Raw genomic sequence first — 115,343 nt, forward strand, 5'->3', positions numbered from 1 at the left:
TGACCTGTGAAGAGCTTTTCATGCTATCAGGTGCTTTGGAATGGATCGATGTGTGTAAAATAACAGATGCATCCTGATTTATCACACCGATCATGCTTTCTTCTTTCTCTGATATTCTGACAGAATTACAGAAGAGAACAATAAGATACATCCTGCCATGAGTTTAGGGGTTACCTCTTCTCCCAGGAATATGACTGAAAATACCAGGCCAAATACTGCTTCAAAGGACAGTATAATAGAAGTAGTATTTGGGCTTAGGTGCTTCTGTCCCACATTCTGAAGGAGAAAGCAGATCATGGTACTGAATATACCAAGATACAACAAACCAATGAGCATGGATCCATTAATAACGGTAAAATCCTGCGTTCCTTCCATGATCGGTGCCAGAACCCAGCTAAGAATTGCCGCTGCCACCATCTGAATCACGGTCAGCCTAACTGGGTCATGATGATCCGTATACCGGTCAACAAATACGATATGGAACGCAAAAAACAGACCACAGAAAAGTGTCAGTAAATCACCTATATTTATAGAAAGATCGCCTTCCAGTGAAATAAGGGCCAGTCCGAATACAGCGATGACGGCTGCGCCAATATTGTTCACAGAAGGCCTTTTTTTATTAAAGAACCAGTGCAGAAAAGGTACTATAATCACGTATAACGTGGTGATAAATGCATTTTTGCTGGCAGTGGTATACTTCACCCCATACGTCTGAAGCAGATAACTGACAAACAAAAACACGCCCAGAAGGCTGCCACATAGTATTTCTGTTTTATTTACCAGCTTAAGGCGCTTAAAAAATACTGCAACCAGTGCGATAGAAGCAATGGTAAAACGCAGAGCCAGTAAATAGGTGGGAGAAATAATATCGACTGAATTTTTCATCACCACAAACGCACTTCCCCATATTATGGTGGTCACTATAAGACCAAGGGCTGACAGTGCCTTAATTCCTTTTCCGTCCTGTATATTCATATGTATAGCAAAGTCCTTTCACATAAGTACAGGGGCGCAGCACCCTGCGTCCCTGGTTATTTTCTATGTATGATATTATTCTGCGATAGAAAATTTATAAATCGTTACGGTCTGATATTCCTCACCTGCTTTTAATAAAGGAGATGGAAACTCAGGCTTATTGATGGCATCGGGATAATACTGGGTCTCAAAACAGTAACAGCAGCGTTTTTCATAAACAGCCCCCCCTTTTCCTGTCATCCCGTCCTTTAAAAAATTAGCGGTGTAAAACTGCATTCCTGGTAAATCGGTGTATACCTCCATACGGATGCCTGTTTTATCAGATTCTGCTGCTGCACATAAGGAAACTTCCCCCTCTGGATGATTAAGCACCCAGTTGTGGTCAAAGCCGCCGCCAAAGATCAACGCTTCGTAATCCTCATTAATATCCTGCTCAATTGGCTTCATCTGGGTGAAATCCATTGGAGTTCCCTTTACAGGTGTAATCTCGCCGGTTGGAATGGAGCCTTCATCTGCTCTGGTATAAGAATCTGCATCGATCCAGACACGCTGTTTCATTGCATTTTTGCCATCATGACCATCAAGGTTAAAATAGCTGTGGTTGGTAAAGTTAGCTACTGTATCCTGGTCACATACCATATGATAGGAAAGAATCAGGCTGTTATCCTGAGTCAGAGTATATGCTGCTGTAATGGTCGCATTTCCAGGAAATCCCTGATCTCCGTCAGGTGAGAAAAGAGAAAAGCTGATTTTAGTCCCCTCCTCTGCTTCCTCAACTTCAGCCTCCCACAGCCGGGAGTGATAAAGATCAGAACCGCTATGTAGATTGTTGACACCATTATTGGCTTCCAATTGATACTCTTTGCCATTGATTTCAAATGCTGCATTTGCGATCCGGTTGGCATTTCTACCAATGGGTGCTCCAAAATGAGGGGGATTTTCCAGGTACTGGGCTACGGTATCATACCCTAACACCACATCCTTCTTATTCCCTTCCCGGTCCGGCACCAACATACTGACCCACACGGCTCCTAAATCTGTAAATGAAGCTGAAACTCCATTTCCATTTTCCAGTGTATACAAATACACTTCTTTGCCATCCGGCATGTTTCCCCAAAGTTCTTTTTTGTATGCCATTTTGCTTCCTCCATATACCTTTTCCTAAAGCCCCTTATAAAAGGGGCTTCATGGTTTTATTATTTCCCAGCCGATATATATCCCTTGGCTGTTAAAAGCTCTGCACAAAGAACGGCTCCGCCTGCTGCTCCACGGACGGTGTTGTGGGACATTCCCACAAATTTATAATCGTAAACCGTATCTTCACGTAAACGGCCCACGGAAATTCCCATGCCGTTTTCATAATCCACATCAAGTGTAATCTGTGGACGGTTATCTTCTTCCATATATTGAATGAACTGCTTTGGCGCGCTTGGAAGCTTAAGCTCCTGTGGAAGGCCACTGAACTGGCGGATGCGGTCAATCAGTTCTTCTTTGGTTGGCTTTTTACGGAATTTAACAAACACAGCAGCTGTATGTCCATTTAAAACGGGAATACGGATACACTGACATGTAATAGCCGGTTCACTGGCTTTTACGATCTGTCCGTCTACGATCTCACCCCAGAGGCGCAGAGGCTCCTGCTCGCTTTTTTCTTCCTCGCCGCCGATAAATGGAATCACATTACCTACCATCTCCGGCCAATCCTTAAAGTTCTTACCTGCACCGGAAATCGCCTGATAAGTGGTAGCCACTACTTCATAAGGCTCAAACTCTCTCCATGCGGTAAGTACGGGAGCATAGCTTTGAATGGAACAGTTTGGTTTCACTGCAATAAAGCCTTTTTTAGTGCCCAGACGGTTTCTCTGATCCTTGATCACTTCAAAATGCTCTGGATTGATCTCAGGAATTACCATCGGTACATCCGGAGTCCATCTATGGGCACTGTTGTTGGATACAACAGGTACTTCTGCTTTTGCATAAGCTTCTTCAATGGCTTTAATCTCGTCTTTTGACATATCTACTGCGCTGAATACAAAATCAACGCCTGCAGCCACTGCTTCCACTTCGTTCACATTCATGACCGTTAACCTTTTCACAGATTCTGGCATCGGTGATGTCATTTTCCAACGGTCACCTACCGCTTCCTCATATGTTTTTCCGGCAGAGCGTGGACTTGCTGCTACTGTCACTACCTCAAACCAGGGATGATTTTCAAGCAGAGAAATGAATCTCTGTCCTACCATACCGGTTGCTCCCAAGATGCCAACTTGCAATTTCTTTTCCATCGCTTTCTCCTCACTTCTTTCCAAATTGTAATATCCTAATACGCTAAATTCTTAACTATCCTATAACAAAGTGAAAGAAAAATCAATATTTATTCGCGATAAAAATACATTTGTTCGTGTCACAAAGACATTTCTTTAAAATGTATTTCGTGGTAACGTACTAAAGGCGAACTTTGCTGCCTTTTCCATCTCGCTTACCTGCTTTCAGCCGGTTTAAGTGAACCTCTTTTTCTTTGTAACGAATCACTGGATCTTCTCCCAGAAGATAAACAGCTTCCAGTTCCTCTCCCTGAGACAGCTTAATCCCCCGGACACCCCTGGCATTCTTTTTCATCTCAGATATTTCTTCCACACGGAAGCGCAGGAAAATTCCTGCTGATGTCTGGAGCACCACATCCTGCTGTTCATTTAACAGCTGAATGCTGATAACGGAATCGTCGTCCTGAAGCTTTGTTGCAGCCACCATTCGATTATTGGTCTCAAACTCTTCTCCCGGAACCAGCTTAATAAGAGCCTGTTTCGTTGCAAACAGGAATTTGTGCCCTTTTAATCCTTCCGCATGACATAAGTATATGATTTGTTCCCTTGTCCCGTCAAACTTGCTTAGATTCTCAATGGGAGTTCCTTTATCCCTCAGCTTTCCAGCCGGTATATCAAGAACTTTCACCTGATGTAAGTTTCCTGTGTTGGTGAAAATACAGATCTTATCCGTATTGAAACAGTTTACCACATACTGACTCTCGGTTTCAATGGTTTCTTTATTCCTGTCATAGGTATTCTTTTCTAATATTTTGCAATAGCCAAACCGGTCCATAACAAAGGTCACTTCTGAAACAGCGATGGCAGATTCGTCGTAAACCGCTTCCTTGCCGTCCTCAATCACAGTTCTTCTTGGAGTCGCATACTCTTCCTTAATGGCTTTTAAATCATCTTTGATTACTTCATCCATATTTTTTCTGCTGGAAAGAATTTTTTCATATAAAGCAATTTTTTCAAGAGTTTCCTTAAATTCCTTCTCCAACTGAAGAATCTCCAGTCCGATCAGCTTATAAAGACGCATTTCCAAAATAGCACTGGCCTGCTTTTCCGTAAAGCAAAGCTTTTTCGCATCTTCTTCAAATCCACTGACCCGGAATTTAATATTGGACACATCTCCGGTCATAAGGCAGTTTTTTGCATCCTTTAGGTTCTTGGAACCTCTTAAAACTGCAATGATAAGGTCAATGATATCACAGGCCTTAATAAGACCTTCCTTGATTTCTTTTTTCTCCAGCTCCTTGTCTAACAGTGCCTGGTATTTCTTCGTGGCATTTTCATACTGGAAGTCCAGGAAATTCTTTAATATCCCTTTTAAATTCAGAGTTTCCGGTCTGCCGCCAGCTATGGCCAGCATATTAACTCCAAAGGTGTCTTCCAGCTTTGTTTTCTTATATAATATGTTGCGGATTTTCTCTACATCAGCATCCTTACGAAGTTCGAGAACGATACGGATCCCGTCTTTATTGGACTGATTGGAGATATCCACTACATCTGTAAGCTTTTTGCTTTCCACAAGGTCTACGATATCAACCAGGAATTTATTAATTCCCGCACCTATCATGGTATATGGAATTTCAGTAATCAGCAGCTTGTCCTTATCTGCCTTTCTTTTTCCAAGCTCCACTTCAATGCGGCCGCGAAGCTTGATTTTACCTACACCGGTTTCATAAATGGCAGGCAGATCGCTTTTATTTGCAATAATACCCCCAGTCGGAAAATCTGGCCCTGGCATATATTCCATCAGCTCCTGAATGGAAATGTCTGAATTATCAATGTAAGCCATGACAGCATCAATGACTTCTCCCAGGTTGTGCGAAGGGATGCTGGTGCTCATTCCAACGGCAATACCTTCGGCACCGTTAATTAAAAGATTAGGCACTCTTACCGGAAGTACTTCCGGCTCCTTTTCCGTCTCATCATAGTTAGGAACAAAATTAACCGTTTTATCTAAATCCTTTAAATAAACTTCCTCAGCAAATTTCTCAAGTCTGGCTTCCGTATAACGCATCGCCGCTGCGCCATCCCCTTCAATGGAACCAAAGTTTCCATGTCCATTGACCAAAGGCATCCCTTTTTTAAATATCTGGGACATCACTACCAGAGTCTCATAAATGGAGCTGTCACCATGGGGATGGTATTTACCCATGGTATCACCTACGATACGCGCCGATTTTCTGTGTGGCTTATCGTGGTTTAGACGCAACTCGCTCATATCATATAAAACACGCCGTTGTACCGGCTTTAATCCATCTCTTGCATCCGGGATTGCTCTGGCTGTGATTACACTCATGGAGTAATTCATGTAGCTTTTCTGCATTTCCTCGGAATACTCTGTTCTAATTATCTTTTCTGCCATGTTTCCTCTCTTTTCGTCCATCATTTCAGGACATCTAGGTATCCCTGATAGGGACCTCCAACTATTTATGCATCAATCTCCGCTTCATCCGCATGCTCATAAATAAACTGCCGTCTTGGAGCTACTTCGCTTCCCATAAGCATTTCTGTGATTTCAGAAGCCATACGGGCATCCTCAATTTCCACCAGTTTAAGCACACGCCGCTCCGGGTCAAGTGTTGTTTCCCAAAGCTGTTCTGCATCCATTTCTCCAAGACCTTTATAACGCTGGAGTGTAAAATCACCGGAATGGTTCCTGCGGTAACGCTCCAGCTCTTTCTCATCATAGAGATACTGTTCCGCACCACGCTTTGGAATAACTTTAAACAAAGGAGGCATAGCGATATATACATGTCCATCATAAATAAGTTCCGGCATAAACCGGTATAAAAAGGTCAAAAGGAGGGTATCAATATGACTTCCATCCACATCGGCATCGGTCATCAGAATGATTTTATCATAACGCAGCTTTGTAATATCAAAATCATTGCCATAGCCTTCAGAAAAGCCACACCCAAAGGTATTGATCATTGTCTTAATTTCTGCATTGGCTAAAACCTTGTCAATAGAAGCCTTTTCCACATTTAAAATTTTACCTCGGATAGGTAAAATGGCTTGATACTGACGATTACGGGCTGTTTTCGCAGAACCACCCGCAGAATCTCCCTCTACGATGAAGATTTCGCACTTTTCGGCATCTCTGCTCTCACAGTTTGCAAGCTTTCCATTGCTGTCAAAGGAAAACTTGGATTTGGACAGCATGTTGGTCTTTGCCTTTTCCTCGGCTTTTCGTATCTTAGCAGACTTTTCCGCACAGCTTATGACTGCCTTTAAAACTTCCAGGTTACGGTCAAAATAACGTTCCAGCTCATCTCCCGCCACAGTAAATACAGCTTTTGTGGCATCCGCGCTGGCAAGTTTAGTCTTTGTCTGTCCTTCAAAAATGGGGTCTGGATGCTTTACTGCAACCACGGCCGTCAGACCATTTCTCGTATCTGCTCCCGTAAAGTTGGTATCCTTTTCTTTTAAGATTCCAAGCTCTCTCGCATAGCTGTTAATCATCTGGGTAAAACGAGTCTTAAAGCCAGCTAAATGGGTGCCGCCTTCCTGAGTGAAAATATTATTACAAAATCCAAGAATATTCTCCTCAAAGGTATCCACGAACTGAATGGCTGCTTCCACTTCAACTTTATCAACGACCCCTTTAAAATAGATAGGGTCGTGCATCTTTTCTTTCCCTGCATTTAATTCTTTTACATAGGCAACGATTCCTTCCGGTTCATGGTAAATCACCGTTTCCTCTTCGCCCTGTCTTTTATTCATATAAGTAATTCTCAGGTTTGGATTTAAATAGGCTGTTTCATGGAGACGGCTTCTCAGCCAATCTGCCTTAAAACGTATCTTTTCAAAAATCTCCACATCCGGAAGAAAGTTAATCTCAGTACCTGTCTCTTTTGTCTTTCCCAACGTAGGAAGCAGGCCATCCATCAGTTCTACCGTTGGTATGCCCCGCTCATATGCGTCGTAATGAATCAGACCGTTCTTATATATTTTAATTTTCATGTGGGCAGACAGCGCATTGACGACTGAGGAACCTACTCCATGAAGACCGCCGCTGGTTTTATAGGCATCATTATCAAATTTACCGCCTGCATGAAGGGTAGATAGAACCACTCGTTCTGCTGAAACACCTTTTTTGTGCATCTCTACCGGGATTCCTCGGCCTGAATCCTTTACGGTACAGGAACCATCCGATTCCAGCGTCACCCATATCTGATCACAATAACCAGCCAGATGCTCGTCCACCGCGTTATCTACAATCTCGTAAATTAAATGATTTAATCCCTTTGTCCCTACACTTCCAATGTACATTCCAGGACGTTTTCGTACCGCCTCAAGGCCTTCCAATACGGTAATACTATCCGCATTATACTGCGTTTTTGCCATGATACTCCTCCACATTTCGTATAATCAGCTTTCATTATACAATGCTTTTTCCATTTTTGGCAAGTTACTAAGATTCTTTTTCCATTTTTTGTAAAAATGGATTGAATTCCACTAACCGGGTGTGATATAATATTTATTAGTTAAAATCAGTAAGCAGATATAGTTCATCGGTAGAATATCAGCTTCCCAAGCTGAGGAGGCGGGTTCGATTCCCGTTATCTGCTGTTTAAAAACCCTAGTATATGCAAGAGTTCCTTGTAAACACTAGGGTTTTTCATTGTTTGCTTTCATAACACCTACTGATAAATTGTCAATTTTTATATTAATTTATAAAGAAATACAACACGCTATACAACACGTTTTTAGGGTTCATTCGAGGCCGATAAATCGTACTATTTCCATAGCAATTTTGAACTCTCCTGTAACAAAAAACTACCAGTTCAGTATACTGATAGCTGGTAGTTTTATTTTCGTATTTACATTTATCGGGCTAATACTATGATTATTACCGGTTAGATTAATACCCCAATTCCTGATCCACAAAGATAATTTCGCACTTCATACCCAATGGTACACGTTCAATGATCGAAATAATACGACAAATCCGGCTCGGACTGTTACAATCATAACATTTATCTCCCCTAACCGCACATGGCGTCTTTGCTCCTAAACGTTTTGCATTCAAGGGGGCGGCTACATTTTTACACCGGGAATAAGCTTCGCTAATATTAGCTGTAATTTTATTTCTGCCTATAATGTAATAATAGGATTGAGGTCCAAAAGCAGTCATTGCAACACGATTTCCTGTTGCGTCAATGTTTACAATCTCTCCCGTCTCAGTTATTGCGTTTGCACTGGATATATAAACATTTGCACAATTAGCAAGTTTACGCACTTCCATGCCCGGAATCTTATTGTGCCATACAACAGCATTTTTTTGTTGTAGAGCTTCAAACAATCCCATTTCCTTTAAAGTTTCACTTCCACCAAATCCGATCGTTTGATTTTGTAACATATCGGTAAGGTAACAACAGGCATCTTCCTTTGTGGAAAAAACTTGTGTTGTAAATCCATGTCCCTCAAAATTCTTTTTTATCTGCGAATAATCCATAAACTCATCTCCAAATCCTATTTCATTTTTAAATATAATATAACTTTTTATTCAGCTAAATCTATTCATATTTATGAAAAGGATATCATCAAACCTACTAACAATCAATATTAAATTTAAATATACACTAATACGTTAAATTCTATTTTTATATGTAACGTATTTTCTTGTTATTGTATATTCATTATGTGAGAATGATTCGCTTTTGCTGAAAGGAGCTTCCTATGTTTAAAAAAAGGTTCTATATTGATTTGGAAGATTCATTAACATATCCATGCGTAAACGTAATTTGTTCGTACATAGAAGATTATGCACAATCCTCTGGTGAAAAGTTGGAGTTAATTAGTACTCAAATGCCTATTACTTTTCGCTTAGATAGTATGCTTTATATTGCTGAAATTTCTATGCTGCGCGGAGGTTACTCTATTCACTGTAAAGAAAGTTAGTAGTACTTTTAATCAATGGAATATTATAAGCCATTTTGATTGCTTTCAACACGATATGACACACGGCGCCCAATAAATCATATATGAAGACTGCTGCCTTTTACATGCGATGGCCTTTTACCTGGAATGGAATCAATAGATAATAATAATTTTTTATGCAGTATCTTGATATCAGCGCCCTGCAAAACACATATATTATTATAAAATGCGAGAAATGGTGACGAAACAAATGTCAGATTTGTACGACTTAAATGTAACCCCAGTTACAGATGCACTCCCGACTTTCCCCTATGATTTTGGACCCAACCCTTTTGTGATTGATTTAAACAAAGCTGCGCAGCAAAATGGAAATTACCGTTCAACTCTATGGACAGGGTCCCAGTTACAGGCTGTACTTATGGATATTCCAGTCCATGAGCTTATCGGTATGGAGGTACATCCGGATAACGACCAGATGATTCGGATCGAGGATGGAGTAGGACTCATTCAGTTTGGAGCAGATAAATTTTCGTTTTATGATCAATATCTGGCTTTCCCAAACTATGTAATCTTCGTACCTGCGGGAACATGGCATAATATTATTAACATAGGTGATAAGCCACTTAAAATATCATCGATCTATACTCCGCCAAATTATCCATGGAATACCGTTCAGGAGACAAAAATGTCAGAGCCAGTATCAGCTAACAATTAATTATGTTTTACTTATATCAGAAAAGCCGGAAGGATATTAACCTTTCCGGCTTTTCTGGCGCTTGATGGTAAGACTACTTTATTATGCATTGTCTCCTTACCTGATATGAAATCCATTCTCCTCTATTACTGAAATAAGCTCCCATTGCATGTCCTTAATTACAATAAATCGGTCATTGTTTATTTCCTGCAATAATCTCTCTATTCCGCTATCCGTCCCCTGAAGCTCCATTTCCACTCGGCCATCACCCAGGTTCTTTACCAGGCCCGTAATACCAAATCCAGGAGCAAGATACTTCACCTTGTATCGAAAACCTACGCCCTGCACTCTTCCGTCCACGTAAATTCGTTTTCGGATGATATCATCCATGATCTGCACCGCCTATTCTCCTGCATCTGCAGGTACCAGATATACATTTTCCTTTTCATGCAGCATTAATTCAAATGCCTCAACACTCATGGCTTTGGCAAACACGTAGCCCTGAATCACATCGCATCCGGCAGCCTTTAAGAATTCAACTGTTTCTACATATTCTACACCTTCTGCAATGGTCTTAATCTTTAGCTCTTTTGCCATATTTATAATATTTGAAATAACAATACGCTCCCGGCTGATATCGTTGCTCTTTCTAAAGAACATGATATCCAGTTTCAAAACATCAATTTTTAGATTCTTTAACAGATTAAGTGAAGAGTAGCCGGAGCCAAAATCATCAAGAGAGCAGATAAATCCTTTTTCATTCAGTCTTGTCACCAAACGGTTAAACATAGCGTCATCATTAAGAAGAACTGTTTCTGTAAATTCAAGTTCCAAAAGCCCGTCTGGTATTTGATATTTATTCTTGACTTCTCCATAGAAATCTACAAAATCTTCCCTCAGCATTCCTATTTTAGATACATTAACAGCAATACTGACTGGAGGTCTTCCTGATTTTATATAATTGCTAAGCCATTCACATGATTTTTCAAACATATAACGGTCAAGAAGCACGATCTTGCCATCACGCTCCATGAGAGGAATGAACTGTCCCGGTGGTATGGTTCCTTTTCTGGGATTCTCCCACCTTACAAGGACCTCTCCCCCCACAATCTGATTTCCAGTCTGAATTGATATCTTTGGCTGAACAAATATCTTAAATTCCTGGCTTCGAAGGGCAAGGTCTATTTCTGATTCCAGTTCAGATTCAAATAAGACGCGGTTTCTGATTTCCTTGTTATAGAATCCAAATGGATTTCCTGGCAGACCCTTTATGTTTTTTTGTGCAATATTCGCCCGGTCCACAATTTGGTCAATGGAAAGCTGTTCTACATCCGTTTCTTCAATACAATAGACTCCCATACTTATTTCCATGGGAATTTTCTTGTTAAATGGCAGATAGCGGCTTTGAAACACGTCAACCAGCTTCTGGAACCACTCCTCCATGTCTTCTCTTGTTTTATATTTGTAGAGCCCCGCAAAATTATCGGCTGATATCCTGCAATAGAGTGTATCCGGACCACCATAATCACGAAACAGATTGGCCAGGGAAATCAAAACTCTGTCCCCTTCCTCATAGCCCAATATATCATTCATGAATTTGAACTTTTTTATATCACAATACCAGACTGCATACGTTTCTTTTTTCTCTTTACGCAGCCGTTTTTCCATCTCCTGCTTAAAGGAAGCATAATTTCTGGTTCCTGTAATGCTGTCTCGATATGCCAGTTTAGCCAGAGTCTCCTGATTTTTATTAATGGTCAAAAATTGCCGGTACAAATAGCAAAGGAACAGGCCGCAGGATATTAATATCATGATTCCTGCCCCAATGGCCATCTCCAGATATCTGGTGTGTAAATTAGGCTCCGGCAAAACATTAAGAAGATACCAGCCATTGATCCCAAGAGGCGTCATTACCACCATCTGATTCTTATTCTGTGTCTTAATTTGAAAGCAAGTTTCCTCTCTGGTACTTATAGCTTGTGACACCTGAGCTCTTAACTTTGTCTCACCTTCAACCAATTCATAGATGTGCTGTGAACCACCAATCTTTTTTCCGGTATGATCAAATATTACATAAAGGCCCTCAGCCAGTGCCATGGTGCTGGTAATGTTACTAAGTATCTCATTGTAATTATTCGCATATAAGGTTCCAATGGGTTCGTTGTTATGATCTCGCACCGTTACTTTAAAATAATCTTCCAGGCTCTTAGTGGCACTCTTACCAGCCACACCTATGAAACCTATGTCCATGGAGGGATCTTCCCTGTTGATAGTATGGATGATTTGATTGATACGCTCCTCACTGTATATTCCACCAGAGCCAAAACTCACAGCGAGTCCGTTTAGAATCGTAAGCTCCTCTTCCAGCCTGCCCTTCATGATCAACTGATTCTGCTTTGCCGCACTAAAAAAATAGGCAACTTTCTCCTGTTCATTTTTTCCCATCATGTATATCAGGATTGAAAAACAACCAATGATAAATGACAGGCAGAGAAGTACCGGAATAAGCATATTTTTCTGTTTTCTATCCCATTCTTCCATCTTTTGCATGTATGCTGACTCCTCAAATTAAACAACCGTCTCGCAAATCTCTAGTTTCATTATAGCTTTTTATGGCAGTTTTGGCAATCGCTATGTAATTTTACTTTTTTTAGGAGAAAGGGTTGATTTTTCAATGATTTATTGTTATAATATCAAAGGTTTTGATGCAGTATTTAATAGCCGTATTGCTTCCGTAGCGCAGTTGGTAGCGCAACGCATTCGTAATGCGTGGGTCGGGGGTTCGAGTCCCCCCGGAAGCTTTTATCATTTATAATCTATACGTAGGAAAAGGTCCCTTTCGAATGAAATCGAATGGGGCCTTTTCCTATGTTTCAGTAAACTTATAATCTCAATAAAATCAGGTATTGACAATGGGAAAAAATAATTGTATCATTGTATTAAACCACTAATACAATAATATAAAAAGGAGGCTGCATTATGAACTGGAAACTGACAGAAGACCGACCAATTTGGATACAGCTTGTTGAACAGCTCACCACGCTCATTGTATCCGGCATATATGCATCCGGCTCAGCGGTGCCTGCAGTTCGTACCCTTGCAACCGAAGCAGGCGTGAACCCAAATACCATGCAGCGTGCACTTGCTGAACTGGAAAACCGCGGGCTTGTTGAGACACGCCGCACCTCGGGCCGGGTCGTTACAGAGGATTTAACACTCATACAAGGGGTCCGAAGACAGTTAGCCTATCAGCGTATGGACGAATTTTTTGAATCCATGCATTCACTGGGCTATACAGAAGAACAAACACGAGAGTTGCTTGCGGCTTGGAATAAAAAGGAGGAATCAGTATGAATCAGGAACTTATTACCGCAAATAGCCTGACAAAGAGCTACGGTACAAAAATTGCACTGGACCACATTGACTTATCTGTCGGACACGGCCGCATTGTTGGCCTTTTAGGACCCAATGGTTCCGGAAAGACTACTTTTATCAAGCTTCTTTGTGGACTTTTACACCCTACTTCTGGTACGCTTAAGATTGAGGGCCTCGCTCCAGGTATAGAAACAAAAGCAGTCATATCTTACCTGCCTGACCGCATGTATTTTGCTGACTGGATGAGAACCTCAGATCTGGCGGATTTCTTCACAGACTTTTATACCGATTTTGATCGAGCAAAAGCCCTGGAGATGTTTAAAGCTCTTGGAATCAGTCAAAACGAGCGTATTAAGACCATGTCAAAGGGAACAAAGGAAAAGGCTCAGCTGGCACTGATCATGAGCCGGAAGGCACAGCTCTATCTTCTTGATGAGCCTATTGGAGGCGTAGATCCTGCTGCCAGGGATTTTATCTTAAACACCATTTTAACCAACTATAATGAGAATGGAACAGTCATGCTCTCTACCCACCTGATTTCTGATATTGAGCGGGTGTTAGATGAGGCCATTTTCCTGCAAAATGGTAAGGTTGTCCGTCATGATACTGTAGATAACATACGTGAAAAGGAAGGCAAGTCCGTAGACCAGCTCTTCCGCGAAATATTCACATATAGCCGCTAAGGAAAGGGGGCGAAATAATATGTTTCTTAAACTTTGTAAATACGAATTCAAGTCGATTGCTCGTACACTGCTGCCCATATATCTGGCCGTAATTGCTGTTTCTTTTATCAACATGTTTATGGGAATAGGCTCACTGACAAACGGCTACTATGAAAATATTATGCGAAACATAAGCTTTGGTCAGGATATCCTTAAACTATTTCAGACTGTCTCTATGCTTGCTTATTTTGGAGTAATGGTTGCTATGAGCGTTCTGACATTCATTATCATTATCCAAAGATTTTATAAGGGATTGCTTTGTGATGAAGGATATCTTATGTTTACCCTTCCGGTTAAGCCCTGGCTGCTGATCGCTGCCAAAGGAACAACTGCTCTTGTAATGTCACTTGCCAGCAGTCTGGCTGCAGGAATCTCCATATTAATCTTAATTGTGGGTGCATTTGGCCCTGTTAAATTTATGGCTGCAGTGACCTCTCCAGAGATATGGGCGAAAATATTCCAAATTTTTAATGAAGTCCCATCCTGGCCTCTTTTATTAGTGGAGTTTATTGTTTTAATCATACTCAGCGGTTTTTCAAAGCTTTTCCACTTGTACTTCTCCATGGCACTTGGTCATTTGGCTAACAAACATCGTATCCTGATGTCAGTGGTTGCATATATCGCAATTTCCATGATCCTCAGCTTTGCCAGCGGATTTGTTATGATTGTGGCAGGAAATGTACCTTTCTTTCAAACATTGGTCGATTCCATCGATTTTATGCCAGGGCTTAGAGGTATTAGTACTTTTATGAACTATATGTTTCTCTTTTCAATTATGATCAGTATCGTTCAAATAGGCGTATTCTTCTTTGGTACAGAACGCATTCTATCCGAACATCTTAATCTGGAGTAAACTAAAACCTGGTTGCTTAGTTAATTAAGATTTTTGAATCAACCATAAAAGGGCATCTTTAAACATTTGTATCTGTTTAAAGATGCCCTTTTTATTATGCCCCCGCTCGTCTCCCGCCAACACTGACAGGAATGGTTATCATTCTTTGAACTGGTTTCCATACCATACAGGCAATGGAGAAATCAATCATGCTGTGAATTATGGTTCCCATTCCTACCAGCAAAATAACAGAAGTCAGATACCCCTTATCATAATATACGCTTGACATATGATTTCCCCAATAGAACAGGGTAACTACCGTCACTTCACTGATGGAATGAATTACAGCCATCAAAAGACCGAACAGTACAGATCCTTTCATGGTACTTAGCAATTTAGGATTCCTTTTAAGCATAAAGGAACCTATAACAACAAATACGATGTGAGACAGAGCTCTAAGTACAACAGCAATCGGATAGATACCGGCCAGTAAAAAACCCAAAGCAGATATGAGTGCAACAGATATTGCCACATAAGGAGATATAAACATAGCAATAAATACAGGTACATGGCTTGCAAGCGTATAGGAAGCAGGCTCTAGGATTAATTTAGGGGCAAACATGGGTATCACGATTCCTATTGCTGACAGCGCCGCCGCTATCGTCATTTTTTGAATTGAATTCTTACTGTTCATCTGATTTCCTCCCTGCTATCTCTTTGAGCATCGTACATTGACACACCACATGTATTATCAACTGTCTTGTCAGTCATTTAAGATGTATTATATAGAACTTCAGATGCAATGTCAAGTGAGTGGGACAAAAAAAGCATCACCAAACCATGAGCAGTTTGATGATGCTTTTATCTTGATTGATTACTTTGTTTATGATTCTTCCTCATACTCCTTAATGGGTGCATTAATGCCAATGGCTTTGTTGACCGGCATTACAAAGCAGACTCCATGAAGCGGGGATTTCCAGCCAGCTTTTTCCTTGATCTGGCACATAATTTTCTTAGCTGTTGCTGCGTCTACGAGAGTCAGTATGATCTCTTTTTCTGAATCAATGGTTATCCCCATAAAGGATTCATGATTCACGCCTTCTCCTCGTGCATTTATAACCGTAGCACCGCCTGCCCCTTCTGCCCTTACAATATCCATAATTGTATCGGTATAACCGGCATTCACCACAATAAAAAGGGCTTTGATTTGGTCGGAACATTCCATTTGATTTATTTTCCTCCTAAAAATTTAAAATGACATTCCCGAAATAGGCATCGTAAAGGCGATTCCAGTATTGGGGTTTCCAAAATCAAATTCATTTAACAACATATCAAAAATAACTTCAGTTTTTTCTTTCGGTAATACCGAAGTTAATATAACTTTATTCTCTTCCGGAACCAGCCCAAGCATGTCTAACAGATAATTGGATTTAATCGTTCCTTTTCCATAAATGGTATTGACAATCCGATTATCAATGCTGCACATTCGGCTTAATAAGGCATCTTTTTGCTTTCTTCCGGTAATTATAAATAAATATTCAATATTATCCACTGGCACCCTCCTCTAAGTCAACAATCGGTTCCATCTCATATTCAGTTTCCTTAAGTGTATCCTGGGAAGAGAGCTCCATAGAACTGGATTCCTCTTCCTCCAGCTGTGCCGCATAAAAGGACAATTCCTCGTATTTTTCCTGCTCGAATTTTTCGTTCAGTTCCTGAGCCTGCTTTAACTTCCGATTATACAAAAGCCCCAGAGACTGTACGGCAATCAAAGGCGTTACAGAAATAAATGCGATAATACCGAACCCATTGGTAAGAACGGATTGGGCTTCACTACCCGCTGACAAAGCGACTGCCTGTGCTGTTCCAAGAGTCAGCGGTGTTAAGAAAGCAGAAGTCAATGCTCCCCCAGTTACGCCGCCGGAATCAAAAGCCAGGCCTACAAACAAAGAAGACGTCTTTGTCATCATAATAAGTGATATGGCATAAAGCGGTACAAGAAACCAAAGTATATTAATCTGGGTCAAAATCTTAAGCATGGAAAAAAGAGAGGCAAAGCCAATCCCAATAGCCAGGGTCATTCGTATAGTCATCTTCTGAATATGACCGTTTGTTATCTCTTCCAGCTGCTCTCCTAACACCGTAACAGCTGGTTCAGACAGCGTAATTGCTGCACCCAGAACAAACCCCAAAGGCAGAAGAATCCATTTAAACCACTGTGGCCGGCCGGCGCTTAAAAACACTTCCCCTATATACTTTCCAGCAAATGCAAAACCATAATCAATACCCGAAAGGAATATAAGCAATCCCAGATACACCGGTACAACACCAAGTATTGTCCTGATAAACTGTTTTCTGGGAAGCTTTACCAAACGGAACTGAAATGGTAAAAACACGATAATAATAGGAAATAACGCAAGGGCAACCCCTGTTATATTCGAAACAATAATCCCAAGAAAGCTTTCGGCTCCGCCTGGATCATAAATACCGGCAGGCGGCAGATTTCCACCGTAACTGATTTTTAAAATGATACCGTAAAGGAACACTGCGATAATTGGACCAACCGATGCGATTCCTATAATACCAAAGGTATCATCATTTGTTTTACGCTTTGACATGGTGGCAGAAATACCCATGCCCAGTGCGAGTATAAAGGGAACCGAGATATCACCCGTAGTCGCACCACTTCCATCAAAGGCTAGTGCCACAAATTCATCCGGTACAAAAATCACAATGAAAAAAGTCATGATATAAAGAATCAAAAATACAATCTTTATGTTCATATCCTTAATGACCCGGTACAAGGCTAAACCTACGAATATACCTACACCAGAACTTAATATCCATACAAAAACAGTTTCATTGACCTCATTCATCGTCATGTGGGTCTGCCTTGCAAGTACTGCAAGAGCTGGCTCCGCCACGGTTGCCAGAATCCCAAACAAAATTCCGAACAAGATAATAAAGATACTTTTATTGAACTTTATCAAAGAACTTCCAACCATTTTTCCAATGGGCAGAATGCTGGAATCTAATCCCACCAAAAAGAATGCCTGCCCAAAAACAACGCTTAGGTAACCAATGACCAGTTTAACATAATCAGATGATTTTTCCATAGGCGCCATAAAGACACAAACAGTGATTATTATAAAAACAAGCGGAAGTGAAGATAAAAAAACCTCTTTTAAAGTACGTAATGTTTTCATATTTTAATTATATAAGAAATAAATAAAAATGCAACTTTAATTTCCCGTCCTGGTAATTTATTTATGACTTATATACCTTTCCCTTTGTTATGATCCATAGTGGTATTTGCGTTTCTTTGCCAGATACATTTCTTTGTCTGCTTCCCTAATGAGTTCTGTTGCCGTTATGGGAGTATCCTCCATAGTCCGGATACCGAATGTAAGGGAAAGCCTGATGTTTTCTTTGTCTGTACTGATTCCGATCTTTCCAACATCATTTTGTATTTTCAGCATGATCTGTTCCGCTTTATCTGCCCTCATTCCGCCAAGGCAGATTAGAAATTCGTCTCCTCCATACCTGGCTGCCCAGGTCTTTCTTCCATCTATATAGTTAAGAATTACTTCCCCTACTGATCTGATGGCTTGATCTCCAGCTTCATGTCCATAGGAATCATTAATAGCTTTAAAATTATCAAGATCTACGAAAGAGACGGATAAGGGGTTGCCGGTAAGGGTAGCTTCCACAATATCAGCAGGAAGCCGTTCATTAATATACCTGCGGTTAAAAAGCAGTGTCAGGGGATCTTTAATGATTGCATTATTGATTTCTCTGGCATACTTTGTAAGCATCTCATTTTTGGTATAATCTCCATCGCCTACGAACATCGTATCCGTCACATTTTTAAATAACTCCAGTACAGCCGGTAATTCAACATTGGTAATAGGAATTGCAGTCACCAAAATAATTGATTCTTTAAACTTTTCCATTTTTACCAGACTTCTGTCTTCCTGATACGACCGAATGGAGATGCAATTGTCACAGATTCTATTATCCCCCCAGTAGTCATAACATATTACTTTCGTTGAAATCATACCAGAATCCCGATATTCCAATACTTTCTTATGCAGAGGATCAATGAGACGTACAGCATCAAACATTTTATGGAAAAAATCTAATTTTTCTTTTATCTCATTAAGAGTAATTCGGTCCATGTATCCTCCTAAAACTTTTACTAATGAATCAAAAAATACCAATTATAAAAACAGAATGCAAAACTTTTTTCTATATTACCATATATTATCTTAATTTAACAACAAGAAATTCCATTTTGTTTAAATAAACAATTTATTAGATGTGTAGTAAGTTTGGTATCAATGCTTTTATTTTTCACACTAAATTAACATAAGAGAATTTTCATAACACAAAAAAGCCTCCAGGTTTTATCCTGAAGGCTGATTATTATGACCTATCCGAGAATCGAACTCGGGTTTCCGCCGTGAGAGGGCGGCGTCTTGACCGCTTGACCAATAGGCCATTACTAAGGAAGTACTGAATCGAGGCGACAAGATTCGAACTTGCGACCTCTGCGTCCCGAACGCAGCGCTCTACCAAACTGAGCCACGCCTCGATTACGTTAGGTAGTATAATATAAATCCCAACGTATGTCAACCTTATTTTCAAAATATTTTAATTTTTTAAAAATACTGGAAAAATAGATTCAAAATTCTTACACTCTCCCATTGAGGCAGAAACGAACTGTACCAATGAGAGAATGTTTTAAGCTTATCTGTTATGCCAAATCGAATAAAGAAAGCTGGTTTGATTCCGGAAGTTCCCCTAAAAGGCCTAAGTCTCCCATGAGGTCACATACGGTCTTGCTGACCTTTGTACGGTTTCTGAAATCTTCCCGTGACAGGAATTTACCATCCTTGACGGCATCCACCACTGCATCGGCAGCCTTCTCTCCCAATCCGTCAATACTGCTTAAGGATGGCATCAGCTTTCCGTCAATAATCTGGAAGTGTCTGGCTTTCGCCCGGTAAATATCAATGGGCATAAACTCATAGCCCCTGGCATACATCTCCTGAACGATTCTCATATCCCTCAGGGTATCCAGCTCTTTCTTTGACAGGGTATCCATTCTCTTTCTATAATCTGCCAGGAAATGCTCCAGTTTATCTCTTCCCTGACACATCAGCTCATAGCTGAAGCCATTGGCACGAATGCTGAAAAAGGAAGCATAGTAAGCAAGAGGATAAAACACTTTACAGTAGGCAATACGCCACGCCATCATTACATAGGCCGCCGCATGTGCCTTTGGGAACATATATTTGATCTTTTTACAGGACCATATGTACCAGTCGGGTACTCCGTGGGCTATCATCTCTGTTTCCCAGTCAGGCTTTAAGCCTTTCCCCTTACGAACGCTCTCCATAATGGAGAAAGAGAGTCCTTCTTCTATCCCCATAGAAATAAGATAGATCATAATATCATCTCGGGTACAGATAGCAGTCTGAATGGTCGCCTTCCCTTCCTGAATGAGAGCCTGAGCATTCCCAAGCCAAACATCAGTACCATGGGCAAGTCCTGCGATACGGACCAGATCGGAGAAATATTTTGGCTTTGTATCAATTAACATCTGCATGGCGAAATCCGTACCGAACTCAGGTACACCCAAAGCTCCAAGCTTACAGCCACCGATATCTTCCGGCAAAATTCCAAGGGCTGAAGTATCCTGAAACAGGGACATGACCTCTGGACTGTCAAGGGGAATATCCTTAACCGGATCAAAACCGATTAAATCCTGGAGCATTCGTATCATGGTAGGATCGTCGTGTCCCAGTATATCGAGTTTTAACAGATTGTGGTCAATGGAATGGTAGTCAAAATGAGTGGTCACCGTCATAGTCGTCATATCATTGGCAGGACGCTGCACCGGCGTAAAGGAATAAATCTCCTCTCCATGAGGCAATACAATAATACCGCCTGGATGCTGCCCTGTCGTCCTTCTGACCCCTACGCACCCCTGAACGATCCGGTTAATCTCACAGTTACGTTTTCTTACGCCATGCTCTTCATAATAATTTTTCACATATCCAAAGGCGGTTTTATCCGCCAGCGTACCAATGGTACCCGCACGGTAGGTCTGCCCTTTTCCGAAAATCACTTCGGTATAGTCATGGGCCTTACTTTGATATTCTCCGGAGAAATTAAGATCGATATCCGGTTCCTTATCTCCTTTAAATCCAAGGAATGTCTCAAAAGGAATATCAAATCCGTCCTTTTCCAAAGGGTGCCCACAAACAGGACACACCTTATCAGGCATATCACATCCTGCCATACCGGAGAATTTTTTTACTTCTTCTGAATCGAAATCATAATAATGGCATTCTGTACAATAGTAATGCGGACTTAGAGAATTTACCTCTGTAATACCTGACATATAGGCCACAAAGGAGGAACCTACAGACCCACGGGATCCAACCAGATACCCGTCCTCATTGGATTTCCAAACCAGCTTCTGGGCGATAATGTACATTACTGCAAATCCATTGGATATAATGGAGTTCAGTTCTCGCTCCAGACGCTCTGTAACGATTGTAGGGAGATTTTCCCCATAAATGGCATGTGCCTTATCATAACAGATCGTTCTTAAATCTTCATCAGAGTTTTCGATTACAGGAGCGCATTTATCCGGGCGGACCGGAGAGATCTTTTCGCACATGTCAGCGATTTTTCTGGTGTTTTTAATGACTACCTCTTCTGCTTTATTGGGACCAAGATACTCAAATTCCTTAAGCATCTCTTCTGTTGTCCGTAAATACAGGGGCGCCTGTTCATCAGAATCCTTAAAGCCCTGGCCTGCCATGATGATTCTTCGGTAAACCTCATCCTCGGGGTCAAGAAAATGTACATCGCAGGTAGCACAGACCGGCTTTCCAAACTGTTCCCCCAGAGATACGATTTTTTTATTAATATCAATTAAGTCCTGCTCTGTTTTTACCACGCTTTTTTCATCCCTAAGCATAAAACCATTGTTGCCTAGGGGCTGTATTTCCAGGTAATCGTAATAATTCACAAGCTTTGTAATATCAGCGTCAGATGCGCCTCGTAAAAGTGCCTGATACAGCTCACCGGCTTCGCAGGCGGAACCTATGATCAGTCCTTCCCTGTTTTCATTCAGAACACTTTTGGGAATTCTAGGCCTTCTGGCATAAAAATCAATATGTGACCTGGAAATGAGCCGGTATAAGTTCACCCGGCCCACATCATTGGCAGCCAGGATAATTACGTGGTGAGTAGGAAGCTTCTTAATCATATCTGCCGTCATGGTGCTTAACTGGTTAAGGCTATCCAAATCTTCCACGCCCCGGTCTCTAAGCATCTTTACAAATGCCACAAATATAAGTGCCGTACAGCCTGCATCATCCACCGCACGGTGATGATTCTGTAAAGAGATATTGAGAGCCTTTGCAACGGTATCCAGCTTGTAGCGGTTAAGACTTGGCAACAGAAGCCTTGCCAGGGCCACGGTATCAATCACCGTGGGACTGAACTCAATTCCAAGACGATTGGCATTGTAAGCAATAAAACTGATATCAAAAGAAGCATTGTGAGCCACCAGCACTGAATCCGAACAAAATTCCAGAAACTGTGGGAGAATTTCATCAATCTTTGGATATGGAAGAACCATATTGTCATTGATTCCCGTCAGCTTCTCTATTTCAAATGGAATGGGTACTTCTGGATTAACAAAAGAACTATAACGGTCAATCACCACACCATCCTGTACTTTGACTGCACCGATTTCTATAATCCGGTTTTTTGAAGAACTGAATCCGGTGGTCTCAATATCAAATACAACATAAGTATCAGATAACCTTTGGTTTCTGGAATTTCCCACAAGCTCCTTTAGGTCATCCACCAGGTATCCTTCCACTCCATAGATTATTTTAAAGTCATCTCCCTTATCCAGGGCATGGTTGGCGTCCGGGAAGGATTGGACACATCCGTGGTCCGTGATTGCGATGGCAGGCATTCCCCACTTTTTCGCACGTTTCACAATATCTTTTACTTCGGATACTCCATCCATATCGCTCATCTTTGTATGACAATGAAGTTCCACTCTCTTTTGCAGGCTGTTGTCGCTTCTTTTTCCGGTAAAATCTTCTGATTTCTTAATTCCCACAACAGAACCAAGGGTGAGCTCACCATCAAATTTATCAATGGTTGTGACACCTTTAATCCGGATAAAGCTTCCTTTCACCACTGCAGCATTCAGGTCTTCCAGCTGCTCTTCCTTCGCAAACATCTTTACCGTAAGGGTATCTGTAAAATCAGTCACATCAAAGATCATAATGGTTTTACCACTACGTAACTCTCTGCTGTCTACGTTTAAAATCTTTCCACGTATGGTTATTTCACCGATTTCACCATCAATCTTCTCGATTTCAATGATTTCGCCTTCAAAATCACGGCCATAGAGTACATCCGGGTTGTCGGACCTTTTTACATAAGAGTTTCCGCTCTTCTTATAGTCCTTCCATTCCTTCTTAGCTGTATCTTTTTTATTTGATTCAGCTCCGCCGGTTTTTCCGCCTTCCTTGTTACCACCCATACGAAGCGCTGGAGTCTGTCCATCCTGTTGGAAAGGTACTTCCTGCATATATGCATTGGCCATAGCCTCAAGATTCCCCCCATCCGCCATGGAAGGAGGGGCTTCATCCATGCCCTCTGACATACGCACAGATGCGAGAGACGTACGGCTTACAATCTCTTCCACCTCACGCTGCATCTGTAATTCTTTTTGCTTTGCCAGTTCATTGACTTTAGGAGCTACATATTCATACTGCACCTCTACCGGCAGGCCGCATCGCTCGAAAAATATTTTTTCCAGAACTCGTTTCAGTTCCCCTGCCTTTTCCCTGGAAACAATGGTATCTTCCACAGTCAACGTTAAAAGATCTTGTTTGGGAAAATCAAATTTTGCTTTTCGGAACATGTTATATTCAATAATACTGTAATTTTTCAGTTCCATTAAAAGGCTGTCCCGATAAGCCTTTAAAAGCTTTTGTGGCGTATATTGCTCCGAAAGCTTAAACCGTTCAATAATTTTCACACTAAGCTGCTTTGACGGAAAAAGCTGTTCTTTTATTCCCTTTTCCAAGCCATAAATATTCTGCTTGTGTATCAATCTCTGACTCATCAGATAAACACGAATAGAGCTTCTATCCCTGGTGGAAGTGACCTTTTCCACTTCCACCAGGTTTAAAAGCTCTCGCAGTTCTTCTGTGATATGTAAATTTGGAAATACATCCAAAAATTTTTTCGCCATTCTATCACCTATTACATGTTCATAAGTTCTTCCTGAAGTGCCATAAGCAGCTGATCCTCGGGAACCTTACGGATCACTTCTCCTTTTTTAATAAGAAGTCCTTCCCCAATGCCTCCTGCAATTCCTATATCAGCCTCTCTCGCCTCTCCCGGCCCATTGACAACACAGCCCATGACAGCCACTTTCACATCAAGGTGGTCAAATTTAGATACCATCTCCTCCACCTGATTCGCCAGGGAAATAAGATCGATCCGGGTCCTACCACAGGTAGGGCAGGATACCACTTCAACTCCGCCTCTTCTCAAACCAAGTGATTTTAAAATTAGTCTGGCAGCCTTTATTTCCTCTAACGGATCTCCTGTCAGGGAAACACGAATGGTATCGCCGATTCCTTCATAGAGAATCACACCTAATCCTACGGATGACTTAATGGTACCAGATACCAGCGTTCCTGATTCTGTAATTCCCACATGAAGAGGGTAATCGGTTTGCTCTGATATTAACTCATGCGCTTTGATACACATCATCACATTAGAGGACTTAATGCTGATCACAAGATTGTCATAACCTAATTCTTCAATCATGCGAACTTTGTCAAGGGCACTGTCTACTATTCCCTGGGCTGTTACGCCACCATATGTTTCAATCAGGTTTTTCTCCAGAGAACCGCTGTTCACTCCCACACGAATGGGAATATTATATTCCTTCGCTTTTTCCACAACTGCCCGGACCCTGTCTTCGGATCCGATATTGCCTGGATTGATTCGTATTTTATCCGCTCCCGCTTCAATGGAAGCTATGGCAAGACGATAATCAAAATGAATGTCTGCCACAAGTGGAATGGTAATTTGCTTTTTTATTTCCTTTAATGCTTTCGCTGCCTCCATATCAGGAACAGCGACCCGTATAATATCGCAGCCAGCAATTGTGAGAGCTTTAATCTGAGCAACGGTTGCTTCTATATCCTGGGTCTTGGTATTGCACATGGACTGGATCAGGACCGGGTTACCACCTCCGATTACCCGGTCACCGATTCTGATTACTCTTGTATGCTCACGATTCATGTCTTCCTCCAATCTGAGTCCATACCCGCTTACGTAAATCGGTTAATATCGTTAAACACCACAAAGATCATAAGAGCAAATAAGGCAGCCATACTGATCATATTTACCAGACCTTCTTTGTTGGGGTCCATACGTTTGCCTCTGATTGCTTCAATAATCAGAAACAGAAGACGGCCTCCATCAAGGGCTGGAATGGGAAGAAGGTTCATAACTCCCAAGTTTGCACTGAGTAGAATACACATGCTGAGTACATTCATAAACGCAGCTGCCAGACTAACTGTCAGGCCTGCCTTTACAGAATCATCAATCATAACAACAATTCCCACGGGACCACTTAAGTCATTGACGCTTGCTTTGCCGGAAAAAAGCATACCAAGGCTTTTCACTGTCAGTTTCACATCATATTCCATTTCCTTATAACCGTATTTCACCAGCTCCCCAACAGAAGCTACTTTTATATTTTGTGGTGCTATGGTAATTCCAATTAAATATTTACCAGTTTCCTTGGATAGCTCAGGAGTGACAGAAGCTGTTTTAATGCTGCTTTCTCCTGTGCTTGAATCCACTCTTAAAAATTCCACCTGATTCATCTTCTCATCCGGCTTTAAGAGTTTGTAAAGAATGTATTCCCGGTACATGGATACACTTTCTCCATTGATCTTAAGAAGCTTATCACCGGGCTGCATCCCCGCTGCATATGCAGGGGAATCTTTTGTTACTTCTTTTACATATGTCGTATCGTATCCACTCATCCCCACTAAAATAAGGGAAAGAAGAAATGCAAGAATAAAGTTAAAAATAGGACCTGCCGCAATGACAGACATACGGGCTGGAATGGATTTATTCTGGAATGCACCTTCATCTGCATTCTCTTCATCCTCACCCAGCATCATACAGGAACCACCTAGAGGCAATGCCTTAATGGAATAAATCGTTTCTCCCTTTTTGAAATGCACCAGTCTTGGTCCCATACCAATGGAAAATTCTACTACTGTGATCCCATTCTTTTTTGCGAACAAAAAGTGACCCAGTTCATGAATTAATACAATCAGTCCGAATACCAGAATTGCTACGATAACACTGGACAATCTACCACCTGCTTTCTATATATTCATAAGCCGCATTTTCTGCTTCAAGAATCTCTTCCACTGTTGGATTCTCTTTTACAGTATGCCCGTTCATAGCTCCCTCTATCATATCTGTAATGGAAAGATATGAAATTTCTCTGTTTAAAAATTTTTCAACGGCGCGCTCATTGGCTGCGTTGAATACAGTAGGAAGGGTTCCGCCTCTTCTTCCGGCCTGGTATGCCAGGGAAAGCCCCGGGAAATTTACCATATCCGGTTTTTCAAAAACAATCTCTTTAAGGCTCCAAAAATCAAGACGTTCACCGGGAAGGAATCTTCTCTCCGGATAATAAAGGGCATACTGAATGGGGAGTTTCATATCTGGCGTACCAAGCTGTGCCATAACTGCCCCATCTTCAAATTCTACCATAGAATGAATAATACTTTTAGGCTGTACCACTACTTCAACCTGATCCATGGAAACATCAAACAGCCATTTTGCCTCCATGACCTCTAGTCCTTTGTTTACCATCGTTGAGGAATCAATGGTAATTTTTCTGCCCATAGACCAATTGGGATGCTTTAAGGCATCCTCTACCTGAACCGCCTTTAATTCTTCTCTGGTTTTTCCACGGAAAGGGCCACCAGAGGCTGTCAGCAAGACCTTATGTATGGTTTTCTTATTTTCACCGTTTAGACATTGAAAAATTGCACTGTGTTCGCTGTCAACCGGAAGAATGTTAACTCCACATTTTTTTGCCAGCGGCATGATGATGTGACCAGCAGTCACTAAAGTTTCCTTATTTGCAAGAGCAATATCTTTTCCAGCCTCCATGGCTGCTATGGTTGGACGTATTCCTATCATTCCTACCACTGCGGTCACTACAATGTCAGCGGAAGGTTCTGTAGCGACTTCAATCAGCCCTTCCATACCGGAAACAACACGAACCGGCAGGTCTCCCACCAAAACAGCCAGTTCTTTTGCTTTTTCCTCATTCCAAACGCACACAAGTTTAGGCATGAACTTTCTGATCTGTTCTTCTAATAGTCTGATATTGTTCCCCGCGGCCAATGCGGTAACTTCCATATCCCCTTGGTTTTCAACCACCTCCAGGGTTTGAGTTCCGATGGAACCTGTAGAACCCAGAATTGCTATTTTCTTCATCTTATGCTGCTAACTCCTTTTCTTTTACAAAATTCCAGTCATCAATCATGCTAACGTAAAAAAGTAATTGCCAAATAAATAGCAGGTGCTGTAAAAAGCATGCTGTCGAAACGATCTAAAATTCCCCCATGACCTGGAATCAGCTTTCCATAATCCTTCACTTGATGGTTTCTCTTGATTGCAGATGCAGCCAGGTCACCGATCTGTGAAATAAGGGCTGCCACAGCACAAGCCAGCATACAGGTGAATATCGGAGTACTAAGCCCTATCATGGATTCGCCAAAGACACCGGCATACAAGGAGCCTAATAGTGCAGCTCCCACCACGCCTCCGATAGCGCCCTCAATGGATTTATGAGGACTGAGGACCGGGGCTAAACGGTGTTTTCCAATCAAACTTCCTACACAGTAAGCACAGGTATCACTCCCCCAAGAGCTTAAAAATACCAGCCACACCAGGTACTTTCCATCTTCCATAGATCTGACCTGATATAAATAAGAAAGCATCACAGCGACATAGAATAAACCTAAAAAAGCTACCGACACCTCTTCCAGCTGAAATTTAGGGAAAGCAAACACATAGATGCTCATAAGAATCATCAAAAATCCTACTGATAATAAAAGCATCTTGTCTTCCATATGAAACCACAGCAATCCATAATAAGCGATTACTGCCAAATATCCCATATACCCCAATAAGTTTCGTTGTATCTTCATCACGCGATACAATTCAAACAAACCGATGAGAGAAATGGAAACGGTCGTTACAAACAGCAAAATCCCTCCGCTGCCCACTGTTAAAAGAGCAATCAGCACAAGTATTATACCGCTTATGAGTCTGATCGTAAACATCGCGTTACCTCCCCCTGAATCACTTTACTCCCCCGAATCTTCGTTCCCTGTTATTGTACGCCGCAATTGCCTTTTTCATTTCTTCCATATTAAAATCAGGCCAATAGCAATCAGTAACATAGAGCTCCGTATAGGCAAGCTGCCATAACAGATAATTAGACAGCCTTAATTCCCCGCTGGTACGAATTAACAAATCAGGATCTGGTACCTCAGCGGTATCCAGATAAGACTGAAACAGCTTCTCATCCATATCTTCCGGCAATATCTTTCCATCTCTCACATCTTTCATAGCTTTTTTAGCTGCGCGGACGATCTCATCACGGCCGCCGTAATTTACTGCTATCACAAAAGTCAGGCCAGTATTGTCTTTTGTCTCCCTCTCCAGCTTGTTAAGACCTTCCACAATATCCTGATCAAATCGTTCCCGATCACCAATCATCTTAACACGAACATTATTGGATTTTGCAACCTTTAACAGTCTCACCATGTAGTATCGAAAAAGCTGCATCAGCGCTCCCACCTCGTCAGAAGAACGCTTCCAGTTCTCAGTGGAAAAACCATATACCGTTAAATATTTAATTCCAAGTCTGGCTGCATCCTCAACTGTTTTCTCTACAGTCACACAGCCTTCTTTATGTCCCAAACTTCTGGGAAGTCCTCTTTTCTTGGCCCACCTGCCATTCCCATCTAATATGATAGCAACATGCTCTGGTATCACCATTCCCTGTATCTTATCTTCCATTTTAAATCGCTCCTTATAAAACACAAAACAGGACAGGCAAAAAGCCTGCCCCCCTGTTCAAAATTTTATACCGTAAGAAGATCTTTAGACTTCTCATCAATCGCTTTATCGATCTGCGCGATCATCTTATCTGTTAACTTCTGGATCTTATCTTCTGCATCAGCCTGCTCGTCCTCAGATATCTCCTCTGCCTTTAACTGCTTCTTAAACGCATCATTGGCATCGCGGCGGATATTGCGGATAGCGATCTTTGCATTCTCGCCCTTCTTTTTCACATCCTTCACCAGCTCTTTTCTGCGTTCCTCTGTAAGCTCTGGGAATACAAGACGAATTACGTTTCCGTCATTTGTTGGATTAATGCCTAAATCAGAAGTAAGAATCGCTTTCTCAATGGCCTTTAACAAGCTCTTTTCCCATGGCTGGATTATAATCATACGTGCTTCTGGAATGGTAACATTACCAACCTGCTGAAGGGGAGTTGGCGTACCGTAGTAATCAACTCTTATTCTGTCCAACACATGAGGATTGGCACGTCCAGCACGAATGGCCATAAAATCATTCTCCAGTGCTTTTAATGTCTTATTCATCTTCTCGTCGTAAACCTGTAAAATTTCCTGCATATCGTCCTCCTGGTTATGCGGTAACAATCGTACCGTTTATTTTTCCCTGCATGGCATTGGCAATGCCATCTTTTTCATTCAAGCTGAATACCGCAAGCGGCATCTTATTTTCCATACACATAATGGAAGCAGTCAGATCAATCACTCCAAGCTGCTTATCTATTACTTCCTGAATTGTAATCTTATCATACTTTACAGCATTGGGATTGATCTTAGGATCGCTGTCATATACACCATCTATGGCCTTAGCCAGAAGAATACAGTCTGCTTCCATCTCAATCGCACGCAGTGCAATTCCAGTATCCGTAGAGAAATAAGGATGACCGGTTCCGCCGGCAAAGAATACTACCTTACCCTCTGCAAAATACTTATTGGCTCTGTCTTTGGAAAAAAGCTCTGTCATGGAACCACATGAAAAAGGTGTCAAGATCTCAGCGCCCATCCCCTCATTCCGGAAAATCTCCGAAACATAAATACAGTTCATGATAGTAGCCAGCATTCCGATCTGGTCCGCCTTCGTTCTGTCAATGGCATTACTGGTTCTTCCTCTCCAGAAGTTCCCTCCGCCGATAACAATGCCCACCTGGACGCCTGCATCAACGGATATCTTAACCTGCCGTGCAACTTCTTTCACCGTAGACTCATCATAGCCGGTCTTCTCTGCTCCGGCAAGAGCCTCACCGCTGAGTTTTAATAATACACGTCTTGGATTCATAACCTTAACTCTCCTGTACTTTTGTATTGTCTTAAAAGATTATAGCATACTTTTAGAAGGTTGGAAAGAGGTATTTCCCCGCAAAAAACCCGGGAAATAAATTCCCGGGCATCTCATATCAATTTTTTCTCTTATTCCATGGTAGCATACTGGAAGAACCAGTAACCAAATGGGGAATACCATGTTCCTTTTAACTTTGTATTCTGTAACCAGAATTCATTTCTATAGTTAAGCGGAGCAATCGCTGCATCTTCAAGAATCATATTTTCTGCTTCATGAAGTTTTGCATAATGCTCTTTTACATCGAGAGTAGCATTGGCTTCATCAAGCAGTTTATCAAGTTCTGGGTTCTTATACTGAGCACTATTATTACCACTTGTTGATTTCAATAAGTTCAGCAGATTGGAAGGATCATCATAATCAAGACTCCATGCATCCCGTGCTGTGAGATAATCTCCTGCACGGCGGGTTGGTGCAAAGGTTCCCCATTCCACGATTTTAATGTCCATGTTAACGCCAAGTTCCTTCCAGCAGTTCTGTAAATACTCTGCCACTGCCTTATTATGACCTGCATCATTGGTCATATATTCAACTACCGGAAATCCCTTTCCATCAGGATATCCAGCTTTTGCAAGAAGCTCCTTAGCCTTTTTTAAATCTTCTTCATGATTTTTAATATTAAAGAAATCTCCGCCGTTATTTTTCCTGGTCACATCCTCAAAATAAGTTCCGCTTTCCGCATCACTGACACCTTGAGGTACAAAGTTTCCTGCAGGAGCGCCGATTCCCTGCATGACTGTATTTGATACATAATCCCGGTCAATGGCCAGACTCAGAGCTTTACGGACATCCGGATTAGTAAAAGGCTCTTTCTGATTATTAAAATCTAAATAAGAAACTCCAACGTTAGGTGCTACATGAAATTCCTCATTGCCCTGAAGAGAAGGAATTTCCTCTGTAGGAACATCCTTAATCATAGCCACTTCTCCAGTCCGGTATGCACTGTAAGCTGCGTTAGCATCTTCCATTAAAACAAATTTCAAAGTATTAATAGTAACTTTATCTGCGTTCCAGTAATTATCGTTCTTAGCAAAAGTGACATGAGAACCTGGAACCCACTCAATCATCTTTAAGGGACCATTAGAAATATAAGTTTCAGGCTTTAAACTCCACTGCTCCCCGTTAGCCTCTACAGACGTCTTCTGTACAGGAACCATGGTTGCATGAGTTACAATCTTTATAAAATACACGCAGGGAACAGATAACTCTACTACAAAGGTTTTATCATCCGGCGCGGAAACGCCAAGAGCGTCGATATTTCCAGCTGCGGCCTCCTGATACCCCTTTACATATCCTAACATATCTTCTCCATATGGAGCTGCAACATTAGGATCTGAAAGCCGTTTCCATGAGAAAACGAAGTCGTTTGCAGTTAAGGGAGTACCATCACTCCACTTTAAACCATCACGCAAATGAAAGGTATAAGTAAGCCCGTCATCTGACACCTCATAAGATTCTGCTTGTCCCGGTACAATCTTATTATCCTTGTCTACAATCAACAGTGTTTCAAAGGCATGCATAATCATGTTGGCACTGTCAGCTGCACTGTTTAAGGCAGGATCAATGGTTTCAGGGTCTGGTCCAACCTGTACTGCGAGATCAAGACCTGCAGTTCCGCCCTTCGGAGCAGTTGTTTCCCCGTTTGCTGCTGAAGTTGCGCCCTTTGATGGTTCAGCCGCTTTATTCCCACCGCAAGCAGAAAGAATAAGGCTGGATACCATTACCGCAACTAAAAAAAGTGACTTCTTTTTCATAGCTCATCCTCCTATAAATATCATAATATTGGCATCCCATGATATTGCTAAATGTTTTACCAATTTTTTACAGGATATCATATAAGAACAATTAAATCAATAAAATATAGATTTAATTGTTCAATTATTACTAAAGTATCATTTAATCCTGAGATTTGAGACACAAAAAAACAGCCAGGAAATACTTCCTGACTGTTCTTTGTAAGACTTTTATTCTTAGTCCATAGTAGCATACTGGAAGAACCAGTAGCCGTATGGAGAATGCCATGTTCCTTTTAATTTCGGATTCTGTAACCAGAAATCAGTGTAATAAGCAACTGGAGCAATTGCCGCATCTTTCAGAATCATATTCTCAGCTTCGTGAAGCTTTGAGTAATGTTCTTTTTCATCTGCAGTTGTGTTTGCTTCGTCTAACAGCTTATCAAGTTCTGGATTGCTGTACTTCGCATTGTTGTTACCGCTTGAAGCCATCATTAAGTTCAGCATGTTGGAAGGATCATCATAATCGTAAACCCAACCATCACGAGCTACCTGATAATCACCAGCACGACGGGTTGGTGTAAAGGTTGCCCACTCAACAACTTTGATATCTACATTAATGTTAAGTACTTCTTTCCAGCAGCTCTGTAAATACTCAGCAACTGGTTTGTGGTAACCGGAATCATTAATCATATATTCAATTGTCGGGAAGCCCTGACCATCTGGATAACCAGCTTTTGCAAGAAGTTCTTTTGCTTTTGCTACATCTGCATCATGATTCTTTAAATCAAAGAAATCTTTGCCGTTAAGCTTTCTTGTTTCATCTTCAAAGAAGCTTCCTGGCTCTACATCAGAAATACCAGGTCCAACAAAGTTAGTAGCAGGCATATAAGTTCCCTGCATTACTGTGTTAGCAACGTAATCTCTATCGATTGCAAGGCTTAATGCCATACGAACATCAGGATTGTTAAATGGCTCTTTCTGGTTCTGGAAATCAAGGTAGTAGGTACCCATGATAGGTTCTACATGGAAATCTTCTTTTCCTTTCAGACCTGGAACTTCTTCTGTAGGAACAGTCTTGATCATGGAAACTTCACCTGTCTGGTAAGCACTGTAAGCAGCATTTCCGTCTTCCATAAGAATGAACTTAAGAGTATTTAAGGTTACCTTATCTGCATCCCAGTAATTTTCATTCTTAGCGAATGTAATGTGAGATCCTGGAACCCACTCGATCATCTTTAAAGGACCATTAGATACATAAGTTTCTGGCTTTAAAGTCCACTGATCACCATTAGCTTCTACAGTAGCCTTTTCAACAGGAACCATGGAGCCATGTGTTACAAGTTTAGAGAAATAAACACAAGGAGCAGATAATTCTACTACAAATGTATTTTCATCCGGTGCGGAAAGACCAAGAGCATCAAGATTTCCAGCTGCTGCTTCATCGTATCCCTTTACATATCCAAGCATATCTCCTGCATATGGTGCTGCTGTCTTAGGATCAGCCAGTCTCTTCCATGAGTAAACAAAATCATTTGCTGTTAAAGGTGTGCCATCGCTCCACTTTAACCCTTTGCGAAGGTGGAAGGTATAAGTTAATCCGTCTTCAGATACATCAAAAGACTCTGCCTGACCTGGTACGATCTTGTTCTCAGAATCTACAGACAGCAATGTCTCGAATGCATGAAGAATCATGTTTCCACCATCAACCGCACTATTTAAAGCAGGATCGATTGTCTCCGGATCTGGTCCAATCTGAACTGCAAGATCAAGCCCTTTGGAATTCCCTTCTGCTGGTGCGGTCGTTTCTCCGTTTGCTGCGCTGGTAGCTGCACCAGTTGTTGGCTGAGTAGATTTACTTCCGCCGCAAGCGGTAAGAATCATGCCTGTTGCCATAACGGCAGCCAATACAAGTGACATTTTTTTCATAGTTTTTCCTCCTATAAAAGTATTCATTATCAGCGCAGTAACACTTTACTCGGCTACTGCGCTGATTTATGTTCTAGCATATCATAACTATGGGAAAATAGCAATGAATTTTTAGTTCACTTTATCTAAATGATGACAAGCCGCATAATGACCGGATGTAACCTCTTTCCACTCTGGTTCCTGAGCAGCACAGAGTTCATCTGCATAAGGGCAGCGTGTTCTGAATCGACATCCAGATGGCGGATTTACAGGGCTTGGCACATCTCCTTCCAATACAATTCGATTGGATTTTCTGCTGAGCTCAGGGTCGGCAATGGGAATCGCAGAAATTAAGCTCTTTGTATACGGATGAAGGCTGTGGAATGTAAGCTCATAGCTGTCCGCAAGCTCTACCATCTTTCCAAGATACATAACACCGATCCGGTTAGAGATATGCTTAACGATAGAAAGATCATGGGCAATGAATAAATAAGTAAGTCCACGCTCCTCCTGAAGCTGTTCAAACATGTTAACAACCTGAGCCTGAATGGAAACATCCAAAGCTGATACAGGCTCATCACAGACGATAAACTGAGGATCTACTGCCAGGGCTCTTGCAATACCAACACGCTGACGCTGTCCGCCGGAAAACTCGTGGGGATAACGATTCGCATGCTCTGAGTTAAGGCCTACGGTAGATAGAACAGAGATAATCTGCTCCTGACGGTCTTTTTTATTGGCAGCCAGACGATGAATATCAATGGCTTCACCAATAATATCACCTACTGTCATACGGGGATCCAGACTGGCATAAGGATCCTGGAAAACGATCTGCATCTTCCGGCGGTAAGGAAGCATATTTACTTTTGTTATGTCCTTTCCGTCAAAAAGGATCTTTCCGGATGTCGGCTCATGAAGACGAAGCAGAGTACGGCCAGTAGTGGTCTTACCACAACCAGACTCACCTACAAGTCCAAGTGTTTCTCCCTTTTTAATTCCAAAGGATACGTTATCAACAGCTTTTACAACTTTTTTCTCAAACATTTTGCCACCGGCAACCGGGAAATACTGCTGTAAATTCTGAACTTCTACAAGATACTTATTGTCCATCATGCATCTCCCTTCTGAGCCTGTTGTTTTTCAAACTCCTGTTTCTGCAGAAGCCAGCAGGCACTGTAATGTATATCTGAAACATCCGTATATGGCGGCATCTCACGCAGACAGATCTTCATACAAGCTCTGCATCTTGGCGCGAAAGGACAGCCAGCAGGAGGATTTAACATATCCACAGGGCTTCCTTCAATTGGCACAAGCTTGTTGTGCTCTTTTTCTGTCAGCTTAGGAATGCTTCGAATCAGACCTTTTGTATATTCGTGGCTTGGATTATAGAAAATATCGTTGGCATCGCCATACTCTATTACTTTTCCAGCATACATAACCGCAATACGGTCGCACATATTAGCAACCACACCAAGGTCATGAGTAATCATAATGATAGCCATACCAAGCTTTTCTTTTAATTCCATCATCAATTCCAGAATCTGAGCCTGAATGGTTACGTCAAGAGCAGTTGTCGGCTCATCAGCAATCAAAAGCTTTGGTTCACAAGCCAAGGCAATGGCAATCATAACACGCTGACGCATACCACCGGATAATTCGTGAGGATACTGCTTTAAACGTTTTTCCGGTTCATTGATGCCAACCAGAGTCAATAATTCTTTTGCACGCTCATTGGCCTGAGTTTTATTCTTATCTGTATGAAGCATGATTACTTCACAGATCTGATTTCCTATAGTGTATACAGGATTTAAGCTGGTCATCGGATCCTGGAAAATGATAGAGATCTCATTACCTCTGATTTTTCTCATTTCCTTCTCTGTCATCTGATCAATCTGATGACCGTTAAACTGAAGAGATCCTCCAATCAGACGTCCTGGATAAGCAGTAAGTCCCATTAAGCTATATGCGGTTACAGATTTACCAGAACCTGACTCACCTACGATGCCAAGAACTTCTCCTTCACGTAAATGAAGGGACACATTATTTAAAGCCTTAACTTCCCCTGCCGGAGTAAAGAAAGAAAGACGTTCATTTTCAATATTAACTAAATACTCACTCATCAGTTCTCTCCTCCTTTAATCTTTCAGTTTCGGGTCAAATGCATCACGAAGGCCATCACCTAAGAGATTGAAACTTAAAATAATGACTGAAATCATGATTGCTGGCGCAAATAAGCGGTGAGGATAGCTCTGAAGACCGTTTAAAGCGGCACTTGCAAGACTTCCCAGAGATGGCATAGGTGCAGCAACGCCAAGACCAAGGAAACTTAAAAAGCTTTCCGTAAAAATAGAAGACGGAATCTGCAGAGTTGTTGTAACGATCAAAGTACCGATACAGTTGGTAAGAAGGTGCTTTTTAATGATATGACCGCTGGAAGCTCCGAGAGCTCTTGCTGCCGTTACATACTCCTGCTCCTTTAAAATAAGAATCTGGCTTCTTACAATACGTGCCATACCTACCCAGTAAAGAAGTGCGAAAACCACAAAGATACTGATTAAGTTTACACCAATGACCTGAATCCACTGAAATCCCGGTTTTTGTGCCAAAGCCTTTAAGGGTTGGTCAAAGGCAACCGATAGAAGTACAATGATTAATATATCTGGTACTGTATAAATCATATCAACAATACGCATCATAATCATATCCACCCAGCCTCCAAAGAAACCGGCGATGGAGCCGTAAAGAGATCCAATCAAAAGGATAATACAGGAAGCAACCAAACCTACAATCAGAGAAACACGGCTCCCCATCATAACGCGGACCGCATAATCTCTACCAAGATTATCGGTTCCCAAAATGTGAGGGAATACACTTTCTCCTGCATCGATTGCCTGTAATTCTTTCTGGGAATACTGCATAGGGGCAAGATTCTCACTTCCCCTTATCTGCTGCTCATAGCTGTATGGATAAAACTGTGGTACAGCAAATGACAGGATAAATACTAATAGAATAACAAAAACACTGACCATAGCGATTTTATTCTTTTTTAAACGTCTGATTCCATCCTTCCAGAATCCGACACTTTTCCGCATGACTGTTAAGCTTTCTTTTTCCGCATCGCTTGCAGGGAGAAAGTCTTCCACATTAAGCTGTAATGACATTTTATTCTTTGGCATCCTCTTTCTCCTTTCTCTTATTTCAGATTGATACGTGGGTCAATGAATTTATAAGCAACGTCGACTAGCACGTTCATGATAACCATCAAAGTAGCAAGGAAAATAGTGGTACCCATAATAAGAGGATAATCACGACCAGTAATCGAACCAATAAACTCAGATCCTAAGCCAGGGATGGTAAATATTTTCTCAACAATGAAACTTCCTGTTACGGTATAGGCCAAAAGTGGTCCTAAATATGTAACAACCGGAAGAATCGCATTACGAAGTGCATGCTTAAAGATGCTGACCAGCTGGGAAAGACCTTTTGCACGGGCAGTTCTCATATAATCCTGTCCCATAACATCAAGCATGGAGGAACGCATGAGGCGCGCAATATAGGATGACGGATAAAAGGACAGAGCCATTACCGGCATGATATAGTTTTTCCACGAGGTCAATCCAAACGTGGGCAAGAGCCCCAGTTTTAAACTTAATACATACATGAGAACGGTACAAACCACGAAGCTAGGAACGGCAATGCCGCAGGTACTGAATATAATGATTACATTATCGACAGGAGTTCCACGCTTAAAAGCTGCAATACTTCCAAGAGGAACACCAATAAGAACAGCGGTCAGAATAGCCATACCGCCAATTTTAGCAGATACCGGGAACTTTGTTGCGATGATCATATTAACAGTACGTCCACGCTGCTTTACGCTTAATCCCAAATCTCCATGCAGAAGATCTGACATATAAGTGATATACTGTTCACTTAACGGTTTATCAAGGCCATATTTTTCATTTAATGCGGCCTGAGCCTGTGGGCTGATTGCTTTCTCAGACATGAAGGGACCGCCTGGGACCATATTCATGACAAAGAATGTAACCGTTGCAACTGCAAAGATTGTTACAATCGCCATAGCGATTCGCTTAATAATATACTTAGCCACTTTCGTCAACTCCTTTGGTATTGTGATGTCCGTACAATATGGAAACATTTGTTAATGGTAAACGGACACTGTTTTAATAGAAAAATCCCATGGATACCCATGGGATTCCCCCCTGAATCCTGTTAAGGTTACTGCATCTGTCTCGCAACTTCTTCAGCGAAATTGTCTTCTTTCTTTTCAAGACCCTCACCAGTTTCAAAACGTACGAACTTCTTCACATCTACCTTGCCGCCAACTTCTTTAGAAACCTGCTCTAAATATTTAGCAACAGTTAAATCTCCATCTTTTACATAAGCCTGATCAACCAGACAGAACTCTTTTAATTCTTTATTCAGACGTCCAACAATCATCTTATCAATAATGCTGTCTGGCTTGTCTGGATTTTCATTCTTAGCCTGAACTTTTAAAATTTCAGTTTCATGATCGATGAATTCCTGTGAAATCTCATCTCTTCTAACATACTTTGGAGTTAATGCTGCAATCTGCATTGCAATATTCTTTAAAGCTTCTTTTACGGTATCGTTAACAACTTCTGCACTTGCCTCGATTAAAACGCCGATTCTTCCGCCGCCATGGATATAATCAACAACAACGCCATCCGTTGTGATTTTCTCAAATCTTCTGATGTTCATGTTCTCGCCGATAACTGCGATCTGGCTGGATAACATCTGCTCTACTGTTAAAGAAGTATCTTTTGCCCATGTTTCAGCAAGGAATGCTTCCATATCTTTGGATTCAGAAGCCAGTGCCTGTGCTGCAACATCAGCAACATATGTCTGGAACTGAGCATTCTTAGCAACGAAGTCTGTCTCGCTGTTTACTTCAACGATTGCTGCAGATTTTCCATCTTCACTTACAATCGTAGCAACGATACCTTCTGCTGCAATTCTGCCAGCTTTCTTAGAAGCTGCTGCAAGTCCTTTTTCTCTTAAGAACTCAACTGCCTTGTCCATGTTGCCATCAGTTTCTGCAAGAGCCTTCTTGCAATCCATCATACCTGCACCGGTCATCTCTCTTAATTCTTTTACCATTCCAGCTGTAATTGCTGCCATTTATTCGCCCTCCATATATATATCAATATATCATTTCATGATTAATAGTCCACATTAAATTACTGGGTTTTTTTCCAGTAAAAAATGCTCCGACCCGCTTCTCAAAGCAGGTCGAAGCATTCAATCGCCTGAATTATTAAGCTTCCACAGTCTCTTCCATATCCTGAGCCGCTTCTGCTTCCTCAGCTACTGCCTCGCCCTGGTTTGCTTCGATTACTGCGTCAGCCATCTTAGACACAATTAACTTAACAGCTCTGATCGCATCATCGTTACCTGGGATCACGAAATCGAGTTCCTCAGGATCACAGTTTGTATCAGCGATACCGATTAATGGAATACCCAGTGTATGAGCTTCCTGTACGCAGATTCTTTCCTTCTTAGGATCAACGACAAAAATCGCATCCGGAATCTTCTTCATGTCTTTGATTCCGCCTAAGTTCTTCTCTAATTTCTCCCACTCTTTCTTAAGAGCGATAACTTCTTTCTTAGGAAGTACTTCAAATGTACCGTCCTGAGACATAGTCTCAATTTCTTTTAATCTGGCAACTCTGGACTGAATTGTCTTGAAGTTTGTCAGCATACCGCCAAGCCATCTCTCGTTAACAAAGTACATTCCGCAACGCTCTGCCTCAGATTTGATTGCATCCTGAGCCTGCTTCTTTGTACCAACGAAAAGAATCTTACCGCCTTCGTTAGCAATATCAGAGATTGCTTTGTAAGCTTCGTCTACTTTAACTACAGATTTCTGTAAGTCGATAATGTAGATACCATTTCTCTCTGTGTAAATGTAAGGAGCCATCTTAGGGTTCCATCTTCTGGTCTGATGACCAAAGTGTACGCCAGCTTCTAAAAGCTGCTTCATTGAAATAACGCTCATGTTATTACCTCCATTGGTTTTACTTCCGTCCGTTTCTCATGCTCCCTGGGAGACCCTTATCAGGCACCTTCCACAGAAATCCGCAGACGTGTTTTTTATTAAGCTTAGCCAGTATAGCATAATTTTCTACACGATGCAAGTAGTTTTTTGTACTTAACGCCTGAAAAAGAGAGCTGTGCTGGCTAATTCAGAAAAAAAGAGCAGATTTTTGTCCGCTCCTTTTTTCTAAATATTTTTATAAATCTTTTAATTCTCTGCGCTCTGTCATACTCTTAACGGTTCCTGCTTTAATCGCTCTTAGCTCTTCAAAAACCACGTCATTTAAAACTTTGATGTAAGTTCCCTTCATACCAGATGATCTGGATTCAATAACGCCGGCACTTTCAAACTTGCGAAGGGCATTAACGATAACGGAACGGGTAATTCCTACACGGTCAGCAATTTTACTTGCAACAAGTATTCCTTCGTTCCCATCCAATTCCTCAAAAATATGGGTAATTGCTTCCAGTTCAGAAAAGGATAATGTACTGATAGCAGATTTTACAATCTGTACTTTTCTGGTCTCTTCTGCATTTTCTTCATTGACGGACCGCATCATCTCAAGGCCTACCACCGTAGTGCCGTACTCACTTAAAATGATATCATCAATGTCATACTGAGAATCCTTTTTGTAAATGAAAAGAGTTCCAAGTCTTTCACCTGCAATATCAATCGGTGTTATAATCGCCTGATATTTTCTAATATTATCGCCAGTAAATCCCAGCGTCTCCAAATTAACATTTTCTTTTGTTGACAGAATGCTGAGAAGGCGCTCATTCAGCATAATATCTACATAACCGCCGACCTGATCTGCAATCAGTTCCTGAATCTCATCGATGTCCGGTGACAGGCCTACGCCAAGCACCTTTCCCTTCTTGCTGATTACAAGAATATTCGAATTCAGGATCTCGGTCAGCACTTCACAGATATCGTTAAATACTACCTTATGCGAATTGTTGTTATGCAATAATTTGTTAATTTTTCTAGTTTTGTCCAACAACTGTACGCTCATAGCCGAAAACCTCCTTATGAATTTGTGTGAAAATCCAAAATATATCTCTAATGTATAAATATTAACATTATTATGCTCAAATAACAATAGTTTTTTGAAGATTTTCGATTTTCTTAATAATTTTCCATTTTTGCTATTTATCCGTGCTAAATCCACACTGCTCATTGGAACAAAGCAATTTATTTCCTTTTTCAACCATGTAAGCTCCACACTTTGGACATTTCTGCGTGGAAGGTTTTTGCCATGACATGAAATCACAATCGGGATTGGCTTCACAGCCATAGAAGACTCTGCCTTTTTTCGTCTTCTTGATTACGACTTCCTTACCGCATTTAGGGCATGGAACTCCAACCTTCTCCAGATATGGCTTAGTGTTCTTACACTCCGGAAATCCAGGACAGGCAAGGAACTTACCATGAGGACCGTATTTGATGACCATATTACGGCCGCACAGCTCACAAATTTCCTCTGTCACTTCATCTGCAATGGTCACAGATTCCAGCTCCACAAGAGCTTTGTCTACCGCTTCCTTTAAATCCGGATAAAAATTCTTTACAACCGTCTTCCACTGGACCGAACCATCTCCCACTTTATCAAGGAGATATTCCAGATTCGCGGTGAATGTAATATCTACAATACTGGGGAAACTTTGCTTCATCATACTATTAACAACTTCCCCTAACTCTGTTACATAAAGATTCTTATTCTCCTTAGCCACATACCGTCTCGCAATGATTGTGGTGATGGTAGGTGCATAGGTACTTGGACGGCCTATTCCCTGTTCTTCCATTGCCTTTACTAAAGAAGCCTCAGTAAAATGCGCAGGCGGCTGGGTAAAATGCTGTCCATGCTCAAGATTTTCAAGCTTTAAAATACTTCCCTTTTCCAGATTCCCTAATAAGACATTGGCATCCTCTTTATCATCTTCCTGTACATACACAGACATGAATCCATCAAAAGAAAGCTTGGATGCAGAAAGTGTAAACAAATACTCTCCGGCTCCTACTTTCACAGAAGTTGTCTGGTAAACAGCCGGCTGCATACGGCTGGCCGCAAAGCGCTTCCAGATCAGCTGGTAAAGCCGGAACAAGTCTCTCTGCAACGATTCCTTTACCATAACTGGTGTAAGTGCAATGTCAGTTGGACGGATTGCCTCGTGAGCATCCTGGATCTTTGCGTTTGTTTTCTTGCTCTGCTCTCCCTGTGCCACATACTGGCTGCCATACTGCTTTTCAATGTACTCTCTTGCTGCTGTATCCGCTTCTTCTGCGATTCTGGTAGAATCTGTTCGAAGATAAGTAATAAGACCTACGGTTCCATGACCAGCTATCTCAACACCTTCATAAAGCTGCTGTGCAAGACGCATGGTTTTTTGAGTAGAAAAATTAAGTACCTTGGAAGCTTCCTGCTGAAGCGTACTGGTTGTAAAGGGAATGGGAGCTTTTTTAACTCTTTCTCCATTCTTTACCTCTTCCACTTCATAGGTCTGATTCTCAAGTCCCTTAAGAATCACATCCAATTCCTTTTTATTACGAATGGGAAGCTTTCCGCTCTTATCGCCGTAAAATTTCGCAGTCAGCATCTTCTTGCTTCCGTCCTGCTTTAACTGGGCATCCAGATTCCAATACTCTTCGGGAATAAATGCATTGATTTCTTCCTCCCGGTCACAGATGAGCCGCAGTGCCACGGACTGTACACGACCGGCACTTAAGCCTCTCTTAACCTTTGCCCATAATAAGGGGCTTATCATATATCCAACCATACGGTCAAGGACTCTTCTGGCCTGCTGGGCATCCACCAGATTCATATCAATGGCTCTTGGGGTCTTTAAGGAGGCTTTTACTGCATTCTTTGTAATCTCATTAAAGCTGATTCGAAATACCTGCTTTTCCTTCAGCTCATCAAGCTTTAAGGCCTTTAATAAATGCCAGGAAATCGCTTCTCCCTCACGGTCAGGGTCAGTCGCCAGATAAATCTTATCTGCCTTCTTTACTTCCTTCCTGAGCTTTGCCAGAATATCCCCTTTTCCTCTGATTGTTATATATTTTGGATCAAAATCATTCTCAACGTCAATTCCCATCTGACTTTTCGGGAGATCTCTTACATGACCGTTGGATGCATCCACTTCATAGTTCGTCCCCAAGAACTTTTTTATTGTTTTTACTTTCGCCGGTGACTCCACAATTACTAAACAGTTCGCCATACCAAACTCCTCGCCTATAGTTTCTTACCATAATATTGATGGGATGTCTGCAAAATGAGGCCGTTAAATTCTAGCTCCAAAAGGGCTCCCATACATTCACTGACAGACAATCCACTTAAAGATACAATCTCTTCCAGATTCTTTGGTTGTAAATCTAGGCAACTATACACCATTTTTTCTTTTTTGGCAAGCCCGTTCTTATTTTTTTCATGAACTCTTAATATTTTACCATTTTGTAAATCAAAATATTCCAGAACAGAATCAGGACTTAAAATCACACCGGCACCCTCAGAAATCAACCGGTTACAGCCTGCACTTAATGGATCTGTGACTCTCCCTGGAAGAGCAAAAATTTCCTTCCCCTGATCCAGTCCCAGGTTTGCTGTAATGAGAGAACCGCTCTTTTCTCTGGCTTCAATCACAAGGATTGCATCAGACAGACCACTGATAATCCGGTTTCTCATCGGAAAATTACAGGGCCTGGGGGCTTCATCTGGGACAAACTCTGTAAGAATGCCTCCTCTTTCTTTTATTTGTTCAAACAATCCATAATTCTCTTTGGGATAACAGATATTGATTCCGCAGCCTAATACACCATAAGTGTCTCCCTTTCCTTCCAGCGCACCCAGATGACCTGCCCCGTCGATTCCACTGGCAAGTCCGCTTATAATCTGAACGCCGCAGGAGGCCAGTTCCTTGGAAAGATAAGAAGCCATCTGCCTTCCATAATTCGTGCAGTTTCTGGCTCCAATCACCGCGACTGTGGGACGAGCTTTATCTGGAAGTTTTCCCTTGTAAAAGATACCCATAGGATAATCATATATTTGAAAGAGACGTGCCGGAAACCCGGCATCATGTGATGTGACAAACTCTATCCCTTGTTCTTTTAAACCATAAAGTTCCTTATCACACCTTGTCTTCCTTTTTTTGCTATCTTCAAATGCAGATACAGCAGACGACTTAAGCAGTCCCAGCCTCTGTAACTCTTTTCCTTCTATATTATATATCTCTTTATAGCTTCCCATGTAATCATAAAGCCGCTTTATGGTCACAGCCCCTAACATAGGGACATGGCAAAGCCAGTATAAATATTCTCTCTCCTCATGACTGACCATAGATTCCTCCCCAGTATTTTCCTTCCAGACTGCGCAGACCGGCAGCCTCAGCCAAATGTGCTCTCCGAATCTCACAAGAACCTTCCAGATCCGCAATGGTTCTGGATATTTTAAGCAGCTTTTCATATCCCCTTGCACTAAGCCTCTGAGATTCATAGATTTGCTTTAAGAATTCCCTGTCAGACTTCTCCAATATACAGAACCGTTCAAGCTCCCCTTTTCTCATAGAACTGTTAAAGTATATTTTCTGTCCCTTAAACCGCTTTGCCTGTATCTTTCTGGCTGCTTCTATCCGGCTTCGTATGGAGGCTGAGGACTCTCCTCCCTCCTTTTGCTCCAGTTCCTCATATGTAATCATTCTGGATTCGACGCAGATGTCAATGCGGTCTAAAAGAGGCTTTGATATCCTGCTTAAGTATTTATATACCTGTTGTTCTGTGCACCTGCATTTGGTTCTGTCAGGATAAAAGCCACAGGCACAAGGGTTCATGGAAGCAGCCAGCATGAAATTTGCAGGAAATTCATAAGAACCATGCACCCTGGAAATTGTTATCTTTCCTTCCTCCAATGGCTGTCTTAAGATCTCAATGGTGCTTTTTTGAAATTCAGGAAATTCATCCAGAAACAGAACGCCTCCAGATGCCAGAGAGATTTCTCCTGGTTTGGGAATTCGCCCACCTCCAGAAAGAGCCTGAGGGCTGATGGTATGATGCGGACTTCGAAAGGGCCGCCTTGCCATTAATGGCATCTCAGGGGAAAGCAGTCCGCTGACGCTGTAGATTTTTGATATCTCTATGGTCTCCTCTAAGGATAACGACGGCATTATGGTCGGAATTCGATTTGCCAACATAGATTTGCCGGTTCCTGCCGGACCTATATAGAGAATATTGTGCATTCCAGCGACTGCAACCTCCGTAGCTCTTCGAAGAAGAGGCATTCCTCCTATTTCAGAAAAATCCACTTCATAGGAACAAGACTCAGCTTGTCTCCAATCTCCCGGCATCTCTCCCTTTTGCTGAGCACCTGGGAAATTCAATTCATCCACCAGCTCCTTTAGCTTACTTACCCCAATTATATTGATTCCTTCAATTACCAGGCCTTCCTGCACATTCTCCCTGGGAAGAAAGCATACGGACTTTCCGTCCTTTCTTGCAGCTGCTGTAATGGAGAGTGCTCCATGAACGGGTTTGATCCTTCCGTCTAACCCCAGTTCACCGGAAATTACACAATCCTCCAAGGCAGAAGATTTGATATGGCCGGAAGCGGATAACATGGAAATTGCAATAGGCAGATCAAAGGCCGTGCCTTCTTTTCGTATATCAGCAGGGGAAAGATTTATAGTAACTTTTTTGGCTGGAAGACGAAAGCCGGAATTTTTTAATGCCGTTCTAACCCGGTCCTGTGCTTCCCTGACCTGGGAAGAAAGATATCCTACCATGGAAAAGCCCGGAAGTCCATCACTGACATCCGCCTCTACCAAAATAGGAACTCCTTCCACCCCTGTAATACCAATGCTATGAACTTTGCTGTACAAAAACGCCTCATCCTTTCCTTATTCAGTTTTATAATTTCTTACATGGATAAACGTGCAGAAACGCACATGGAATGTTCCTGAACCGGAACGTGTTTCCATCATACCTCAAACGGTTGAAAAAGGCAAGATTTGATTCATTATGTGTCCCGTAACCCATGGGAAAATTCTGGCATATAGGGTCGGTAACGCAAAGGCATATGGTTTTGCTGGCAAACAGGATTTTCCCGTTCTTTGATGGAAATGCTTTTCCGAAAGCATTTAAAAAGTTCCTCGTATTCATCTTCCTCGGAGGCCTTTTTTAACTTACTCTCCCACTCCGGTGAAATAAGATCCAAAAGATACCAAGGACGATTGGCAGGATGAAGTACTGCCTTTTTACGATTCTCGTCATAAATCACCCAGTTTTCTCCTGACAAACGATCTGCAAAGTGAGGCGCCAAAAGAACAACCACATCATTCTTCGGGCCAATGCGGCTTACCAAAAGCTCTCCTTCCATCTCAATAAATCGCACAAACCCCGTCAGAAGATGGGTTTCGTTGTCGATGTGGCGGCACATTTGAAAAATTTCATAAACCTCCGGAAGCTGCAGCATGTCAATGATACTGGAGCCAATATGAAATCCGTAGATAAGAAAACGGTAAATCTTATCAGCCCGGTCGGGGTCTTTGCTCAGGGCAGACTTATAGACGAGAGAATATGCTTCTTTTGAAATCTTCTCTTTCATCGCCTTTATCACCTTTCCTGCTTTCACCGAATCAATTTTCACTTCTTCGTATTGGCAGAACAGCTCCATGGTATCTTCCGTTCCCATGATCTTCAATTTTACGTTATCATGACCTTTTCTACTGGTCCATGCAGTGTATACACCACTTAAGATTCCTTCTACACTATTCTCGCATAAATAGACTGTTTTCATCTTCTATAAACCTCCTGACACCGTTAATGACGGGGCATTCATGTCATCAAACAGAGAAATCTGACGGTAGGAACCGAAAGAGCCTATCTCCCACACCTTTCTTTTTTCATCTCCAATCAAATGGCTGGAAATATAATCCTCGTCAATTTTCACCGGATACATCATCCTGCCAGAGCAGGTAATAAAATAGATTGCTCTTTTTAATACGACACCAATCTTTTTCAGCGCATCAAAATCAAGCGGTCCGTTTTTCCTGGCCGCTACGATGCGTTGTGCTGATTTGACTCCCATTCCGGGTACCCGCAAAAGGGTATAATAGTCCGCCCGGTTCACCTCAACAGGAAATAACTCCAGATGCCTTAAAGCCCAGTCGCACTTTGGATCTAGCAGCACATTAAAGTTGGGGCGTTCCTCTGAGAGCAGTTCTCCTGCCTGAAATCCATAAAAACGCATCAACCAGTCCGCCTGATACAGTCTGTGTTCCCTTAAAAGAGGTGGACCACCAGGCAAAGAAGGAAGATTAATATCCTGATTCACCGGTACAAATGCAGAATAAAACACTCTTTTTAAATCATACTTCTGATAAAGTGCCTCAGCCACCATCATCATCTGAAAATCATTCTCTGGCGTGGCACCTACGATCATCTGGGTACTCTGTCCGGCAGGAACAAAGGCCGGCGCCTTTTTATATTCCATCAGCTCAAACCGATTGGCAGTTATACCATTTTGAATCTGCTTCATAGGTGTGAGTATCTTACTTCTGCTTTTTCCCGGTGCCAGTTTCTTTAAGCCATCAGCCGTCGGCAATTCCAGATTGATGCTCATACGGTCTGCCAAAAAGCCTGTCTTCTCAATCAAAACAGGATCTGCACCAGGAATGGCTTTTACATGAATATAACCGTGAAAGTGGTATTCTTCTCTTAGTTTTTTCAAGGTCTGATAAATTAAGTCCATGGTATAATCAGGACTGTGCAAAATACCTGAGCTCAAAAACAAACCTTCTATATAATTGCGCCGGTAAAACTGTATGGTCAGCTGGCATACTTCCTCTGGAGTAAATGCCGTACGGGGCACATCATTAGAGCTACGATTGATGCAGTACTTGCAATCGTAGACACATTGATTGGTAAATAAAATCTTTAGCAGAGAAATACATCTGCCATCCGCAGAAAAGCTGTGGCAGATTCCTGCTTTGGCCGCATTTCCCAAAGTTCCTGCTTTTCCTTTCCGGTCAACACCGCTGGATGTGCAGGCAACATCATACTTTGCAGCATCTGATAAAATTTCAAGTTTTTCCTGAACACTTAATTCTTCCTGTATCAGCATCTTCTCACCTCGAACGCACGTTCTTTTACTAAGATCATATCATAAATCAACAATATAATCAAGCATTTTCGAATGTATGTTCTTATCTGGGAGAAGATACCATTTACTTCTTATTAGTATTGATTCACTTATAAGGAAAGCGGGAAATTCGGAATATATTTATATAGGAAGAGATACCTTCATTATGGCGTATTTTTTCATATTAATGAGAAATTTAAGATATCAAAAAAAGACCATAATTGGTACATTATGGAGTCTGGCATGCGGTGACGAAAAAAAGAGAGACGTGAGTAACTGCAAACTTTTAAAATTATATCGTTCTATTATAACAAATACCGCCAGCCGTCTTTATACGGAGGCGGTATCTATTCGTATATAATATTATTTTACATATCCTTCTGGATTATTTTTCTGCCAGTTCCAGGAATCGCGGCACATATCTTTTAAGCTCCGCTCTGCTTTCCAGCCAAGTTCTTTCTCTGCCTTGGAAGGATCGGCATAGCATTTGGCGATGTCTCCTGGTCTTCTCTCTTTCATTACATAAGGAATCTTTAAATCATTGGCTTCTTCAAATGCATGAATTACGTCCAGAACGCTGTAGCCGATGCCGGTACCAAGATTATAGACCCAAACGCCGCCCTGACTTTTAGCCACTTTATTTAATGCTTTCACATGGCCTACTGCAAGATCCACGACATGGATATAATCCCGAACACAGGTACCGTCTTCCGTTTGGTAATCGCCTCCGAACAAACCAAGGCAATCTAATTTCCCCACTGCCACCTGAGTGATGTAGGGAAGAAGATTGTTTGGTATTCCTTTTGGGTTTTCTCCGATACGTCCGGATTTGTGTGCACCGATTGGATTAAAGTAACGAAGTAGCATTACCTTCCATTCAGGATCCGCCGTATGTAAATCCGTTAAGATCTGCTCCAGCATTGCCTTTGTCCGTCCATATGGATTGGTAATCTCTCCTTTTGGACATTCTTCGGTAATCGGAACAAAGGCGGGATCTCCATATACGGTTGCAGAGGAACTGAACACAATGCTCTTTACTCCGTGAGCTTTCATCACTTCGCAAAGAACTAAGGTTCCTGTAATGTTATTATGATAATATTCAAGCGGCTTTCCTACCGACTCTCCTACCGCCTTCAATCCGGCAAAATGAATCACCGACTCTATGTTTTCTTTTTCAAATATCTCTAAAAGTGCCCCCCGGTCCAGTAAGTCTGCTTCATAAAAAGTCAGGCTCTTACCCGTGATATCCATCACACGTTCCAGAGATTCTTTACTGGCATTGCAAAGATTATCAACTACCACTACTTCATATCCTGCATCCAGCAGCTCTATGCAGGTGTGGCTCCCAATGTAGCCTGCACCTCCGGTAACCAAAATAGCCATTTTGTTTCCTCCTTCAAAAATGTACATCTTTCCTTATTATAAGCATAAAGGAGCAAAATGACAATGCAGAATTCTTAGAAAAACCTATAGTTTTTTTTCGTTTATCCCTTTACACTGCCTGCTGTAACTCCTCCTATGATGAATTTAGACAGACATAAGTATATAATAGCCACTGGAATAATGGCAATGGTTATCAGCATGTAAACCTGCCCCATATCAAACTTTAAAAAATCTGCACTACGCAGCTGGGCGATAAGGATAGGGAGTGTCTTCCTGCTATTTGATTTTAATACCAGGGATGGAACAAAATAATTATTCCAGGAGGCTACAAATCCAAAGATTCCCTGAACAGCCAATGCTGGTTTCACAATAGGCAATACAATGAAGTTAAAGGTGTAAAATTCATTGGATCCATCAATTCTTGCTGATTCCACAATCTCCAGCGGAAGGTTGCTTTCAAAATAAGACACCATAAAGTAGAAAACAACAGGAGCTGCCATAGACGGTAAAATCAAAGGAATAAAATTATCCATAAGGTTCATTGCATTGATCAGTCTTAAGAATCCAAGGGTAGTTACCTGTGTGGGAATCATCATAATTAAAATAATGAATAAGTAAATCGTCTTACGGAACTTGAATTCATAAGCATGGATTCCATAGGCAGTCATGGCGGAAACGTATACAGAAAGGAGGGCCGAGCTGCCTGCTATGATCAAGCTGTTTAAGATTCCCTGAACAACTGGGAGATTCTTATTGTTAAGTACGTTATGAAGATTGGCACCAAAGGATTTGCCGGGAATAAATGAAAATCCTTTTGAAATCTCTGGATGAGATCTTGTTGCATTGATCACCAGGCAGTAAAAGAAGAAGAGACATAAAAATACCAGCAGGGACAGTACAACGTAAGCCACGGCTTTTTTCAATTTTTCTGCTTTGCCCATGATTAACGTCCTCCTTTCTTATCGCCGGAATTAGTCAGTATGAAAAATACAAACAGACTTAGGACTGCTGTGATGATGAACAGTATGACAGATAAGGCACCTGCCATTCCGTAATTCTTACTGTAAAGGTGATTGTTTAAAAACATAATCAAAGTCATACTGGTTCTGTCAGGTGTACCCTGGGCGTTAGTAAGTACCTGTGGCACATCAAACATCTGAAGGCCACCAATCATGGATGTAATAAGTACATAGACGAAAATGGGTCTGATGATAGGCATGGTAACCTTAGTGAAAATCTGCAAGGATTTCGCTCCGTCAATGGAAGCAGCCTCAAAAAGGGAAGCATCAACTCCCATAATAGCTGCCATTAAAAGAATGGTCGTATTTCCAAACCACATCATGAAATTCATAAGACCAATTAGTCCCCTGGTCCCCCAAACCGTAGCCAGAAAGCGAATCGGTTCATCGCTCATTCCTGCTTTCATCAACAGGTTATTCATTGGACCATTATCAGAAAATAACGCAAAAATCAGCATGGCAAAGGATGCCGCCATTATGACATTAGGCATATAAATAATTGTCTTAAAAAACGCGCTTCCTCTAAGCTTCATCCGAAAATCAGCAAACCAGACAGCCAGAATCAAGGAGATAATGATCTGAGGTATAAACCCTATAACCCATAAAATCATGGTATTTCCAAAGTATTTAAGCAGATCACTTTGAAAAATAGAGATATAATTTTGAAATCCTACAAAATTAGGACCGATATGGGTTAATCCGGAACGGTAATTTTCAAACAAGCTGTTATAAAATGTATTGATCAGCGGGATCAGTGAGAATATAGAATATGTGGCAAAAAATGGTATCAGAAAAATATATCCCCATTTTGCATAGCTGACTTTTTTTCTGGTCTTTGCCTTTTTTTCTTTTACCATAGCAAAACCTCCTGCTTTTTTCAGGGCGGGGTGTCCCCGCCCTGCTATTTACAGCTACTCGGTTTTTAATTCCGGGTATTTTTCTTTGATAGATGTATAGAAGTTCTTCATCGCTGTGTCTTTGTCAACAGTTCCGTTAAAGTAATCGTGCATAGCGGTCTGAATGCTCTCATTAAGACCCTGATCGTATGGAGAGATCTTGCTCATATCGATCTTTTCAGCTGCATCACAGTACATCTGAAGAGGATTCTGTCCACCAAGGAACTGGGACTTATAATCGCTCTTTGCAAGTGCTTCCATAACTGTCTTGTTGTTTACAAAGTCATTCTTCTCTTCTACAATCTTCTTCATCGTTGCATCATCGGTACAAATAGTCTTCATAATATCAGCTACGATATCAGCATTGTCGGTTCCAGCCGCTGCACACAGCCAGGTTCCGCCCCAGTTATAGGATTCTGGTCCAATGGTTGCTGCCCAGTCACCAAATGTACCATTGCCTGCCTCCTGCTTTCCGCCATCAGCTTCTGCTTTTGCAAGAGAGTTCTTTGCCATAACGAAATCAACACCCCATGCTGGCATGAAATAACCAAATACTTTGGAATCAGGTCCCTGTCCGGAAGCCCATTCCGCTGCCCAGAGAACTGTTTTCTGATTGTAGCCCTTGTCTGTGTAGTTCTTTGTCTGCTCAATCCATTTCTCGATCTTAGGATCGATGACAACCTTATCACCATTTACCCAAGGAGAAGAAACGTTATTGGAGAATGTACGGTATGTATCATCAAATCCAGATACCATATAATATCCTTTATCCTTCATCTTTGCTGCTGTCTTATCAAAGGAATCCCAGTCGTTGATTGCTTTTTGAACTTCAGCCGGATCATCGGTTCCAAGAACATCCTTTGCAATGGAACGGCGATAAATATAAAGTCCAGGACAGCCCTGCCATGAAATACCCTTCTGAACGCCCTTGGTATCCTGAGCGATGACCTTGGTATAATCATACTGCTTTGACATATCCTGATCCGTAATACCGATTTCCTTTAAATCAAGGGTACTGTCGGAATTTACATACTTCAATATATAATCAGCCTCTACAAGGAACATATCTACTTTATCATCTGCCTTCGCATCTGCCTGATTTAACAGCGCTTCATCAAGGGCGTTCTGATACGCATTATTCTCACTTGGAGTAGTAACGAAATTCACTGTATACCCTGCCGGCAGCTTTGAAGCATAATAGTCTTCATATCTTGCCTTGAATTCGTCATTCCACACGTAAATGTTAATGACTTTTCCCTCTTTACCTGGTTCTTCTTTTTTTGCCTCTGCTTCCTTGCTTGTTGTTTCTGTTGTGCCGCCCTTTGTTGTTTCCTGGGTCTGGGTACTCTTTGCACCACAGCCGGCAGTCAATGATGCAACCATGACTGCACACAACAATCCACTTACTACCTTCTTCTTCATATTACCTCTCCTTTTCTTAAAAACTATTTTAATTCATATGCATATCCAACCGATTCCCCAACAAGCAGATCTCCCTCCACAATGATCTGCTCCGTAAATGTAGTTTTAGGTTTCTCGATGGTGCTTATCAATTTCTCTGCTGCCCGCCTTCCAATTGCTGCCGTATCCTGCCGAATGGTTGTCAGCCTTGGGTTTAAAAACTGAGAAACCCGGCTTCCATCGTAACCGGCAATGGAAATATCCTCCGGAACTCTCATATCCCTTGCTCTAATCTCATTTAAACCGCCAATCAAAGCGGTGTCATCCGGATAAAGAATGCAGGTAGGCGGATCTTTTCGATCCAACAGCTTTTTCGTTGCTTCTGACGCCTGGCTGACATCCAGATAATTAGCTTCCACTGCATAATCATCCGGCACCTCCAGATGGTGATTCTCTATAAATCTGTAATAACTGGTGACTCTGGTTTTTGTAACGGCTGTACTTGACTGGCCATGAATATAGGCGATTTTTCTGTGCCCCTTTTCATAGACATGCTCCAAAAGTGTAGTAATTCCTGTTGCATTATCAGATAAGACAGAGGAACAGTTCTCATGAATGTGATCCACAGTTACAACTGGAATATCACCTGCCAGGAGTTCTGCTACTTCAGGACTGTCAAAGTTTACGCAGGCAATGACAACACCGTCTACATTCCGGTATTTGCAATGCTCGTAGTAAGAAACTTTTTTCTTACCAATCTGGCTGTTAATAAAGGTGATATCATACCCCTGTTTTTCAGCTTCCACCTTAAATCCTTCCAATACGGCTGCAAAGTATTCATGAGTGAGGCCACTGTTAGCCTCATCTACAAATAGAACACCAATGTTATAGCTTTTATTGGTTTTTAAAGACCTTGCTGCTGCATTTGGAAAATATCCCAGTTTTTCCGCTGCCTTTTTAACTCTTAATTTTGTGCTCTCACCAATATCGCTTTGATCGTTGAGTGCTTTACTTACTGTGGCAACAGATACCCCGCAATGCTGCGCCAGTTCTTTCATAGAAATCATATGTCTCATCCTTTTAACTTAATCGTTTTCGTAATTCCACTATACCCCTATTTCTGGAAAAAATCAATAGTTTTTTAGAATTTCATCTAATTTATATAGATTATACGTTAACATTTTATGCATTATAACGGTTGATATAGAAAGAAAATCCAAGTACCTCATAAATTTCTCTTGTATTTCTAAAACAAATGAGCTATTATTGCAGTATGGCTCCAATTATTTTTACTTAATCGTTTTCGAAAAATGTCATTTTTAGTAAAATATATCTTTCAGCCGAAAGGAGTTATCCTATATGAAATATGGTTATTTCGATGATCAGGAAAAGGAATACATCATAACTACACCGGACACTCCGCTACCCTGGATCAATTACCTGGGCAGCGAAAATTTCTTTTCCCTGATGTCTAATACCGGAGGCGGCTATAGCTTTTATAAAGACGCAAAGCTTCTTAGACTGACCCGGTATCGTTATAACAACGTTCCTTTAGACAGCAATGGTCACTACTATTATATCAATGACAACGGAACTGTATGGAATCCGGGCTGGCAGCCTTCTCAGACTCCTCTGGATTCTTATGAATGCCGTCACGGCCTTGGCTATACTTGCTACAGCGGTACGAAAAACAAAGTCAAAGCAAGCGTTACTGCCTTTGTTCCCCTCCATGATTCATGCGAGATTCATAAAGTGACCTTGGAGAACGCATCCGATGCTCCAAAGGATTTCTCCCTATATTCCTATGTAGAATTCTGTTTATGGAACGCCATGGATGATATGACAAACTTTCAACGTAATCTAAGCACCGGTGAAATTGAGGTGGAAGGTTCTGTCATCTACCACAAAACCGAATACAGGGAACGCCGCAATCACTATGCTTATTATGCTGTTAATGCAGAAATCGACGGCTTCGATACAGACAGGAATACCTTTGTGGGAACGTATGGCTCCAACAAAGAGCCGGTTATGGTCGGGAAGAACTCATCCGGTAACTCCATGGCAAGCGGCTGGTCTCCCATTGGTTCCCATCGTCTTTCCATCCATTTGGAACCAGGAGAAGCAAAGGAACTGATCTTTGTACTTGGTTATGCCGAAAATCCCGACGACAAAAAGTGGAGCGCTCCAAACATCATAAACAAAGAGCCTTCAAAGTCTGTTTTAGACAAATACAGTACAAGTGCTCAGGTAAATGAAGCCATTCTTTCATTAAAGAAACACTGGGAACGGCTTCTATCAACCTATTCTGTTTCAATGTCAGATGAAAAAGCGGCCCGTATGGTCAACATCTGGAACCAGTATCAATGTATGGTGACCTTTAACATGTCCCGCTCCGCTTCCTACTATGAATCAGGTACAGGAAGAGGCATGGGATTTCGGGATTCCTGCCAGGATCTTCTGGGCTTTGTACATATGATACCAGAACGGGCAAGAGAACGTATTATCGACATTGCCTCCACTCAGTTTGAAGATGGAAGCGCTTATCATCAGTATCAGCCTCTGACGAAAAAGGGCAACCTGGATATCGGAAGCGGTTTTAACGATGATCCTCTTTGGCTCATTGCAGGAGTTTCTGCCTATATCAGAGAAACAGGTGACTGGGATATTCTAAAGGAATCTGTTCCCTTTGACAATGACGAGACGAAGAGCCAGTCTCTGATGGAACACCTTAGGCGTTCCTTTGGCTTTACAAAAAATAATCTGGGACCTCATGGACTTCCCTTAATTGGAAGAGCGGACTGGAATGACTGTCTGAACTTAAACTGCTTCTCCACAGAGCCTGGAGAATCCTTTCAGACAACAGGTCCATCGGAAGGTCCAGTTGCCGAATCCATTATGATCGCAGGAATGTATGTAAAATACGGGAAAGAATATGCGACCATTTGCCGTATGACCGGGCTGGAGGAAGAGGCTCTGAAAGCAGAGGAATCTGTAAAAGAAGTTTACGATGCCGTACTGAAGTCAGGTTGGGATGGCAAATGGTTCTTAAGAGCCTACGATGCATTTGGAGAAAAGGTAGGTTCCAAGGAGTGCGAAGAAGGACAGATTTTTATAGAGCCTCAGGGATTTTGCGTAATGGGAGGCATTGGAATTTCAGAAGGCCTTGCCGAGAAAGCTCTTGACAGTGTGAAGGAACATCTTGACACACCATACGGCATTGTAATCCTTCAGCCGGCCTATTCAACATATCAGAAGCATCTGGGAGAGATTACCTCTTACCCGCCAGGTTATAAAGAAAATGCAGGTATCTTCTGCCACAACAACCCATGGATTACCATTGCTGAAACCATGATCGGCAGAGGTAACCGGGCATTTGAAGTATACCGGCGCACCTGTCCTGCTTATATCGAAGAAATCAGTGAGATTCACAAGACTGAACCTTATGTATATTCCCAGATGATAGCAGGTAAGGATGCCAAAAACTTTGGAGAGGCAAAAAACAGCTGGCTGACTGGTACAGCAGCATGGACCTTTGTCAGCATCTCCCAATACATTCTTGGAATCCGCCCTGGCTTTCATGGGCTCATTGTAGATCCATGTCTTCCTGATTCTATTGAAGAATTCACCGCCATCCGTAAATTCAGAGGCGCCGACTATCATATTCAGGTCAGAAAAAGCAAACATGGCGAACCAAAAGCGTTCTTGGTTGACGGTATGTCTATGGAAGGAAATGAAGTTCCATTTGAAGAAGGTAAGAAAGAATATCATATTACGGTGGTTTTACCGTAAGTCTCAGGGCAAGGTCATTACGGCTTTGCCCTTTTTTAAGTTTCATGATATAATAACTAGAAAAATCAGTAAGGAGAGGAAAGAATGGATTTCTTAGAACTGGTCAAAGAACGTTACTCTGTAAGAAAATTCAGCAACAAAAAAATTGAAAAGGAAACCCTCGATTTAATACTGGAAGCAGGAAGACTTGCTCCTACTGCTGTTAATTTTCAACCTCAAAGAATTCTTGTCATTGATAGCGAAGAAAATCTGGAACAATTAAAATCATGTACGATTTACCATTTTCATGCTCCCATGGCTCTTCTCGTTTGCTACGATAAGACGGTGAGCTGGAAGCGGTCTTATGATAAGGAAGATATGGGAGTGGTGGATGCCAGCATTGTAACCACTCAGATGATGCTCCAGGCTGCCGCTCTGGGACTTGGCACTACCTGGGTAGGACATTTTGATCCGGAGGCGATTCGGTCTGCTTTCCAAATCCCTGATTATCTTATTCCCGTGGCACTGCTTCCCCTGGGATATCCCAGAGAAGACTGTGTCCCTCATCAGCTCCATGGTACCAGGTATGAGATGGAGCACACTGTTTTCTATAACTCCTTTGAGGGTATTCAGGAAGGAAAATCCTCTAACAAATAATTCAAAAAGAACCCCCTTACGTTTCGGCTTTTTCTGATTAAACCGAAGCATGAGGGGGACTTTAATTATTTACCTTCTCCATCAAAGGCTTTTAATGCGATGGGAAGAGAATGTATCACTGTATTGCCAACGGCCGGAAGCCCAACCAGTACGCTGCTTATGATCTCTTCTCTCGTAGCGCCGTGGGCTTTTGCCATCTGCACGTGGAAGGGGATACCGCTATCCAGCTTTACAGCTGCCATTACTGCGATATAGGCTAATTCCTCTGTCTTTTTGTCCAGAGCGCTTGCTGCATCTAATTTCTGAATGGTCTCCATCCATGCTTTATGAACCTCTGGTGCCTCCTCTTGAAATGTCTGAAATGCATTACTTACCTGCATATTAATTCTCCTTTCTATGATCTTCTGCCCCTAAAAAAAGTGCTTCCAGGCTGGCAGCTTTTTCATGCCATTTAACGCAATCTCAATTGCTGCAAATTCATCAAATCCCTGTGTTTTCATTATAAAACCAACTGTACTTGCTTTTTTCTCTTCAAATGACTGCATGGACCCATCTGGCCTTGCACAATGAATACAATAATCCTTTTCCATATCGCCTCCCGGAAAATCAGAAGCATTTTCCATAGGCATTCCACAAGCGATGCATATCTTCATCCTATTTCCTCCTGTCAACATCTTATCAGCGTTAGAAAGGTATCTTTTAATTCCCTGGAGTAACGGCTGATTACCGGACCTTGGGGCGCAAAAAAATCTTTATTCCATAAATAATATTGAATCATTCCAAGCCATGTGGAATATAGCATATGGACGGGAATATTCTTTATGGTCCCTTTGTTTATTTCCTCCTCAAAAATACGGCCAAAATGATGTGCAATGGTAGTCTGGGTATTGGCAAACGTATACTGCACTTCTTTTGGAAGCAGACTTCTTTCTGTCATCAGCCGGGTATAAAAGCCCTCATGGCGGCTTAAAATTTCCAGATGCATCTTAAGAAGCTCTTCCACACTCCCGCTTTCCTCTGCAAGCCTTCGAATCTCCAAGGCAAGAGATGTGCCAAAGCTTTCGATCAGGCATTCCAGCAGTTCATTCAACGACTGAAAGTGGGAAAATACAGAACCATGAGAAATCCCAGCTTCTCTTGCTATCTCAGCAGTCGGTGCGCCAAACCCCTGCTCCATATACACCCGATATGCCGTATCCAGTATCTTCTGCCTTGTATTCTCTTTTTGTATCTGTCTTTTTGATTTCATATATTGACCAACCATTCATTGAGTGTGTACTCATTATAATTCCAATTGATGAAAAAAGCAATCATTATTTTAAATTCCTGCACATTTTTTCGTTTCATCTCTTATAATATCAGTTTTATGCAAACCGCACAGACCGTCTGCATAGTATATACATATACTTTGCCTTGTAAGGCACAGGAGGCAATTCATGCAAAAAATTTTGGACAATGAATATTATGATTTAATCATAAGCAATGCCCTGATTCCCGAATCGGTTGACAAAGGCAATGTAACGATGATTAACGAAAAACACTCTCTTCTCCACTTGCATAGAAGCCAAATGAATGCCTGTGACCTTGGAATTTATCCTTACAGTAGTTTCCCCTCTCTGTTTACTCTGGCTTCTAAGGTGAGTGTAGAAAAATCCGGAGTTGGAAGCATACAAAGAGAACCTGGCCTTAATTTATTTGGTCTGGGCATTATCATTGGAATTATTGATACAGGGATTGATTATCAGCACCCTGCCTTTCGCAACCGCGATGGGTCCAGCCGGATTCTCTCTATCTGGGATCAGTCCGATCAAAACGGAAAACCTCCAAAAGGCTTTGAATTCGGTTCCGTCTATACAAAGACCAACATTGATACTGCTTTAATGTCTACCGCTCCCTTAAGCATTGTTCCAAGCGTTGACACTCATGGTCATGGAACGGCAATCGCCAGCATTATTTCCGGCACCCCCAGTCAGGATAACTCCTTTATGGGAGTAGCTCCCCAGACAAAATTGGCTGTTGTAAAGCTGAAAGAGGCAAAAAAAAGCTTAAAGGATATCTTTGCAGTACCAGAAGATGCCTTATGCTATCAAGAATCTGATATCATGCTGGGAATCCGTTTTATACTTTCTCTTGCCCAGCAATTAAGCCGTCCAGTTATAATTTGTATTGCTCTTGGCAGCAGTCAGGGAGGTCATTGCGGAAGGAGTGCCCTGGCTCGTTATATAGACAGCATTGTAAATCTGCAAAGAATTAATGTAACTGTAGCTGCAGGCAATGAAGCGGATAAACGCCGCCATTACTACAACAACATCACTTCCTCTCCCTATGAAAATGAATTTTATTTAAATGTAGGAGAACAGGATAAGAGATTTTCTATGGAAATATGGCCGTTCCCGCCGGGAAGAATTACTCTGGATATAGTTTCACCTAACGGAGAATTTCTGGAAGGAAGGCCCCCCTCCCTTAACCGATGCGAAAAATATCAGCTTACCGTGGGCAATTCATCCGTCTGGGTCAATAACATAGATATGGATGGAGAGACCGGGGATCAAGTGATTTTAGTTCGCTTTGATAATCCTTTACCAGGACCATGGCTGTTAAAAATCCACAGCATGGAAAACGAACCCTTTTTTGTCCACTCCTGGCTTCCCTCCGGTAATCTCATAACCAATGAAACCTACTTTCAGATTTCAACGCCTAATACCACAATCACTTCACCTGGAAACGCAAAAAATCCTCTTACGGTAGCAGCTTACAATCAGTTTTTTGACTTGATTCTGGAAGAATCGGGAAGAGGCTATTCCAGATTTGGCGATGTCGTTCCAGATATAGCTGCTCCTGGCTACCGAATCCCCTGCGCCATTCCAGGTAATCAGTATGGCACCTTGACCGGTTCAGGCGCTGCCTGTGCTCATGCCACCGGCGTTGCCGCCATGGTCATGGAATGGGGTTTTGCCCGGGGAAATTATACAGAAATGACTGGCCTGCAGGTTAATCGTATGATTATCCGAGGCGCAAGAAGAAATGATCTTTATCAATTTCCCAACAACATATGGGGATATGGCCAGGTGGATATTTACCATATATTTGAACGGCTGTCAGTTATTTAAAGTCAGTGACCGTGCCAGGCTGTTACTTAATAGCTCTTTCCAATATCAAGCAATAAAAATACGTCTTGACCAGTTTCCAGCGTAGTGCCATTTTATTCATGGCACACCACACTGAATACTGTTCAAGACGTATTTTTCAGTAAGAGGTATTATATTTTTGCACTATTGCTCATTACAGATTTGTATCGTTATAGCTTCTTAACGATTTTTTTCAGCTCTGCTTTTATTGATATAATATACCGCAGATACGATAGTGCCTATGAGAGAAATTCCTGCCAGCACTAAATAACCGCAATGGATACTAAAAGCAGAGGCCAGGGCTCCCGTAAAGATTGGAAATGTAGTCATACCTATGGCATAGACTGCCTGAAAAAGACCCATGGCTGTGGAACGCTTTTCTAATGGAATTCCGCACATTGCTTCAGAATTAAGATAAGAAAACAAAATACCGGTAGACATTCCAGGAAGTATCTGCAGGAATAAAAGCTGTGATATTTTATTTGCTGACGGTACCAGGATACAGTATACAGATACAATGACAAAGACGGTAGGTATCCAGAATCTGGGACCTTTCCTGCAACAGAGAAAGGTGGAAGCAAAAGCTGCAAATCCCACTGCTGAAACCATATATATGATAGAAGATAATCCAACAAGCCCATTGGAAGCTCCAAGGTCTTTTAGGATTTGATTTGTAAATGACATTACAGTCGTAAGCTGAATGCCCTGTTGAATGAGAGCAAGTATGGCAAATAACCATAACCGTTTTAACTTACATACGGAGAGAAGGTCTTTTATATCAGCCTCTCCAGTCTTTTTGCATGGTTCTTTTATTTGAAGTGAAAGAATAAATGCAAGCAGTCCGGCACACACACTGAGAATGCAGATTCCCATCATCCCGATTCTGCTGTAGCCAATGGTACTTAACAGAAAACCAACGAGCATGCCAAGGTTATTAAACATTACAATCCTGCTGGTGGCTTCCTGCTGGTTTTTGTTTGAAAAGTGATTGGTGTAAAACACCATAAAAGATATCCACATGGCCGAAGCAAGGCCTGAAAAGAGATTTGCTGCTAAAAATCCCATTCCATTGCCCCAGAATATCCGAAACAAGGAGGCCAGACCGGAAAAACAAGTTCCTGCCATAATGAAACATTTATGCCTTCCAATGGAATCCGCACAGAGTCCTATGGGAAGCCGAAATACCAGCTGGGTAATCCCATAGGCGCCTAAGACCATTCCGGTAAATGTACTGCTGACACCTAAAAAAGTCAGATAAGTCGTTTGATAGGGAATGTATATGTACTGCGCAAACCAAAAGAGGGAAACCATGGCAAGAAAACGGATTTCCTGTTTGCGAGTAAAAGTTTGTTCGTTCAATTTGTGTCCCTTCATTTCCTGTTCTGCTGAGAGTATTCCTCCAAAATCCGATGAATATGGACCGTTAAGTACATTTCTTCCTGTCTGGACAGTCTGGAATCAAATTTTTCCTGAATAAAGATCCCAATTTTTTTCACACAGTCGTACTCCCTTTCACAGCTTTCAATGACATGAGTATAAAAAGAATCCTCATAATCATATAAATCCTGACTGCCATTGACAAGCCGTTGTGCAAAAAGCCGCAAGTGAGTGACGAAACGGGTATAACCGATCCCCTCTTCATTGTAAATAATGGAGAAGTTGTATTTCACAATATCTAAAATTCCTTGAACGGTTTCAAAAATGGTCTGGTTGTCAGTACTATCAGAGTTATTTGTTTGGGCATTGATAAAATGAAAGGCAATGTTGCCGGCCTCATCCTGGGGTAAGTCCACATGCAGCTGCTCCCTCACAAGCTGCAGGGCATATAATCCGACCTGGAATTCTTTCGGATTAAAGCGCTTTAATGTCTGTGTATAAAAATTCTGTATTAAAATCCCCTCATGATATCTTTTTACAGCAAAAGAAAGATGGTCCGTAAGCCCCAGATAAATGTGCTCCATTAAAACCATCCCATATACTTCTATGGCATGGTCTATCACCTGCTTTGCCAGTTCAAAATAAGTACTGTCAATCTCAGATGCAAGACGGATGATATTCTTTGAAATGGACCGGTCCTTTAAGACGAACACTTTCTCAATGTCTTCACTTTTTAAATGGTGGCCAATGGATTTATTAAATCCAATTCCCTTTCCCATCAAGATCACTTCTCTGCCGCTGTCGTCAAGCGCCAGCAGCAGAGAATTATTCATTACCTTAACAACCCTCATAACCAAACCCCATTTCTGTTATTTAGAGTTCTTCCCCGTTCGTTTCAATTACCCGCTGATACCAGTAAAAGCTGTCTTTTTTAATGCGGCTCATATCTTTTAAGTCATGATCGTCACGATTGACATAAATGAAACCATAACGTTTCTTAAATCCCTCGTGAGAGCTAAGGAGATCCATAAAGGTCCAAGGGGAATATCCCAGCATCTCAACTCCGTCTTCTATTGCCTGGCTGCAAGCCAGAATATGAGCCCTCAAGTAATCGATTCTATAATCGTCATGGACCTTTCCGTCTTCTGTTAAGGTGTCAGCGGTACCCAGTCCATTTTCTGTAACGATTAGAGGAAGATGATATTTTTGATGATAATTATTTAATACGGTACGAAGGCCTAGCGGGTCAATCTGTGCTCCGTATTCACTGGATGCAAGATGCTCATTTTTCAGATGATGGAAATATCCATACTGGTCAAAATCAACCTGATTGATCGGGAAAGCTCTCTCTCCTACAGGATGAGTTTCATCCGCCGGCAGATACTTAACGCAAAGAGTGCGATAATAATTAAGAGCAATAAAATCCATCTTTGCATCCTTTAATATTTCCTCATCCTCCGGCATCATAACGGGAACGATGTTTCTTTCCTCCAGGTAACGCATGTAATAACCTGGATAGCGGCCATAGTAATGCATGTCCAGACAGTAATCTGTCTTAAACCAGTCATTTAACCTGGCTGCCCAAACATCTTCCGGACGGTTGCTCTCCGGGTACGTACAGGTGGAAGAAACTGCCGGACCAATCTTGCCTTCCGGAATGATAGAATGGCATGCCTTCACTGCCAGTGCATGAGCGAGGAACATGTGGTAATCCATCTGTGCTCTCTGACGGTCAGCCTCCCAGCTGTCTTCTGCGGTAATATTCACTCGTTCATCCACACGGACCATGAGGTTTTGTTCGTTATGAACCTGCCAATAGGTCACCCTGTCACCAAATGTTTGAAAACAGACCTTTGCATAGCGCTCAAATGCTTTTACGCATTCTCTGGATTCCCAGCCATTGTATTTTTCAACCAGTGCATAGGGAAGATCAAAGTGATATAAAGTAATAAAGGGCTGAATATCATTGTCTAACAGGCAGTTAATGACATCATTATAAAAATCGATTCCTGCCTGATTAATTTCCCCGTCGCCATCTGGTATGATTCTTGCCCAGGCAATGGAAAAACGGTAAATATTAAGTCCCATCTCTTTCATTAAAGCGATGTCCTCTTTCCAGTGATGGAAGAAATCGCTGGCAACCTTACTGTCAGCCTGTAAATGAGAACGTTTAAAGGAGTTTATATCCGCAACCGTAGGCCCTTTTCCGCCTTCATCCCAGCCACCTTCAATCTGAAATGCAGATGAGGATGCTCCCCATAAAAAGTGATCAGGAAACTTCGTTTTTATTTTGTTCATGTCAAAACTCCTTTACTGATTTTTTTTGATGGCAATGACCGACTTCTCAAGAGTAGCCCCTTTTCCTGTAATCCCGGAAACCTGCTGAAATACCGGAGTATTGCTTACGATAATCGGAACAATGGTATCATAGCCTTCTTTTTTTAATGCATCAATATCAAAGGACAGAATTTTAGTTCCCTTTTTAATATGACTGCCTTCTTCTACAAACTTCTCAAAATGCTTTCCTTCTAACTGAACGGTGTTAATTCCAACATGGATAATCATCTCTACCCCATTATCCAGCATAAGACCAAGTGCATGAAGGGTTGGATAGATTAAGGTCACAGTACAGTCTTCCGGAGCCACTACCTCTCCTTTTTCCGGAATAATAGCAATTCCATTTCCTAATGCCATAGAGGAAAATACTTCATCATTTACTTTCGTCATGGAAACAGCTTCACCTTCAATGGGTGAATATATGAATAAATCAGCTTCTGATGGATCGAATTCCGTATTCTTTGTTTCGACTGTTGTCTTTGATTCTGGTGTCTGGGCCACTGCTGTTGCTTCTGTTTTCTTTTTCTTATCTCCCATTTCATCAAAGCCAAACAGGTAAGTAAGTATCATGGCGCCAAAGAAGGATACGCCTACTCCGACCAGATAATAAACAAATGGTTTCATACCAAAGGCCGCATACGTTGCAAAGGTAAGAATTCCGTTATTTGCAAAGGAATCGCCATATACACCGCCAACGCCCATGATAGCTCCGCCAATGGCACCGCAAATGATAGCATAAATCATCGGTCTTTTTAAACGAAGGTTACAACCATAAATGGCAGGTTCCGTAATACCACATACGGAAGCAGATATTGCTGCTGATGCTGCTACCGTCTTTAAATCTTTATTCCTTGTTTTTAACATAACACCCAGAGCTGCTCCACCTTGTGAGAAGTTGGCTGCGCCTGCGAAAGCAAGAAGGTTCTGGTGACCGAACTGAGCTACATCGTTAATACCAATTGGAAGAAGTGCTCTATGCGCACCGAATATAACAAACACGCACCACATACCGCCGATAAAGGCACCGCAGATGGCCGGGCTTAAATTCATCATACCAGTATAAACAAAGGTGATTGCGTTACCGATGTAGATACCAATGGGACCAAATACCATAAAGGTTGCCGGAAGCATCACAAGGAGTGACAGACCAGGAACCAGAATGATTTTTAAGACTTCTGGAATTACTTTTTCTAAAAATTTCTGCACATAGGAAAGAATGAAAACTCCAATGATAATCGGAATAACAGAGGAAGCATAGCTTGCTTTGGTGATGGTAACACCAAACATGCTCACTACATCTTTCCCAGTCATCAGCGCTACGACTGACGGATAACACATGGTACCACCAAGTGCCATTGCAATAAATTCATTTGCCTTAAATACCTTGGCACTGGTATATGCTAAAATAACAGGCATGAAATAGAATAAGGCATCCGTACCAGCCATAATCAGCGTGTATGTCTGATTTACCGTAATATCCACACCTTGCTTCGCTGCCAGAATCTTTGCAATGGTAAGGAATCCCTTTAAAAGACCGGAAGCTGCAATCGCAGGAACCATAGGGGTAAACATAGCAGAAACTGCAATCAGAATGCGGTTCCAGATGGATACCTTCTCTTCGCTGATCTCTGTTGTTTCATCTATGGATATCATAGGAACCATGGCATCATAAACCTGGTTTACCTTGGTTCCCAGCACTACCTGGAACTGTCCTCCGCTCTCTACAACAGAGATGACACCTTCCAGATGTTCGATGGTTTCTTTATTTGCTCTTTTTGAATCCTTTAATTGAAATCTTAATCTTGTAAAGCAATGGGTCAGTCCTTTTACGTTACCAGAACCGCCAACATTTGTTAAGATATCTTTCGCTATTTGATTATAATTCATATACAAAACCCCTTTCAAGTATTTTCTTATCTCCTCATCCGGCCGGAATGACAAAATAAAAAGACCCAATTAAACGAACTCTTCATAAGACAAAATACCCCATCCGTCTTATAACCATTCGTCTAATCCGATCTTGCCTGCATTACCAGTAACACGTCTTCATATTCATTTATTTAGTTGTTCTCAACTTAAGCATAATATATCACTATTTTTTTAATCGCGCAATATCCTTTTTTGTTTTTCTGCATTTAATACAATCTTACTATGTATTTTTTGTCGAAAGTAGACAAATGACAGGAATCTGTTTCACATTCCTGTGGGAATGCCTAAATGCACTCCCACAGTCTGCTTTATTTATCAACCTCCTGGTTACTTGCCATTTTCTTTTTTATATTCATCCATATCTTTTTGGAACGCTGATTTCACTTTGTCATATCCTGCATCCTTAATCTTTCTCCTCATTTCATCAATGGCTTCCCGGGGATTGTCATATTTTCCATAGGCAAGCTGAGGAAGATATTCTGATAAAACATTGGCAATGGCGGCCTGTTCCGCTTCCACCTCATGTTTGTTCAGGATTAAGTTCTCAAATTCATAGGTATAAGCAATTTCATTGAGATTCTCAATCATTTCCTTTGTACCGCTCCAATTGAAGCTGTTTTCCAGCTCCAGGTCATCGTTTCGTCCGCACCAGAAATTAGAATCCAGTTTATCCGTACTCTGGTCCCAGCCTTCCGGGTAAGCAAGCTTATTATCTGAAGTAATGATATAATCTGTCCCCTCGATTCCGTAATTGATATACCGGTAACAGGTTTCATCATTGCGAAGAAGATCATATACCATAAGGGCTCTTTCGGGGTGTTTGGAATTAGCACTAATGGCCGCTGCTCCGTGAGTTTTTAATGGCTTTGCTATGTTTTTATTTTCCTGGCCCCAGGGATACATCTTTGCATCAGAACCCGGCTGCTTCTTATCCATATTAGGCTTTATCTGTGAGTAATAGGTCTGGCTGTGATGTTGATCGCTTCCACTGGTTCCTGCATACATCTCTTCTCTGGAATCCCCGTCAAAATTAAGGACATCCTCTCGCCAGACACCGATTTCATTCCATTGTTTCATCAGCTCGGCTGCTTCATAGATAACATTTGACTCCATATACGGGGAATAGATGGTATAGGGATCCGAAGCGCTGGTAAACCAGAATTCATAGTTACCCGCGTTACAGCCTACCATGACCCGGCTGTCTGTATTGGACTGTATGAACCCTCCGAGTACACCTCCGGAGTTATTTTTCCCAGCCACATCCCAGGGAATTACACCTTCTTTATTTTCTTTAACATACTGAAAATAGGTGGTCAGATCATTAAATTTAGTCACAGTTCCATTTAAAAGACCTGCCTCTTTGGCCCAGTCTCCGCGGTAGAACATCCCGTGATTGGTATACTGAGTGTAATGATCTTCCGGGATAAAATAAATCTCACCCTTATATTTGCAAATATTCCAGTTACCAGAAGCATCAACCTGACTCCAGGTCTTAGGCGCATAAGTTTTTAACATTTCTTCGGATAAGGGAAGAAATGCTCCCTTCTCCACATTTTCCCAGCCGTACAGCCAGTCAGTAGCCGTCGTGATAATATCCATGGAGCTGTCCCCGCTTAGGAGCTGGACATTGTACTGGGTCTGCCAGTCTGCCCATTCTACATAGGTAAGCTTTAATTCTGCATTGACCTTTTCCGTAAGAACCTGATTTAATTCCTTAAGCATTGCCTCACACCTGCCATTGCTTGGCTTATCTCCAAGTACCAGCATGTTGATTACCTCGTGACTGGAGGTATCTACACTTCCGTCCCCCTTTTTCGGCGATGTGTTTTTTGAGACTCCCTCCCCCTTACAGCCTGCAAGACCTACGGCCATAACAGCAGACAGTATGACTGCCATTGCAGACGCTACAAAACCATGTTTTCTCATGACACTCCTCCATTTCATACTTTTTATATAGGAATCTTAAGAAAGAAACTCCCTCTCACCCCTTAACTGCTCCAATGGCAATACCCGATATAAAATACCGTTGGACAAACGGATACATAAATATAATAGGACCTGTTGCAATAACGGCCGTCGCCATTTTCAGTGTATTAGAGGGCAATGCTGTTATGGAAACATTGGCTCCGGCCACTGAAGATTTTAATGCATTTGCCATGTTTATTACGTTATACAGATAATACTGCAGGGGCTTATAGGTGACGGAGGACCCCAGATAAAGGGAGGATAAGTACCATTCATTCCAATAACCAAGGGCGAGAAACAGACCTACCGTAGCAAGCGCCGGCTTTAACATGGGAAATATAAGGGTGGCAAAGATCGTAAAATCACCAGCACCATCTATTTTTCCAGACTCCGTGATTTCATAGGGCACGGATTTGGCAAAGTTTTTCATGAGAATTATGAGCCAGGGAGTCATAAGAAGCTGCAGGAATACAGCAAGGTAACTTCCCTTTAAATTCAGATATCTGGAAACCCAGATATAGGTGGGGGCCATTCCTGCGGAAAACAAGGTTGTAAAATAGATAAAGAAGGAAAGTATATTGCGAAACGGGAAATCCTGCCGCTGCAGGGCGTACCCCGTCATGGCTATAAGAAACAGGCCAAGCATGGTTCCGCAGACTGTCATGAGGATGGTAACGCCATAGGAACCAAGTATCATTTTAGGATACCGGAATACCCACTGGTATGCAGTCAGTGTAAGTCCTCTGGGAAGCAGACCAAACCCCTGCCTGCTGATTACGCTTTCCGTGCTTAAAGATGCAGAGAGAATCAGTATAAAAGGGAGAAGGCATACCATGGTAAATAACACCACGACCGCATAGGAGATACCCTTTATGAAAAGATTTGTTTTACATTCTTTTATTTTCTTTTTCTTCATTTCTTTCCCCCCTCTAAAACAGAGCGTAATCCGGATCAATCTTCTTTACAACCCAGTTGCTGAACATGACCAGAGCAAACCCAAACAGTGACTGATATAACCCCACTGCTGATGAAGTGGAGAAATTGTTCTGTGACATCATCATCCGGTATACTGCTGTTTCAATGATGTCCGTGGTGGGAAACAGCTGTGAATTCGCCCCCACCAGGTTCCAGAAGAGACCAAAATTCCCCTTCATAATTCCTCCCAGTGCAAACAGCAGTAAGATAATAAACGTGGGTTTCAGGCTGGGGAGAATGATGTAGCGGATTTTCTGCCAGCTGTTAGCCCCATCCACTTGGGCAGCTTCTACGATCCCAGCCTCTATTCCGCAAATAGCCGCAAAATAAACCACAGACCCATATCCGGTCTGCTGCCACATCTGGCAGAAAACTACAATAAACGGCCATATTCCTGCCATACTGTAGATTTTGACCGGATTTCCTCCAGTCTCCCGCAAGAGTGTATTAAGGGCACCTGTATCATAATTTAAGATGTTAAACATGATCGCCCCAATAAGAACAACCGAGATAAAATAAGGCAGAAACATAATTGTCTGAGATACTTTTCTGAACCATCTGCTGTTAATTTCGTTGAGCATAATGGCCAGGGCAATCTGAAGTACATTTCCAAGAAGTATAAAAACAAGATTATAGAGGATGGTGTTTCTGGTAAGCAGACTTAGCTGGCCTGATTTTATAAGGAATTCAAAGTTTTTCAATCCAACAAATGGACTGCCGAAGATGCCATCCCTGAAATTGTAGTTGGTAAACGCTATGTACACACCAGGAAGAGGACAATAATTAAATACGATAAAAAAAGCCACTGCCGGAAGACACATTAACAGCAATGTCCGGTTATTCCTCACCTTTCTGCGAAAACTCCCTATCCCATGATGGGTTGATACTGCTTTACGTTCCGTATCCATACACATCCTCCTTTCCAATACTGGTTGCAAAATGAACCGTTTTTACGTTACAGCCCTTTCTCATGAAACCGTCTTACTCCCATGTATATTCAGGAACGGCCTGTGAAATGCGTTTGTCCACCCTTTTTCACAATCACTGATACTCCTTCTATTCTATAAAAATCTGTAGTATACTAGAAAAAGGTTGCAAAATATGACACTTTTAACATGTAACGAGGAAATGGGGAATTTATGAATAAATCAGAACGTTTAAGCGATATGATTATGTTTTTAAAAGACAAAAGCGCCTTTCGTCTAAAAGATATTATGGAACGCTTTGAAATATCCAAAAGTACCGCACTCAGGGACGTGCAATCTTTAGAGAGAATGGGATTGCCCATCTATTCCAAGCAAGGCAGAAATGGTCATTATGGAATCCTTAAAAATCGGCTGCTGTCTCCCATTTTATTCACAATGGACGAGGTTTTCGCTTTATATTTCTCCATGCTAACATTAGAAGCCTATGAAAGCACTCCTTTTCATTTAAGCGTAGAGCAGTTAAAAACAAAATTCGAAACATGTATATCTTCTGATAACATCTCATTGCTGCACCGCATGGAACAGGTTTTTTGTTTGGGTTCCATCAGACATTTTAATCATTGCCATTTTTTAAAGGATATTCTTCAATATGCTATAGAGGAAAAAGTTTGTGAAGTGGTTTACAGAAAGAAAGATATGGATCGCAGCTATGTGGTACAGTTTTTTGATATTACCTCAGCCTATGGTCAATGGTATGCCACAGGGTACAACTTTGGGACCCATGCACCTCAGGTATTTCGATGTGACAAGGTTACAGAATTAAAAGAAAGTTTTTTATATCAGGCTAAACCTTTGGAGGAATTTCAAAGAAAGGCAGATCATTTATATAAGAAACCAGGTGCAATCGAATTCGAGGTAGCTATTTCTAATAAGGGAGCAGACTTATTTTACAAGGAACATTATCCATCTATGGAGCTGTTCCTGGAAAATGGTCAATATATGATCCGGGGGTTTTATAATCCTGGAGAAGAATCCTTTATTGCTCATTATCTCACGTCCTATGGAGAGAACATTGAATCTATAAAACCTGATGCCCTTAAGAAACTGATGGTAGAGCAATTGGAATCTTTGATCCGACACTTGCATTAACTGACTTTTTCATGATGACCATTCATTTAAAGAACGCCGGCATAGAAATCATCCTTATGCCGGCGCTCATCCTGCAGTTAGTAAGAAGCAGAATTTGTTTGTATTTATTTTTTCTTAATGGGAATCCACAATTCGCAAAAAAGTTCTGGTTCCTTCTGGCCATAGTAAACTTCAAAATCTGTATCGTCCGTATGGGTATAACCGGATTGAGGCAGAAACTCTTTAAAGAAGCGGCTCCAGGTCTCACTGATACAATTACCGCTGTCTCCGTAACATTTAAATACCACATATTCCGTGGGTTCTACATCCCAAAGCTTAAAGCCCTGTTTTTTTAAGGCTATCTCATCTCCAATCACAGTTTCACTGTCAATTAATACTCCTATGCCATAATCAAAGGTTGCTTCCTGCTCTTTGGTAGGACTGCAAAGTCCATATAAATCCTTTTTTCCCGCTGGCCGCATTCCAATGAGCTGGTTTATGATTCCATCTTTACGGCATTCTCCCCAAAACAGTGGAATATCCTGATTGCTCTCCTCATTAATGATCTCATTTCGAAACGCCTTCACCTTTGTGATAAATGTTCTCTTACCCACTTCTTCTACTCTGTAATCCATCGTTCTACCACCTTCCAATATAATCTTAATAACTAAGGCCTGAAACAAGGAAAGCTGAGTCCCTTTTACTTTAGCAAGCTTTGGAGAAACTCCATGAAACCTGGAAAATGCTTTGGAAAAGCTCTCCGGCGTTTCATAGCCGTATTTATAGGCAGCATCAATGATTTTTATATCCGTTAGCTGCAGCTCCTGTCCTGCCAGAGATAACCTTCGATTTCGTATATATTCGTTTGCTGTAATTCCTGCCATCAGGCTGAACGTCCTGTGAAAATTATAACAAGACATGTGCACCTGTTTGGCTGCATCTTCATAATTGATGTTCTCCAAAAGATGTTCTTCCATATAGTCAATTGCTGTTTGTAAAAGAGTTACCCATTCCATGTTCACTGCCCTCCTTGTATGGAATATTATAGATGATTTCAATCACACTTTCCTGTTGCGGCTTGCTTTCTTCTGTCCGTTTTCATGGATTACAGGTTCTGTTATTGATATGCTTCTTATTATACCATGCTCAATACTGCATGAAAATAATAGTTTTCCAATCGCTCATATGATAAACTGGAATCAAATTAGCAAGAATAGTCGAGAAGTTTTCTTTTGCTGCTGTTATGATTGTTACTGTTAGGAGGGGGAATATGGAGGAACAGATTTCAGCGGTCAGCCGAATGCAGGATTATATTGAACGCCATTTGAAAGAGAACATTACACTTGCCGACTTGGCAAATGCATCACACTTTTCTCCTTGGCATTCTCACAGATTATTTTCTCAGTATATCAATATGACACCTGCTGATTATATAAGGCGTCTTCGGCTGTCTAAGTCAGCGCTTAAACTAAGAGACGAATCATGTAAAATTATTGACGTTGCCCTGGAGCTTGGATTTGGCAGTACCGATGGCTATCAGCGTGCATTTTTACGGGAATTTGGCTGTAATCCAAGGGAATATGCAAAATCGCCCATACCTCTATACCTTTTCACTCCATACAAAGTTAACGATCAAATGGTTCGAAAGGAGATTAAAATGGAACGGACTAAAACAGTATTTCTTCAATTGGTTGAAAAACCTGCCAGAAAAGTGATTATCAAACGAGGGGTAAAAGCAGCGGAATATTTTACCTACTGCGAAGAAGTTGGATGTGACGTGTGGGGACTGCTCACCAGTATAAAATCCATTAGCAATGAGCCAGTTTGCCTTTGGCTCCCAAATGTTTACCGAAAGCCAAACACATCAGAATATGTTCAGGGTGTTGAGGTGCCAGTAGACTATGATGGAATGATTCCCGGTGGATTTGATACGATTTTACTGCCAGAAGCAAAATATCTGATGTTTAGGGGGGAGCCCTTTGATGAAAATGATTTTTGCGAAGCGATTAAGGAAGTTCAGGAATCCATGAATCAATATGATCCGTCCTTTATTGGATATGTATGGGATGATGAAAATCCCCGTATTCAATTAGAACCACTTGGGGAACGAGGATATATTGAGCTAAGGGCTGTAAAAGATAAATAATGACGCCATAAGTGGCACGAGCCTGTCCCTTTGTTATAAAATACTTAGGCTGAGTTCTTTCTAATTAGACTCAGCCTATATCCCATCTATTAAAAGCATCTGTTCTGGTGTAAATGATGTTTTATAATATTACAAGAATATCATTTGGCGCTTCTTTGCATAGAAGCCTTAATAATTCCCGGAAAATTGATTCACAATTCCATCTGTCATCATATCTGCCATTTCCAACGCCTGAGTTTCAATTTGGTCATAAGTAGTAATGCTTTTCTCATATTTCCCAGTCAGCATCTCAACAGCTTCATCTTTTGTCATTGCAAGATGGTCAAAGAGCATCGTTTTCCAAGCTTCCTGAGACCAGTAAGGATTAATACTTGCAAGAAAAGAAGCGATTTCCTCTGCATTTGTATACCATTTCTTCTCTGCTTCTTCCGCAGCCTTGCTATCACCAGCTTTTGCTGCCTTTATTAGATCTGCAGCGATTACAAGATGGCTGGTAAACAGCTGTTCAAACCTGGAAGCCGCTATTTCTCCATAGAGGGGCTTAAGTAGTGCTTCAAAATCCTTCGGGTTCTGAAGCAAACGGTTGGTAACCAGATCCACGTCTGGTAAGCCAAAGACCATACTTAAGATGGTCAACCGAGTCCATGTAATGTGCTGTTCCCACAGCATTCGAATATAATTACTTAAATCTACTTGTGCTTTACTTATGTCTTCAGATGCCTGGGTGATACATGGCGGTAAATCAAGAGTATTGGGCTGCAAGCATATGACTTGCCCGATATAAAGATTGCCTGGATCTATTCCTGGATTAGCCGCTAAGATTTCATCCGTACTGGTATTAAACTTTAGAGCAATTAAAAATATGGAGTCTCCAGGACAGACTTTGTAACAAATTGAGCCGTTGGGACATTGTAACATAATAATCACGACCTTAATGATATACTTATTACTATTATAATGACCATGAAAATAAATCGTACCTATCAAACACCATAAATATAAGCTTTTTTGCTATAAATAAGAGCCGGCATTTAGCCAGCTCTATTTATATTAAATCTGTTTACTTTGAACATATCCGCTGTATCAGTTTTGTAATTTCTACAAGAATCAAAGGCAGCAGGGAAAATCCCAGGGTTATCAGCCACTGATGGAAGGAAAGCGTTGTCAGACTGAAAAAGCTTCTCAATTGAGGAATGATCATAATCAGTGCAATGATCACTCCAGAGGCTGCCATCGTTCCAAACAGCGCTTTATTATGTTGGTTTCCACGGGTAAAGATGGAATCAATATTGGAACGCTGATTTAGGGCGTGGAACATCTGGGAAATGGCCAGAACAAGAAATGTCATAGTCATTCCTACGGTATGCCCCTGAGCCGTTAGACCATATCGGTATGCCCAAACCGTGGCTATGGTAATAAAAATACCGTGGAGAATCACGCGGATCACCAATCCTGATTCAAATAAGGTTCCTGACTTCACCGGTTTATGCTTCATAATATTTTTGCTGGCAGGATCAATTCCCAATGCAATGGCCGGAAGAGAATCCGTCACCAGGTTAATCAACAATATGTGCACTGCAAGAATCGGCGCATCCCAGTTAAGTAAGGTCGCGATAAAGAGAGTCAATATTTCTGCGATGTTTCCTGCCAGAAGGAACTGAATCACCTTTTGAATGTTTCTGTATATACGACGCCCTTCCCGGATTGCATACTCAATGGTAGTGAAGTTATCATCAAGAAGCAGCATATCGGCCGCTTCCTTTGCCACATCGGTTCCGCTTTTTCCCATGGCAACACCGATATCCGCAGCTTTTAATGCAGGGGCATCATTTACCCCGTCGCCAGTCATGGCTGCAATTTCGCCAGTACGCTGAAGGGATTCTATGATACGAAGCTTGTCGCTTGGGGTCACACGGGCGAAAACAGTTGTTGTTCCAATTGATTTATCAAGCTCATCATCGGACATCTTATGGAGCTCATCACCGGATACAACGGTATTTCCTTCGCAGAAAATTTTTAACTGCTGTGCAATTGCTACCGCAGTTACCTTATGATCTCCTGTAATCATGATGGTACGGATTCCAGCAGCCTTACAGGTCTCCACTGCCTGAATTACCTCCTTACGAGGTGGGTCGATCATGCCGACCGCTCCAAGAAAGGTAAGATCACATTCCAGGTCAGCCTCATCATCTTCCGGTATTTCTGAAACAACGCGCTTTGCAAATCCTAAGACACGAAGTGCATCTGATGACATGGTCAAGCATAATTCCCGGATCTCTTTACGGTCTTTCTCTGTAATGGATCGTATTCCGCTTGATGTCAATATATAGTTACAAAGAGGAAGCATTTCATCCACAGCACCTTTTGTAAAGGCAGTAAAACCGTCCTTCATTTGGTGAACTGTAGTCATTCGCTTACGATCAGAGTCAAAAGGCTGTTCAAATAAGCGTGGGTGTTCCTCTTCTAATTCATTCTGATTAAGTCCAAAAGCATCACCCAGATAAATCAAGGCTCCCTCTGTTGGATCACCAAGAATTTCTCCTGGCCGGTCTGGGTCAAGGCTTGCATTGTTACAAAGCAAAGCCGCGTGAACCAACTCCAGATAAATCTCCTGTCTTTCCGATGCTCTTCCTACTTCCGTGGTATGACCGGATTCAAAATCTCCATTCATAGCCACCTTAGTAACTGTCATTCTGTTTTGAGTTAATGTACCCGTTTTGTCACAGCAGATGACCGTAGCTCCACCTAAAGTTTCTACCGCCGGCAATTTACGTACCAGAGCATTTTTCTGAGCCATTCTCTGTACGCCAAGAGCCATTACAATCGTGGCAGTGGCTGGCAAACCTTCTGGAATTACTGAGATAGCCAGGGATATGGCGGTCATTAACAATGGTATCCAGGGTCTTCCGTACAGGGAACCAATCACAAAAATCACAATACAGACAAGAAGTCCGAAGATACTTAGAATCTTGCCTACGGAATTTAACTTTTGCTTTAAAGGGGTGTCGTATTCATCCTGCTGATCCAAAAGACCTGCGATCTGACCTACTTCTGTTCGCATTCCGGTTTCCACTACAATACCGGTTCCGTTTCCGTACATGACCACAGATGAACTATAAGCCATATTGCTGCGATCTCCCAATGGAGATTCCTCTGAAAACAGAGCTGTATCTTCTTTGTCCACAGGAACAGATTCTCCGGTTAAGGAAGCCTCCTGGATTTTTAAATTGTTGGTATTGATTAATCGGATATCCGCCGGAACGATACTGCCATCCTCTAAATAGATAATGTCTCCAACTACCAGTTCCTTTGCAGGAATCATACTTTCTTCCCCTTCTCGCAGTACACGGGCAAAAGGTGCTCCCATATTCTTTAAGGCTTCCAGGGCATTTGCTGCTTTTCGTTCCTGAATAATACTTACAGTTGCATTTAATGCTACAATTACTAAAATTACAATCGCTTCTGTCCATTCATGAAGCAGGACAGATAACCCCGCAGCTCCAATCAAAATTAAGATCATGACATCGGTAAGCTGCTCTTTCAGCATGATTAAAATGCTTTTCTTACTTTTCTGACGCAGTTCGTTAAACCCGTCTCTTTGTAGTCTTAGTGCCGCCTCGGCATCGCTTAGGCCATCCTCTGATGTTTCAAGCATTGCTTGCACATCTTCTACTGATTTTGCGTGCCAAGGCTTAGGTAAGTGGTCATCCATTAATGTAAATCTCCTTTATAAAATTTATTAAAAGTCAGAATAGCACAAAAAGGCATGCCTTGCCATGTAACACGCAAAGCACACCTTTGTATTATTCTGAAACCTTTTCTATTTAAATACGGTTGATTACAGTTATTGTTATTGCTACTGTCACTGTCATCCATTGAGTGAATTATCTCCTTAAAATATTTACAAAATATTATATCCAATGAATTATATTTTGTCAATAACCAATTTTGACCTGGCAATCCTACGGACTGCCAGGTCAAATATGTTACTTTATTTTAACTGCTTTCCTGGTCTCGCTTTTAAAAAGGATACCAAATATCATACGTATCAGAGGACCTACAAAGAATATCTGGGAAAAAAGAGCCATAGGAAAATTAAATACTACGGTATTAATCCATACAGATACTATCTCAGTTCCAGGGTTTCTAAATAAGATTACAGCAATCAGACTCATGATAGGGCACATAACACATACCGTCATGGTCGATATCAATAATATCATAAAAATCGGCTGCTCCATAACCGGCGTAACGATTCGTTTCACTAACTTCATGGTTAATCTTTCACCAATCAGTAATTCAATCAAAATGGCAGCCGGCCACATAATGATCATCTCGTGAAAAGCCAGTAAAAAAATCTGATTCTTCATGCTTCCCATTTCTAAAGCTATGTTATAACAAATCATAACATACACCATAAAAAAGGTCATTAACAGAGTAAAGATAATGGTTTGAAATTTGTTTCTTGGCATTTGATGCTCCTCCTGGTAGTAAATTTAAGTAAAGTATCTGTGTTGTTCATGCCAGGCAGCAACGTTTCCAATAAAACCAAATTCTTTTACTCTAAAACTCAAGTAGTATACAACATTTCTGTGTAACAATCAAGTAAATTATAAATATCTTTCAATCTAAATCTGTCATCTTACAACGTTTACGATACTCCTCCATGATATGTCTGAATATCTCACCATTGCTTGGAGGGGTATATGTAATGGCATTTGCCCCTGCTTCTATTACAGCTTCAATGGTTTCATTGTTTGGACCACCGGTTGCTATAATTGGAAATGTTTTATCAATCCTGCGCAGTTCTTTTATGATCTGGGCGGTATTGCGGCCGCCGGATACGTTAATGATGTTAGCACCGGATTCCAGCATACGTTCTTCCAGATTTTCATGAATGGAGATAATGGATAATACAATGGGAATATCAATATAATCTGACAAAGCTTTCACAAAATCTGTTTTAGTAGGCGCATTGAGGACGACTCCAATAGCTCCATGAAGTTCGGCATCAAGTGCGATTTCCCGAACTCTCGCACCAGAGGTAGTACCCCCGCCCACACCCGCGAAAACAGGTTTCTGCGATACATCAATAATTGCATTTGTGACCTGCAATGTAGGAGTGAATGGGTATACGGCAATGACAGCATCTGCGTTACAATTAGCTATAATGGCTACATCCGTAGAGAATAAGATTGATCTTATCTTCTGCCCGTTAATAATAATTCCTGATGCCTGATTTATGGATTCTGGAACAATTACTGTATGGGTGCGCAAATTCGTATTAATTCTCGGCACAATTTTATCATTCATATGTTTGTTCCCCTTTTCATTTTAGTTATTTCGTATTTTAAATTATATCATATCTTAAAACACAAAAAAACGAGTATTTATTTCAATTTACTCGTTTTTTTATAACCTGTAGATAGATTACGCTTCTGTTTCATTATTCTTCTTTGACTCAAGCTTTTCTTTTGATATTCGTCATGACAAATCCGCTTTCAGGCAAGGTGGGAATTCTGGAGAGACGAAAGCTCAAATCCTGCTCTGGGACTTTAAATTCAATTTTATTCACCAGGAAATTAAGGCTTGCTTTCATTATCTCAATCGTAATACCTTCTCCGGGGCACCGATGTCCCTTGGCTGGATCACCGCCTCCCTGAGGAATAAAGCTGTATGTTCTATCCTTTTCTTCCAAAAAACGATTTGGTTCGAATTGCTCAGGATTCTTCCAGATATGAGGATCATGATCCATCCCGTATACATCCAGTAATACCAACACTCCTTTTTTAAACCCATATCCATTCCACTCAAAATCTCTATGAACCCTTGCTCCAAGAAATGGGGTAAATGGATAGAACCTGCGAACTTCCTGCACAAACATTTCATAATATTTATCTTCATTGCAAAGTAATTCATCCTGGCAATGGGGGTGTTCATAGACTGCTAAAGCAGTAAATGTAATATAAGTTGAAATTGCCACAATAGGTCGAATTACGTTAATCAGTTCTTTTGCAGCCATTGGAAGATCCATCTGATTTCCATCAAGATCCCTGTGAAAAGCCATTGATTTCAGGGGGGAGTCCTCTTCCATTTTCAGCTTTCCCTGTCTTACATCCTCAATTATTCCTTGAATCCATTCCTCCGTTTTATTACGCCCTGACTTACCCTTCCAGTATCTTGGCCCAACGCCTCCTATTCCATCAATCATGGAACAAAAATCATCTGCTCTGTCTTCTATTTCATTCTCTTTTACAGGGACGCCTGTCCACTTACACGCTACTTTGCATATAATATTTTTAACTTCATGAAAAAGTACAATTTCTTTCTTTTCCATCCATTTAGCTACAGACGCCTCCAATTCTTTCTCAAAAAGCTGTGTCAGCTCATTTTGACGCTCCTCTGTCATCAGAGACATAAAAAATAATTTACGCTCCGTGTGGGGTTTTTTATCCATTCCCTGAATCGCATTAACACCAAATAGTGTTTTTTGAACTCTCATTGGCATTGCGCCTTTTCGTTGAAACAGTTCTTCATTGTAAAAAATCTTACAGGCCTCTTCTCCGCTTAAGCAAATTGCTTTTTCGCCCATGATATGAGTTTCAAACATATCACATTGATAGCGATCCATTCTATTTTTAATAAACAGGTATCCTTCTTCTAATATGTTAAGCGTATGATCTAAGCCTTTTTCCTGTACGATTCTCTCTTTTACTTCCATTTTTTCTCCCTTATATCAAAAATTATATTGTTTAAAGTAAAATACTTATCGTTTTAGTATCGCTCGATGACTAATAATTATTCGTTAGAGGAGAGCCAATATACAGTTTCTTAATCATGAATCGTACTGACTGATATGTAACAATATAAGTTAGAAAAAACATAAGTTTTTCAAGTATTTCATATATTTATTTACACTTATATATCACAAAGGCAGGTTCAAAATATAGAAAACCTGCCTTTAAATATTAATTGCATTCGTCGCAATTATCAAAGTTATCGTTATAATTATTGTCGAAATTATTCTGGTAGTTATAGTCATAATTATTATCATAATTATTATCATAATTACGACTGAAATCATCATAAGAGTTATTGCTAAATTCCTCAGATCTCCACCGACACTTTCTGCATCCATCTCTAAAGCCCTGCCAGTAAGCCTCTCTAATTTCTCTTCTGCACCGTTCATTATTACCATTGTTTCCATTATTATTGCCATTGTTGTTCCAGTTGCAATGGCGTCTGCAGCAACCACAGTTAAAGCAGCCCATTCATCTCACCTCCTTTCCTATCACCATACTTTATTGTATGTTATCAAAAGACAAGTTGTGAAAATGAACCTTTCTTCCAATCTATGATGAAAGGATTTTAGCTTCTAACTATAGTGCCGTCAAAAAGAGAGAGGCGATTATCTCCTCCCTCTCATGTCACATTGTTTTTATTCTTATACATAAGAATATACATGTTGATATCTTCGTTTCTGCCACTTATATATCCAGGTAAATATTAATTACTTTACAATTCTCTATTACCCAGGAACGGTAGAATTGAAGGTAAGATTATGGTTTCAGCCTTCCATATCCCGTAATAAATTTACCATTTCAATTGCACCTACCGCACAATCAAAGCCCTTGTTTCCAGCCTTTGTACCGGCACGTTCAATTGCCTGTTCAATATTTTCAGTTGTGAGAACTCCAAACATCACTGGAATATCACTGTCTAAAGATACATGGGCTATTCCCTTAGAAACTTCACTGCATACATAGTCATAATGGGTGGTGCTGCCACGAATTACAGCACCCAGGCAGATGATTGCATCATATTTTCTGCTTTTTGCCATCTTGGAGGCAATGAGCGGAATTTCAAATGCGCCGGGAACCCATGCTATGTCAATGTCATCCTCGCTGACTTCGTGACGTTTTAGCCCATCAAGTGCTCCCCCAAGCAGTTTACTTGTAATAAATTCATTAAATCTTGCAGCAACAATACCAATCCGTATGTCTCTGGATACTAAATTTCCCTCAAAAGTTTTCAATGTCTTAATCTCCTTTTTTATTAATAATGTAGGATATGACCCATTTTTTTCTGTTTGGTTTTCAGATAGTATAAGTCGTGATCTGTGGCCTCCATCTCAATCGGAACCCGCTGTGTGATTTCCATACCAAATCCGGAAAGTTGATATACTTTATCCGGATTGTTGGTTAGCAGACGGAGGGTCTTGACTCCAAGGTCCCTTAAAATCTGTGCGCCAATGAAGTACTCCCGCATGTCTCCAGGAAAGCCAAGAGAAAGATTGGCTTCCAGGGTATCCATCCCCTGATCCTGAAGTGCATAGGCGCGGAGTTTATTAATCAGACCTATTCCTCGCCCTTCCTGACGCATGTAAAGAAGAATTCCCCTTCCTTCTTTTTCAATTTGCATCATGGCTGCTGCATACTGCTGTCCGCAGTCACATCGCATGGAACCGAACGCATCTCCAGTCAGGCATTCGGAATGAACCCGGCATAACAGATTATCTCCATCACCAATATCACCCTTTACCAGTGCTACATGGTGCTCCCCATTAAGCTTGCTGATATATCCATAAGCCTTGAAATCACCATACTTTGTAGGCATAGATGTGCAGGTTACCTGCTCCACCAGGGTCTCATTTCTCTTGCGGTAATCCTGTAAGGCTTTGATTGTAACCATCTTAATGCCCCATTTCTCTGCCAGCTCCATAAGCTGTGGTGTACGCATCATCGTTCCGTCATCTCTCATAATCTCGCAGCAAAGACCACATTCCTTTAAACCAGCCAATCGCATAAAATCCACCGTAGCTTCAGTATGTCCGTTTCTCTCCAGTACGCCGTTTTTCTTTGCAAGGAGTGGAAACATATGGCCGGGACGGCGAAAATCCTCGGGTCTGCTATCCTCTGCAACGCATTGTAAGGCGGTGATGCTCCGCTCTGCTGCTGAAATGCCAGTGACGGTGGTCACATGATCAACGGATACAGTAAATGCGGTCTTATGATTATCCTGGTTATCCTCTACCATTTGAGGGAATTGGAGTTTTTGACAAAGTGCTTCGCTCATTGGCATACAAATCAGGCCTTTGCCATGTACCGCCATGAAATTTACATTTTCAGTTGTGGCAAACTCTGCTGCACAGATAAAGTCTCCTTCGTTTTCTCTGTCCTCATCGTCCGTAACCAGAATAATTTTACCAAGGCGAAGGTCCTTAAGCGCCTCTTCGATTGTGTTAAATTCAACCATCTTTATTCCTCCTAAAAGCCGTATTTGGCAAGAAATTCGGCTGTGATATTGTTGTTTTTCGTTTCGCTTCCCATAAGATGTTCCACGTATTTACCAACACAGTCATTCTCTAAATTGACCAGATCCCCTACACGCCGTTTGTCTAGTGTTGTGAATTGAGCCGTGTGAGGTATGATGGATACATGAAAGCTGTCTTTAGACACCTTGGCAACTGTGAGACTGATTCCGTCAATGGCAATGGAGCCCTTCTCAATGATATAACGAAGAACGGAAAGGGGCGTTTTGATTTTATACCAGACAGCGTTATCATCTCTTTGTATGTTAAGAATGGTGCCGGTTCCATCGATGTGACCGGAAACGATATGTCCGCCAAATCTTCCATTTACAGGCATAGCCCGCTCCAGATTAACGGAACTTCCGATACGAAAATTCCCAAGTGATGAGCGGTTCATGGTCTCATGCATCACATCAGACTCAAAGCCAGTGGAAGAAATCCTAGTCACGGTAAGACAGACACCATTTACAGCAATGCTGTCTCCCAAATGAATGTCATCCATGATCTTCGATGCCTGAATCCTTAGGACAGCAGAGCTTGCTCCTTTTTTCATACCTTCTATCGTTCCTATTTCTTCTATGATTCCTGTAAACATGGGATTACCTCACTTTCTACCAAAATATCCTCCCCAACCTGTGTGATTACTGGCTTATTCAGCAGGAATGCTCCATCGGGGTGAGTCACACCAAGGCCCTCCACCGGAGACTTTCCTCTGCCGCCAAACATCTTCGGAGCGATATATGCCTGTATCTTATTTACAATTCCGCTTTTAAGTGCTGACCAATTCAGTGTGCTGCCTCCCTCCAGCAAAAGACTGTCAATCTGCCTTTCACCCAGCTTTCTCATCAGGCCGTTTAAGTCAATATGATTATCTTTTTGTGGAAGCACCATGATCTCACAGCCTGCATCCAGGTACGGCTTATGCCGTTCCGCCTCTGTTACTGCCGTGGCAATAAGTGTGGAAGCTATATTACTTGTAGTAACAATTTTTGCATCCAGTGGTGTTCTTAAATGGGTATCACAAACAATGCGCAGCGGATTTTTACTGTTTTCCAGCCGGCAGGTCAGCAAAGGCTGGTCTGCGAGAACAGTACCAACTCCAACCATAATGGCAGTATAACGATGTCGGTCCTCATGAACCCGATGGCGAGCCTCTGGGCCAGTGATCCATTGGGACTTTCCTGTATGGGTGGCGATTTTTCCATCCATGGTCATGGCATATTTCATAATTACATAGGGGGTTTTGCTTTGAATGTAATGGAAAAAGCTTTCGTTAAGTTTGTCACATTCATCCTTTGCAGTATTCTCAATTACCTCAATGCCGTGAGACCGTAACATCTCAATTCCTTTCCCCGCAACCAGCGGATTAGGATCAGCGGACCCAACTACCACTCGCGTAATACCACTTTCTATGATTGCTTCGGTACAGGGTGGTGTTCTTCCGTGATGACAGCAGGGTTCCAATGTCACATAGAGCGTTGCCCCCTCTGCCGATGTCCCACAGCTTGCCAGTGCTATCCTCTCAGCATGGAGTTCCCCGTATTTTTTGTGATAGCCCTGCCCAATGATATTTCCCTCCTTTACAATAACCGCCCCAACCATTGGATTTGGATTTACCCAGCCGCATCCCTGTTTTGCAAGTTGAATTGCAAGACGCATATAACTGATATCTTCCATATTGCACCTCCTTCAAAATTTAAAGAGTCTGCTTTGCCGGACTCAGGCATTGACGCTCTGCATGTTAGTGACCAGGGCACAATTACATAAAAAATACCCCGAACAAAACGTTCGGGGCTAAAAATATATGCAGCGCTTTCTTCCACGTAAACCAGAATCCTTGCTGCAAAAATACCTTGAACACGAACATGTTCAAGGCATTTTTAGTAAGCGAATTATGGTTACGGTGCATGGAAATAAAAATAAAAGCTCTGAAATGGCAATTCATTTCAGAGCATAATCTTAAATATCCACGCAAAAACGTAAATCATTCTTTATCTTCTACTATCAGACTTTACTGTCGGCTTCGGAATTTAACCGAATCAACCTTGCGGTTCGTGGGCTATACCACCGGTCGGGAATTTCACCCTGCCCCGAAGATTTTATTCAATTGGCGTCATTATACTACTGTCTGCGCATCATGTCAATAAAAATCTTTTGTCAGCTGTTCTGTCTTAATCCTCATATTCATATGGCTTTACCTGACGCACTACATCAAGGATTGTTCCATCACGAGCTTCCACAATAGCAACTACCTTATCTTCCCATTCCAGCAAATCCGGCTCCCCAACAAGGCTGTACGCTTTTTCCTGCAGGGATTCAATTGTGACATGCTTAATACCAGCTTTGTCCAAACACTCAATGATATCCTGACGTACCGGATTAACGGCAATACCATAATCTGTTACCAAAACATCTACACATTCTCCTGGTGTTGTTACGGTTACTACATCCTTGCAGACTGTCGCCATTCGGCCGCGGGTAAGAGGTGTAACAATAATGCAGCATTTGGAACCTGCGGCAGTATCGGGATGTCCACCTGGAGCTCCACGTAGTACACCATCGGATCCAGTAATTACATTTACGTTAAATTTCGTGTCGATTTCAAGGGCAGAAAGAACTACATAATCCAGTTTATTTACATATGCACCTTTATTAGCCGCATTTGCATATTCACTTAAATCAATTTCAATGTGATGTGGATTGCTGAATAAATGAGCTGCTGCACCCTGATCAAAGTCCTGGGTATCCAGAATGTAATCCACATAACCTTTATCCTGTAATGCACAGATTGCGGAGCTGGTACCTCCAAGAGCGAAGCTCATTTTAATCCCTGCTTTTTCCATATGCTCTTCCAGAAAACGGTTTACCGCCAGGGAAGGGCCGCCGACTCCTGTCTGAAAAGAAAATCCATCTTTAAAATAAGGAGTCGCTACAATGACATTTGCAACATTCTGAGCCATCATAAGTTCACGTGGATTGTCTGTCAAACGTGCTTCCTTTGTAGCAATTTTATTGGGATCACCAATTGCATCCACAACACAAACCGCATCTACATCAATACAAGAAATGGATGACGGAAGGTTGGGGAATGGAACCAGTGTGTCAGTGATAATAACTGTGTGATCCGCATAGCGTGCATCATGGTTTGCAAATCCCATCGAGCCACAGTTGTTTTTTCCTCCCTGTCCCTTGGCGTTGCCACAGTTGTCAGAGGTTGCTGCTGCCAGAAATGCAATATCAATATGCACTTCTCCTGCTTCCACTGCCCGGGGACGTCCGCCATGGCTTCTGATGATTACAGGCTCTTTTAGTTTTCCTGCGGAAATCACTTCGCCGACACGTCCACGAACCCCTGAGGTCTGCGCCTCTACAATAATTCCCCGCTCCATATAATCTGCAAAAATATCCTGCGCAGAACCAAGAGAGGTAGCTGCAACGTGCAGATCCTTCAGTCCCATTTCTTCTACCAGCACTTTACAGACCATTGCAGCTACATAATCACCATCACGGAACTCCGTATGAAAAGAGAATGTCATTCCGTCATGTGCTCCACACCGTTCACAAGCTTCACGAATTGTCTCGCAGATTTTGCTCTCCATTGGTTTTTCACCGCGCTTTACGGTAGGAGAAGCCTTTTTGATATACTGTCCATCTTTATAATTTCTTCCCTGATATACCTCACGGCCATCTTTTAACAGATAATCCGGGATATCTCTTCCAACTGCGTTAATCATATCCTATTCTCCCTTTCTTACAGATCGCCGTGATAAACACCACATGCCTTTGCCAGTGCGATGATACGCTTTGCATCCTCAAAGAACGGAATATCAACCATTTTTCCGTCGACTGTATATACACCGATCCCTGCATCTGCCTGTGCCTGACAACCTCGTACCAACTTTTCAGCATAGACAATTTCTTTTTCTGTGGGTGCGAATGTTTCATGTACAAAAGCAATCTGCTTCGGATTTACGATACTCTTACCATCGAAGCCCATCTGATGATTCTGAATAACCTCAGCCTGAAATCCTTCCATATCATCAATGTTTGGAAACATGGTATCAAAGCATTGTACACCTGCCGCACGGGCTGCCAACAGCATCTGTCCACGGGCAACCATCATTTCTACACCACCTCGCTGAATCTGCACATGCATGCTCTTACGGAAATCACCTCCGGAAATCGCGCAGCCAAGCATACGGTCAGATGCGGTAACAATTTCATATGCATTCATGATTCCCATAGGGCTTTCCAGTGCCGCCATCAGAAGTGTTCTTCCTTCCTCAACACCGAACTCCCGCTCTGCTGCTAATACGGCCGCCTCTACCTGACGGACCATTTCTGCATTTTCACATTTTGCTATACGGATTCCGTCTGCTCCTCCGGCAACACATACACGTACATCCTCCTGCCAGTGTGGCGTATCAAGGCCATTGATACGAACAAGGACCTCCGTATCTCCATAATCAATATTCTTTAATGCGTGATACAGACTAAAACGTGCTGCATCCTTCTGATTTTCAGCCACAGCATCTTCCAGATCCAGGATAATACTGTCACTTCCATAAATATAGGCATCTTTAATAAGACCTGGCTTCTGTGAATTCATGAACATCATTGTGCGGCGCAGACGCTTTTTATCTGGCTTTGGTCGTTGAATCATTTGATAATACCTCCCCATGGAATATTGGAAGCGGACTGATCGCAGCTACGATATACGGCGCATTCCACACGTGCTTTTAGTGTACAATCAAGTGCTCCCTTGTCAATAACAGTTACCTTTGCATTCGTTACTTCCAGCCGATTCAGAGTTTCCAATACAGCGGCCTTAATCTGGCGGCCATACTGATTTAATACACTGCTCTGAATATTCAGTTCCAAACCGTTTCCAGGTTCTATTGTGACCTGTGCATCACTGGATTCCAGTGTGCCGGCTACAGCACTATTTTTAATTAGCATTGAGATTTCTCCTTTTTTCATTTACGTTGAATAAAATTTAAGTATATTTACCTGCTGAGTTCATTGTATCCTTGTTCAATCATTGTGTAAAATTCATAATATTTCTCATATTCCATTCCATTTTGGAATTCTTTTCTCTTTCCTGTCCTTTTCCAGATTGCTTTATAAACTTTACACAAAAAGCCCTTTTGTAATTTGTATATCATGCATATACATTCCATTTTTGAATGTTATATAATGAATTATAATCATATAACTCCCTCTATCCAAAAAAAGGTTTTTGATGTAGCATAAACATATGGAATGGAAACGTTTAAGACAGGAGTAAAAAATGGACGAAAAGGATTTTGAAATGCTAAGCATTCTGAATGAAACGAGAAACATCACACGTGCAGCGGAACGGCTTTATATTACGCAGTCTGCTCTGTCGAAAAGAATAAAAGCCATTGAAAAAGAGTTGGATATGGAAATACTAATTCGCTCCCGCCAGGGAATCCGCTTCACTCCTGCTGGTGAGAAAGTACTGGAGCACAGCACAACGGCCGCCAGAGAAATGAAACTGTTGCGTACCCATCTGGAAACTATGAATGAGGAAATATGCGGAACTCTTAACTTGGGGGTTTCCATTAACTTCGCCCTGTATAAATTACCAGATATCCTGGGGGAATATCATGAGAAATACCCAAAAGTTAATTTGCAGATTACCACAGGACAAAGCCGTGATCTTTACCGGCAGATGCTGGACGGCTCCCTGGATATTGCCATAATTCGTGGAGAATATTCCTGGGACGGAATCCAGTATCTCGTGTCTCAGGAAAACATATGCCTGGTATTTAATGAGGAATATGAAACCACTCCTCTTTCTGACTACCCATATATCAGTCACAAAACAGATATGACCCAGTCAGCTATGATTACACGCTGGATTCATGATCAAAACTTAAATCCCCGGACAAATGGGATTTGTGTAGACAGTGTTACTGCCTGTGTGGAAATGGTAAAGCGGGGATTAGGCTGGGGGCTCTTACCGGAAATTGCCTTAGAGCATTTCCATGGCTGCCAAAAGCCTTGTACCTTTGCAAACGGCGAACCGTTTATAAGGCGAACCTATATTTACTGTCAGCGGGAGGCCCAAAAACTACCACAAATAGAAGCATTTATGGAGATTTTAAGAAATAATCGTTTCTAGTACTAACGCGTTATCTCGTTTAGATTACCTTCCTTAAACCAATCAAGTGCATACCGCCTAACAGAGTATTAAAAAGGAGCTGCTCCGGCAGCCCCTTTTTAATGTTCTTTATTTTATTTATATAAGAAAATTATTCTGATTTTATGCCCCATATGCATGTATTGTTATCTCCCACAGTGGTAAATGTCATTGTTGGCTTTGCAGTGCCATTTTCGTCGTGCTGTTTGAAGAATACTCCCTGATATTCCGTACCATTTATATTCAGTGTAATATAATCGTACTTGTTTCCTATGGTTTTTTTCCAGGTTCCCGCTTTGTCTCCCTGAACCTTTCCGTTTTCAAGAAGGGTAATGGTTTCTTTCTTCACCATGTCAGAGGTGGTTTTCTGACCATGATCGTATAAATCATATTTGCCATGTATCTCCTTGGAGTCATAATGATTGATAGGATCATTTTTGTTTTCAAATACAGCAGTTACTGGCCAACCCTTTTGGTTTAAAAATTGCTGATGAATCCGAACCTCATGGTTTTCCGTTCCGTTATCAAATCTTTGATGATAAACCAGATAACGGTTTTTATTCCCGTCAATGATGGCACTGTTATGCCCTGCTGCCTTATATCCTGTGCTTCTATTTCCCAGCTTATAATTGCCCATAAGTTTTATTCCGTACTGCTCATTATTGCTATTATTACCGGCCGCATTTTTCCCTGATGCATCAAGATAGGGGCCGGTGACCTCCTTGGAACGGAACAGACGCATGTTGTATCCACCATTGGCGGTCAGTCCACCATAGGTTTCATAAAGATAATAATAGCCGCTTTCCTCGTCATATATGATATAGGGTCCTTCCCCAGACTGATGATTTCCTCCAGCCAGATGGACACCAAAATAGCGGTCCACGTAATTTCCACTCACTCCATCTACAGAATCCGTTCCAGGGTACTTCACTGCTCCTGTCTCCCGGTCCAGTTCACATAAGTAGATTCCTCCCGACCAGGAGCCATAAACCATATAAAGCTTATTTCCTGTTTTATCAAAAAACAAGGTGGGATCAATGGCATTGGGACCATAATTGTGATTCCATTCATTTCCCTTAAACCATTGATTGCTGATTCCATTCTTTAATACACCGGAATCCGTCAGTTTTTTTATATTCAGGTACTTATTATCCCACCTTGTATTCCTCCTGCTGTTTCCATCTGTCTTTCCATCTTTTGTAAAACCGGAATAAATCACAGTGTCCACATAGGTGTAGGGACCATCTATATTTTTAGAAATGCCGTAACCAATACAGGACCTGCGCCAGGTTGAAGATGCGCTGTAGTAAATCATATAGGCACCTTTGCTTCCGTCTTTATTCCGGTAATAGGGATTCCAAATAACATCCGGTGCCCAGACAGCATACTTTCCCCCGGAACAATCCCCGTCATCATAGCCTGCCCATAGAAATGACTCTTTTAAATTTTCTCTTACGTTTCCATAGAGCCAGTTATTTGTTACATTGTCATAATCAGTTCCAAGAGATGTCCAGTTGACCAGATCCTTTGATTTCGCACCAGCAAGGTGAGAACCAAAGATATAATATTCCCCGTCCTTTGCCTGAACGATTGATGGATCGTGGACTGATACCCGCTTTGGTGCAGCCTGATTGTTTTGTGGGGACTCACTGCTTTCTTCTGCCTGCGCCTGAAACATAAATGCAATTACAAAAACGAAAAGAACCCCTACGACTGCCAGATACTTTCTAAAAGTTCTGCTCCTAACCACTCCACTCATAAAATACCTTCCCCCTTTAATCCCAGCTTTCTTATTCTCCTTGCTCTTCCAGAATCCATGGCATAGTAAATCAGCCTTGCAGCATTTTTAATTCATTTGATACAATGCCATTTCTCAAAAGACAGGAAGAACGCTACCTTATAGCCTATTGTGTTGTTTCACAAAATATCACTTATTCCCAGGTGCAGAGCAACCAATGCATTTATAATATCATTGATAGCAAAAAAGCCTGCCAGAATATCTTCATTCCAGCAGGCTATCTCTCCTGAATTGTTCTTCGTTACCCCCAAAGTGCATTGGCATCGGTGGCACTTCGATTCAGTCGGGAAAAATCGGTCTTAACAAAGGATATCGTTGAAAGAAGCAAGAACACCAAACCAATGACCAGGATAACACCAAACGTCATGATCGGAGTAATTGCAAAACCATTGATTTGTACCACCAATCCTTCTTTAATCAGTTCGGAAACAGGAAGATTCCCTTTTTCCAGGACAATCATTCTAAAAAATGCTGTGGCATAAGTCATGGGATTAAAGTAAGCTACAAACTTCAAAGAGCCTGGCAGCATGGACAACGGAACATAGGCACCGGACAGAAACGTCAGGGGCATTGTTACTGCTGTTTTGACAATCTGAAATGTTTGTCCGTTGCGTACCTTCGTAGCTAAGAACAGACCAACACCAGAGAATACGATGCCGATAAAGATCATGGAAACAAGCACCAATAGAGGCGTTTTCCAGCTTGTAAACTTTATGCCGATAAATAAACCAATTACCAGGATCAAGATACCCTGTAAGGTGGCTACCGTTGCTGCGGACAGTAATTGTCCCATTGCAACGTAAACTCTTTTTGCCGGGGAGACCAAAACTTCTTTCATAAAACCACTGACCATGTCATCAACCGTTGAAGACGCAAGATTTAATGCACTTTCAAATACAGTGGTGATAATAACACCCGAAAGCATGTACGCGATAGGGTTTTCAATGAAATCATTTTTAAATATCGCGCCAAACACATACACAAAGAAAAAGGGAAACACAAGTGAAAATATTAACCCGGTCTTATTTCGTACAAATGCTTTTAGTCCTCTTTTCCATAAAGCGAATACTGTATTCATATTTATCCCTCCTCCCTGATCTTTTTCCCTGTTATCTCTAGAAACACATCATTAAAGGTTCCTTTTTTTATTTCGATATTGGTAATGTGCTCCTTATGAACGCTTAATACCTCAAGCAAACGGTCCAGATACTCTGCTTCTACCTTGTAAAAACCGTCTTTTTTTGAATAGTTTAATTGGTGCTCCCCTAGCAGGCGTTCAAATCCTTCTTCATCGTTTGTATTGATATAAGCCTTGTCCTTTGTATACTTTTTCTTCAACGCGTAAGGGGTATCATGTGCGACAATTACCCCTCCATCCATAATCGCTATCTTATTACAGATTTCGGCTTCTTCCATATAGTGGGTGGTTAGAAAGATTGTTATGTTCCTCTCTTTTTGAAGCTTCATAATATATTCCCATATATGTGCTCTGGTCTGGGGATCCAGCCCGGTTGTTGGTTCATCAAGGAATAAGACCTTTGGATAATGCACCAGGCCTCTGGCAATCTCAACACGCCGTTTCATTCCTCCTGATAAAGCGGAAACCATTTTCTTTCTTTCATTTGTTAAATCCACAAGGTTTAGAACAAAAGAAATTCGTTCTTCTACTTCCTTGTTTGGAATGTTATAAAATACACAGTGCATTTTCAAGTTCTCTTCAATGGTCATTTTCGCATCAAGAGTGGAATCCTGAAATACAACTCCAATGGAAGACCTTACCTCACTTTTTTGCCTGCTCACATCTTTTCCATCGATCAATAACGTACCGGAAGTTTTTTCAAAAATGGTACATAACGTATTTATCGTTGTGCTTTTTCCAGCACCATTTGGCCCAAGAAATGCAAATACACTGCCTTCTTCCACATCAAAAGATATATCATTTACTGCGACAAAGTCACCATATTTTTTTGTGAAGTTTTTAACCTGAATGATTGGATTCATAGTTTTATCTCCTTATTGCTGATTGTAGTAAAGTATAGTTTGATGTAACTAATTATGACGAAGCAATCACAGCGTTATCATCAACGAAAAGCCCCTATTTTATGCGGTGCTCCAGCATCACCTAAGTGTTATATGAAAAATTCAAGCTGTATTCACTATGAAACACAGCAAGAATACTGCTATATTATCACAATAAAATATCATTTACAACAGAGAACATGTACCATGCAAAACACCAGTATCATGTTGACCAATTAAAAAAGCGGTACTCTGCCTTTGATTGTTCCAACAAATGGCATAATACCGTTTTCCCTTAACCTTATATATATATTTTGTATCCCAACGCTTCCAGAGGCTCTTTATCACCCACGGAAGAAAGAATCATATTTTTCTCCCCTCTATTCCATTCCTGATCCATATCTGAAACATTCAGACTTACAAATAATCTTCCCTTTCTTCCGTCTCTCACAAAAGTCAACCGTTTTTCATTGGTCTCTTCCCATAGTACTTCATAGGAAGTGTCCTCCTCTATATATTCCTTTCTTATCTCTATGATCTTCTGAACAAATTCACATAGTTGTGTATTCTGGCTCCACACCATGGGATTCCTGTATTCATTTTCCTTCATCCCGCAAATTGCCTGTTCATCACCATAAAATAAGCTGGGGACTCCCGGAAACAGCATAAGAAGGATACAAGCTAATTTCCACTTCCGCAGGTCGCCCCTGCAAAGAGATAAAAATCTGGGCACATCATGGCTATCCAACAGATTCAGCTGTCCGTTTACAAGATTGGTAGGGTAACGGAGCCTCATCTGTTCCAGCTGTTTGGCAGCAGTTAATGCATTTTTATTATCTCCAATGATGTGATCACGGCAAATTCGTCTAAACTCGTAATTCATGGTTGAATCAAAGATATCTCCCCGAAGCCAGCTTTCTGCATTCTCCCACACCTCGCCAATGAGGATTGCTTCCTTATTTTCTTTTTTTACTGCTTCCCTGAACTTTCTCCAAAAATTCCGGTCTATTTCATTTGCTACATCTAGTCGCCATCCATCTATTTTATACTCACGAATCCAATAAGTACCTACATTGGCAAAATACTTTTGCACCTCTTCATTCGAAGTATTTAGTTTGGGCATCTTAGGCTCATAAGCAAAGCAGGCATAACCAGGTTTTTCTTTTTCCGACTGCGGCCGTCGAACCGGGAACTTTAAGTCATAAAACCAATCAATATATTTTGAATTTTCTCCCTTGTCCATTACATCTTCAAAGGCAGAAAATTCCCAGCTGCAATGATTAAAAACACCATCTATAATGATTTTCATCTCTCGTTTGTGAATTTCCTCCACTAAATGTTTAAATTCCTCATTGGTTCCCAAACACGGATCAATGTGATAATAATCAATGGTATCATATTTGTGGTATTCTCCTGCTGCAAATATAGGATTGAAATAAATGCAGTTAACGCCAAGTGCCTGGATATAATCCAGATTTTTGATAACTTCTTTCAGCGTTCCTCCTAATCTTGATCTGCAGACCTTTCCATTTTCTAATATCACTTCCCTTGGCTGTGTGGGCGAACCAGATTTCTCACCGACAAAGCTATCTGGAAATATATTATAAACGACTGCCTTCTTAAACCAGGCTGGCACATCTGGTATTTCAGTTCTTAATATGTAGGGGTACTGATAATACTCGCTTCTTTCTTCCATAATGTTACGCTCAAAATAAAGAATTGCAAGTTCATTAGAAAAACGTTCTGAGTAATAATAGGTCCACTCTCCTTCATTTTGCAGCTTAAAATAATAGCATACACGGGCATATGGTGTTTCAAACGTTGCTTCATAATAGTCAAAAAGTTCATCCCTTGCTTTTATCTCCATCTGAATTTCTTCAAAAACAACGGGTGTGGAAGGACAAGCCCGATCACCATAGTATAAGGTACACGCGGAGACATTGTCTTTTTGTGTTCGTATTCTTATGGTCAATTTATGTTCCGAATTGGCAAATGCATAATTGGATAACGGTATATGCAAAACCGCCTCACGATTTATTTTCATGTTGTTTTTCATTATCCTTTCACTCCTCCTGTAGTCAGTCCTGATACCATATATTTTTGTATGGAAAAAAACAGGATCAAAATAGGTACTGAAACTAAAATTGCGGCCGCTGAAAATAAGGACCAGCTTCTGCTATAATCATTGGCCTGAAGCTGATAAAGCCCGCCTGCAAGGTTATAGTTCTCCTCTTTCATTAAAAATGTAGTTGCAAACAGATACTCATTCCATACAAAAATTAATACCATGACCGCAGTCACAATAATGGAAGGTCTGGCAAGGGGTAGTATGATCTTCCATATGATCTGTCCCGAACTTCCTCCATCAATTCTTGCAGATTCTTCAATTTCAATAGGAATGGTATCGAAGTAACCTTTCATATTCCAGATACTGAATATACACATGCTTCCTGCATAAATCAGGATTAAACCGATGTAATTATTCAATAAATTCATATTTTTAAATAATCTAAATATAGCAAACATCGATAAGATTTGTGGAAACGCATTCAGAATTAACAATAGCTTTAACATCTCATTTCTTCCCCGAAACCGAAAACGGGAAAATGCATACGATGCTGTCACCGAAGTCCCCATTGCAAGTATCATGGTTCCAAGACTGAGAACGACTGAATTTTTAAGCCATATAAGAAATGGCTCCTCCACCAGGATTGCTTTATAATTTTTCAAGGTAGGACTCTGTGGAAATAAGAATCCATTTCCGAATGCAGAACTATCACTGCTTACGGAAAGCAAAAATGCATATAAAATAGGTATTAAAGTGATAAAACATAACAGTACAAAAAATACATTTAAGATACTTAGACGAGCCATGCGTTTTGCTGTTTTTATCCTCATACGTGTTCCTCCCGAATGCCTCGATTGACAAATAAAGAAAAGAGAATGATAAATCCAAATATCACAATGGATACAGCAGAAGAAAGCCCATAATTATTAGATACAAAGGCATTTTGGTGCGCATATGTAATAACAGTCTGAAGAGTTGCTCCTGTAAGAGACCCCTTTTGCATCGTTAATAAATAGATAATGTCAAACTGCTTGAAGGTGGTAAATGTCGTCATAATAATGGAAGGAGCTAATATGGGCTTAATGGATGGTATTGTTATATATAAATTTTGTGCCCACCATCCACCTCCATCTAATCTTGCACTTTCATAATAGCTGATATCCACACTCTGCAACGCTCCATCCATCATCATAATGAGAAATGGCAGTGCCATCCATAAGTTTAATACCATACAGGAGATGAATGCCGGAATGTTTTCAGATAAAAAGTCCATGTTGGAAAACCCCAGCGCAGAACGTATTTTATTTAACAAACCGTACTGCGGATTATAAATACCTACTCTCCATAATAAAATAGATATGTAAGCCGGCATGGCCCAAGGAAACATCAGGAGTGTTTTGTATAGTCTTGCCAGCTTTAGCCCTTCTGCATTCAATCCCAGTGCAATCAAATAGGCAGCCAAAATCTGTATGACCATATTTAAAACGGTCCAAATGATTGTAGTTAATAATGCAGACATAAAACCTGAATCCAGTTTCGTTAATGCACGTCTATAATTGTCAAAAGCTATAAATTCATAGTCTGTCCAATGATACAGATTCATATTTGTAAACGAAATATATATGGTATAAATAATCGGAAATACAACAATTAATCCGATTAATATGATTGAGGGAAAACTATATTCCCATGGAAGAATTTTATTTCTCTTGTTCATAAATTGCCTACTCCTATATCCCCAACCTGCAGCAAGCTATCCTATAAAAAGGACAGGTAAGATGTCTCTACATAATCGTAAGACAAGTTTTCTTCTGTATGACCGGTTAACGATTTAAAACAAGTTAACCGGTCATACACTTTTATTGCATATCTGCGATTGCAATCTCTGCCTGTTTTTGATATTCATCCGCTACGTTGTTTAAATCTTTGCCCGATTTATTGACTGCCGCAAGAAGTGATTCTGTCGGTCCCCACATTACGCTCATTTGGGGAATGTTTGGCATCGGCTGTGCAATATCAGCAGTCTTTCTCATGGCAGCTATCATTTCATCCTTTGACACCGTTGGATTTTCATAGGATTTTTGATTCGCAGGAGCGCATCTGGAGTTTTCTGCCAGATCAATTCCAAGCTGGGGATCAGCAATTTCTTTCAGCACCTTTTCCACTGCTTCTTTTTTCGTTTCCGCTGCATGCTTCATAACACCAATTCCCTGCACACCCGAATATGGCACAAGTGCATGACCGTTTGGCAGCTTGAAATCACATAAGGATTTTATTCCATAATTGATATTAGCTTCTCTCACACCTGATATCAGCCATGGTCCGCCAATAATTGCTGCGGCTTTTCCGTCTTTAAATAAGGCATTTACCGTATTATAGTCCCCGTCCGCTTCTAATTTGGCAAACTTTTTATTATATTCGATTGCCTCCATGGTCTTTTTGTCATTTAGTCCTGACTTCGCCTGCTCATTGATAATAAATCCGCCAAATCCGTTTATAAAGGGAGCTACATTATAAGCAGTTGAATGTTGGTTCACTAAAGCATAAGTTCCAGCAGTGGCATCTGTATGGTTTTTCATGTAGGAATAAAGTTCTTCTGTGGTGGAGGGCACTTCTCCCTCCCACAAATCCTTATTATAAATAAAAAGCAGTGTTTCAAAGTAGACAGGCATCAGGTATTGAGCATCCTTATAAATTCCTGCTTTCAGCGTCATGGGAAGCATATCCGCATATACGGCTTTGTCAATCACATCCGTGATTGGTGCCAAAGCTCCCATTTCCACGAACATTCCTAGAGAATCATGGGCATACATATAAAGATCCGGTCCATTCACCTCATCGCTTCCATAAAGTTTAATCTGATCTGTTAACCCGCTCTTTTGCTCGAATTTTACAGTGATTCCATCATCACTTAAAGCCTCATTTAGATGATCTTCCATCAACTGTATCATTGCCTTGTCTCCATCATGCCAAATACGAATGGTATTGAGTGCTTCCTTATTCCCCTGCTTTGCTGCAACGCTGTCCGTATTTTTACTACATCCGGTAACCATTGCAGCAGTCATTGCAATACACAAAACCAATGCCATCTTCTTCACTTCTCATGCCCTCCATTCAAAATTTAGAAACTATGTTATAAAAGACTTACCAGTCTATGGTTACTGTCCCGGCCCCCAATGCAGGCACCGTATAGCTGTGATTATCTCCACTTTGCCAAATGACACTTCCTGCCGCATTCTTCTTGATCGCTTTAAACTCAATTTTCTGGCCTGCCGGAATATATACGGTTAAATTCCACTCCGGATAATTGGGACAGGCTGCAGGCCCTGCTGCTTTGTTTGGATCCCAGTTACCGAGTTCCGCGCAGTTCCCTAAAATATAAACATTCTGTCCCCAGTCCGTAGACGCATTGCGAATGTTTATGGTAACTGGAATGGTATCACCTGCATTTTCATCAACCACATATATTTTGGAAGTGTCTCCGGTAAGAGTTATTGTTACCTTCTTATCTTTGGATACGGTTATTTTATCATTGGGATTCATTACATTTACTAACGTAGTCCCTGCCTTTATGGAACTTTCGGCACGTATTGACATGGTTTCAGTATCGGTACCTTTGGAATTATGAAACGCACAAATTAATTCCTGTCCCGCATTTTTTCCGCTGTCCATTCTTCTTGAAAACGCATAGGTATGCATGGAAGTCCACATCTCACGTTGTGTTCCAAAGCTTAAAGCTTCATATTTTTCCCGAAGATCGTTTAAGGTCCGGATAAGCTTATAGGTATTGGTGGAGGTGTTAAAATAATCTTTAATTACATTGCCGTTTTGATCCTTTGTTACCATGGACCAACGATTCCAGGTATCTGCAATCCCATTGATCCCCTGACCATTGGCATTTCCTCTGTTTTGCTCTGTTCCCTGGAATACCACCGGGGTTCCCCTTGCTGTAAATATAAACGTTAACGCATTATGGAGTTTATCAACATCGCCCCCAGCTTCTGTCAGAAAACGATTTCTGTCGTGGTTGTCAATAAATGTAACCATATCATTCAGATGAGTACCATAGAGATAATCCTGCGCCAAAATGGATTGAAGTGAGATTTCCGATGTGTTGTTAAAATTCTTTCCATATGCAAAATCATTTACAATAGCCTGAAACAAGGGAAAATCAAGCATACCTGTTTCAGCGTTATCTCCGACCCAATCCTTAATAAATTCCACATGCATATCAAAGTTCTCGCCAAAGGTTGCAACTCCCAAATATTCCTGTAATTCATGAATATCAGATGGCTTCATACATTTTGCCGCATCCACCCTGGCCGCATCTGCCCCCGTATAGGTAAACCAGTTCTTTATAGAGTCGAACATAGCACCCTTGGCATCCTTATGATCAAAGTCAATATCATCCAGACCACCCAGGTCATGATCTTCAAGCATCTGGGTGCTTGCTACTGTATGAGGATGCTCTATGTTAAAATCGATATCTCCTTTGTTGTGATACCATGAGACATTATTAAACGGCGCTGCAGGCTGCAGCTGAGTACCCTCTTTTAATCCTGTACCGCTAGTATAATGCGCATTGCTTCCGATTCCCTGCAGATAATCTCCCACATGATTGGGAACTACATCAAAAATGACCTTAATTCCATTTTCATGGCAAACATCTACCATTTCCTTTAGCTTATCCTTGCTGGTCTGAGGATCTCTTGAACCGAAATAGCGATTGGCTCGATTGGGATCAAATACATTATAGCCATGATAGGCAGATGGCCACTGTTTTCCACTGGAATCCGGTATTCCCCATAGCTGTGGGTCAGACACCGGTGAAATCCAGATTGCGGTATATCCCATTTCCTTAATGTAAGAGATCTTATCTATGATTCCCTGCCAATCACCGCCGTGCATATAACGATAATCTTCTTCTGAGTTCTCTGCATATCGAAAAGCTTCTCCAGTTGCATTATTCGTTTTATCCCCATCATAAAAACGATCAACCATGATCTGATAAATGGACTCTCCCCGAAGACTTTCGGCTGCATTTACCTCCATTGAAGGCAACAGTGGCATTGTCATAATAAAACAAAGTACAAAGCTTACAATACGTTTTAACATCTTTTTCACTACTATTTCCCCTTCCTTCTCCATTCTTGATATGTTGTTTCCTATTTTATAAAATACCGGTATTTATAAGCAAATTATAACAATACCACTCCTAATTACAAAGTTTTTTTATACATATTGCTTGATTTTTTTAGGTAAACGATATACTATTCTAATGGAGTTTAAGAAAGGGGTGTCCAATGGCTGTAACAATAAAAGATGTTGCCAGGGAAGCCGGAGTATCCACGGCTACGGTATCTAAAATACTGAACAACAAGCCTTATATTTCAGAGAGTACGACTCAGCGTGTCATGGAAGTAATGAAACGTCTCAATTATCATCCCAATGCACAAGCCAGTAATTTCAAATGCAAACGTACCGGAAACATTATCTTTCTTGCTGTTACGGAAATGCATACTGCCTTTCATAACCCTCACATGTTTGAAATTCTATGCGGTGCCCAAAATGTAATCCGGGACAAAAACTATAATCTGTCTTTCTTGGGCGTATCTGACAAACAAGATGCTTTTGATTCAGCTAATAAAGTAGTGGGTTGTAACACGGCTGATGGTATTTTGGTCCATGGCTCTGCTACATCAAGGGCATTGATTGACTTTTTATCTAAAAACAACTTTCCACACATTATTATCGGGAGACCCCCATTTGCCAGTCCCTCTTCCTGGATCGATACCAACAATCGTGTTTCTGGTCAAATGGCAATGGAATATTTGGAGAAATGCGGTTATTCTCAAATCGCTTTTATCGGAGGACCTAAAAGCGATGAAATATCAAGGCACCGCCTGCAAGGTTTTGTATCGTATATGAATATTAATGGGCTCACCATACAAGATGATTTTATAAAATACGGTACCTATACAAAAGAAAGCGGATTTTTAATGATGGAGGAACTCCTAAGTCAACCCACTCTCCCCGATGCCGTTATATGTGAAAATAATCAGATTGCAATGGGGGCCGTTGGGGCAATAGAAAAACATCAATTAGCCATCCCAAAGGATATGGGTCTCATTACCTTTGACGATTATCCTCTCTCACAGCTCATTGATCCTCCTCTTACTGTGATTGATATAGATGTCCATGAAATGGGGAAACAGGCGGCTTCTATCTTATTGAGGAAGATAAAAAATCCGGGACTTCAGGTTCAATCCTTTGTTACTCTTCCGAATCTGATTGTCCGATCATCAACCAGAAAACAAAAATAAGTGGGATGAAGCCTCATTTAAAACCAATTGACAAAGTTTGCTTATGTTGAGTTATTATTTAGAGAAATCAAGCGTCTTACGACATAAAAATGCATCTTGAATCAGCTTTTAAAGGCTTCTCAAGATGCATTTATTATGTGCCAGTTTGAAACTGACATATCTCTCGCTATTATTAAGACTCACTGTGGGTATGCTTTATATCCTGTTGTTATTCGTCACACCTTTTCTTACCGCTTGCCATTCCAACGCTAAGCAACAACCACATCATGGGAGTTACAATCACTACACTTATATTTACTACCGCTTGAGTCATATAACATATCACAGCAAAACAACAGCCTATGATATATGGCTTTGTCTTCACATTTTTACACATACAGTAAATTGCTGAGCCAAGAAAAACAACGTAAGCAATCAAACCAGTCAGCCCAATGGTCATGAAGTACTGCAAATACTCATTATGGGCATTTTCAAAGCGTTGTGGCATTTCTTCACCGATTTTTGTTACAGTCAGTATTCCAAAGGTATCCGGTCCATGCCCAAATAATTTATGCATTGGAGTAAATTCCTTATATAACTCCATTGACTTTCTCCAAATATACCCCCGACCAGTTCCCCAGCTATCATCAAATACGAGATAATTCCCCAAAGAGCCATACCTTGCTGCATTTCCAGCCACATTTGCATCAAAAAGCAAAAATCCAAGAACCAATACGGAAAGTATCAGCAGTCCAGCCCAGCCATACATGACCACCGGTCCAACTTCATCATTCTTATTCCGGCTTTTTTTAATCAGGATATAAACTGCAGCGTATATTGCCCACAGCCCTGCTACCACGTATAGGAAGCCATTAAACTCAGCCAATGTCTGAAACAAACTATCAAGCCCAATCACCGTATCCTTGTAGGCCTGGTTCATTTGGATAATGCATAGCACCACGGTACCAAATGTAGCAAGCATCAGCAAATATCGCTTCATCCCGGTTTTACTTCTGAATAATAGAAAGGGCAGAAATCCAAACAAAGCGGCCAATGCCAAATATGCATTGTCGCTGCGTCCCAGGATAATTGCAAAAAAGCTAATTACCATACAGAGATAACACCAGATGACTCTTATCCTACTCTTAGCAATGGCAAACCACGCCGCTGAAGCACCTAAAATCAGTGCAACATAACCGGTGTACATATTAATATTTCCTATGGTGGAGGTAAATATATCCCATTCTTCATGAGCAATGTATTTATGAAGATTAAGGACATCCATCCTAAAATAATCTGTGATTCCAACAAAACATACAATCATACCACTGACCAGAAAAACATCCAGTACCCATTCCTTTGCCTTCCAAAACCGGCTAATCATCAGATAGGATGCAACATAGAGTGTCATTAAAAATAATCCTGAATATCGTCCTTCGTTCCCCCAGAATGACTCATAAAAATAATCGGACTGAAAAGTTGAAATAACGAGAATGATCCCAAAAATGATAGCCCAACAATCAGCTGCACGAAATGTTTTTCTCCAGTTTTTTGGGCGCAGCCTGGTAAAAAATATCTTTGTATGCTCCCCTTTATACTTCTTGTAGTCGATTACCAGCATTATTAGACAAAGAATAAGGCAAAGTGATAACATAGCCACAACGCTGCCCCAATAAAATTGATATTTGAACACCAAAATATCTATATAAGAATTATGATATATGAGAGGAAACACTAAGACTAATAAAACAATAAAAAAGCTTATTACTCCATTGATGATGGATGAACAAGCTTCTGCAAAGGTGTCCTTATGTACTTTTATATTATTACTCTTTGAGTCCAAATCAAAGCCTCCATTCTCTTCCCTTAATATTAAATAAAGTATAACATTTAATTGACTTAACTACAATTTAAGATTTAATTAATATAAAAACTCATTTTATATAAGCTTTATTTTATATCATAGATGATAAGATTGGACTTATTATAAGCTTAATCGTACAATTTACTTGATAATTTGATTTATATAATGGTTGAATCTATAATTGACGAAACTGTTTTTTCATTTTTTCCACTCTTTTAGTAATGAATATTTGTTTAAGTGAAGTAATCTTTTTATATGGAGGTTAGCATATTGTTAAAAGACTATAATACATTAATACGTAGATTTGCATTGGTAACAATAGGAATCATTTTAATCAGTTTTGGAATATCCTTATTTATGAAACCCGATATTTTGGAATTTATTAATTGGGCAGATAGCAAAACTTCAGAAACGAATAAGACACAAATGGGAAAGTTTTTTCAATATGTAGTCAATAATGGGATTAAAGTCCCATTTCAAATGCTTATTTTATCTCTTATTCCTATTCCGTTTGTCTACTACTTACCAGTTGCATTAACAGCAATTGCTACAGGGGTGGTTCTTTATCTTCCATTCACACCCCAATTACAAGATAAGATGAGTTTTTTCAAAGTGTTTTTAGGTGTTTTTCCACATGCTACCATTGAATTGTTTTCTTTTTTTATTGTATTGGCCGTGCTATTTGAATTTAATAAAGCAATTCGAAGTCATTTGTTTAAAAAGTCCAATTCTAAATTTGGAGTTGTTTATGCTTTTAAGAAAATAGTTACTGTTTATTGTTTTGTAGCATTTCCCTTACTTGTCGTGGCAGCTTTTATAGAAGCATTTATTACACCAATGATTACTTGAATAACATCCTTCTTGATTTCAAGTAAACTCTGCATGATACTATTATTAAAACAGCTCTAACCTTTTATCCAGAGTTGTTTTTTTATAATGTGTAATGGACAGGAGCACCTTAATATAACAATATTAATCTGAAATATATCTAATATCTTTGATTTTCAAAATCTCTTTTGCAACCTTTTTAATAGTAAATGAGAAAAATTGGATATCAGGAGGCCAGATATAATAATAAGCCCTCCGCCCCATTGTAATGCTGTCAGTTTCTCCTTCAATACGATCTGTGCTGTAATAAGACCCGCTACCGGAACCAAGAGCGATAAAGGAGCCACTTCTCCTGCGGAGTATTTTGCCAGTAATGTGCTCCATATACCATACCCAATCAGAGTTGCGCACAATGCCAGATATACGATAGAAAAGATGGCTGTTCCATTGATATCGGTCAGCTGATTCCATACCTGTAAAGGCTTATTGATGATGATTGCAGCTGTCATCATAGGGATTGGTGGAATCAGACTTGACCATACAACCATGCTAAACATATTTAATTTCTTTCCATGTGCCTCTGCTTCTTTTGACGCATATCTAACTACAAGATTGGAAATTCCCCAAAAAAGAGCGGCTAATATCGTTAGAAAGAATGCCGCTCCCGGTATAGCCGTTCCGCCATTGCCTCCAATGCTGCCGCTTATAAAATAAAGTCCGATTCCAGCAATGATAAGTCCCACCATTTGGCCTTTTCTGATTTTTTCTTTAAACAAAATGCCAGCAAATAGAATCGTAAAAAATGCCTGTGACTGCAAGACCACTGATGCAACACCAGCGGGCATCCCTATATTTGCTGCATAAAAAAGGCATGAAAACTGTCCTACACCAACGGTCATTCCATATATGACGATATATTTCCAACTGGTATCTGGCCGCTTTACAAATAGTATTGCAGGCAGAGCAGCAACCGTATATCTTAATGCCACCAATAAAAATGGCGACATTTCATTGACTCCTAATTTAATTACTGTAAAGTTAATCCCCCATAATAGCACAACAAATATGGCAAGTAATTTATCCCATGTTTTCATAAATTATATCCTTATCCCTCCTAAAAAAATGTTTCATCTGGTAAAAGACGATTTTAGCCTCCTTATTATACTGACTTCCAATCCCTACAATTATTATAGGCACGAAGCTTCTTTACTTAAGATACTAAAAAACTTATTATTAACTGTTATCTTTTTAAGTCGCTAATGAATTTGATTATATCTTATCATGGAAATAAAAGAAAGATATAATAAAGATCTATACTGGTTATCTACTGCCCTTCCTTCATACACTCCCTGGTGTATTTATAAAAAATATTCTGATTGGAGATGAGTATGTACAGGTTGTTCATGATTTCGAGAGTACAGAACATATACAAGCATACTTAACAATTACGATACCAACGTAACGATTTGCGGCGTAACATAAGTAACATTAAAGATCCCCATGCAACTAATTATCTGCACGGGGAACATGATTAGAGTAATATCTTTTCCATGAGTAATCTTTTACTCTTCTTGTTTTTGCTCAATCAGCCAATTTCCAACAACTTTTCTGTTATGCTGGCTTATAGGTAATATTCTTTTATTAACCATTTCTATGTAATTATATTGATAAGAGACTATATACGAATAATTTACAATGTAAGATTTATGGATTTGGAGAAAATTTTCACCCGGAAGCTGCTGCATTGCTTCTTCAAGCTTTCCATAAAATTCATATTCTCCATCCTTTTCTACTATTTTAACTTTTTTTCGATTACTCTCCAAATAAATAATGTCCTTAAAAGGTATTCTTTTATGAGTTCGGTTTATTTTAAACTCAAAATATTGATTTTCATGATCAATCAACATAATGGCTGTTTTTAAAACCTTCTTTATTTTCTCTTTTTTTAAAGGCTTTACTAGAAAGTTCAATGGACGAATATCAAATAATTTGATAGCATAACTTTCTTTTACCGAGACATATACAATTTGTGTTATATTATCATTTCTTTCTTCTCTTATCTTACGTCCAATTTCTATGCCATTAATAGTCTCGAATTCAATTCCAAGAAATATCAGATGATAAAAATTTTCTTTTATAATATACTTATATAATTCTTCACCTGAATAAAAAACATCCACCTCAAATTCTCTTCTCATACTATTTTGAAATACTATTATGACTTCTTCCAGTTGAGTACAAGTTACAGGATCATCATCACATATTGCAATATGTAGCAAGTCAATTCCCCCCATGCTTCATAAGTTTATTTCTTAATTAAATAAGGTTATTTGTATAATTAATTAAAAGTATTATCTATGAGCCTACTTTTACCTCTTTTCAATATGATTATAATAATAAGTACAATAAACATATTATTCACGATATAAGTGACATCCGGTCCTATTATACTGGAAATAAAACCGGAATAAAGAATTCCTAACGGAACAAACAGGCTAGAGCTAAATGTTAATAAAGCAAAAAACCGGCCTTGAAACTGCAGTGGAGTATGAATTTGAAAATAAGAATTTAATGGCACATTTACACATGTAGTAAAGAAGCCAATTAATAACTGTATTATTAGAAATAGAAAAAAATATAAAGTTTTTAAAGGATACAATATGATAGATAATCCACCAGTAATAATCATCAATCCACTATTAATCAAAATAAAATGATACATATAGTTTTGTAATTTAATTTTACGGTTTTTAAAGATGATGAACCCCGCAATTATCGTTCCTAAAATTGCTGTTGTAGACGTAAATCCAAATAATACATCAGATATTTTATATTTTTGAATTAAAATTCCTGGATTCATTATTTCTTCACTACCACCAACAAAAAAATTCAAAGACATAACTAAAATAAACAGATATAAAATATCCTTATGATCCCGAACAAATTGAATTCCTTCTGTGAGCTCTTTAATCCAATTGGATTTTACAGAAACATCAGATTTACACGACGTGTATTGTATAAAATATTCTAATATGGCAGACGTAACATATAAAATCACCATAATTAATAAAATTATTTTAAATCCCCATAACCCAAAAGTAAGTGTTCCTAATACAGGAGCAATAAGTGATGCAGCATTATCACCAAAACTTTTTATACCATTATATCTTTCTATGGTTTCCAAAGAAACAATTTCTGAAAAAAATACTTTAGATGCTATCTCAAAAATATTAGAGACAATGTTTATTATTATAGTAACGGTTAATAAAACCCCCAAATAATCATTAAAATTGTAGGTGACAAATAATACAAAATATAAGAATCCTGTAAACAGATCACACAAAATAATAATATTTTTCCTATTAAACCTATCCACGAATAATCCTAATAATGGTGTCACAATTATTGCCGGTACTGTAGACAATGTAAAAAAAACACCTGACCAAGCTAAACTTCCCGAGCTTTTTAAAATAAATAATGGTAAAACGATAAGGTAAAAAGCCACTCCGAACTTAGAAGTCACTCTTCCCATAATTAACAAAATAATATTCTTTTTATAGTTCCTATCTCCCCCCATACGCTTACTCCTTGATCCAATATTCAGAGCAAGAATCCGTTCTTTCTAAAAAACCATATTCAATTAATAACCGCCGAATATATGGAAAATCGCTGTAAATCTTTTTTAACACATTATTTACTTCAATTTCACTATAATGGATACCTGGTGAAAAGTTACTTGCAATTTCCCTTAGTATTACGATTTTTCCCTTTTCTTTAGCAGGAAACTGTTTGATGCAGCCATTTTGATCTATATATCTTGCGATCATTTTTTTCTTTTCCTCAACAGTGACATTGTAACGATCATCAATCATTGTAGCGGTTTTATGGGCATCATAAAATTGAGATGATGGTTCTTCCGATTTCATAAAGTCCTCCTTTTTTTTGAATAGATCCATAGCAGCCAAAAATAATTTAGCTTGTTTCTCATACTCATGTAGCTTATACCGGTGATTTCTCACAGTAGAGCAGGAAATACCCTTTACTTCGCTAATTTCTTTATCAGATTTCCCCTCTGCCATTAATTTTAGTATAGATTGCTGTGTAGATGAAATCCCTAAAAAATTCGGATTCATATTCAGTAAATAATCTAACATGGAGCCATGCTTTTCCTCATTATGAATTTTCATCATTTTATACGCATCATAGAAATGATTATTATGCTGAAATATCTCTCCTTTCGTAAAGGTTTCATTGCATATCAGACAATATACAAAATTATCATTTTCGTAAAAGCCGTTTGTTAACTCATCTTGTGTCACTTGCCATAACGACTTTCTTTCATCGTGGTCTCTCATCTTATCCTGGCCCCTTTTTAGCAATTTTTCATTTCTACTTTTTTCTGCACTTATAAATACTACTATACTACCTATTACATTTATGAACTCATATGTGATTATATACCTTTTATCCATTTATGTCTATATATATGCAAACAAATATATCATTTGTTTGCATATTATAAACTCAAAACTACATTTAGTAATAAAGCATAAGCTGTAATTCGTATTTTATTGTGTCTATATAAAAAGGAGTTGTTGCTAACGTAGATGATTGATCCACTTTTGCAACAACTCTTTTTTAAAAACCATTGTTAAAATTTTTGTACCTTAAAGAAATGCTCAAAACATCAAGTTGCATACTTCATTACATAATCCTGATTTTCTAAACTCTCGGCAATTATTTCTTTTTCTTCAAGCTCTTTTAGTTTTTCAAGTAACTGCTTGTCCATAAATTCACCTCCACTCTCTTAATTTATTCTAAAGGTATTAAGATCTTTGAATCAAGCATGATTGAAAATAGATTTCTCAGATCTTTGCCTTTAAAACCAAAATCATTTTTCTTTAACTCTGCCTTTAAGCATTCCAGCGAATGTCTCTTCTTGAAATAATCCAATAATAAAAAGGAGAGTTTGTTGATTTTACACATATCGTATGTAATTAGATTTAATAGATAAATGCCACCAGCGTCATTAGCTTCTTTAACAACAAATTGATCATTTAATATACAATCAGTACTTTCATAATCTATCAAGTACTGATCTTTATGACTCTTATTGCTGATATTAAGGAAATTGAAATATATCATTTTATTAATTTCATCCAACAGTTCCCCCTGTGAACCAGTTAATAGCTCCTGTACGGATATTCCCTCACTCAATTGTTCTAGTATAGTTTGATATTTATCATCCAGATAAAAAATTTGGTGATTCATACTATTGTATAACACAAACCTCTTGTCTAACGCCAAATCATAATGATTGGCTTCTTGAAAACTAACATGCTCATCTAAATTAATATACAAATCTTTACTTTCATTACGTATATCATACATTAATTTCGTCTTTACACTATGATATTCGGTCTTGTTTACAGAATCCAGTATCCATTTTACTTCTGATACATGCAATCTTTCAGGTAAAAGCATATACTGGGTAAATAATTTATCAGATTGATGCTCGAATTGATGTTTGCTTACTAATTTTATGCTCTCTTCTGTTGATAGACCTTCCATAATATCAAAGGAAACATTGGTAGATAAATCCCCCCGGCCATCACGGTATATTTTATTAATGCTATATTTTTCAGGATAATACCATACATCAGAGCCTATATCTAAACCAAACTCTTGAAAGCCCCTTGATGAATAGGGAACTTTATACTTATTTTTTGATTCATTCAAAATCATAGTAGTATAGTTGATTGAATTCAAAGCTTCCGCTTCTGTTTCCGTAGGAAAGCCAACCATAAAGAATAGATGTACCGGTATACCGCTCTTTAAACAATTACGTATATTCATATCAATCCATTGGATTTTTACATTCTTCTTCATCTTATCGAGCACGCGTTGATTGTATGATTCCAGTCCAAATTGAATTTGTCTACAACCGCTTTTATATATCGCATTACAATTTTCTTCTGTCAATGTTGGACTAAATCGTGTCTCACCATGCCAATAGAAATCCAACTGCTCTTCATTTATCATTTCTGCCAGTTCAACCATTCTACTTGCTTCAAACGTTTCATCGACAAAAGAAAAAATACGTGAATGATATTTGGAATTAAGCTCTTTCATATTTTGTAGGACCTTCACCACTGGTATGGTACGATATCTCCCACTGGTTGCACTTGGAATTGTACAAAAAGCACATTTGTTAAAACATTGTCTGCTAGTATATATTGGCAGCACTAATTCCGGCATTAAATATTTATCCAATTGAAACCCGTCAAAATCAGGCACTGTATCATTGACAATAGACGTTGCCACTATATTATTCTTACAGATTTCATTTTTCTCACGGATATAATATAAATTATTGATACCCTCTAAGGTATCACCGTTCTCAACCGCATTTATTAATTGTGGAAGAACTGCCTCTCCATCGTATAGCATAATAGAATCAAAATATTTATAAAATGGATGACGATTCGTAAAATTATGTATTGCCAACCTGGTTATGTAATTACCTCCAAGTGATATATGCTTGACGCTATTACAGCTTTTTTTAATCAGCAAACATAACGTTAACGCCGAAATGAGTTGATACGACCCACTAATTGAAATTCCTATGAATTCAATTTTTTCTTTGTTAATTCTCTCAATGATCCCTTTTTTATAAAACTCAATAAAAGGATTGATATCACTGTTATCAATTACTTGCATAATATCATTGGTTTGCTTATAACCATACTTCAAATCTATTTTATTTAAGTCAATGGTACAGCCGTCTATGGACTTGCTAATTAAAAACAAGCTGTTTTTTATTATATTTTCAGCATAATCCCGCTTTTGCAAATCATAATATTCTTTTCCTCTGATAATTGATTTTGCAAGCTCAATTTTTAGTGCGGACTCCTTAACTAAATCAAAGGTTAATTGATCTCTGCCTTTTAATGACTTTTCACGTGTGATTATATCCAATGATTTATTTACTCGTTCTGCAGATAACATTTCATCATAAAATTCAATATTTAAATCGACAATGCTTACATCTATATCTTCTCGCTCTTTTAGGTATGATTTTAAGATAGGTAATGCTAAGTAAGGCCCTACAGGCGTCCAGCCAGGAGGAAAAATAAGCAGTTTTTTCATTTTAACTTTGTATGATTGTATTTAAAATGGTAATCATACTCTCCTTTCCCTTATTAATATAGAAATCAAAGAATAAGTATGTAAAAGTACATGAAGTGAAGTTTTCTGAAATTATGGACAGCATTATCAGCTACATTGATATAATTCTATTTATTATTTATACAGATATTTTCATAAGATTTTATCAGAAAAATGAACCTTTTTTTATTTATGGAAAAAATGATATATACATTTGCCATAATTTAAATTCTTGGGCATTGGGGTAATAAAACAGACGCAATTGTCTCTAGCGGACTTTCGCGTCTGTTCATATTGGTCACTGCTGTTGAGTTCTCAATCTATTATATATTTGGAGAATTTCTCATCCACTAACTCTTCATCCTCCGTATTGGCGACTAATACAAGTGTTTCTTCCAAATTCAGGCTGAATATTCCCATGATAGACTTTGCATCAACAGTATATTTTCCTTGTGATAAATCCATATCACAATTAAAGTGGCTGCAAATGCGGTTAAATTCCTGAACTGCACTAATACTCGGTATCTTTACTACTCTTTTTATCAATTTTCTCTCTCCATTTCATTACCTTTTTCAAGAATATCCGCATCTTCATTCATTATCGCATATTTAATAAAGGTTCCCCCGAATCAATTACAAGATATTCCATGTATCTCACACCTCATCTGATAATTTTCGAAGCAGATAAGCGGGGGTACAACTCCATGCATGGCAGTAGCTGTTTACTGCCGAAGAGCCATAGGGAGATTCTTGAGGGTTATCCGGATTATACAATTCCCAGAAAGTATCCGCTCCCTGAAAAAGCATACCTCCCCAATAATATTTCATATAGTCTATAGCTTTTTCCTTTTCTCCGCAGAGAATTAATGCTTCTACAAAATGATGATTCATATATGGAGTCACCATCCCCATCTCTGGTTTCAGTTCCACAATACGATCCATCAGCATTCTGGCTTCCTCTCCTGCTTTTACACCAGCCAAGACCATCCATACCTGGCTTACATAAGAAATCTGACGTTTCTCTCCGCTGATAAATACCCCTTGTTTGTCATCCCAAAAATAATTAAGGGCTGCGCTCACAAACCGTTTTCTTTCTTCCTTTAATTCATCTGCAAGTTGAACCTTGTCTAAAGCCTCAGCCAGAACAATACCGTCATTCAACGCATATATGTAGATTGCCTGCGCACTGGCCTGCTTATTCAGCCCCTCTTTCCAGTCAACAAAACACCAGTTACTATCACCCTCCTGAACCACGTTTCTTTCATTGAAACACATTCTGGACAATTCAATCTGACGATATGCTGACGGCCAAAGCTCTTCTACAGTCTTTATATCATATGTAGCTTCATAATAGTCTTTTAAAGTAGAAATGAAAAACAGCGAGTAATCAAACATAAACGTATCATCCACCAGATACTCTGGTTCTGTAAAAAGACAAGCTCCTATGGCTCCGTCGTCTCTGATAAGTCCGGCAAATAAATACATGCACCGCTTTACCAATTCATAATCTTTAAACGTTGCATAATTTGCCAAAGCCTGAAGCCTTAAATCCCCCAGCCAAAGTCTACGGTCACGCTTCGGTCCATCTTCAAACACTGATTGCATACAATTTAGAAGGGTCCTTAGACTGACTTTGTCCATACGTTGCAGAACTGGATCAGAAGCAGAAATCGGCTCTACCTCTTCCATATCTACAGCCGAAACTGCTCTGCAAACCACTTCTTCCACTACAACCTGAAATTTTAAAGAAGTATCAACCGCATAAATTTCCAAAAACCGGAATGCATATCGCCTTGGCAAATGCAGCCAGGTTGGCAGCACATCCAAATGAATGTATTCTTCTTGAATCCAACTACGGCTGATCCACCCATTATATTCCTCTGAATTTTCCGTTATTTCTTTTGGAACCTCACCAAATTTCAGCCTTAAATAAGCCGGCGCATCCTGAGGACTCCCTATGGATTTCAATTTTAAGCTGACATAGCCTACTTGATGGTCACCAAAATCCAGAACAATGGATTCCCCTTTCTTTAAAGTAAAAAGCTCTAATTCACCAATTTCTGCTCTTGGCTCCACTTTCCCAGATTTATTGATGGACACAATATTTATTGGTTTCACTTGTTTCTCTATCAGCTTTGGTTCCAGCTTTATTGCCTTTTCCACAAATACATCATTCGTAATTCTCTTCATATTTAAATCAACACTAACTGCTGCCACAATATCCCTCTCTTCCTAATTTTCTTTTCTTCTTGCTTCCAGCTCTCTGTTAATATCTGGCAGCTTCTTATCTAAGTCATAGAATAAAAATGTTACAATTGTTAATACATTTGCTGCAATTGGAATCCAGATATACATTGCACTGATTGCATTTAACGCAGAAGCAGACTGTACCGGGGCGTTGGCAACATAGCCACTTGCAGCCAGCATTGCGGCTGCAACGGAGCTTGCAACTGCCATTCCTACCTTACCGATAAAGCCGTTCACCGCAGATAATGTTCCTGAGATATTAATCCCGGATTTCCATTCCCCATAGTCGACAGGATCTGGCTGAATTGCAAAATGCATACTTCCTTTTAGACCATAGCCAAGAGCTGCAACCACCACTCCCAAAAGCACGACCGGAATGAAACTGCCTCCAATAAAAACCACCACCAATCCAGCACCATGTAATACAGATCCTACGATCATTAAATTTCTTTTTGTAGTCAAACGGGATAAAAATGGAACACAAAGATTTGTCACCACTGGTATCAGGGTTGTAATGGTAGCAGCAACACTGGAAAGCTCTTTATTATCCAGATTATAGGTAAAGTAGAATATGATTGCTCCCGCCTGAATCACAAATCCGCCAAAAAACCAGATAATGTTTGCTGCAAAGAGCAGCCACGGTTTATTATGTATCAAACAGCTTAAGATTGCTTTTATACTTACTTTCTCCTCACTGATCCGTATTCTTTCTTTTGTATTAAAAAAGCAGAAAAAGAATACCAGACAGCCTACGACACCGAATATCAGCATTACAATCCGAAAACCCACGGCTTCATTTCCCCCTCCCAATCGATCCACCAATTTAAGGGTAAATGCGGACACCACAGTTGAGCCTATACAGGAAAAAAAGATACGGCTGGTTGCCAGGTTAGTTCTTTCTCTGGGATCTGCTGTTAATGCCGGTAAGATAGATGCCATGGGGATATTTACCATTGTGTACGCCACAGACAACAAAATAAAGGTTACATAAGCATAAATCAGCATTCCTTTCTGAGATATATCCGGTACGCTGAATGCCAGAACTGCTGTAACTGCAAAAGGAATGGCACCTGCGAAGATCCAAGGCCTTGATTTCCCCCACTTCGTGTTTGTCCTGTCAATCATGAAACCCACAGCCAAATCAATAAAACCATCAAAAACTTTCGTTACCAAAAACATCACGCTTACCGCTGCGGCTTTGAGATGCATGACATCGGTGTAAAAATACAACAGGTATAAGGAAATAACCTGCCAAATCAAATTGCATGCAAAGTCGGAAGAACCATATCCGATTCGCTGGCGCCATAGACTTTTTTTCATATCTTTTTCTATCGTATTCATCTCATCAAAACCCTCCCCTTTATTTGGTATGGCCATGATATCATTACGCAGTTATTTTTTCTATTGAATATTTTATGATATTGACTTGATATTTTTTAAGATGTTATACTTAAGATAATTGATAAGAATAGAGAGGTGTTTCTATGAAAATAATCAAAGACAAATTTAAAAATTTCATGCTTTCTTATACACAGGATGAACTTTTTTATCGCCGCCTTTACGAAGAAGAACACTTACATCCGGAAACATTCTCTCAATATGTTGATTCCTTGGATCGGAATTTTATTGAACAGCATCAACTCTATGTCCCCTGCCTTCACGAAACATGGTTTCCTTATATATCCGAAAATGAATTCTTTAAAACTCAATTTCAAAACATTTACATTGCAAAGCACAATCGTTATTCACCAGAATATCTTCACCAACATGAGTTCTATGAATTTTTTTATGTCTATACTGGCTCTTGTATCAATACAATTCAGGGTAAAGAGCAAATCTGCCAGACCGGAGATTTGTGTATTATTCCCCCTAATACGAGACATAGCATTGCCGTATTTGATGACAGTGTCATAATCAATGTCATGATTAAGTCCAGTACCTTCCATGCGACTTTTTTTGAATTGTTTACGAATAATAACGTTTTATCTAATTTTTTCTCCCATACTTTATATGAAAAAACGGAAAACAATTATCTACTGTTCCACACCCAGTCAGATATTGTTATCCGTTCTCTTATTGAAGATATTTATATCGAATATTACGGTCATAAAAAATATTCGAATTCTCTGCTTGACAGTTACCTCTTAACCTTTTGGGTATTACTTCTGCGGCATCATGAAAACCACCTGGAAAGTTTACTTAACACAACTCACCAAAATCTGGCACTACTTGATATCTTAAATTACTTCCAGGCGAACTTTATGGATATCACCCTTACCTCTGCTGCTGCGCATTTTGGATTTTCTGTTC

At 40.5% G+C, this 115,343-nt stretch carries 97 protein-coding genes, 4 tRNA genes and 1 riboswitch (2 of these 102 running past the window's edge); of the genes, 17 read left to right on the forward strand and 84 right to left on the reverse strand.

The annotated features are described in order from the left end of the window. On the forward strand, positions 1 to 77 hold the 3' end of the coding sequence (locus OW255_RS11695; protein ID WP_024835746.1) for a YbaK/EbsC family protein. It extends 406 nt beyond the left edge of the window; 77 of the gene's 483 nt are visible here — the last part of the coding sequence; the start codon falls outside the window, past its left edge; its stop codon occupies positions 75 to 77. A gap of 13 nt (positions 78 to 90) precedes the next feature. Here OW255_RS11695 and OW255_RS11700 read toward each other — a convergent pair whose 3' ends face one another. From OW255_RS11700 to OW255_RS11720, 5 genes are all read right to left on the reverse strand, one after another. Continuing rightward, positions 91 to 975, reverse strand: coding sequence for a DMT family transporter (locus OW255_RS11700; RefSeq protein ID WP_024835745.1), 885 nt, complete (start codon positions 973 to 975; stop codon positions 91 to 93). 75 nt (positions 976 to 1,050) lie between these two features. Then, positions 1,051 to 2,112: an aldose epimerase family protein gene (locus OW255_RS11705; protein WP_024835744.1), complete on the reverse strand. Its 1,062-nt coding sequence runs from the start codon at positions 2,110 to 2,112 to the stop codon at positions 1,051 to 1,053. Positions 2,113 to 2,171: 59 nt separating this feature from the next. After that, on the reverse strand, positions 2,172 to 3,260 hold the full coding sequence (gene asd / locus OW255_RS11710) for an aspartate-semialdehyde dehydrogenase (protein ID WP_268114191.1): 1,089 nt from the start codon (positions 3,258 to 3,260) through the stop codon (positions 2,172 to 2,174). A 160-nt stretch (positions 3,261 to 3,420) separates the two neighbouring features. Continuing rightward, entirely contained in the window at positions 3,421 to 5,655 is a 2,235-nt protein-coding gene (locus tag OW255_RS11715) for a DNA gyrase/topoisomerase IV subunit A (protein WP_268114192.1), read from the reverse strand. A gap of 65 nt (positions 5,656 to 5,720) precedes the next feature. Continuing rightward, positions 5,721 to 7,640 (reverse strand): DNA gyrase/topoisomerase IV subunit B, encoded by a 1,920-nt coding sequence (locus tag OW255_RS11720; RefSeq protein WP_268114193.1) that lies wholly within the window; start codon positions 7,638 to 7,640, stop codon positions 5,721 to 5,723. A 153-nt stretch (positions 7,641 to 7,793) separates the two neighbouring features. On the opposite strand from OW255_RS11720, the gene OW255_RS11725 reads away from it, so the two are divergent. After that, positions 7,794 to 7,864, forward strand: a tRNA-Gly gene (locus tag OW255_RS11725). Between the two features lie 293 nt (positions 7,865 to 8,157). Here OW255_RS11725 and OW255_RS11730 read toward each other — a convergent pair. Then, positions 8,158 to 8,751 carry a lactate utilization protein gene (locus tag OW255_RS11730; protein WP_024835740.1) on the reverse strand — a complete coding sequence of 198 codons (594 nt, stop codon included), beginning with the start codon at positions 8,749 to 8,751 and terminating at the stop codon, positions 8,158 to 8,160. 224 nt (positions 8,752 to 8,975) lie between these two features. On the opposite strand from OW255_RS11730, the gene OW255_RS21080 reads away from it, so the two are divergent. Next, positions 8,976 to 9,197, forward strand: coding sequence for a DUF4318 domain-containing protein (locus tag OW255_RS21080; protein ID WP_035317586.1), 222 nt, complete (start codon positions 8,976 to 8,978; stop codon positions 9,195 to 9,197). 229 nt (positions 9,198 to 9,426) lie between these two features. Continuing rightward, the gene (locus OW255_RS11740) at positions 9,427 to 9,891 is read left to right on the forward strand and encodes a cupin domain-containing protein (protein ID WP_024835739.1); all 465 of its coding nucleotides are present in this window, start codon (positions 9,427 to 9,429) and stop codon (positions 9,889 to 9,891) included. 96 nt (positions 9,892 to 9,987) lie between these two features. Here OW255_RS11740 and OW255_RS11745 read toward each other — a convergent pair whose 3' ends face one another. Beyond that, entirely contained in the window at positions 9,988 to 10,260 is a 273-nt protein-coding gene (locus tag OW255_RS11745; RefSeq protein WP_024835738.1) for an acylphosphatase, read from the reverse strand. A 12-nt stretch (positions 10,261 to 10,272) separates the two neighbouring features. Beyond that, positions 10,273 to 12,420: a bifunctional diguanylate cyclase/phosphodiesterase gene (locus OW255_RS11750; protein ID WP_268114194.1), complete on the reverse strand. Its 2,148-nt coding sequence runs from the start codon at positions 12,418 to 12,420 to the stop codon at positions 10,273 to 10,275. Between the two features lie 178 nt (positions 12,421 to 12,598). On the opposite strand from OW255_RS11750, the gene OW255_RS11755 reads away from it, so the two are divergent. The 4 genes from OW255_RS11755 (at position 12,599) to OW255_RS11770 (ending at position 14,820) form a co-directional block, all read left to right on the forward strand. Then, positions 12,599 to 12,671 (forward strand) — tRNA-Thr (locus OW255_RS11755). A gap of 178 nt (positions 12,672 to 12,849) precedes the next feature. Further along, positions 12,850 to 13,224 carry a GntR family transcriptional regulator gene (locus OW255_RS11760; RefSeq protein WP_268114195.1) on the forward strand — a complete coding sequence of 125 codons (375 nt, stop codon included), beginning with the start codon at positions 12,850 to 12,852 and terminating at the stop codon, positions 13,222 to 13,224. Further along, entirely contained in the window at positions 13,221 to 13,928 is a 708-nt protein-coding gene (locus OW255_RS11765) for an ABC transporter ATP-binding protein (RefSeq protein ID WP_268114196.1), read from the forward strand. Before OW255_RS11760 ends, OW255_RS11765 begins: the two co-directional genes overlap by 4 nt. A gap of 19 nt (positions 13,929 to 13,947) precedes the next feature. Continuing rightward, positions 13,948 to 14,820 (forward strand): hypothetical protein, encoded by an 873-nt coding sequence (locus OW255_RS11770; protein WP_268114197.1) that lies wholly within the window; start codon positions 13,948 to 13,950, stop codon positions 14,818 to 14,820. 94 nt (positions 14,821 to 14,914) lie between these two features. On the opposite strand, the gene OW255_RS11775 is transcribed toward OW255_RS11770, so the two are convergent. The 34 genes from OW255_RS11775 to OW255_RS11940 all read right to left on the reverse strand — a co-directional run bounded on the left by OW255_RS11775 (position 14,915) and on the right by OW255_RS11940 (position 53,995). Further along, entirely contained in the window at positions 14,915 to 15,493 is a 579-nt protein-coding gene (locus OW255_RS11775) for a hypothetical protein (RefSeq protein WP_268114198.1), read from the reverse strand. Positions 15,494 to 15,682: 189 nt separating this feature from the next. Further along, the gene (locus OW255_RS11780) at positions 15,683 to 16,024 is read right to left on the reverse strand and encodes a P-II family nitrogen regulator (RefSeq protein ID WP_024835734.1); all 342 of its coding nucleotides are present in this window, start codon (positions 16,022 to 16,024) and stop codon (positions 15,683 to 15,685) included. Between the two features lie 24 nt (positions 16,025 to 16,048). Then, positions 16,049 to 16,351 (reverse strand): hypothetical protein, encoded by a 303-nt coding sequence (locus tag OW255_RS11785; RefSeq protein WP_024835733.1) that lies wholly within the window; start codon positions 16,349 to 16,351, stop codon positions 16,049 to 16,051. Further along, a complete protein-coding gene (locus OW255_RS11790; protein ID WP_024835732.1) occupies positions 16,344 to 18,005 on the reverse strand; it encodes a DUF1538 domain-containing protein in 1,662 nt (553 codons plus the stop codon). The genes OW255_RS11785 and OW255_RS11790 overlap by 8 nt, the downstream gene beginning before the upstream one ends. An 87-nt stretch (positions 18,006 to 18,092) precedes the next feature. Continuing rightward, entirely contained in the window at positions 18,093 to 18,977 is an 885-nt protein-coding gene (locus tag OW255_RS11795) for a GGDEF domain-containing protein (protein ID WP_268114199.1), read from the reverse strand. A 250-nt stretch (positions 18,978 to 19,227) separates the two neighbouring features. Continuing rightward, positions 19,228 to 19,299 (reverse strand) — tRNA-Glu (locus OW255_RS11800). 20 nt (positions 19,300 to 19,319) lie between these two features. Further along, positions 19,320 to 19,393: transfer RNA gene (locus tag OW255_RS11805), tRNA-Pro, on the reverse strand. Between the two features lie 162 nt (positions 19,394 to 19,555). After that, positions 19,556 to 24,100, reverse strand: coding sequence for a PolC-type DNA polymerase III (locus OW255_RS11810; RefSeq protein WP_268114200.1), 4,545 nt, complete (start codon positions 24,098 to 24,100; stop codon positions 19,556 to 19,558). An 11-nt stretch (positions 24,101 to 24,111) separates the two neighbouring features. Beyond that, positions 24,112 to 25,164 (reverse strand): flavodoxin-dependent (E)-4-hydroxy-3-methylbut-2-enyl-diphosphate synthase, encoded by a 1,053-nt coding sequence (gene ispG / locus OW255_RS11815; protein WP_268114201.1) that lies wholly within the window; start codon positions 25,162 to 25,164, stop codon positions 24,112 to 24,114. Between the two features lie 29 nt (positions 25,165 to 25,193). Further along, a complete protein-coding gene (gene rseP, locus OW255_RS11820) occupies positions 25,194 to 26,252 on the reverse strand; it encodes an RIP metalloprotease RseP (protein WP_024835728.1) in 1,059 nt (352 codons plus the stop codon). 1 nt (position 26,253) lies between these two features. Continuing rightward, positions 26,254 to 27,396, reverse strand: coding sequence for a 1-deoxy-D-xylulose-5-phosphate reductoisomerase (locus OW255_RS11825; RefSeq protein ID WP_268114202.1), 1,143 nt, complete (start codon positions 27,394 to 27,396; stop codon positions 26,254 to 26,256). Positions 27,397 to 27,446: 50 nt separating this feature from the next. Further along, on the reverse strand, positions 27,447 to 28,247 hold the full coding sequence (locus tag OW255_RS11830; RefSeq protein ID WP_268114203.1) for a phosphatidate cytidylyltransferase: 801 nt from the start codon (positions 28,245 to 28,247) through the stop codon (positions 27,447 to 27,449). 19 nt (positions 28,248 to 28,266) lie between these two features. Then, positions 28,267 to 28,989 (reverse strand): isoprenyl transferase, encoded by a 723-nt coding sequence (locus tag OW255_RS11835; protein ID WP_268114204.1) that lies wholly within the window; start codon positions 28,987 to 28,989, stop codon positions 28,267 to 28,269. A 65-nt stretch (positions 28,990 to 29,054) separates the two neighbouring features. Then, complete coding sequence (gene frr, locus OW255_RS11840; protein WP_268114205.1) at positions 29,055 to 29,609, reverse strand: ribosome recycling factor; 555 nt, start codon at positions 29,607 to 29,609, stop codon at positions 29,055 to 29,057. 13 nt (positions 29,610 to 29,622) lie between these two features. Further along, positions 29,623 to 30,324: a UMP kinase gene (gene pyrH / locus OW255_RS11845; RefSeq protein WP_268114206.1), complete on the reverse strand. Its 702-nt coding sequence runs from the start codon at positions 30,322 to 30,324 to the stop codon at positions 29,623 to 29,625. A gap of 131 nt (positions 30,325 to 30,455) precedes the next feature. Further along, positions 30,456 to 32,138 (reverse strand): peptide ABC transporter substrate-binding protein, encoded by a 1,683-nt coding sequence (locus tag OW255_RS11850; protein WP_268114207.1) that lies wholly within the window; start codon positions 32,136 to 32,138, stop codon positions 30,456 to 30,458. 216 nt (positions 32,139 to 32,354) lie between these two features. Continuing rightward, positions 32,355 to 34,046 carry a peptide ABC transporter substrate-binding protein gene (locus tag OW255_RS11855; RefSeq protein WP_268114208.1) on the reverse strand — a complete coding sequence of 564 codons (1,692 nt, stop codon included), beginning with the start codon at positions 34,044 to 34,046 and terminating at the stop codon, positions 32,355 to 32,357. 111 nt (positions 34,047 to 34,157) lie between these two features. Continuing rightward, positions 34,158 to 35,135, reverse strand: a complete 978-nt coding sequence (locus OW255_RS11860) for an ABC transporter ATP-binding protein (RefSeq protein WP_268116603.1) — start codon at positions 35,133 to 35,135, stop codon at positions 34,158 to 34,160. Beyond that, positions 35,135 to 36,145, reverse strand: a complete 1,011-nt coding sequence (locus tag OW255_RS11865; protein WP_268114209.1) for an ABC transporter ATP-binding protein — start codon at positions 36,143 to 36,145, stop codon at positions 35,135 to 35,137. The genes OW255_RS11860 and OW255_RS11865 overlap by 1 nt, the downstream gene beginning before the upstream one ends. 15 nt (positions 36,146 to 36,160) lie before the next feature. Beyond that, positions 36,161 to 37,201 carry an ABC transporter permease gene (locus OW255_RS11870; RefSeq protein ID WP_024835718.1) on the reverse strand — a complete coding sequence of 347 codons (1,041 nt, stop codon included), beginning with the start codon at positions 37,199 to 37,201 and terminating at the stop codon, positions 36,161 to 36,163. 17 nt (positions 37,202 to 37,218) lie between these two features. After that, positions 37,219 to 38,136, reverse strand: coding sequence for an ABC transporter permease (locus tag OW255_RS11875; RefSeq protein WP_024835717.1), 918 nt, complete (start codon positions 38,134 to 38,136; stop codon positions 37,219 to 37,221). 128 nt (positions 38,137 to 38,264) lie between these two features. Continuing rightward, a complete protein-coding gene (gene tsf, locus OW255_RS11880; protein ID WP_024835716.1) occupies positions 38,265 to 39,188 on the reverse strand; it encodes a translation elongation factor Ts in 924 nt (307 codons plus the stop codon). Between the two features lie 136 nt (positions 39,189 to 39,324). After that, positions 39,325 to 40,065: a 30S ribosomal protein S2 gene (rpsB, locus tag OW255_RS11885; RefSeq protein ID WP_024835715.1), complete on the reverse strand. Its 741-nt coding sequence runs from the start codon at positions 40,063 to 40,065 to the stop codon at positions 39,325 to 39,327. Positions 40,066 to 40,300: 235 nt separating this feature from the next. Continuing rightward, positions 40,301 to 41,116, reverse strand: a complete 816-nt coding sequence (codY, locus tag OW255_RS11890; protein ID WP_024835714.1) for a GTP-sensing pleiotropic transcriptional regulator CodY — start codon at positions 41,114 to 41,116, stop codon at positions 40,301 to 40,303. 133 nt (positions 41,117 to 41,249) lie between these two features. Beyond that, positions 41,250 to 43,319, reverse strand: a complete 2,070-nt coding sequence (gene topA, locus OW255_RS11895) for a type I DNA topoisomerase (RefSeq protein WP_024835713.1) — start codon at positions 43,317 to 43,319, stop codon at positions 41,250 to 41,252. 14 nt (positions 43,320 to 43,333) lie between these two features. Then, entirely contained in the window at positions 43,334 to 44,434 is a 1,101-nt protein-coding gene (gene dprA, locus OW255_RS11900) for a DNA-processing protein DprA (RefSeq protein ID WP_268114210.1), read from the reverse strand. Then, positions 44,421 to 45,968 (reverse strand): YifB family Mg chelatase-like AAA ATPase, encoded by a 1,548-nt coding sequence (locus OW255_RS11905; RefSeq protein ID WP_268114211.1) that lies wholly within the window; start codon positions 45,966 to 45,968, stop codon positions 44,421 to 44,423. The genes dprA and OW255_RS11905 overlap by 14 nt, the downstream gene beginning before the upstream one ends. Before the next feature lie 137 nt (positions 45,969 to 46,105). After that, complete coding sequence (locus OW255_RS11910; protein ID WP_024835710.1) at positions 46,106 to 46,885, reverse strand: TIGR03915 family putative DNA repair protein; 780 nt, start codon at positions 46,883 to 46,885, stop codon at positions 46,106 to 46,108. A 3-nt stretch (positions 46,886 to 46,888) separates the two neighbouring features. Further along, complete coding sequence (locus OW255_RS11915) at positions 46,889 to 48,211, reverse strand: putative DNA modification/repair radical SAM protein (protein WP_024835709.1); 1,323 nt, start codon at positions 48,209 to 48,211, stop codon at positions 46,889 to 46,891. Positions 48,212 to 48,592: 381 nt separating this feature from the next. Continuing rightward, a complete protein-coding gene (gene galE / locus OW255_RS11920; protein ID WP_024835707.1) occupies positions 48,593 to 49,612 on the reverse strand; it encodes a UDP-glucose 4-epimerase GalE in 1,020 nt (339 codons plus the stop codon). Between the two features lie 101 nt (positions 49,613 to 49,713). Continuing rightward, positions 49,714 to 50,553 (reverse strand): carbohydrate ABC transporter permease, encoded by an 840-nt coding sequence (locus tag OW255_RS11925; protein WP_024835706.1) that lies wholly within the window; start codon positions 50,551 to 50,553, stop codon positions 49,714 to 49,716. Between the two features lie 2 nt (positions 50,554 to 50,555). After that, on the reverse strand, positions 50,556 to 51,488 hold the full coding sequence (locus tag OW255_RS11930) for a carbohydrate ABC transporter permease (protein WP_024835705.1): 933 nt from the start codon (positions 51,486 to 51,488) through the stop codon (positions 50,556 to 50,558). Between the two features lie 54 nt (positions 51,489 to 51,542). After that, on the reverse strand, positions 51,543 to 52,949 hold the full coding sequence (locus tag OW255_RS11935) for a type 2 periplasmic-binding domain-containing protein (RefSeq protein ID WP_268114212.1): 1,407 nt from the start codon (positions 52,947 to 52,949) through the stop codon (positions 51,543 to 51,545). Positions 52,950 to 52,972: 23 nt separating this feature from the next. Then, complete coding sequence (locus OW255_RS11940; protein ID WP_024835703.1) at positions 52,973 to 53,995, reverse strand: LacI family DNA-binding transcriptional regulator; 1,023 nt, start codon at positions 53,993 to 53,995, stop codon at positions 52,973 to 52,975. 292 nt (positions 53,996 to 54,287) lie between these two features. Between OW255_RS11940 and OW255_RS11945 the strand changes: the two genes are divergently transcribed. Together OW255_RS11945 and OW255_RS11950 are read left to right on the forward strand one after the other, a co-directional pair. Further along, positions 54,288 to 56,717, forward strand: coding sequence for a glycoside hydrolase family 94 protein (locus OW255_RS11945; protein ID WP_024835702.1), 2,430 nt, complete (start codon positions 54,288 to 54,290; stop codon positions 56,715 to 56,717). Positions 56,718 to 56,801: 84 nt separating this feature from the next. Further along, complete coding sequence (locus tag OW255_RS11950; RefSeq protein ID WP_024835701.1) at positions 56,802 to 57,353, forward strand: nitroreductase family protein; 552 nt, start codon at positions 56,802 to 56,804, stop codon at positions 57,351 to 57,353. Between the two features lie 65 nt (positions 57,354 to 57,418). Here OW255_RS11950 and OW255_RS11955 read toward each other — a convergent pair whose 3' ends face one another. Genes OW255_RS11955 through OW255_RS11965 form a run of 3 tightly spaced genes read right to left on the reverse strand, consistent with a single transcriptional unit; the run spans position 57,419 to position 58,602 of the window. Further along, positions 57,419 to 57,733 carry a carboxymuconolactone decarboxylase family protein gene (locus OW255_RS11955; protein ID WP_268114213.1) on the reverse strand — a complete coding sequence of 105 codons (315 nt, stop codon included), beginning with the start codon at positions 57,731 to 57,733 and terminating at the stop codon, positions 57,419 to 57,421. A 30-nt stretch (positions 57,734 to 57,763) separates the two neighbouring features. Next, on the reverse strand, positions 57,764 to 58,006 hold the full coding sequence (locus tag OW255_RS11960; RefSeq protein WP_268114214.1) for a zinc ribbon domain-containing protein: 243 nt from the start codon (positions 58,004 to 58,006) through the stop codon (positions 57,764 to 57,766). Between the two features lie 14 nt (positions 58,007 to 58,020). Beyond that, on the reverse strand, positions 58,021 to 58,602 hold the full coding sequence (locus tag OW255_RS11965; RefSeq protein ID WP_024835698.1) for a TetR/AcrR family transcriptional regulator: 582 nt from the start codon (positions 58,600 to 58,602) through the stop codon (positions 58,021 to 58,023). 187 nt (positions 58,603 to 58,789) lie between these two features. Between OW255_RS11965 and OW255_RS11970 the strand changes: the two genes are divergently transcribed. Then, positions 58,790 to 60,463, forward strand: a complete 1,674-nt coding sequence (locus OW255_RS11970) for a S8 family peptidase (RefSeq protein ID WP_268114215.1) — start codon at positions 58,790 to 58,792, stop codon at positions 60,461 to 60,463. A gap of 198 nt (positions 60,464 to 60,661) precedes the next feature. Here the strand turns inward: OW255_RS11970 and OW255_RS11975 are convergent, their stop codons facing one another. From OW255_RS11975 to OW255_RS12005, 7 genes are all read right to left on the reverse strand, one after another. Next, a complete protein-coding gene (locus OW255_RS11975) occupies positions 60,662 to 61,840 on the reverse strand; it encodes an MFS transporter (RefSeq protein WP_268114216.1) in 1,179 nt (392 codons plus the stop codon). Between the two features lie 11 nt (positions 61,841 to 61,851). Beyond that, positions 61,852 to 62,709, reverse strand: a complete 858-nt coding sequence (locus OW255_RS11980; RefSeq protein WP_024835695.1) for a PRD domain-containing protein — start codon at positions 62,707 to 62,709, stop codon at positions 61,852 to 61,854. Between the two features lie 22 nt (positions 62,710 to 62,731). Continuing rightward, on the reverse strand, positions 62,732 to 64,156 hold the full coding sequence (locus tag OW255_RS11985) for a glycoside hydrolase family 1 protein (protein ID WP_035317579.1): 1,425 nt from the start codon (positions 64,154 to 64,156) through the stop codon (positions 62,732 to 62,734). A gap of 12 nt (positions 64,157 to 64,168) precedes the next feature. Next, on the reverse strand, positions 64,169 to 66,082 hold the full coding sequence (locus OW255_RS11990) for a beta-glucoside-specific PTS transporter subunit IIABC (RefSeq protein ID WP_024835693.1): 1,914 nt from the start codon (positions 66,080 to 66,082) through the stop codon (positions 64,169 to 64,171). A 369-nt stretch (positions 66,083 to 66,451) separates the two neighbouring features. Continuing rightward, positions 66,452 to 68,050: an ABC transporter substrate-binding protein gene (locus OW255_RS11995; RefSeq protein WP_024835692.1), complete on the reverse strand. Its 1,599-nt coding sequence runs from the start codon at positions 68,048 to 68,050 to the stop codon at positions 66,452 to 66,454. Positions 68,051 to 68,105: 55 nt separating this feature from the next. Next, a complete protein-coding gene (locus tag OW255_RS12000; RefSeq protein ID WP_268114217.1) occupies positions 68,106 to 69,005 on the reverse strand; it encodes a carbohydrate ABC transporter permease in 900 nt (299 codons plus the stop codon). Positions 69,006 to 69,018: 13 nt separating this feature from the next. After that, a complete protein-coding gene (locus OW255_RS12005; protein ID WP_268114218.1) occupies positions 69,019 to 69,972 on the reverse strand; it encodes an ABC transporter permease in 954 nt (317 codons plus the stop codon). A gap of 231 nt (positions 69,973 to 70,203) precedes the next feature. On the opposite strand from OW255_RS12005, the gene OW255_RS12010 reads away from it, so the two are divergent. Beyond that, positions 70,204 to 71,139 (forward strand): helix-turn-helix transcriptional regulator, encoded by a 936-nt coding sequence (locus tag OW255_RS12010; RefSeq protein ID WP_035317577.1) that lies wholly within the window; start codon positions 70,204 to 70,206, stop codon positions 71,137 to 71,139. A gap of 104 nt (positions 71,140 to 71,243) precedes the next feature. Here the strand turns inward: OW255_RS12010 and OW255_RS12015 are convergent, their stop codons facing one another. Then, a complete protein-coding gene (locus tag OW255_RS12015) occupies positions 71,244 to 72,134 on the reverse strand; it encodes an AraC family transcriptional regulator (RefSeq protein WP_024835689.1) in 891 nt (296 codons plus the stop codon). A gap of 254 nt (positions 72,135 to 72,388) precedes the next feature. Here OW255_RS12015 and OW255_RS12020 point away from each other — a divergent pair, with 254 nt between their 5' ends. After that, positions 72,389 to 73,264, forward strand: a complete 876-nt coding sequence (locus OW255_RS12020) for a helix-turn-helix domain-containing protein (RefSeq protein WP_024835688.1) — start codon at positions 72,389 to 72,391, stop codon at positions 73,262 to 73,264. 168 nt (positions 73,265 to 73,432) lie between these two features. Here the strand turns inward: OW255_RS12020 and OW255_RS12025 are convergent, their stop codons facing one another. The 14 genes from OW255_RS12025 to OW255_RS12090 form a co-directional block, all read right to left on the reverse strand. Continuing rightward, a complete protein-coding gene (locus tag OW255_RS12025) occupies positions 73,433 to 74,182 on the reverse strand; it encodes a LysM peptidoglycan-binding domain-containing protein (protein ID WP_081752273.1) in 750 nt (249 codons plus the stop codon). A 142-nt stretch (positions 74,183 to 74,324) separates the two neighbouring features. Next, positions 74,325 to 76,976, reverse strand: a complete 2,652-nt coding sequence (locus OW255_RS12030; protein WP_268114219.1) for a cation-translocating P-type ATPase — start codon at positions 76,974 to 76,976, stop codon at positions 74,325 to 74,327. Positions 76,977 to 77,250: 274 nt separating this feature from the next. Beyond that, positions 77,251 to 77,736 (reverse strand): DUF2798 domain-containing protein, encoded by a 486-nt coding sequence (locus OW255_RS12035; RefSeq protein WP_024835685.1) that lies wholly within the window; start codon positions 77,734 to 77,736, stop codon positions 77,251 to 77,253. A gap of 151 nt (positions 77,737 to 77,887) precedes the next feature. Continuing rightward, positions 77,888 to 78,577 (reverse strand): beta/alpha barrel domain-containing protein, encoded by a 690-nt coding sequence (locus tag OW255_RS12040; RefSeq protein ID WP_268114220.1) that lies wholly within the window; start codon positions 78,575 to 78,577, stop codon positions 77,888 to 77,890. Between the two features lie 148 nt (positions 78,578 to 78,725). Further along, the gene (locus OW255_RS12045; protein ID WP_024835683.1) at positions 78,726 to 79,985 is read right to left on the reverse strand and encodes a cytochrome P450; all 1,260 of its coding nucleotides are present in this window, start codon (positions 79,983 to 79,985) and stop codon (positions 78,726 to 78,728) included. 240 nt (positions 79,986 to 80,225) lie between these two features. After that, positions 80,226 to 80,519 carry a hypothetical protein gene (locus OW255_RS12050; RefSeq protein WP_268114221.1) on the reverse strand — a complete coding sequence of 98 codons (294 nt, stop codon included), beginning with the start codon at positions 80,517 to 80,519 and terminating at the stop codon, positions 80,226 to 80,228. 312 nt (positions 80,520 to 80,831) lie between these two features. Continuing rightward, positions 80,832 to 81,299, reverse strand: a complete 468-nt coding sequence (gene ribH / locus OW255_RS12055; protein ID WP_024835681.1) for a 6,7-dimethyl-8-ribityllumazine synthase — start codon at positions 81,297 to 81,299, stop codon at positions 80,832 to 80,834. Between the two features lie 20 nt (positions 81,300 to 81,319). Further along, on the reverse strand, positions 81,320 to 82,519 hold the full coding sequence (locus OW255_RS12060) for a bifunctional 3,4-dihydroxy-2-butanone-4-phosphate synthase/GTP cyclohydrolase II (protein ID WP_268114222.1): 1,200 nt from the start codon (positions 82,517 to 82,519) through the stop codon (positions 81,320 to 81,322). Between the two features lie 11 nt (positions 82,520 to 82,530). Continuing rightward, positions 82,531 to 83,169 (reverse strand): riboflavin synthase, encoded by a 639-nt coding sequence (locus OW255_RS12065; protein ID WP_268114223.1) that lies wholly within the window; start codon positions 83,167 to 83,169, stop codon positions 82,531 to 82,533. Continuing rightward, positions 83,151 to 84,251, reverse strand: coding sequence for a bifunctional diaminohydroxyphosphoribosylaminopyrimidine deaminase/5-amino-6-(5-phosphoribosylamino)uracil reductase RibD (ribD, locus tag OW255_RS12070; RefSeq protein ID WP_268114224.1), 1,101 nt, complete (start codon positions 84,249 to 84,251; stop codon positions 83,151 to 83,153). The genes OW255_RS12065 and ribD overlap by 19 nt, the downstream gene beginning before the upstream one ends. A gap of 312 nt (positions 84,252 to 84,563) precedes the next feature. After that, positions 84,564 to 84,676, reverse strand: a riboswitch (FMN riboswitch). A gap of 69 nt (positions 84,677 to 84,745) precedes the next feature. Next, on the reverse strand, positions 84,746 to 86,308 hold the full coding sequence (gene citF / locus OW255_RS12075; protein ID WP_268114225.1) for a citrate lyase subunit alpha: 1,563 nt from the start codon (positions 86,306 to 86,308) through the stop codon (positions 84,746 to 84,748). 17 nt (positions 86,309 to 86,325) lie between these two features. Then, entirely contained in the window at positions 86,326 to 87,237 is a 912-nt protein-coding gene (locus OW255_RS12080; protein WP_268114226.1) for an aldolase/citrate lyase family protein, read from the reverse strand. Next, positions 87,234 to 87,533, reverse strand: a complete 300-nt coding sequence (gene citD / locus OW255_RS12085) for a citrate lyase acyl carrier protein (RefSeq protein ID WP_024835675.1) — start codon at positions 87,531 to 87,533, stop codon at positions 87,234 to 87,236. The genes OW255_RS12080 and citD overlap by 4 nt, the downstream gene beginning before the upstream one ends. A 47-nt stretch (positions 87,534 to 87,580) precedes the next feature. Next, positions 87,581 to 87,739: a hypothetical protein gene (locus OW255_RS12090; protein ID WP_268114227.1), complete on the reverse strand. Its 159-nt coding sequence runs from the start codon at positions 87,737 to 87,739 to the stop codon at positions 87,581 to 87,583. A gap of 125 nt (positions 87,740 to 87,864) precedes the next feature. Here OW255_RS12090 and OW255_RS12095 point away from each other — a divergent pair, with 125 nt between their 5' ends. Continuing rightward, on the forward strand, positions 87,865 to 88,722 hold the full coding sequence (locus OW255_RS12095) for a LysR family transcriptional regulator (RefSeq protein WP_268114228.1): 858 nt from the start codon (positions 87,865 to 87,867) through the stop codon (positions 88,720 to 88,722). Between the two features lie 130 nt (positions 88,723 to 88,852). Here the strand turns inward: OW255_RS12095 and OW255_RS12100 are convergent, their stop codons facing one another. The 8 genes from OW255_RS12100 to OW255_RS12135 form a co-directional block, all read right to left on the reverse strand. Further along, positions 88,853 to 90,499: a glycoside hydrolase family 43 protein gene (locus OW255_RS12100; RefSeq protein WP_268114229.1), complete on the reverse strand. Its 1,647-nt coding sequence runs from the start codon at positions 90,497 to 90,499 to the stop codon at positions 88,853 to 88,855. 280 nt (positions 90,500 to 90,779) lie between these two features. Continuing rightward, positions 90,780 to 91,616: an ABC transporter permease gene (locus OW255_RS12105; RefSeq protein WP_024835672.1), complete on the reverse strand. Its 837-nt coding sequence runs from the start codon at positions 91,614 to 91,616 to the stop codon at positions 90,780 to 90,782. A gap of 2 nt (positions 91,617 to 91,618) precedes the next feature. Then, positions 91,619 to 92,539: an ABC transporter ATP-binding protein gene (locus tag OW255_RS12110; protein ID WP_268114230.1), complete on the reverse strand. Its 921-nt coding sequence runs from the start codon at positions 92,537 to 92,539 to the stop codon at positions 91,619 to 91,621. 319 nt (positions 92,540 to 92,858) lie between these two features. After that, entirely contained in the window at positions 92,859 to 94,613 is a 1,755-nt protein-coding gene (locus tag OW255_RS12115) for a glycoside hydrolase family 13 protein (protein ID WP_268114231.1), read from the reverse strand. Beyond that, complete coding sequence (locus OW255_RS12120) at positions 94,613 to 95,455, reverse strand: sugar ABC transporter permease (protein ID WP_024835670.1); 843 nt, start codon at positions 95,453 to 95,455, stop codon at positions 94,613 to 94,615. Before OW255_RS12120 ends, OW255_RS12115 begins: the two co-directional genes overlap by 1 nt. Continuing rightward, positions 95,452 to 96,342 carry a carbohydrate ABC transporter permease gene (locus tag OW255_RS12125; RefSeq protein ID WP_024835669.1) on the reverse strand — a complete coding sequence of 297 codons (891 nt, stop codon included), beginning with the start codon at positions 96,340 to 96,342 and terminating at the stop codon, positions 95,452 to 95,454. Before OW255_RS12125 ends, OW255_RS12120 begins: the two co-directional genes overlap by 4 nt. Before the next feature lie 142 nt (positions 96,343 to 96,484). Further along, a complete protein-coding gene (locus tag OW255_RS12130) occupies positions 96,485 to 97,714 on the reverse strand; it encodes an extracellular solute-binding protein (RefSeq protein WP_268116604.1) in 1,230 nt (409 codons plus the stop codon). A gap of 55 nt (positions 97,715 to 97,769) precedes the next feature. Continuing rightward, a complete protein-coding gene (locus OW255_RS12135; protein ID WP_268116605.1) occupies positions 97,770 to 99,740 on the reverse strand; it encodes an alpha-amylase family glycosyl hydrolase in 1,971 nt (656 codons plus the stop codon). A 188-nt stretch (positions 99,741 to 99,928) separates the two neighbouring features. Here OW255_RS12135 and OW255_RS12140 point away from each other — a divergent pair, with 188 nt between their 5' ends. Continuing rightward, the gene (locus OW255_RS12140; RefSeq protein WP_268114232.1) at positions 99,929 to 100,948 is read left to right on the forward strand and encodes a LacI family DNA-binding transcriptional regulator; all 1,020 of its coding nucleotides are present in this window, start codon (positions 99,929 to 99,931) and stop codon (positions 100,946 to 100,948) included. 208 nt (positions 100,949 to 101,156) lie between these two features. On the opposite strand, the gene OW255_RS12145 is transcribed toward OW255_RS12140, so the two are convergent. Continuing rightward, positions 101,157 to 102,338 carry an O-antigen ligase family protein gene (locus tag OW255_RS12145; RefSeq protein WP_268114233.1) on the reverse strand — a complete coding sequence of 394 codons (1,182 nt, stop codon included), beginning with the start codon at positions 102,336 to 102,338 and terminating at the stop codon, positions 101,157 to 101,159. 723 nt (positions 102,339 to 103,061) lie between these two features. On the opposite strand from OW255_RS12145, the gene OW255_RS12150 reads away from it, so the two are divergent. Then, a complete protein-coding gene (locus tag OW255_RS12150) occupies positions 103,062 to 103,640 on the forward strand; it encodes a stage II sporulation protein M (RefSeq protein WP_268114234.1) in 579 nt (192 codons plus the stop codon). A 155-nt stretch (positions 103,641 to 103,795) separates the two neighbouring features. Here OW255_RS12150 and OW255_RS12155 read toward each other — a convergent pair whose 3' ends face one another. From OW255_RS12155 to OW255_RS12190, 8 genes are all read right to left on the reverse strand, one after another. Next, positions 103,796 to 104,713: an EamA family transporter gene (locus tag OW255_RS12155; RefSeq protein ID WP_268114235.1), complete on the reverse strand. Its 918-nt coding sequence runs from the start codon at positions 104,711 to 104,713 to the stop codon at positions 103,796 to 103,798. Between the two features lie 468 nt (positions 104,714 to 105,181). Next, positions 105,182 to 105,898 carry a LytR/AlgR family response regulator transcription factor gene (locus tag OW255_RS12160; RefSeq protein ID WP_024835662.1) on the reverse strand — a complete coding sequence of 239 codons (717 nt, stop codon included), beginning with the start codon at positions 105,896 to 105,898 and terminating at the stop codon, positions 105,182 to 105,184. Between the two features lie 59 nt (positions 105,899 to 105,957). After that, positions 105,958 to 107,196 (reverse strand): MFS transporter, encoded by a 1,239-nt coding sequence (locus OW255_RS12165; RefSeq protein ID WP_024835661.1) that lies wholly within the window; start codon positions 107,194 to 107,196, stop codon positions 105,958 to 105,960. A 4-nt stretch (positions 107,197 to 107,200) separates the two neighbouring features. After that, the gene (locus OW255_RS12170) at positions 107,201 to 107,974 is read right to left on the reverse strand and encodes a DUF2087 domain-containing protein (RefSeq protein WP_024835660.1); all 774 of its coding nucleotides are present in this window, start codon (positions 107,972 to 107,974) and stop codon (positions 107,201 to 107,203) included. 457 nt (positions 107,975 to 108,431) lie between these two features. Next, positions 108,432 to 110,768 (reverse strand): B12-binding domain-containing radical SAM protein, encoded by a 2,337-nt coding sequence (locus OW255_RS12175; protein ID WP_268114236.1) that lies wholly within the window; start codon positions 110,766 to 110,768, stop codon positions 108,432 to 108,434. Positions 110,769 to 111,101: 333 nt separating this feature from the next. Further along, positions 111,102 to 111,332, reverse strand: a complete 231-nt coding sequence (locus OW255_RS12180; protein ID WP_268114237.1) for an HPr family phosphocarrier protein — start codon at positions 111,330 to 111,332, stop codon at positions 111,102 to 111,104. Between the two features lie 108 nt (positions 111,333 to 111,440). After that, a complete protein-coding gene (locus OW255_RS12185; RefSeq protein WP_331485619.1) occupies positions 111,441 to 113,003 on the reverse strand; it encodes an alpha-L-rhamnosidase-related protein in 1,563 nt (520 codons plus the stop codon). Between the two features lie 15 nt (positions 113,004 to 113,018). After that, positions 113,019 to 114,374, reverse strand: coding sequence for a glycoside-pentoside-hexuronide (GPH):cation symporter (locus OW255_RS12190; protein ID WP_268114238.1), 1,356 nt, complete (start codon positions 114,372 to 114,374; stop codon positions 113,019 to 113,021). 143 nt (positions 114,375 to 114,517) lie between these two features. Here OW255_RS12190 and OW255_RS12195 point away from each other — a divergent pair, with 143 nt between their 5' ends. Then, positions 114,518 to 115,343: the 5' portion of an AraC family transcriptional regulator gene (locus tag OW255_RS12195; protein ID WP_268114239.1), read on the forward strand. It continues 224 nt past the right edge of the window; the window shows 826 of its 1,050 coding nt (coding positions 1-826); it begins with the start codon at positions 114,518 to 114,520; its stop codon lies off the right edge, out of view.

The sequence above is a fragment of the Lacrimispora xylanolytica genome, assembly GCF_026723765.1.
GTDB lineage: Bacteria > Bacillota > Clostridia > Lachnospirales > Lachnospiraceae > Lacrimispora > Lacrimispora xylanolytica.

What these genes read in the sequence shown, in the direction of transcription:
- OW255_RS11700 (WP_024835745.1), bottom strand. Translation starts at nt 975, where the DNA reads ATGAATATACAGGACGGAAAAGGAATTAAGGCACTGTCAGCCCTTGGT.
- OW255_RS11705 (WP_024835744.1), bottom strand. Translation starts at nt 2,112, where the DNA reads ATGGCATACAAAAAAGAACTTTGGGGAAACATGCCGGATGGCAAAGAA.
- asd (WP_268114191.1), bottom strand. Translation starts at nt 3,260, where the DNA reads ATGGAAAAGAAATTGCAAGTTGGCATCTTGGGAGCAACCGGTATGGTA.
- OW255_RS11715 (WP_268114192.1), bottom strand. Translation starts at nt 5,655, where the DNA reads ATGGCAGAAAAGATAATTAGAACAGAGTATTCCGAGGAAATGCAGAAA.
- OW255_RS11720 (WP_268114193.1), bottom strand. Translation starts at nt 7,640, where the DNA reads ATGGCAAAAACGCAGTATAATGCGGATAGTATTACCGTATTGGAAGGC.
- OW255_RS11730 (WP_024835740.1), bottom strand. Translation starts at nt 8,751, where the DNA reads ATGGATTATTCGCAGATAAAAAAGAATTTTGAGGGACATGGATTTACA.
- OW255_RS21080 (WP_035317586.1), top strand. Translation starts at nt 8,976, where the DNA reads ATGTTTAAAAAAAGGTTCTATATTGATTTGGAAGATTCATTAACATAT.
- OW255_RS11740 (WP_024835739.1), top strand. Translation starts at nt 9,427, where the DNA reads ATGTCAGATTTGTACGACTTAAATGTAACCCCAGTTACAGATGCACTC.
- OW255_RS11745 (WP_024835738.1), bottom strand. Translation starts at nt 10,260, where the DNA reads ATGGATGATATCATCCGAAAACGAATTTACGTGGACGGAAGAGTGCAG.
- OW255_RS11750 (WP_268114194.1), bottom strand. Translation starts at nt 12,420, where the DNA reads ATGCAAAAGATGGAAGAATGGGATAGAAAACAGAAAAATATGCTTATT.
- OW255_RS11760 (WP_268114195.1), top strand. Translation starts at nt 12,850, where the DNA reads ATGAACTGGAAACTGACAGAAGACCGACCAATTTGGATACAGCTTGTT.
- OW255_RS11765 (WP_268114196.1), top strand. Translation starts at nt 13,221, where the DNA reads ATGAATCAGGAACTTATTACCGCAAATAGCCTGACAAAGAGCTACGGT.
- OW255_RS11770 (WP_268114197.1), top strand. Translation starts at nt 13,948, where the DNA reads ATGTTTCTTAAACTTTGTAAATACGAATTCAAGTCGATTGCTCGTACA.
- OW255_RS11775 (WP_268114198.1), bottom strand. Translation starts at nt 15,493, where the DNA reads ATGAACAGTAAGAATTCAATTCAAAAAATGACGATAGCGGCGGCGCTG.
- OW255_RS11780 (WP_024835734.1), bottom strand. Translation starts at nt 16,024, where the DNA reads ATGGAATGTTCCGACCAAATCAAAGCCCTTTTTATTGTGGTGAATGCC.
- OW255_RS11790 (WP_024835732.1), bottom strand. Translation starts at nt 18,005, where the DNA reads ATGAAAACATTACGTACTTTAAAAGAGGTTTTTTTATCTTCACTTCCG.
- OW255_RS11795 (WP_268114199.1), bottom strand. Translation starts at nt 18,977, where the DNA reads ATGGACCGAATTACTCTTAATGAGATAAAAGAAAAATTAGATTTTTTC.
- OW255_RS11810 (WP_268114200.1), bottom strand. Translation starts at nt 24,100, where the DNA reads ATGGCGAAAAAATTTTTGGATGTATTTCCAAATTTACATATCACAGAA.
- ispG (WP_268114201.1), bottom strand. Translation starts at nt 25,164, where the DNA reads ATGAATCGTGAGCATACAAGAGTAATCAGAATCGGTGACCGGGTAATC.
- OW255_RS11825 (WP_268114202.1), bottom strand. Translation starts at nt 27,396, where the DNA reads ATGAAGAAAATAGCAATTCTGGGTTCTACAGGTTCCATCGGAACTCAA.
- OW255_RS11830 (WP_268114203.1), bottom strand. Translation starts at nt 28,247, where the DNA reads ATGTTTACGATCAGACTCATAAGCGGTATAATACTTGTGCTGATTGCT.
- OW255_RS11835 (WP_268114204.1), bottom strand. Translation starts at nt 28,989, where the DNA reads ATGGAAGATAAGATACAGGGAATGGTGATACCAGAGCATGTTGCTATC.
- frr (WP_268114205.1), bottom strand. Translation starts at nt 29,609, where the DNA reads ATGCAGGAAATTTTACAGGTTTACGACGAGAAGATGAATAAGACATTA.
- pyrH (WP_268114206.1), bottom strand. Translation starts at nt 30,324, where the DNA reads ATGAATCCAAGACGTGTATTATTAAAACTCAGCGGTGAGGCTCTTGCC.
- OW255_RS11850 (WP_268114207.1), bottom strand. Translation starts at nt 32,138, where the DNA reads ATGAAAAAGAAGTCACTTTTTTTAGTTGCGGTAATGGTATCCAGCCTT.
- OW255_RS11855 (WP_268114208.1), bottom strand. Translation starts at nt 34,046, where the DNA reads ATGAAAAAAATGTCACTTGTATTGGCTGCCGTTATGGCAACAGGCATG.
- OW255_RS11860 (WP_268116603.1), bottom strand. Translation starts at nt 35,135, where the DNA reads ATGGACAATAAGTATCTTGTAGAAGTTCAGAATTTACAGCAGTATTTC.
- OW255_RS11865 (WP_268114209.1), bottom strand. Translation starts at nt 36,145, where the DNA reads ATGAGTGAGTATTTAGTTAATATTGAAAATGAACGTCTTTCTTTCTTT.
- OW255_RS11870 (WP_024835718.1), bottom strand. Translation starts at nt 37,201, where the DNA reads ATGCCAAAGAATAAAATGTCATTACAGCTTAATGTGGAAGACTTTCTC.
- tsf (WP_024835716.1), bottom strand. Translation starts at nt 39,188, where the DNA reads ATGGCAGCAATTACAGCTGGAATGGTAAAAGAATTAAGAGAGATGACC.
- rpsB (WP_024835715.1), bottom strand. Translation starts at nt 40,065, where the DNA reads ATGAGCGTTATTTCAATGAAGCAGCTTTTAGAAGCTGGCGTACACTTT.
- codY (WP_024835714.1), bottom strand. Translation starts at nt 41,116, where the DNA reads ATGAGCGTACAGTTGTTGGACAAAACTAGAAAAATTAACAAATTATTG.
- topA (WP_024835713.1), bottom strand. Translation starts at nt 43,319, where the DNA reads ATGGCGAACTGTTTAGTAATTGTGGAGTCACCGGCGAAAGTAAAAACA.
- dprA (WP_268114210.1), bottom strand. Translation starts at nt 44,434, where the DNA reads ATGGTCAGTCATGAGGAGAGAGAATATTTATACTGGCTTTGCCATGTC.
- OW255_RS11910 (WP_024835710.1), bottom strand. Translation starts at nt 46,885, where the DNA reads ATGAAAACAGTCTATTTATGCGAGAATAGTGTAGAAGGAATCTTAAGT.
- OW255_RS11915 (WP_024835709.1), bottom strand. Translation starts at nt 48,211, where the DNA reads ATGCTGATACAGGAAGAATTAAGTGTTCAGGAAAAACTTGAAATTTTA.
- galE (WP_024835707.1), bottom strand. Translation starts at nt 49,612, where the DNA reads ATGGCTATTTTGGTTACCGGAGGTGCAGGCTACATTGGGAGCCACACC.
- OW255_RS11925 (WP_024835706.1), bottom strand. Translation starts at nt 50,553, where the DNA reads ATGGGCAAAGCAGAAAAATTGAAAAAAGCCGTGGCTTACGTTGTACTG.
- OW255_RS11930 (WP_024835705.1), bottom strand. Translation starts at nt 51,488, where the DNA reads ATGGTAAAAGAAAAAAAGGCAAAGACCAGAAAAAAAGTCAGCTATGCA.
- OW255_RS11935 (WP_268114212.1), bottom strand. Translation starts at nt 52,949, where the DNA reads ATGAAGAAGAAGGTAGTAAGTGGATTGTTGTGTGCAGTCATGGTTGCA.
- OW255_RS11940 (WP_024835703.1), bottom strand. Translation starts at nt 53,995, where the DNA reads ATGATTTCTATGAAAGAACTGGCGCAGCATTGCGGGGTATCTGTTGCC.
- OW255_RS11945 (WP_024835702.1), top strand. Translation starts at nt 54,288, where the DNA reads ATGAAATATGGTTATTTCGATGATCAGGAAAAGGAATACATCATAACT.
- OW255_RS11950 (WP_024835701.1), top strand. Translation starts at nt 56,802, where the DNA reads ATGGATTTCTTAGAACTGGTCAAAGAACGTTACTCTGTAAGAAAATTC.
- OW255_RS11955 (WP_268114213.1), bottom strand. Translation starts at nt 57,733, where the DNA reads ATGCAGGTAAGTAATGCATTTCAGACATTTCAAGAGGAGGCACCAGAG.
- OW255_RS11960 (WP_268114214.1), bottom strand. Translation starts at nt 58,006, where the DNA reads ATGAAGATATGCATCGCTTGTGGAATGCCTATGGAAAATGCTTCTGAT.
- OW255_RS11965 (WP_024835698.1), bottom strand. Translation starts at nt 58,602, where the DNA reads ATGAAATCAAAAAGACAGATACAAAAAGAGAATACAAGGCAGAAGATA.
- OW255_RS11970 (WP_268114215.1), top strand. Translation starts at nt 58,790, where the DNA reads ATGCAAAAAATTTTGGACAATGAATATTATGATTTAATCATAAGCAAT.
- OW255_RS11980 (WP_024835695.1), bottom strand. Translation starts at nt 62,709, where the DNA reads ATGAGGGTTGTTAAGGTAATGAATAATTCTCTGCTGCTGGCGCTTGAC.
- OW255_RS11985 (WP_035317579.1), bottom strand. Translation starts at nt 64,156, where the DNA reads ATGAACAAAATAAAAACGAAGTTTCCTGATCACTTTTTATGGGGAGCA.
- OW255_RS11990 (WP_024835693.1), bottom strand. Translation starts at nt 66,082, where the DNA reads ATGAATTATAATCAAATAGCGAAAGATATCTTAACAAATGTTGGCGGT.
- OW255_RS11995 (WP_024835692.1), bottom strand. Translation starts at nt 68,050, where the DNA reads ATGAGAAAACATGGTTTTGTAGCGTCTGCAATGGCAGTCATACTGTCT.
- OW255_RS12000 (WP_268114217.1), bottom strand. Translation starts at nt 69,005, where the DNA reads ATGAAGAAAAAGAAAATAAAAGAATGTAAAACAAATCTTTTCATAAAG.
- OW255_RS12005 (WP_268114218.1), bottom strand. Translation starts at nt 69,972, where the DNA reads ATGGATACGGAACGTAAAGCAGTATCAACCCATCATGGGATAGGGAGT.
- OW255_RS12010 (WP_035317577.1), top strand. Translation starts at nt 70,204, where the DNA reads ATGAATAAATCAGAACGTTTAAGCGATATGATTATGTTTTTAAAAGAC.
- OW255_RS12015 (WP_024835689.1), bottom strand. Translation starts at nt 72,134, where the DNA reads ATGGAATGGGTAACTCTTTTACAAACAGCAATTGACTATATGGAAGAA.
- OW255_RS12020 (WP_024835688.1), top strand. Translation starts at nt 72,389, where the DNA reads ATGGAGGAACAGATTTCAGCGGTCAGCCGAATGCAGGATTATATTGAA.
- OW255_RS12025 (WP_081752273.1), bottom strand. Translation starts at nt 74,182, where the DNA reads ATGTTACAATGTCCCAACGGCTCAATTTGTTACAAAGTCTGTCCTGGA.
- OW255_RS12030 (WP_268114219.1), bottom strand. Translation starts at nt 76,976, where the DNA reads ATGGATGACCACTTACCTAAGCCTTGGCACGCAAAATCAGTAGAAGAT.
- OW255_RS12035 (WP_024835685.1), bottom strand. Translation starts at nt 77,736, where the DNA reads ATGCCAAGAAACAAATTTCAAACCATTATCTTTACTCTGTTAATGACC.
- OW255_RS12040 (WP_268114220.1), bottom strand. Translation starts at nt 78,577, where the DNA reads ATGAATGATAAAATTGTGCCGAGAATTAATACGAATTTGCGCACCCAT.
- OW255_RS12045 (WP_024835683.1), bottom strand. Translation starts at nt 79,985, where the DNA reads ATGGAAGTAAAAGAGAGAATCGTACAGGAAAAAGGCTTAGATCATACG.
- OW255_RS12060 (WP_268114222.1), bottom strand. Translation starts at nt 82,519, where the DNA reads ATGGTTGAATTTAACACAATCGAAGAGGCGCTTAAGGACCTTCGCCTT.
- OW255_RS12065 (WP_268114223.1), bottom strand. Translation starts at nt 83,169, where the DNA reads ATGTTTACAGGAATCATAGAAGAAATAGGAACGATAGAAGGTATGAAA.
- ribD (WP_268114224.1), bottom strand. Translation starts at nt 84,251, where the DNA reads ATGGAAGATATCAGTTATATGCGTCTTGCAATTCAACTTGCAAAACAG.
- citF (WP_268114225.1), bottom strand. Translation starts at nt 86,308, where the DNA reads ATGATTAACGCAGTTGGAAGAGATATCCCGGATTATCTGTTAAAAGAT.
- OW255_RS12080 (WP_268114226.1), bottom strand. Translation starts at nt 87,237, where the DNA reads ATGATTCAACGACCAAAGCCAGATAAAAAGCGTCTGCGCCGCACAATG.
- citD (WP_024835675.1), bottom strand. Translation starts at nt 87,533, where the DNA reads ATGCTAATTAAAAATAGTGCTGTAGCCGGCACACTGGAATCCAGTGAT.
- OW255_RS12090 (WP_268114227.1), bottom strand. Translation starts at nt 87,739, where the DNA reads ATGATATACAAATTACAAAAGGGCTTTTTGTGTAAAGTTTATAAAGCA.
- OW255_RS12095 (WP_268114228.1), top strand. Translation starts at nt 87,865, where the DNA reads ATGGACGAAAAGGATTTTGAAATGCTAAGCATTCTGAATGAAACGAGA.
- OW255_RS12100 (WP_268114229.1), bottom strand. Translation starts at nt 90,499, where the DNA reads ATGAGTGGAGTGGTTAGGAGCAGAACTTTTAGAAAGTATCTGGCAGTC.
- OW255_RS12105 (WP_024835672.1), bottom strand. Translation starts at nt 91,616, where the DNA reads ATGAATACAGTATTCGCTTTATGGAAAAGAGGACTAAAAGCATTTGTA.
- OW255_RS12110 (WP_268114230.1), bottom strand. Translation starts at nt 92,539, where the DNA reads ATGAATCCAATCATTCAGGTTAAAAACTTCACAAAAAAATATGGTGAC.
- OW255_RS12115 (WP_268114231.1), bottom strand. Translation starts at nt 94,613, where the DNA reads ATGAAAAACAACATGAAAATAAATCGTGAGGCGGTTTTGCATATACCG.
- OW255_RS12120 (WP_024835670.1), bottom strand. Translation starts at nt 95,455, where the DNA reads ATGAGGATAAAAACAGCAAAACGCATGGCTCGTCTAAGTATCTTAAAT.
- OW255_RS12125 (WP_024835669.1), bottom strand. Translation starts at nt 96,342, where the DNA reads ATGAACAAGAGAAATAAAATTCTTCCATGGGAATATAGTTTTCCCTCA.
- OW255_RS12130 (WP_268116604.1), bottom strand. Translation starts at nt 97,714, where the DNA reads ATGGCATTGGTTTTGTGTATTGCAATGACTGCTGCAATGGTTACCGGA.
- OW255_RS12135 (WP_268116605.1), bottom strand. Translation starts at nt 99,740, where the DNA reads ATGTTAAAACGTATTGTAAGCTTTGTACTTTGTTTTATTATGACAATG.
- OW255_RS12140 (WP_268114232.1), top strand. Translation starts at nt 99,929, where the DNA reads ATGGCTGTAACAATAAAAGATGTTGCCAGGGAAGCCGGAGTATCCACG.
- OW255_RS12145 (WP_268114233.1), bottom strand. Translation starts at nt 102,338, where the DNA reads ATGACACTCTATGTTGCATCCTATCTGATGATTAGCCGGTTTTGGAAG.
- OW255_RS12155 (WP_268114235.1), bottom strand. Translation starts at nt 104,713, where the DNA reads ATGAAAACATGGGATAAATTACTTGCCATATTTGTTGTGCTATTATGG.
- OW255_RS12165 (WP_024835661.1), bottom strand. Translation starts at nt 107,196, where the DNA reads ATGGGGGGAGATAGGAACTATAAAAAGAATATTATTTTGTTAATTATG.
- OW255_RS12170 (WP_024835660.1), bottom strand. Translation starts at nt 107,974, where the DNA reads ATGAGAGACCACGATGAAAGAAAGTCGTTATGGCAAGTGACACAAGAT.
- OW255_RS12175 (WP_268114236.1), bottom strand. Translation starts at nt 110,768, where the DNA reads ATGAAAAAACTGCTTATTTTTCCTCCTGGCTGGACGCCTGTAGGGCCT.
- OW255_RS12190 (WP_268114238.1), bottom strand. Translation starts at nt 114,374, where the DNA reads ATGAATACGATAGAAAAAGATATGAAAAAAAGTCTATGGCGCCAGCGA.